The 115343-nt window shown below is 43.8% G+C and carries 104 protein-coding genes, 1 pseudogene and 1 other annotated feature (1 of these 106 cut by a window edge); of the genes and pseudogenes, 27 read left to right on the forward strand and 78 right to left on the reverse strand.

Translation table 11 applies throughout. From position 1 onward, the window contains the following. Positions 1-10 precede the first annotated feature (10 nt). The 9 genes from AABM38_RS21345 to AABM38_RS21385 form a co-directional block, all read right to left on the reverse strand. Positions 11-1519, reverse strand: a complete 1509-nt coding sequence (locus tag AABM38_RS21345) for a tetratricopeptide repeat protein (protein ID WP_423408168.1) — start codon at positions 1517-1519, stop codon at positions 11-13. Positions 1520-1851: 332 nt separating this feature from the next. Continuing rightward, positions 1852-2499 carry a bifunctional phosphoribosyl-AMP cyclohydrolase/phosphoribosyl-ATP diphosphatase HisIE gene (hisIE, locus tag AABM38_RS21350; RefSeq protein ID WP_423408169.1) on the reverse strand — a complete coding sequence of 216 codons (648 nt, stop codon included), beginning with the start codon at positions 2497-2499 and terminating at the stop codon, positions 1852-1854. Next, positions 2496-3254, reverse strand: a complete 759-nt coding sequence (gene hisF, locus AABM38_RS21355; protein ID WP_423408170.1) for an imidazole glycerol phosphate synthase subunit HisF — start codon at positions 3252-3254, stop codon at positions 2496-2498. The genes hisIE and hisF overlap by 4 nt, the downstream gene beginning before the upstream one ends. Further along, the gene (gene hisA, locus AABM38_RS21360) at positions 3254-3985 is read right to left on the reverse strand and encodes a 1-(5-phosphoribosyl)-5-[(5-phosphoribosylamino)methylideneamino]imidazole-4-carboxamide isomerase (RefSeq protein WP_423408171.1); all 732 of its coding nucleotides are present in this window, start codon (positions 3983-3985) and stop codon (positions 3254-3256) included. The genes hisF and hisA overlap by 1 nt, the downstream gene beginning before the upstream one ends. Then, positions 3982-4623 carry an imidazole glycerol phosphate synthase subunit HisH gene (gene hisH / locus AABM38_RS21365; RefSeq protein WP_423408172.1) on the reverse strand — a complete coding sequence of 214 codons (642 nt, stop codon included), beginning with the start codon at positions 4621-4623 and terminating at the stop codon, positions 3982-3984. Before hisH ends, hisA begins: the two co-directional genes overlap by 4 nt. 98 nt (positions 4624-4721) lie before the next feature. Beyond that, positions 4722-5309, reverse strand: coding sequence for an imidazoleglycerol-phosphate dehydratase HisB (gene hisB, locus AABM38_RS21370; protein WP_423408173.1), 588 nt, complete (start codon positions 5307-5309; stop codon positions 4722-4724). Between the two features lie 750 nt (positions 5310-6059). Next, the gene (hisD, locus tag AABM38_RS21375) at positions 6060-7325 is read right to left on the reverse strand and encodes a histidinol dehydrogenase (protein ID WP_423408174.1); all 1266 of its coding nucleotides are present in this window, start codon (positions 7323-7325) and stop codon (positions 6060-6062) included. Between the two features lie 64 nt (positions 7326-7389). Next, the gene (gene hisG, locus AABM38_RS21380; protein ID WP_423408175.1) at positions 7390-8013 is read right to left on the reverse strand and encodes an ATP phosphoribosyltransferase; all 624 of its coding nucleotides are present in this window, start codon (positions 8011-8013) and stop codon (positions 7390-7392) included. Then, positions 8010-9194, reverse strand: coding sequence for an ATP phosphoribosyltransferase regulatory subunit (locus tag AABM38_RS21385; RefSeq protein ID WP_423408176.1), 1185 nt, complete (start codon positions 9192-9194; stop codon positions 8010-8012). Before AABM38_RS21385 ends, hisG begins: the two co-directional genes overlap by 4 nt. A 639-nt stretch (positions 9195-9833) precedes the next feature. Between AABM38_RS21385 and AABM38_RS21390 the strand changes: the two genes are divergently transcribed. Continuing rightward, positions 9834-10391, forward strand: coding sequence for an HAD hydrolase-like protein (locus AABM38_RS21390; protein ID WP_423408177.1), 558 nt, complete (start codon positions 9834-9836; stop codon positions 10389-10391). Positions 10392-10461: 70 nt separating this feature from the next. Here AABM38_RS21390 and AABM38_RS21395 read toward each other — a convergent pair whose 3' ends face one another. The 6 genes from AABM38_RS21395 to hprK all read right to left on the reverse strand — a co-directional run bounded on the left by AABM38_RS21395 (position 10462) and on the right by hprK (position 15102). Then, positions 10462-10791 (reverse strand): hypothetical protein, encoded by a 330-nt coding sequence (locus AABM38_RS21395; protein WP_423408178.1) that lies wholly within the window; start codon positions 10789-10791, stop codon positions 10462-10464. A gap of 153 nt (positions 10792-10944) precedes the next feature. Continuing rightward, positions 10945-11484 carry an acyltransferase gene (locus AABM38_RS21400; RefSeq protein WP_423408179.1) on the reverse strand — a complete coding sequence of 180 codons (540 nt, stop codon included), beginning with the start codon at positions 11482-11484 and terminating at the stop codon, positions 10945-10947. Between the two features lies 1 nt (position 11485). Continuing rightward, positions 11486-12130: a pyrophosphatase PpaX gene (ppaX, locus tag AABM38_RS21405; RefSeq protein ID WP_423408180.1), complete on the reverse strand. Its 645-nt coding sequence runs from the start codon at positions 12128-12130 to the stop codon at positions 11486-11488. Continuing rightward, the gene (locus AABM38_RS21410; RefSeq protein WP_423408181.1) at positions 12120-13064 is read right to left on the reverse strand and encodes a nucleoside recognition domain-containing protein; all 945 of its coding nucleotides are present in this window, start codon (positions 13062-13064) and stop codon (positions 12120-12122) included. Before AABM38_RS21410 ends, ppaX begins: the two co-directional genes overlap by 11 nt. A 150-nt stretch (positions 13065-13214) precedes the next feature. After that, a complete protein-coding gene (gene lgt, locus AABM38_RS21415) occupies positions 13215-14033 on the reverse strand; it encodes a prolipoprotein diacylglyceryl transferase (protein ID WP_423408182.1) in 819 nt (272 codons plus the stop codon). A gap of 133 nt (positions 14034-14166) precedes the next feature. Continuing rightward, positions 14167-15102 (reverse strand): HPr(Ser) kinase/phosphatase, encoded by a 936-nt coding sequence (gene hprK, locus AABM38_RS21420; RefSeq protein WP_423408183.1) that lies wholly within the window; start codon positions 15100-15102, stop codon positions 14167-14169. Positions 15103-15525: 423 nt separating this feature from the next. On the opposite strand from hprK, the gene AABM38_RS21425 reads away from it, so the two are divergent. The 8 genes from AABM38_RS21425 to AABM38_RS21460 all read left to right on the forward strand — a co-directional run bounded on the left by AABM38_RS21425 (position 15526) and on the right by AABM38_RS21460 (position 23605). Further along, positions 15526-16899 carry a PTS transporter subunit EIIC gene (locus AABM38_RS21425; RefSeq protein ID WP_423408184.1) on the forward strand — a complete coding sequence of 458 codons (1374 nt, stop codon included), beginning with the start codon at positions 15526-15528 and terminating at the stop codon, positions 16897-16899. Between the two features lie 328 nt (positions 16900-17227). Next, positions 17228-18295: a DUF871 domain-containing protein gene (locus AABM38_RS21430; protein WP_423408185.1), complete on the forward strand. Its 1068-nt coding sequence runs from the start codon at positions 17228-17230 to the stop codon at positions 18293-18295. Between the two features lies 1 nt (position 18296). Next, a complete protein-coding gene (gene murQ / locus AABM38_RS21435; RefSeq protein ID WP_423408186.1) occupies positions 18297-19211 on the forward strand; it encodes an N-acetylmuramic acid 6-phosphate etherase in 915 nt (304 codons plus the stop codon). 263 nt (positions 19212-19474) lie between these two features. After that, positions 19475-20656, forward strand: coding sequence for an N-acetylglucosamine-6-phosphate deacetylase (nagA, locus tag AABM38_RS21440; RefSeq protein ID WP_423408187.1), 1182 nt, complete (start codon positions 19475-19477; stop codon positions 20654-20656). A gap of 33 nt (positions 20657-20689) precedes the next feature. Further along, the gene (gene nagB / locus AABM38_RS21445) at positions 20690-21415 is read left to right on the forward strand and encodes a glucosamine-6-phosphate deaminase (RefSeq protein ID WP_423408188.1); all 726 of its coding nucleotides are present in this window, start codon (positions 20690-20692) and stop codon (positions 21413-21415) included. Between the two features lie 71 nt (positions 21416-21486). Further along, a complete protein-coding gene (locus AABM38_RS21450; protein ID WP_423408189.1) occupies positions 21487-22212 on the forward strand; it encodes a GntR family transcriptional regulator in 726 nt (241 codons plus the stop codon). A gap of 319 nt (positions 22213-22531) precedes the next feature. Beyond that, a complete protein-coding gene (locus AABM38_RS21455; RefSeq protein WP_423408190.1) occupies positions 22532-22759 on the forward strand; it encodes a DUF2164 family protein in 228 nt (75 codons plus the stop codon). A 102-nt stretch (positions 22760-22861) separates the two neighbouring features. After that, positions 22862-23605: an N-acetylmuramoyl-L-alanine amidase gene (locus tag AABM38_RS21460; RefSeq protein ID WP_423408191.1), complete on the forward strand. Its 744-nt coding sequence runs from the start codon at positions 22862-22864 to the stop codon at positions 23603-23605. Between the two features lie 82 nt (positions 23606-23687). Here the strand turns inward: AABM38_RS21460 and AABM38_RS21465 are convergent, their stop codons facing one another. From AABM38_RS21465 to AABM38_RS21480, 4 genes are read right to left on the reverse strand one after another with little or no spacing between them, the layout of a single operon-like run. Then, a complete protein-coding gene (locus AABM38_RS21465) occupies positions 23688-24044 on the reverse strand; it encodes a phage holin family protein (RefSeq protein WP_423408192.1) in 357 nt (118 codons plus the stop codon). A gap of 2 nt (positions 24045-24046) precedes the next feature. Next, entirely contained in the window at positions 24047-24238 is a 192-nt protein-coding gene (locus AABM38_RS21470) for a PspC domain-containing protein (protein ID WP_335374746.1), read from the reverse strand. A 13-nt stretch (positions 24239-24251) separates the two neighbouring features. Further along, positions 24252-25361 (reverse strand): DUF4097 family beta strand repeat-containing protein, encoded by a 1110-nt coding sequence (locus AABM38_RS21475; RefSeq protein WP_423408193.1) that lies wholly within the window; start codon positions 25359-25361, stop codon positions 24252-24254. 12 nt (positions 25362-25373) lie between these two features. Further along, positions 25374-25697 carry a DUF4870 domain-containing protein gene (locus AABM38_RS21480; protein WP_423408194.1) on the reverse strand — a complete coding sequence of 108 codons (324 nt, stop codon included), beginning with the start codon at positions 25695-25697 and terminating at the stop codon, positions 25374-25376. 280 nt (positions 25698-25977) lie between these two features. Between AABM38_RS21480 and AABM38_RS21485 the strand changes: the two genes are divergently transcribed. Next, a complete protein-coding gene (locus tag AABM38_RS21485; RefSeq protein ID WP_423408195.1) occupies positions 25978-26898 on the forward strand; it encodes a polysaccharide deacetylase family protein in 921 nt (306 codons plus the stop codon). Between the two features lie 429 nt (positions 26899-27327). Here the strand turns inward: AABM38_RS21485 and uvrA are convergent, their stop codons facing one another. The 18 genes from uvrA to AABM38_RS21575 all read right to left on the reverse strand — a co-directional run bounded on the left by uvrA (position 27328) and on the right by AABM38_RS21575 (position 50271). Then, positions 27328-30207, reverse strand: coding sequence for an excinuclease ABC subunit UvrA (gene uvrA, locus AABM38_RS21490; protein WP_423408196.1), 2880 nt, complete (start codon positions 30205-30207; stop codon positions 27328-27330). A gap of 7 nt (positions 30208-30214) precedes the next feature. Beyond that, entirely contained in the window at positions 30215-32194 is a 1980-nt protein-coding gene (uvrB, locus tag AABM38_RS21495) for an excinuclease ABC subunit UvrB (protein WP_423408197.1), read from the reverse strand. A 381-nt stretch (positions 32195-32575) separates the two neighbouring features. Next, positions 32576-32809 (reverse strand): CsbA family protein, encoded by a 234-nt coding sequence (locus AABM38_RS21500; protein ID WP_335374740.1) that lies wholly within the window; start codon positions 32807-32809, stop codon positions 32576-32578. Between the two features lie 330 nt (positions 32810-33139). Further along, on the reverse strand, positions 33140-34387 hold the full coding sequence (locus AABM38_RS21505; protein WP_423408198.1) for an EAL and HDOD domain-containing protein: 1248 nt from the start codon (positions 34385-34387) through the stop codon (positions 33140-33142). Positions 34388-34646: 259 nt separating this feature from the next. Continuing rightward, positions 34647-36365: a methyl-accepting chemotaxis protein gene (locus tag AABM38_RS21510; RefSeq protein WP_423408199.1), complete on the reverse strand. Its 1719-nt coding sequence runs from the start codon at positions 36363-36365 to the stop codon at positions 34647-34649. Between the two features lie 193 nt (positions 36366-36558). After that, complete coding sequence (locus AABM38_RS21515; RefSeq protein ID WP_423408200.1) at positions 36559-36966, reverse strand: GNAT family N-acetyltransferase; 408 nt, start codon at positions 36964-36966, stop codon at positions 36559-36561. Beyond that, positions 36953-37645: an HAD family hydrolase gene (locus tag AABM38_RS21520; protein ID WP_423408201.1), complete on the reverse strand. Its 693-nt coding sequence runs from the start codon at positions 37643-37645 to the stop codon at positions 36953-36955. The genes AABM38_RS21515 and AABM38_RS21520 overlap by 14 nt, the downstream gene beginning before the upstream one ends. A 59-nt stretch (positions 37646-37704) precedes the next feature. Then, entirely contained in the window at positions 37705-40173 is a 2469-nt protein-coding gene (locus tag AABM38_RS21525) for a S8 family serine peptidase (protein ID WP_423408202.1), read from the reverse strand. A 245-nt stretch (positions 40174-40418) separates the two neighbouring features. Continuing rightward, positions 40419-41846, reverse strand: a complete 1428-nt coding sequence (locus AABM38_RS21530) for a S8 family serine peptidase (RefSeq protein ID WP_423408203.1) — start codon at positions 41844-41846, stop codon at positions 40419-40421. A gap of 215 nt (positions 41847-42061) precedes the next feature. Beyond that, positions 42062-42709 carry a response regulator gene (locus tag AABM38_RS21535; protein ID WP_423408204.1) on the reverse strand — a complete coding sequence of 216 codons (648 nt, stop codon included), beginning with the start codon at positions 42707-42709 and terminating at the stop codon, positions 42062-42064. After that, positions 42684-44543 (reverse strand): histidine kinase, encoded by a 1860-nt coding sequence (locus AABM38_RS21540; protein WP_423408205.1) that lies wholly within the window; start codon positions 44541-44543, stop codon positions 42684-42686. Before AABM38_RS21540 ends, AABM38_RS21535 begins: the two co-directional genes overlap by 26 nt. Positions 44544-44767: 224 nt before the next feature. Continuing rightward, positions 44768-45712 (reverse strand): peptide ABC transporter permease, encoded by a 945-nt coding sequence (locus tag AABM38_RS21545; RefSeq protein WP_423408206.1) that lies wholly within the window; start codon positions 45710-45712, stop codon positions 44768-44770. A gap of 18 nt (positions 45713-45730) precedes the next feature. Then, positions 45731-46570, reverse strand: a complete 840-nt coding sequence (locus tag AABM38_RS21550; protein WP_423408207.1) for an ABC transporter permease subunit — start codon at positions 46568-46570, stop codon at positions 45731-45733. 68 nt (positions 46571-46638) lie between these two features. Next, entirely contained in the window at positions 46639-47136 is a 498-nt protein-coding gene (locus AABM38_RS21555) for a hypothetical protein (RefSeq protein ID WP_423408208.1), read from the reverse strand. Continuing rightward, on the reverse strand, positions 47123-47605 hold the full coding sequence (locus tag AABM38_RS21560) for a hypothetical protein (RefSeq protein ID WP_423408209.1): 483 nt from the start codon (positions 47603-47605) through the stop codon (positions 47123-47125). The genes AABM38_RS21555 and AABM38_RS21560 overlap by 14 nt, the downstream gene beginning before the upstream one ends. Before the next feature lie 126 nt (positions 47606-47731). Then, positions 47732-48253 (reverse strand): hypothetical protein, encoded by a 522-nt coding sequence (locus AABM38_RS21565; RefSeq protein WP_423408210.1) that lies wholly within the window; start codon positions 48251-48253, stop codon positions 47732-47734. 158 nt (positions 48254-48411) lie between these two features. Next, on the reverse strand, positions 48412-49041 hold the full coding sequence (locus AABM38_RS21570; protein ID WP_423408211.1) for a nitrite reductase: 630 nt from the start codon (positions 49039-49041) through the stop codon (positions 48412-48414). Positions 49042-49182: 141 nt separating this feature from the next. Continuing rightward, positions 49183-50271 carry a beta-propeller fold lactonase family protein gene (locus AABM38_RS21575; RefSeq protein WP_423408212.1) on the reverse strand — a complete coding sequence of 363 codons (1089 nt, stop codon included), beginning with the start codon at positions 50269-50271 and terminating at the stop codon, positions 49183-49185. A gap of 258 nt (positions 50272-50529) precedes the next feature. On the opposite strand from AABM38_RS21575, the gene AABM38_RS21580 reads away from it, so the two are divergent. From AABM38_RS21580 to AABM38_RS21590, 3 genes are all read left to right on the forward strand, one after another. Next, positions 50530-50838, forward strand: a complete 309-nt coding sequence (locus tag AABM38_RS21580) for a PadR family transcriptional regulator (protein ID WP_423408213.1) — start codon at positions 50530-50532, stop codon at positions 50836-50838. 61 nt (positions 50839-50899) lie between these two features. Continuing rightward, positions 50900-52102, forward strand: coding sequence for a chromate efflux transporter (chrA, locus tag AABM38_RS21585; RefSeq protein ID WP_423408214.1), 1203 nt, complete (start codon positions 50900-50902; stop codon positions 52100-52102). Positions 52103-52174: 72 nt separating this feature from the next. After that, positions 52175-52555 (forward strand): hypothetical protein, encoded by a 381-nt coding sequence (locus tag AABM38_RS21590; RefSeq protein ID WP_423408215.1) that lies wholly within the window; start codon positions 52175-52177, stop codon positions 52553-52555. Positions 52556-52595: 40 nt separating this feature from the next. On the opposite strand, the gene AABM38_RS21595 is transcribed toward AABM38_RS21590, so the two are convergent. Next, positions 52596-53831 carry an MFS transporter gene (locus AABM38_RS21595; protein WP_423408216.1) on the reverse strand — a complete coding sequence of 412 codons (1236 nt, stop codon included), beginning with the start codon at positions 53829-53831 and terminating at the stop codon, positions 52596-52598. Between the two features lie 139 nt (positions 53832-53970). Further along, positions 53971-54230, forward strand: a binding site (T-box leader). 91 nt (positions 54231-54321) lie between these two features. On the opposite strand from AABM38_RS21595, the gene AABM38_RS21600 reads away from it, so the two are divergent. The 4 genes from AABM38_RS21600 (at position 54322) to AABM38_RS21615 (ending at position 59575) form a co-directional block, all read left to right on the forward strand. Next, positions 54322-55659, forward strand: a complete 1338-nt coding sequence (locus AABM38_RS21600) for a sodium-dependent transporter (RefSeq protein ID WP_423408217.1) — start codon at positions 54322-54324, stop codon at positions 55657-55659. Between the two features lie 150 nt (positions 55660-55809). Further along, entirely contained in the window at positions 55810-57327 is a 1518-nt protein-coding gene (locus AABM38_RS21605) for a spore germination protein (protein WP_335378514.1), read from the forward strand. Positions 57328-57342: 15 nt separating this feature from the next. After that, positions 57343-58467 (forward strand): GerAB/ArcD/ProY family transporter, encoded by a 1125-nt coding sequence (locus AABM38_RS21610; protein ID WP_335378513.1) that lies wholly within the window; start codon positions 57343-57345, stop codon positions 58465-58467. Beyond that, positions 58454-59575, forward strand: coding sequence for a Ger(x)C family spore germination protein (locus AABM38_RS21615; protein WP_423408218.1), 1122 nt, complete (start codon positions 58454-58456; stop codon positions 59573-59575). Before AABM38_RS21610 ends, AABM38_RS21615 begins: the two co-directional genes overlap by 14 nt. Positions 59576-59722: 147 nt before the next feature. Here AABM38_RS21615 and AABM38_RS21620 read toward each other — a convergent pair whose 3' ends face one another. From AABM38_RS21620 to AABM38_RS21650, 7 genes are all read right to left on the reverse strand, one after another. Then, a complete protein-coding gene (locus AABM38_RS21620) occupies positions 59723-60916 on the reverse strand; it encodes a PDZ domain-containing protein (RefSeq protein ID WP_423408219.1) in 1194 nt (397 codons plus the stop codon). Between the two features lie 194 nt (positions 60917-61110). Beyond that, on the reverse strand, positions 61111-62559 hold the full coding sequence (locus tag AABM38_RS21625) for a S41 family peptidase (protein WP_423408220.1): 1449 nt from the start codon (positions 62557-62559) through the stop codon (positions 61111-61113). A gap of 203 nt (positions 62560-62762) precedes the next feature. Further along, positions 62763-64079, reverse strand: a complete 1317-nt coding sequence (locus tag AABM38_RS21630) for a murein hydrolase activator EnvC family protein (protein WP_423408221.1) — start codon at positions 64077-64079, stop codon at positions 62763-62765. A 93-nt stretch (positions 64080-64172) separates the two neighbouring features. Then, positions 64173-65066: a permease-like cell division protein FtsX gene (gene ftsX, locus AABM38_RS21635; RefSeq protein WP_423408222.1), complete on the reverse strand. Its 894-nt coding sequence runs from the start codon at positions 65064-65066 to the stop codon at positions 64173-64175. After that, complete coding sequence (gene ftsE / locus AABM38_RS21640; protein WP_335378507.1) at positions 65056-65742, reverse strand: cell division ATP-binding protein FtsE; 687 nt, start codon at positions 65740-65742, stop codon at positions 65056-65058. The genes ftsX and ftsE overlap by 11 nt, the downstream gene beginning before the upstream one ends. A 476-nt stretch (positions 65743-66218) precedes the next feature. Next, positions 66219-66533, reverse strand: a complete 315-nt coding sequence (gene cccB / locus AABM38_RS21645) for a cytochrome c551 (protein ID WP_335378526.1) — start codon at positions 66531-66533, stop codon at positions 66219-66221. Positions 66534-66583: 50 nt separating this feature from the next. Further along, positions 66584-67447, reverse strand: coding sequence for a YitT family protein (locus tag AABM38_RS21650; RefSeq protein ID WP_423408223.1), 864 nt, complete (start codon positions 67445-67447; stop codon positions 66584-66586). A gap of 491 nt (positions 67448-67938) precedes the next feature. On the opposite strand from AABM38_RS21650, the gene AABM38_RS21655 reads away from it, so the two are divergent. The 4 genes from AABM38_RS21655 (at position 67939) to AABM38_RS21670 (ending at position 72070) form a co-directional block, all read left to right on the forward strand. Beyond that, the gene (locus AABM38_RS21655) at positions 67939-68061 is read left to right on the forward strand and encodes an ArsR family transcriptional regulator (RefSeq protein ID WP_423408224.1); all 123 of its coding nucleotides are present in this window, start codon (positions 67939-67941) and stop codon (positions 68059-68061) included. Between the two features lie 72 nt (positions 68062-68133). Then, entirely contained in the window at positions 68134-70698 is a 2565-nt protein-coding gene (locus AABM38_RS21660; protein WP_423408225.1) for a CoA-disulfide reductase, read from the forward strand. Positions 70699-70897: 199 nt separating this feature from the next. Beyond that, a complete protein-coding gene (locus tag AABM38_RS21665; RefSeq protein ID WP_423408226.1) occupies positions 70898-71077 on the forward strand; it encodes a hypothetical protein in 180 nt (59 codons plus the stop codon). A 36-nt stretch (positions 71078-71113) separates the two neighbouring features. Further along, a complete protein-coding gene (locus AABM38_RS21670) occupies positions 71114-72070 on the forward strand; it encodes an NERD domain-containing protein (protein ID WP_423408227.1) in 957 nt (318 codons plus the stop codon). 39 nt (positions 72071-72109) lie between these two features. On the opposite strand, the gene prfB is transcribed toward AABM38_RS21670, so the two are convergent. From prfB to AABM38_RS21740, 14 genes are all read right to left on the reverse strand, one after another. Then, a protein-coding gene (prfB, locus tag AABM38_RS21675; protein WP_423408228.1) for a peptide chain release factor 2 occupies positions 72110-73214 on the reverse strand; the annotation gives its coding sequence in 2 pieces (ribosomal slippage) (positions 72110-73141 and positions 73143-73214; 1104 coding nt in all). A gap of 240 nt (positions 73215-73454) precedes the next feature. Further along, positions 73455-75968 (reverse strand): preprotein translocase subunit SecA, encoded by a 2514-nt coding sequence (gene secA / locus AABM38_RS21680; RefSeq protein WP_423408229.1) that lies wholly within the window; start codon positions 75966-75968, stop codon positions 73455-73457. Between the two features lie 256 nt (positions 75969-76224). Then, positions 76225-77067, reverse strand: a complete 843-nt coding sequence (locus AABM38_RS21685; protein WP_423408230.1) for a DUF1028 domain-containing protein — start codon at positions 77065-77067, stop codon at positions 76225-76227. Positions 77068-77205: 138 nt separating this feature from the next. Further along, a complete protein-coding gene (gene hpf, locus AABM38_RS21690; RefSeq protein ID WP_335378500.1) occupies positions 77206-77751 on the reverse strand; it encodes a ribosome hibernation-promoting factor, HPF/YfiA family in 546 nt (181 codons plus the stop codon). A 174-nt stretch (positions 77752-77925) separates the two neighbouring features. Then, positions 77926-78309 (reverse strand): hypothetical protein, encoded by a 384-nt coding sequence (locus tag AABM38_RS21695; protein ID WP_423408231.1) that lies wholly within the window; start codon positions 78307-78309, stop codon positions 77926-77928. 8 nt (positions 78310-78317) lie between these two features. Next, on the reverse strand, positions 78318-78659 hold the full coding sequence (locus tag AABM38_RS21700; RefSeq protein ID WP_423408232.1) for a flagellar protein FliT: 342 nt from the start codon (positions 78657-78659) through the stop codon (positions 78318-78320). Beyond that, the gene (fliS, locus tag AABM38_RS21705; RefSeq protein ID WP_423408233.1) at positions 78659-79060 is read right to left on the reverse strand and encodes a flagellar export chaperone FliS; all 402 of its coding nucleotides are present in this window, start codon (positions 79058-79060) and stop codon (positions 78659-78661) included. Before fliS (AABM38_RS21705) ends, AABM38_RS21700 begins: the two co-directional genes overlap by 1 nt. 33 nt (positions 79061-79093) lie before the next feature. Beyond that, entirely contained in the window at positions 79094-79564 is a 471-nt protein-coding gene (gene fliD, locus AABM38_RS21710; RefSeq protein WP_423408234.1) for a flagellar filament capping protein FliD, read from the reverse strand. Next, positions 79554-81590, reverse strand: a complete 2037-nt coding sequence (gene flaG, locus AABM38_RS21715; RefSeq protein WP_423408235.1) for a flagellar protein FlaG — start codon at positions 81588-81590, stop codon at positions 79554-79556. The genes fliD and flaG overlap by 11 nt, the downstream gene beginning before the upstream one ends. Positions 81591-81697: 107 nt before the next feature. Further along, positions 81698-82135, reverse strand: a complete 438-nt coding sequence (locus AABM38_RS21720; RefSeq protein WP_423408236.1) for a YaaR family protein — start codon at positions 82133-82135, stop codon at positions 81698-81700. Positions 82136-82231: 96 nt separating this feature from the next. Beyond that, positions 82232-84700 (reverse strand): flagellin, encoded by a 2469-nt coding sequence (locus tag AABM38_RS21725; RefSeq protein WP_423408237.1) that lies wholly within the window; start codon positions 84698-84700, stop codon positions 82232-82234. 21 nt (positions 84701-84721) lie between these two features. Further along, on the reverse strand, positions 84722-85150 hold the full coding sequence (fliS, locus tag AABM38_RS21730; protein WP_423408238.1) for a flagellar export chaperone FliS: 429 nt from the start codon (positions 85148-85150) through the stop codon (positions 84722-84724). 50 nt (positions 85151-85200) lie between these two features. Continuing rightward, complete coding sequence (locus AABM38_RS21735) at positions 85201-85497, reverse strand: EscU/YscU/HrcU family type III secretion system export apparatus switch protein (RefSeq protein ID WP_335378491.1); 297 nt, start codon at positions 85495-85497, stop codon at positions 85201-85203. Beyond that, positions 85494-87851 (reverse strand): hypothetical protein, encoded by a 2358-nt coding sequence (locus tag AABM38_RS21740; protein WP_423408239.1) that lies wholly within the window; start codon positions 87849-87851, stop codon positions 85494-85496. The genes AABM38_RS21735 and AABM38_RS21740 overlap by 4 nt, the downstream gene beginning before the upstream one ends. Before the next feature lie 177 nt (positions 87852-88028). Here AABM38_RS21740 and AABM38_RS21745 point away from each other — a divergent pair, with 177 nt between their 5' ends. Beyond that, a complete protein-coding gene (locus AABM38_RS21745) occupies positions 88029-88406 on the forward strand; it encodes a hypothetical protein (protein ID WP_423408240.1) in 378 nt (125 codons plus the stop codon). A 515-nt stretch (positions 88407-88921) separates the two neighbouring features. Here AABM38_RS21745 and AABM38_RS21750 read toward each other — a convergent pair. Further along, entirely contained in the window at positions 88922-90727 is a 1806-nt protein-coding gene (locus tag AABM38_RS21750; protein ID WP_423408241.1) for a flagellin, read from the reverse strand. Between the two features lie 162 nt (positions 90728-90889). On the opposite strand from AABM38_RS21750, the gene AABM38_RS21755 reads away from it, so the two are divergent. Beyond that, a complete protein-coding gene (locus tag AABM38_RS21755; protein WP_423408242.1) occupies positions 90890-91822 on the forward strand; it encodes an endonuclease in 933 nt (310 codons plus the stop codon). 23 nt (positions 91823-91845) lie between these two features. Here the strand turns inward: AABM38_RS21755 and AABM38_RS21760 are convergent, their stop codons facing one another. The 16 genes and pseudogenes from AABM38_RS21760 to AABM38_RS21835 all read right to left on the reverse strand — a co-directional run bounded on the left by AABM38_RS21760 (position 91846) and on the right by AABM38_RS21835 (position 105106). After that, positions 91846-92085, reverse strand: coding sequence for a flagellin (locus tag AABM38_RS21760; protein ID WP_423408243.1), 240 nt, complete (start codon positions 92083-92085; stop codon positions 91846-91848). 221 nt (positions 92086-92306) lie between these two features. Next, complete coding sequence (locus AABM38_RS21765; protein WP_423408244.1) at positions 92307-93425, reverse strand: flagellin; 1119 nt, start codon at positions 93423-93425, stop codon at positions 92307-92309. Positions 93426-93573: 148 nt separating this feature from the next. Continuing rightward, entirely contained in the window at positions 93574-93795 is a 222-nt protein-coding gene (gene csrA / locus AABM38_RS21770; protein ID WP_423408245.1) for a carbon storage regulator CsrA, read from the reverse strand. Positions 93796-93800: 5 nt separating this feature from the next. Continuing rightward, on the reverse strand, positions 93801-94250 hold the full coding sequence (fliW, locus tag AABM38_RS21775; RefSeq protein ID WP_423408246.1) for a flagellar assembly protein FliW: 450 nt from the start codon (positions 94248-94250) through the stop codon (positions 93801-93803). 13 nt (positions 94251-94263) lie between these two features. Further along, positions 94264-94818, reverse strand: coding sequence for a DUF6470 family protein (locus AABM38_RS21780; protein WP_423408247.1), 555 nt, complete (start codon positions 94816-94818; stop codon positions 94264-94266). A gap of 394 nt (positions 94819-95212) precedes the next feature. After that, positions 95213-96103, reverse strand: a complete 891-nt coding sequence (gene flgL / locus AABM38_RS21785) for a flagellar hook-associated protein FlgL (RefSeq protein WP_423408248.1) — start codon at positions 96101-96103, stop codon at positions 95213-95215. 11 nt (positions 96104-96114) lie between these two features. Beyond that, entirely contained in the window at positions 96115-97668 is a 1554-nt protein-coding gene (gene flgK, locus AABM38_RS21790; RefSeq protein WP_423408249.1) for a flagellar hook-associated protein FlgK, read from the reverse strand. 24 nt (positions 97669-97692) lie between these two features. Continuing rightward, on the reverse strand, positions 97693-98142 hold the full coding sequence (locus AABM38_RS21795) for a flagellar protein FlgN (protein ID WP_423408250.1): 450 nt from the start codon (positions 98140-98142) through the stop codon (positions 97693-97695). A gap of 15 nt (positions 98143-98157) precedes the next feature. Then, complete coding sequence (gene flgM, locus AABM38_RS21800; RefSeq protein WP_423408251.1) at positions 98158-98421, reverse strand: flagellar biosynthesis anti-sigma factor FlgM; 264 nt, start codon at positions 98419-98421, stop codon at positions 98158-98160. A 98-nt stretch (positions 98422-98519) separates the two neighbouring features. Next, the gene (locus AABM38_RS21805) at positions 98520-98924 is read right to left on the reverse strand and encodes a TIGR03826 family flagellar region protein (RefSeq protein ID WP_423408252.1); all 405 of its coding nucleotides are present in this window, start codon (positions 98922-98924) and stop codon (positions 98520-98522) included. Between the two features lie 33 nt (positions 98925-98957). After that, positions 98958-99674 (reverse strand): ComF family protein, encoded by a 717-nt coding sequence (locus AABM38_RS21810; RefSeq protein ID WP_423408253.1) that lies wholly within the window; start codon positions 99672-99674, stop codon positions 98958-98960. Beyond that, positions 99671-101171 (reverse strand): annotated as a pseudogene (locus AABM38_RS21815) (DEAD/DEAH box helicase). Before AABM38_RS21815 ends, AABM38_RS21810 begins: the two are co-directional and overlap by 4 nt. A gap of 315 nt (positions 101172-101486) precedes the next feature. Beyond that, entirely contained in the window at positions 101487-102326 is an 840-nt protein-coding gene (locus tag AABM38_RS21820; protein WP_423408254.1) for a DegV family protein, read from the reverse strand. A gap of 530 nt (positions 102327-102856) precedes the next feature. Continuing rightward, positions 102857-103018, reverse strand: a complete 162-nt coding sequence (gene sda, locus AABM38_RS21825; RefSeq protein ID WP_423408255.1) for a sporulation histidine kinase inhibitor Sda — start codon at positions 103016-103018, stop codon at positions 102857-102859. 193 nt (positions 103019-103211) lie between these two features. Then, positions 103212-103895 carry a response regulator gene (locus tag AABM38_RS21830; RefSeq protein ID WP_423408256.1) on the reverse strand — a complete coding sequence of 228 codons (684 nt, stop codon included), beginning with the start codon at positions 103893-103895 and terminating at the stop codon, positions 103212-103214. Positions 103896-103963: 68 nt separating this feature from the next. Beyond that, entirely contained in the window at positions 103964-105106 is a 1143-nt protein-coding gene (locus AABM38_RS21835) for a sensor histidine kinase (protein ID WP_423408257.1), read from the reverse strand. Between the two features lie 421 nt (positions 105107-105527). Between AABM38_RS21835 and AABM38_RS21840 the strand changes: the two genes are divergently transcribed. Beyond that, positions 105528-106166: a YigZ family protein gene (locus tag AABM38_RS21840; RefSeq protein ID WP_423408258.1), complete on the forward strand. Its 639-nt coding sequence runs from the start codon at positions 105528-105530 to the stop codon at positions 106164-106166. A 120-nt stretch (positions 106167-106286) separates the two neighbouring features. Next, the gene (locus AABM38_RS21845; RefSeq protein WP_423408259.1) at positions 106287-107357 is read left to right on the forward strand and encodes an LCP family protein; all 1071 of its coding nucleotides are present in this window, start codon (positions 106287-106289) and stop codon (positions 107355-107357) included. 417 nt (positions 107358-107774) lie between these two features. Here AABM38_RS21845 and AABM38_RS21850 read toward each other — a convergent pair whose 3' ends face one another. Then, complete coding sequence (locus AABM38_RS21850) at positions 107775-108830, reverse strand: glycosyltransferase family 4 protein (protein ID WP_423408260.1); 1056 nt, start codon at positions 108828-108830, stop codon at positions 107775-107777. 467 nt (positions 108831-109297) lie between these two features. On the opposite strand from AABM38_RS21850, the gene secA2 reads away from it, so the two are divergent. Together secA2 and AABM38_RS21860 are read left to right on the forward strand one after the other, a co-directional pair. Then, positions 109298-111655 (forward strand): accessory Sec system translocase SecA2, encoded by a 2358-nt coding sequence (gene secA2 / locus AABM38_RS21855; protein ID WP_423408261.1) that lies wholly within the window; start codon positions 109298-109300, stop codon positions 111653-111655. A 13-nt stretch (positions 111656-111668) separates the two neighbouring features. Next, positions 111669-112571, forward strand: coding sequence for an accessory Sec system S-layer assembly protein (locus AABM38_RS21860; RefSeq protein WP_423408262.1), 903 nt, complete (start codon positions 111669-111671; stop codon positions 112569-112571). Between the two features lie 899 nt (positions 112572-113470). Here AABM38_RS21860 and AABM38_RS21865 read toward each other — a convergent pair. Further along, a protein-coding gene (locus AABM38_RS21865) for a S8 family peptidase (protein ID WP_423408263.1) crosses the window boundary here: on the reverse strand, positions 113471-115343 show its 3' portion. 1682 nt of this gene lie beyond the right edge of the window; the window shows 1873 of its 3555 coding nt (coding positions 1683-3555); the start codon falls outside the window, past its right edge; the stop codon is at positions 113471-113473.

The raw sequence follows: 115343 nt of genomic DNA on the forward strand, positions 1-115343 counted from the left end.
ACCTCTTAAGTTATATGCTGTCTTCTTCATGAAGAAATTCGTTCGCCAAACTAATATATTTTGAAAGTGTTGAAACGGACAGTCCGTATTTATTTGCAACTGCTTGTTTCGAAGTCTTGATATTTCTTAGCTTATCCCAGAGATAATCTACAGCGGCTGCCCATGCTTTCTTATTTTTAAAATCATAGCCAGCTTCTACTGCCTGCTCAAATACAGAAAACCACATAATATAAACACCGGCTTCGTTTTTCCCGATCGGCTGATGGTGATCATACAATAGCTTAGCTGTTTCATGCGCGCCGGCCACTTCTTCCTTCTGATCGTTCAACTTGCCTGAAGCGACGTATGCGAGGTACGATTTCTCGACTTCCGTCATTTTATCCGTCGACTTTTCCGCAGCAAGGATCTCTTTCTTTTTTGAAGAAACAGATGTCAGGAAGAGGGCGAATAATCGTTCTTCAGGATAATCACTGTTCAGCTGATGAAGAATCGCCGCCACCTGCGACTCGAATTTACCGCCTGGGTTTTCTGCCCAAGGTTCCATTCCCTCTTTTTCAGGAGTGTATTCGAGGACCTTTTTCCAAATCACTCTTGCATAATGCTCCCTGCCGGTAAAATAGGATGCATGCGCCAGCCAGTAATAGAAGGCACCATCGCCTTCAAATCCTGTTTTCTGCAGCTTCTTCAGCCATCTGTAAGCGAGTTCGTATTCTCCAACAAGTGCAAATGTGGCACCAAGCTTGAACTGATGTTCAACGTGGATTGGATGGATTTTACCCAAAGAATTCTTCAGATCCTCGACTTCCGCAGTCTGATTCTGATAGTGAGCAAACACTAATGCATTGCACAAAGCGTGAAGGTTGCCTGGGTTTTGCTCCAGCACATCATTAAGGATTTCCCTTGCCTTGATCGTTTCACCAAGGTAAAAATACGCCAGCGCCAGATTATTGTACGCAGACCAGTATTCCGGATACTCTTCGATGACTTCATGGAAAATCTCGATCGCCTTCGGAAATTCGCCAGATTCAAGGTGGTTCCTGGCCTCTTCCTGCTTGATGATCAAATCATCTTCTTCATAATAGTCTTCATCCATTTCCTCTGCTTCGAGCGTGAGCAGTTCAAGGAGATCATTTGCATCCTCCGCAAACTCCCCATCTTCATTCAATTCTAAGTAAAGGTTCGCATGCCTGAACGCATCTCTAAATAAGCCCATATGAGCGTAGTTATTTGCTAAGAAATAATGGCACTCTGCCATGTTTTCATCAAGTTCTTCGAGGATCAAGTGCAAAAGACGGTTAGACTGCTGGTATTCCCCCAACTCCGATTGCACAATGGCCAGCTGGCACATGATCATCGGTTCGCCGGGCTCAAGCTGCATCGCGCGCTGGAAATACTTCTCAGCCTTCTTAAGATCCCGTCTATGGAAAGCCTTGACCCCTTTGGTGAAGTAATATTCACCGGTAGGAACGAACGACAGCAATTGTCCCTTTTGCTTCATTGCTTTAGAGTCTTTTCCCATGTGATCCTCCGTAAAACGTTTTTAACTAAGGCTCTTTTCGTATGCCAAGTTGCATTTATGACTTGGTGCATGGATCCATCCTTTTGATGAACCATTATCGAAAAGTCATCCCGTATCGCATTCCTTTCGGGAAACAGCCATTAACTAATGTAGTATAACATACGGACAGAGCTTAAGAGAAGATGATGATTGGAAATTGTAGTGGTGGGACTGGGGAAATATGGATCGCTGGGGGATGTATTGGAGGACTCCTCACTTCACCCGACTTATCAATTCTGAAACCTGCATTCCAGCGCATGACTTCTTCACCTAAAAGAAAAACCCCGCGCAATTTACTCTTCTGCGCTGGGTTTCTTCCTCTTATTCAAAACTTCAAGAACGTTTTTAAGCGGCAGTTTTTGCTCCTGCAGGAGGACCAATAGGTGGTAAAGCAAATCGGCTGCTTCCCACTTGAGTTCTTCTGGGTCGCGGTTCTTTGCGGCGATGATGACTTCTGCGGCTTCTTCGCCTACTTTTTTCAGGATTTTATCGACGCCTTTGTCAAACAAGTATGTTGTATAAGCGCCCTCTGGCATATCGCGCTCACGTTCACGGATTGTTTTTTCAAGCTCGAGCATGACTGCGAAATCGCTCAATATGGCAGTTTTTGTCGAACCCTCATCTTTTAGCAAGCTTTCTGAAAAACAGCCCACCGCTCCTGTATGGCAAGCAGGGCCTGCTGGCTCTACGAGTACAACTAGTGCATCGCCATCACAGTCATATTTGATCTCAAGGATCTTCTGAGTGTTTCCGCTTGTGCCGCCTTTGTGCCAGAGCTCTTGGCGGGAACGGCTGTAAAACCAGGTTTCACGGGTTTCCAAAGATTTTTCGAGCGATTCTTTGCTCATATAGGCCACTGTCAGCACTTCACGTGTTAACGCATCCTGGACAACAGCAGGAATCAAGCCGCTGGCGTCAAATTTTAATTCTTCTATATTCATCTTACAGTCACTCCTTCTTCGCGAAGATGAGATTTCACTTCTTTTACAGATGTTTCGCGATAGTGGAAAATCGATGCGGCCAAGGCTGCGTCTGCTTTTCCTTCTTTAAAAGCGTCCACAAAATGCTCCGCGTTCCCTGCCCCGCCGGAAGCGATAACTGGAACCGTTACTGCTTCACTGACAGCACGTGTTAGTGAAAGGTCAAAGCCCTGCTTCTCTCCATCACTGTCCATGCTCGTCAACAGGATTTCACCTGCTCCAAGCCTGACTGCTTCGCGCGCCCACTCAATGACTTCCAGTTCAGTTGGAGTGCGGCCGCCGTGCGTGTACACTCGCCATGAACCAAGCTCCGGATCGTATTTTGCATCAATGGCAACGACAATGCATTGGGACCCGAAGAAAGCTGAACCCTCTGCGATTAATCCAGGATTGTTTACAGCGGCAGTGTTCAACGATACCTTGTCTGCTCCTGAACGAAGCATTCTTTTCATATCCTCGAGCGTGTTGATGCCCCCGCCGACTGTAAAAGGAATGGCCAGCTCCGACGCTACTTCTTTTACGACCTCAACCATCGTTTTGCGGCCTTCAACGGAAGCAGATATATCAAGGAAAACAAGTTCATCGGCACCCTGCTCATCATAAAATCGGGCCAGCTCCACCGGGTCGCCGGCGTCGCGAAGCTGGACAAACTGGACACCCTTTACGACACGGCCATTTTTCACATCAAGGCATGGAATGATTCTTTTGCTAAGCATTATTCATTCCCCACTTCCAGGGCAGATTTTACTGAGAAGCGTCCTTCGTAAAATGCTTTGCCGACGATTGCCCCGCTGACTCCATCTGACCGCAATTCTTTCAAGGCTTTCAAATCGTCCAGCGAGCTGACACCGCCTGAAGCGATGACACTTTTTCCTGTTTCTATCGCAAGCTGGCGAGTCGCTTCTACATTAGGTCCTGCAAGAGTTCCATCTGTTGCGATATCGGTAAAAATAAACGTCTCCGCCCCAGCCTCTGCGAATCTTTTTCCGAGTTCAACAGCGGTTACTTCAGATGTAGTAAGCCAGCCGTGGGTAGCAACGAGGCCATTTTTCGCATCAAGGCCGATGGCTATTCGGGATCCATATTTCTTTACCATTTCTTCAGCAAACTCAGGATTCGAAACAGCGATGCTGCCAATAATGACTCTGGCAACGCCATTTTCCAGGTAATGATTGATATCGTATTCGGTGCGGATGCCGCCGCCGATCTGCACTTTGACTCCAAGTTCCTGCGCAGCCTTGATGACAAATTCATCGTTGACCCTTTTGCCATCCTTCGCGCCGTCCAGGTCAACCATATGGATCCACTCTGCGCCTTCACCGGCAAATTTCTTGGCCATTTTGAAAGGAGAGTCCCCATATACGGTTTCCTTCTCATAGTCGCCCTGCAAAAGACGGACACATTTCCCGCCGCGCATGTCTATCGCTGGATAGATGGTGAATTTCATAGCTTAGCCTTCCTTTCTGCCGCAAGCTCGGTAAAATTCCTGAGCAGCCCCATTCCCATTTCACTGCTTTTTTCAGGATGGAATTGCATGCCGAATATATTCCCTCTGCCTACGATGGCAGGTACTTCTACATCATAGTAGTCACCGACCGCAACAAGCACGTCAGGATCGGCGGCTTTTACATAATAGGAATGCACAAAGTAAACGTAGTCTTCTGCAATCCCATTAAATAACGGTGACTCTCCGGTAAAACGAAGCTTGTTCCAGCCCATATGCGGAACTTTATAGGACTCACCCTTGGATGTCTTTCCGCTGAATCGCTCCACTTTTCCTGGCAGCAAGCTGAGGCCCTTTGTCAGTCCGTTCTCCGTGCTTTCTTCAAACAACAGCTGCATGCCGAGGCATATTCCGAGCACAGGCTTTCCGGTAGCAGCGAAGTCACGGATCGTTCGTGTCAAACCGGTACGATTCAAGGCTTCCATCGCATCACGGAATGAGCCTACCCCTGGAACCAGCAAGGCATCTGCCTCCATCAGTCCGTCCTTAAATTGTGAAATAAAATAAGGCGTATCCAGCCGTTCTAGCGCTTTGCTGACACTGAATAAATTGCCCATGCCGTAATCAACGATGCCAATCATGGTTTAACTTCCTTTCCTGTGCAGGTACTCGCATTTGATCAAGTTTTCGAACTGAAACGTCAGACTTTAGACGCCATGCCTATGCTTGCTAATGCTTTTCACAGCATTCCTTTTGTGGAAGGAACACCTTTTACTCTCGGGTCGATTGTCGTCGCTTCATCCAGCGCGCGGCCCAATGCTTTAAAGACTGCTTCAATCATATGGTGCGTATTTTTACCGTAGTGGACGACAACATGCAGGTTCATTCTTGCTTCAAGTGCGAGTTTCCATAGGAATTCATGGACAAGCTCAACATCAAAGGTTCCAACCTGCTGTGCCGGGAATTCCGCACGCATCTCGAGGTGAGGACGGTTGCTTAAGTCAATGACAACCTGTGCCAGCGCTTCATCCATCGGAACAAATGCATTCCCGTAGCGTTTGATTCCCTTTTTATCACCAAGCGCCTCACGCAACGCCTGTCCGATGCAAATCCCGATATCTTCTGTTGTGTGGTGTCCATCGACCTCTACATCGCCTTTTGCATCAACGGAAAGGTCAAACTGTCCATGCTTCGCAAATAGATCAAGCATATGGGACAGGAATGGCACTCCTGTTTCGAGCGAGGTTTTCCCTTCGCCATCGACGCCAAAACTCAGGTCGATTTTCGTTTCGTTCGTATAGCGGTTTACCGTTGAGGTTCTTTCCATTGTTGTTACCTCCGTTTATTCTTGTAAAATTGTCGTTCTCATATAAAGAGGCATCCTGAGTATATTCATACGGACAGCTTTGACCTCACGCATGCTGGACCTGTCCGAATACCACTCTCATTCGGACAGCTTTCGCCCAACGCCTGCTGGACCTGTTCGAATACCTCTCTCTTTCGGACAGCTTTCGCCCAACGCACACGGGACCTGTCCGAATACCTCTCTCTTTCGGACAGCTTTCACCCCACGTCTGCCGGACCTGTCCAAATACCTCTCTCTTTCGGACAGCTTTCGCCCAACGCACACTGAACCTGTCCGAATACCTCACTCTTTCGGACAGCTTTCACCCCACGTCTGCTGAACCTGGCCGAATACCTCACTCTTTCGGACAGCTTTCACCTCACGCATGCTGGACCTGGCCGAATACCACTCTCTTTCGGACAGCTTTCGCCCAACACACACTGGACCTGTCCGAATACCTCTCTCTTTCGGACAGCTTTCACCCCACGTCTGCCGGACCTGTCCAAATACCTCTCTCTTTCGGACAGCTTTCGCCCAACGCACACTGGACCTGTCCGAATACCTCACTCTTTCGGACAGCTTTCACCCCACGTCTGCTGGACCTGTCCGAATACCACTCTCATTCGGACAGCTTTCTCGCAATTCAAATTTGAACTGTTCAAACAATAAGAGCACTTTCATGTAAAACTTCTACCTAAATCCAAAGATGCTATATATTTTGTTCCCTTAAAATTATTTCACCCTTGTTTCGACTGCTCTCGCATGGGCTTCCAGTCCTTCAAGCCTTGCAAACTCGGCTATTTTTGCACCGTTTTCTTTCATTGCTTTTTCACTGTAGAGGATGATGCTTGATTTCTTTTGGAAATCCTCGACGCTTAACGGGCTTGAGAAACGGGCTGTCCCGTTTGTTGGCAGGACGTGATTGGGGCCCGCGAAGTAGTCGCCGACAGGTTCGGAGCTGTATCTGCCAAGGAAAATCGCGCCCGCGTGCTTTATTTTACCGAGCAATTCAATCGCGTTTTCTGTTACGATTTCAAGATGCTCTGGTGCAAGCTGGTTGATCGCGCCGATAGCTTCATCCATATCTGAAGCTACATAGATGGCTCCGTAGTCTTTAATTGCTGCCTCTGCTATTTCTTTTCTTGGCAATTGGGCCAGCTGTCTTTCGACTTCCGTTTGTACATCTTCCGCAAGTGAGGGTGATGTCGTTACTAAAATTGCGCATGCTCTAGGATCGTGCTCTGCCTGAGAAAGCAAATCGGCTGCAACTTCTTCTGCAGAAGCTGTGTCATCAGCTAAAATACCAATTTCACTTGGTCCGGCGATCATATCAATCGCCACATCACCGAAAACCTCCCGCTTAGCAAGAGCAACAAAGATGTTGCCTGGACCAGTGATCTTATCGACCGGCTTAATCGTTTCGGTTCCATATGCAAGAGCTGCGATTGCCTGTGCACCGCCGATTTTATAGATTTCTTTTACCCCGGCAATATCAGCAGCAACCAATACACCGGCTGGGAGTTTGCCGTCACGGTCTGGGGGAGATACCATGACAATCCGTTCCACTCCGGCTGTTTTCGCGGGAATGACATTCATCAATACAGATGACGGATATGCCGCTGTTCCACCAGGGACATAGACGCCTACAGAATCAAGCGGTGTTACCTTCTGGCCAAGCATTGTCCCGTTTTCTTCCGTCGTCATCCATGACGGACGCAATTGTTTTTCATGGTATGTCCGGATATTCGCAGCTGCTTCAGTTATGATATCAACAAGCTTCTGGCTCACCGATTTGTAGGCTTCTGCAATTTCGTCCTGAGTCACTAGAAAGTCATCAAGTGAAACCGAATCGAATTTTTCAGTAAACGCTTTGACGGCCTGATCGCCTGTTTTACGTACTGCAGCGATAATCTCCTGGACAGCCATGCGCTGCTCTTCTGTCCCGCCATCGACCGTTCTTTTCAGCGAGATGCCCTCATCTATTTGTAAAATTTTCATTAAAAATCAATCCTTTCACAATCCAGGGAGATTGCAACTTCAACTATCCAGTATTATTCAGCAATTAAATCACTTCGTTAAGCCGTCTGATCAAGTCGCTGATGCGTTCATCCTTGATTCGGTAGCTGACTGGATTCACGATCAGCCTTGAGGTTACTGTTGTGATGGTTTCATATTCAACAAGGCCATTTTCCTTCAATGTTCTTCCCGTTGAAACGATATCGACAATCCTGTCTGCAAGGCCAATCAATGGCGCAAGCTCGATTGAGCCATTCAATTTGATGATTTCGACCTGCTCGCCCTGTTCCCGGAAATAGGCAGCCGCGATGTTTGGATATTTTGTTGCGATTTTCGGTGCGACGTCATTCATTTTTGTATCCGGAAGTCCTGCAACTGCAAGATAGCAGCCGCTGATTTTCAAATCCAGCAGCTCGTATACATCCCGTTCTTCTTCAAGCAGTACATCCTTTCCTGCAATGCCGAGGTCGGCGACTCCGTGTTCCACATATGTAGCGACATCCATCGGCTTGGCTAAAATGAACCTGAAATTTTCATTTTCAACATCGATGATCAGTTTTCTTGAATCATCAAATTCAGGAGGCAGTTCAAAGCCTGCGCGTCTTAGCAGTTCGGCTGCTTCTTCAAAAATCCGGCCTTTTGGCATGGCGATTGTCAATTGATCGCTCATTCCATCGCCCCCTTTTCCGCTTTCCCAATGAGGAAGACTACATCTGAGAATGTGTCGGAGCATGTATCCAGATTGCGGACCGTGCTAATGTCCTGCAAAACGATTCTTTCGCCATCTTCACGACGTTTTGAAGCGAGCTGGTAGGCTTCCCTTCGACGCTCCGGACTGAAAAGAATGCACGTAACCGGTTCCGGCTTCCCTAAATCACTAAGGCTTTCAAGCAGGCGGTCAAGTCGTATCGCAAAACCAGTTGCCCCTGTGGATTTGCCGAATTTCTCGAGAAGCCTGTCATAACGGCCCCCATTGCCGATCGGGAATCCGACCATTCCGGCGTATACTTCAAATAAAATGCCTGTATAGTAGCTCATATGGCTGACAATCGTTAAATCGAATTTGATGCGGTCACTTTCGCCGAAATCTGCAATGACATCCCAAAGCAAGGATAGTTCATCAATCGCAGCCTTCCCTTTTCCATTCTCAATCAGCTCGGAAGCTTTTCCGATTACTTCTGGACCGCCTCGAAGTTCGAGGAATGCCAGCAGACGCTGAGTATCAATCGATGACAGCGGCAATGATTTTACATGTTCACGGTAGCCAACATAATTTTTTTCATATAAAAATTTCGTCAATTCCCTGGCGCGGCCTTCAGTTCCAAGAATCTGGACAAACAGCTCATTTACGAAGCCGACATGTCCGACAGACAGCTGGAACTGTTCGAGGCCCGCTTTTTTCAAAGAAGAAATGGCAAGAGCGATCATCTCGCCATCTGCACTGACTGAGTCATCACCGATGCACTCTACTCCGATTTGTTCGAATTCCGCTGGCCTGCCTCCTTCACGCTGCTGGGCGCGGAAAACATTTGCCGAGTAGGCTAGTCTTAAAGGTACATGGTCATTAAACAGCTTGGATGCCGCAACCCTCGCAATCGGCGCCGTCATATCTGGACGAAGCACTAATGTGTGGCCCTGCTGATCCAATAATTTGAACAGCTGCTGATCAAGGATGGCCGAAGCGTTCCCGACTGTTTCGTAATATTCAAGCGTCGGAGTTTCAATGAATTGAAATCCCCAGTGCTTCATTTCTTTTTCAATCGATCCGCGGACCTTATCCTTCGCTTCGTGCAGTTCAGGAAGTGTATCCCTCATGCCAAGCGGCTTTTCAAACATGAACAATCTGCTCATCGCATTCACCCTCTTCGTTGCTGGTGTTTTTTTATCTATACCCAAAAGGAAAGTAGTTTAATTAAATTATCAAAATCCTTTAGTTCGCTAATATGGTAACAAGATGAAGTTATATGTAGTTTACAATTCATTTTAGTATCCGTCAACCATAAGCTCTTCATTAAAAAAGAATTGGTTCTTGTTGATCGGTTTGGATTTTGGTACATCTATTCGTCTTTGTTTTCATTTGAAATAGGAATGCCTTATAGTAAGGGAAGGACAACATTAAATGAGGACTTTGTGAGGCTGGCGAACACTCCTAGTAAGCAAGTGCCAGTAGTGGAAATCAACGGTTACGGTCAACTGAGCCTTATAAAAAGAACTCTGTTAAAGCTGAAGGTGAATTTTTAAACATGTTGATTGTAGTGGAAGGCGCGTAGACTCCTCCGAAAATGCTAACGCCTTTTCATCGTGCGTGGGCACATTCAAGGAAGCTATTCAGTGTCCTGCGGGCGTAGCTGGACAGGTGAGACCCCGCAGGAGCGAAGCGACGAGGAGGCTCAGCGCCAGCCCCGCGGAAAGCGAAGCGCCTGGAACGAAAATCAACAGACTCGATTAACAGAACCTTAAAAAGGGGCAAACGTAAAGGAGGCTGTCAGCATGAAAATTCTCTGGGATTTGGATGGAACGATTCTTGATACGTGGCCTACACTAGTAGAAGCATTCACGATTATCGCAGATCAAGAATTGCTGTATGAAGAGGTTCTTCCCCACTTAAAATATGGGAGTGCGTATGAGTATTATGGGGTAGATAAAAATATGGTTAAGGAATTTAGGGAAGTCGAGCGAACCTTGCACCATGACCGAAAGCCGCTTTTTCCATATGTGAAAGATGTTCTGTCGGGAGCGGATTTCAATGTGCTTGTCACGCACCGGAACCGGCGTTCTACAGAAGAACTGCTGGACCACTGGGATCTCAGCAAATATTTCGCGGAAGTCATTTGTCCTGCAGATGACGGTTACTCGTTAAAGCCCGACATTCACGCGTATCAATATCTTCATGAGCGATATCAACTGGATCTTGCGGTAGGCGACCAAAAGACAGACTTGATTCCAGCGAAAAAAATCGGCTTGAGGACATGCTCTTTCCGGGAACGGAATGAGTATGCGGATTACCTTATTAACTGCTATTCGGAATTTCCGTATGAGTTAAAATAGGCATAAAAATAGCGAAGCGGTCGTAAAAACCGTTTCGCTATTTTTATAGTGGTATTTGCCAGTAAAATGATTAATCCCCACGAAAAATACTCATATAATATTCAAAGTTTCCAGCTTCGGACCAGGAAGCAGGGTCTAATTTTATTAACATGTACGCGTATAAGATATAAGAGAAAACTAAGATAATATACTTTCCTAGTTTATTTGTAACAGGCTTCAAAACTGCGGACCACAGAAAATAGATTCCAATAGGAAAACCAATGACAATAATCGGCAGTGATACGATGCCAATCAGAAAATAAAACATCGCAACCGAGAGTAGATAAGCCATGACGAAACCAACACAAGCCGCTAAAAATAATAAAACATAATTCAAATAGCTTTTTGCAGTAATGCTCATAAGGCCAGGCTCCTTTCATTAAAATCTATGTAGGGAAGGTTCAGATGCAGACTGCTTATGTATAACTGGCTTCCTTGCATTATTACAAAACATCCTATTGTTGCGGGCAAGCACTTTTCCTCAAAAATAGCGAAACGGAATTTCCCGTTTCGCTCATTTTTTTACAGCCTGTCCATAAATTTCGTCATCCGCCCAGCGTTTTTCGAGTTCTTCCTTTGTGTAGATGACGCGCATTGGATTTCCGCCGACAAAAGTGCCAGGAGGGACATCCTTATGGACGAGAGTACCGGCTGATACAATCGCCCCATCACCTATTGTGATGCCAGGCATGATGGTCGAATTGGCGCCGATCATGACCTCGCTGCCGATGTTCACATCACCGAGGCGGTATTCCTTGATTAAGTACTCGTGCGCGAGGATGGTCGTGTTATATCCAATCACTGTATTGCGGCCGACGCTGATTTTTTCCGGAAACATGACGTCCAGCATGACCATCAGCGCGAACGATGTCTGGTCACCGACCTTCATTCTTAATAAATGGCGGTACAGCCAGTTTTTCATTCCGAGGAACGGAGTATAACGCGCAACTTGGATGACGATGAAATTTTTCACTACCTTCCAAAATGGAACGGTTTTATAAACATGCCAGAGAGAATTGGCGCCTTCAACACGATATCGCGTCGTCTTCCTCATCTTACACCCCGAGAATCGGCAGGATATCAGCCATTTTATCTAAAATGTAATCTGGCTTGTATTGTTCTAGATGTTCTCTTCCTTTTATCGACCATGAAACACCAATCGTTTTCGTACCGGCATTTTTTCCGCCCAGGATATCGTGGTGGTTATCACCGACCATGACGGCCCTTTCAGGAGATGAGCCTAATAATTCCAATGCTTTTAACAGAGGTTCAGGATCAGGCTTTGGATTTTTAACATGATCAAGAGCAACAATCACTTCGAAAAATTCATCCAGCCCTGTCAGCTTCAATCCCATCGCAACTACGTCAGACCGTTTAGTTGTTACGATCCCTAAATGGAAGCCGTTCTCTTTTAAAGTCCTGACGGTTTCGTACACACCCTCAAACTCTTTTACCAAAAGGTCGTGGTTTGCAAGATTATACGTACGGTAAGTTGTAATCATTTCTTCGTAACCCTCAGGATTCATCGGCTCGAAGGTTTCCTGCAGCGACGGCCCTAAAAACGGCAGGACATCCGCACGCTGATATTGGCCTGGATAATAATGTTCCATCGTATGAAGGAAGGATGAAACAATCAATTCGTTTGTATCAATCAATGTCCCATCTAAATCGAACAGGACGGTGTCTATTTTATTGCTCATATACTGCTTCCTTTCTTTTTGCAAGATCTGCGCGGTTCCAGATAAAAGCTACTGTAACGGTCAATAATACGGCCACTCCGAGACGAATGAATAATAGAGGCAGCACTGGAATTCCGAGCGGGACAAAAATCAATGTATCTTCAACGACAGCGTGGCAGGCAACGAGGAAGATGAAGGCAATCGTAACATCCTTTTTGCTTACCCCATCCTCCTGAACTGCCTGGATCATCACGCCTGCTCCATATGCCAGACCAATCAGCAGGCCGGCAGCAAGGGTGGTCGAAGTGTTTTCCTTCATGCCAAGTGCTCTTGTCACAGGTGCCATCCACCTGGAGAACACTGCGAGCCATTGCCTGTCTTTCATGATTTGGACAACAACCATGAGCGGTATGACGATAATCGCCAGCTGGAAGATGCCGATTCCTGCTTTTGTCACACTTTCGAGTAAAATTGGACCCACACCTGTTACGGTCTCTGTTTTTGAAGGAATCATTCCGTATTTGGCGATTTCGGATCCACCGTTCCAGATCAGATTAATCACGGCTGCTGAAGTAATCGCTAGCCCGAACCGGACAAGGAGGATGACCCAGAGCTTGACGCCAACTTTGAGACCCACTCCTGATTCAACAAGCATGTTATGGGAGAAGCTCAGCATCACGGCAATGATGAAGACTTCTTTTACCGATAAATCAAGTGTCAATATGGCTCCGATGGCAGCGTACAGATTAAGAAAATTTCCAATGACAAGTGGAATCGCCGCATCCCCTGACAAACCGATAAGAGACATCATCGGTGTGATCAGATCAATCACCCACGGCAGCACAGGGGTGTATTGAAGGATTGAAACGATCAAAGTGACAGGGAAAATGACTTTCCCCAGTGCCCAGGTCGTCTTCAAGCCCACCATTAATCCATTTTTCAATGATGAAACCATCGAAGCATCTCTCCCGTTTATTCAGCCTTTTTTTATAAGGTCTCTATACATTTTATTTTATTAATGCGGCATGACTTTTATCAGCTGATAATCCTTGTTACGGATTAAGGACAATTAGTATGACTTAGCTAGGATGCTATTGTTTGAATGTTAATTTTGACTTTCTAAATACCGGACCTTTGAATATCCCTTTACTCTCCTGAAAATCCATAAGCCGATCGCCAGCAGGACGAGGGCGATTGAGATCATCTGTGCCATCCTTAGTGTATCTGTCAGCATCAGGCTGTCGGTACGCATTCCTTCGACAAAGAAGCGGCCGATCGAATACCAGATAATATAGCTGAGGAAAATTTCCCCGCGCCCAAGATTGACTCTGCGCAAAGACATCAGCAGAACAAAGCCTAAGATGTTCCAGATGGATTCGTATAAAAATGTCGGATGATAATAGGTTCCGTTAATGTACATTTGGTTGATGATGAACTCTGGGAGGTGCAGGTTTTCCAAGAATGCTCTGCTCACTTCCCCGCCGTGGGCTTCCTGGTTCATGAAATTTCCCCAGCGCCCGATTGCCTGGCCAAGAATCAAGCTTGGTGCTGCAATATCGGCAAGCTTCCAGAAGGATACGCCTCTGGCTCTTGTGAAAAAGTAGGTGGTTGCAACCGCACCGATTAAGGCTCCATGGATGGCGATTCCGCCATTCCAGATCTTCGGAATCTCTGCCGGGTACTGACTGTAGTACTCCCATTCAAAAATTACATAATAAAGTCTGGCTGAAATAATCGCGATTGGAATCGCCCATAGCATCAAATCAGCAAAAATATCCTTCGGCAAGCCGCGCTTTTCCCCTTCACGCATCGCAAGCCATAACGCAATCGCAATTCCCGTCCCAATGATCACGCCATACCAGTGCACCTGGATCGGACCAAGCGAAAAAGCAATCGGATCAATCGGCTGAATATTCTTCTCCATATCATTTCCCCTTTTTCTCTATTAAAGTATTCGCACTTTAGCTCTTTAAAGCATTGGGGGTCAGACCCCCACCGCTTTAACGCTTTGCTGTACCGGGGGTCTGACCCCCAGCGCGTTAATGCGCTAAATTGGATTAGTTTTCGTCGTGGTCTCCGTCTTCGATGACGTCCGATAGTCTGTTTGTGAATTGTTCGGCTGCGTTGACGCCCATCCTCTTCAGCCTGAAGTTCATTGCTGCGACTTCAATGATGACGGCAAGGTTTCGGCCTGGCCGGACTGGGATGGTCAGCTTGGTTACGTCTGTGTCGATGATTTTCATGGTTTCTTCATCCAGTCCAAGTCTGTCGTAAGACTTCTTTTGGTCCCAGATTTCCAGGTTGATAATGAGGGTAATCCGTTTGTGGCTTCGCACAGCTCCTGCCCCAAACAGAGTCATCACATTGAGAATACCCAGACCGCGAATCTCAAGGAGATGCTCAATCAATTCCGGTGAGTTCCCGACAAGGGTTCCGATGTCCTCCTGGCGGATCTCGACGCAATCATCCGCAACAAGGCGATGGCCTCTTTTAACCAACTCCAGTGCCGTTTCACTTTTTCCGACGCCGCTCTTGCCCGTGATCAGCACACCAATCCCATAAATATCGACAAGTACGCCATGTACGGCAGTTGTCGGTGCTAGTTTACTCTCAAGATAGTTGGTCAGATGGCTGGAAAACCTAGTTGTTTTTTGCTTCGTTCTCATAACAGGCACCGATTCGCGCTCGGCCGCTTCAATCAATTCTGGCGGCACTTCCATGTCACGTGTAACAATGATACCCGGTGTGATATCCGTACACAGCTTTTCCATCCGGAAAGCTTTGTCCCGAGGGTCCAATTTTTCAAAGAACGACAACTCTGTTTTTCCGAGAAGCTGCAGCCGTTCGGCAGGGTAATATTCGAAATATCCAGCGATCTCTAGTCCTGGTCTTGATATATCAGTGGTCGTAATCGGTCGGTTGATGCCTTCTTCTCCACTAACCAGTTCCATATCAAACTTTTTTATAATGTCTTTAGTACGGACTTTTGACAAAGAAGTTCCTCCTTTATAGAACAATTAATTGCTAGTAAAATTCTCATATGATAACAATACTTTTTATTTTAGCACTTTTTCATTAATAACCAAATATAAGGTCGCAAAAATCAGAATGTGGTGTTTTCTTATTTTTCATTTTGGCTGTGTTAAACTTGTCAGTTGATTTCCGCTCCAGGCGCTTCGCTTTCCGCTCCAATCAACAGGTGCTAAAAAATCAACATTGTACTTGAACACAGCCTTCATTTTTAAATTAGATTTCTCACTGGTATGAACCTTTTAACTTAATCCTAATACCAACTGATAAATATTATTAAAAAAGGTATAGACAACTATACGTGTCCTTGTTATCATCAAGTTGTAAGCGAATTCATTTTTGAACTTATACTTTCCATTACATTTATTTATTAAGGGGGAAACACCATGCGTAATGAAGAACGCCTGGCAAGAGAGATACTTGAGCAGCTTGGCGGCTCAGACAATGTTGCAGATGTCGCTTCATGTATGACCCGCCTGCGCGTCAAGCCGGCAGATTACAGCAAAGTAAATGTGGCTGGCATCAAGAAAATTGATGGCGTGCTCGGTGTCGTTGAAGAAGAAACATTGCAGATTATCCTTGGGCCTGGAATTGTCACTAAAGTCGCGAACGAAGTTTCTGAGATTACTGGAAAGTCTGCTAGTCTTGTAGACGAAGACGATCCGAATCCTTTCGAAGGGCTTGCTGGCCGCACGAAGGATGATCTTAACAAAAAGAACGCCACTCCGTTCAAATTATTCTTAAGAAGAATCGCAAGTATCTTTATTCCACTGATTCCTGCGATTGTCGCTTCAGGTTTGATTGCCGGTATCACGAACGTGATCGTCCGTGCAGGTGCTGACCCTGAATCTGCGATTGTTCAAGTTCTTAACCTGATTGGCTGGGGAATCTTCGGCTACCTTGGTGTATTCGTCGGTATCAATACGGCCCGTGAATTTGGAGGCTCGCCTGCATTAGGTGGTGCAGCCGGTATCCTGATCATCAACCCGGGACTTGCGAACATTACATTATTTGGTGAAGCACTCGTTCCTGGACGAGGCGGTTTAATTGGCGTTATGCTTGCAGCTGTGTTTATTGCATTCCTTGAAAAACGAATCCGTAAATTCGTTCCGTCATCACTGGATATTATCATTACTCCTACACTGTCATTATTGATTACAGGTGTTGCCACATTATTTGTACTTCAGCCTGTCGGCGGTTTCATTTCTGACCTGATCACAAAAGGCTTGCTTGGTTTGATTGATATGGGTGGAATCTTCGCAGGATTAATTCTTGCCGGTACATTCCTGCCGCTTGTTGTTACTGGTTTGCACCAGGGCTTAACTCCGGTGCACATGGAATTGATCAATTCAATCGGCGATGACCCGCTTCTGCCAATCCTTGCAATGGGTGGCGCTGGCCAGGTAGGTGCGGCGTTCGCGATCTACTTCAAAACAAAGAACGAACGCTTGAAAAAGGTCATCAAAGGCGGACTTCCAGTTGGGATGCTTGGAATCGGCGAACCGCTGATTTTCGGGGTTACCCTTCCGCTTGGCCGTCCATTCATCACAGCATGTCTTGGCGCAGCCGTCGGCGGTGCTTTCCAGGCATTCTTTAAAATCGCAACGATCGCAATCGGAGTTTCCGGAATCCCTCTTGCTTTCCTTGTCCATACGCACCAAATCCTGCTTTATCTTCTTGGCCTTTTAGTAGCCTATGTGTTCGGATTCATCTTCACATGGACGTTTGGCTTCAAGGATGAAATGGCAAAGGATATTTAATAGGAAGTGAAAAGCTCTGGTACTTTGTTAAGCAACTACAAGTGCCAAAGCTCGACAAATAAGAAAAGCGTAAGCGCCTTGGTCAGCCCCGACAAGCGCTGGAGGTCCGACCGGTGAAGTCGCTTTTTGACTTCATTGGGCGGACCGAAGCGACTCGAGGGGCTAGGCGCTGAAGCTGGACATTTCTCGAAGTGAATTTTATACATTCTTATTTTAAAAGAAAAAAGGAGGAGAGTTGCTTTCCTCCTTTCTTCTATTCTATCAGGGTATTTTCCTGAATTTTTTTAAAACTAAATTGTGAATACTGTAACTTATTGGAGGGTTTTCATTGCTGGGAATATCCGTTTATTTAAATAAAGATCGCATGGAACAAAATGCAGCCTGGATTGAAAAAGCTGCTGGGTATGGGTTGAAGTCCATTTTCACCTCCCTCCATATCCCTGAAGATAACCCTGCTGATTATAAGGAACTTTTACAGGAACTCGGAACCCTGGCTAAGCAGCATCACATGGAGCTGATGGCCGATGTCTCCCCTCGGTCACTTAGCTTTCTAGGGCTTGACTGGGACACGTACGAAAAATTGGTCGAATGGGGTCTTGCCGGCATTAGGGCCGATTATGGTTTTACGACAGAACAAATCGTAGAACTGTCGCAAAAAATGAAAATTGGCATCAATGCGAGTACGGTAACAAAAGAGGAGCTTTTATCATGGATTGAAGCTGGGTTAAAGGCTGAAAACGTGGAAGCATGGCATAATTTTTACCCGAGGCCTGAAACCGGATTGAACAAGTCCTTCCTGATTGAAAGAAATTTGATGTTCCTTGAGATGGGCATCACAACGATGGCATTCGTTCCCGGGGACAAGGATTTGCGCGGACCTATTTTTGCTGGCCTTCCTACACTTGAGGAGCATCGCGGTCAATTGCCTCATGTTGCCGCTGCAGAGCTGAAGTATTCATGTTTTACCGATAAAATCCTGATTGGCGACCACTCAGTATCTGATGAACAGTTGGAATTGCTCACATTCCTCACAGAGGAGACCATCCCGCTTCGAGTTGAAGGCGGGAGCTTGCCGCAGCTAAAAGAATTCCTGGGCAAGCCGCTGACGAATAGAATGGACCCTGCACGAGATGTAGTCCGCGCGGTTGAATCACGCTCCTATGCGTTAAAAGGGGACAAGCAGCTCACACCTGAAAATCAGCTTGAAAGAATACGCGGTACTGTCACGATGGATAATCAGCTTTATGGACGGTACGCAGGCGAGTTACAGATCGCCGTGAATAACCTGCCTCGCGATGAGAAAGTTAATTGCATTGGAAAAGTCATTCAATCAGATCTTCCCCTGCTTGCAAACATCAAAGCGGGCCAAAAATTTCAATTTATTGTGAGGGATTAACATGAATATCACGAAACTGAATACAGAACAGCAAAATCCAAAAACAATGAATATCGACCTCATGTCTACAGAGGAAATTATCACGGTCATTAACCAGGAAGATACACTCGTTCCGAATGTGCTCGCAAGGCAGGTTCCGAACATTTCAGAGGTTGTCGATAAGATTGTCGCTGCTTTCAAACAGGGCGGCAGGCTGATATATGTCGGCGCTGGTACTTCCGGACGTCTCGGAATCATCGATGCTTCAGAATGCCCTCCTACCTACGGCACTGATCCGGGGATGGTCGTCGGAATCATCGCTGGCGGAAAAGAAGCCATGACGGAAGCGATTGAAGGCGTTGAGGATGACAAGCAGCAAGGCCAGACAGATATGGAAGAGATCTCACTTTCAGCGAAAGACGTCGTTGTCGGCATCGCCGCCAGCGGACGGACACCGTACACGATTGGCGCACTCGAATACGCCAAGCAGCTAGGTGCGGTAACGGTTTCGGTCGTTTGCAGCAAGGACTCCGAGATGGAACAAGTCTCTGACTATACGATTGCAGCAGTCGTTGGACCGGAAGTCATCACAGGTTCGACTCGAATGAAGGCTGGAACTGCACAGAAGCTCATTTTAAATATGCTATCTACTGCCTCCATGATTAAAATGGGCAAGGTTTACGGCAATCTGATGGTTGATGTCCAGATGACGAATGAAAAACTCCATAATCGTGCAGTGAATATCGTCAAAATGGCTACAGGAGCATCTGACGAGGAAGCAAGAGCGGCAATCAAGGAACAAAACTACCATACAAAAGCAGCAATCCTGCAAATCATAACTGGCTTGAAGGGCATCGAAGCGAAAAACCTTCTAGACAAACACGATGGATACCTGCGTGAAGCGATCAGCGAGCATTATAAAGGCAGCGCACAATAAAGCATTTAAAAATAGATGAAAAATTAAGAGGAATAGATACAAGAGTACAAATTTAAATCGTTTTAAATATTAAAAGTGAATCGACAAAAACCTTAAACAAACAGCGGAGAAATCCTCCGCTTTTTACCTGTATATACCATTATCAAGGTTATTATTTCTAGGTTAAACTGGTATAGACAACCAACGTGTTGTATTAGTATAATGATAGCATAGAGGGTATAAAGGAAAGCCGTAAAGTCAGCTCTCTACAGGAGTGATGAAGAATGAAGGATTTATTGCTTTTAAATGCAAGGGTTTTAACAGAAGAAGGATTGATTGATAAGGGATTTATATATATTAAGGATGGCAAAATCGCTGAAACAGGACAGGCTTCTGCCCTGCCGGCTGAATATCGCCATGTTGAGGTGTTAAAGTTACCTGAGAACAGCACGGTTGTACCGGGTTTTATTGACGTGCATATCCACGGAGCCGGCGGTGCAGATACAATGGATGCTACGACTGAAGCTTTGGATACAATGTCTTCGATCCTGCCTCAGGAAGGGACAACCAGCTTCCTGGCTACGACCATCACTCAGGATCAAGATGAAATTCTCAAAGCCTTAAGAAATGCTGCTGATTATATCAGCAATCATAATCATACCGGGAAAGCAGAAGTAATTGGCGTCCATCTGGAAGGTCCATTTATTAATGAAACTCGCAAAGGTGCACAGCCTGCTGATCATATCATCGCTCCAGATGTCGAGCTTTTCGCTAAAATGCAGGAAGCAGCTGATAATCATATACGTCTTGTGACACTTGCTCCGGAAAAAGAAAATGGCTATGAGTTTATCACGTATTTAGCTGAAAACGGTGTTATTGCTTCTATTGGCCATTCAGATGCCACGTACGAACAGATGGCTGAGGCGGTCAAAGCTGGTGCTACTCATGTTACCCACCTTTTCAACGGAATGCGAGGCATGCATCATCGCGATCCAGGAGTAGCAGGTGCGGCCTTACTTTTTAATGAGCTAAAAATTGAGATGATTGCCGATGGAATTCATGTTGTTCCAGAGATGATCGATTTATCGTTGCGGGCAAAGGGCACTGACGGTGTCATCCTGATCACCGACTCCATGCGGGCAAAATGCCTCAAGAACGGAACGTATGACCTTGGCGGGCAGGAAGTCAGTGTGGCCAACGGAAAGGCTCTTTTAGCTGATGGCACGCTTGCTGGAAGTATTTTAAAAATGAAAGATTCGCTGAAGAACATGATGAAATTCTCACATATCAGCCTTGAAGAAGCAGTAAAGCTTGCGAGTGAAAATCCCGCAAAGCAGCTCAAGATATTTGACAGAAAAGGAAGCATCGCTGAAGGCAAGGATGCTGACCTAGTCGTCCTCGATGAGAATCTTGATGTTTCGATCGCTTTTTGCCGCGGTGTGAATAGCTTTAAGCGTGATGCCTAAGTTAAAAAATTCATTTCAAATGAGGTGATGTCGTTGAAATTGATTAAAACAAGCACCTACGAAGCGCTCAGCCAAATGGCTGCGGCACAAATCATCTCCAAAATCCACGCAAACCCAAGGCTGAATCTTGGACTTGCGACAGGCAGTACTCCGACGGGTGTCTATAAAAGACTGATTCAAGATCATGAAGTAAATAAGACTTCTTATAAGCAAGTCAATTCATTCAACCTCGATGAATATATCGGCATTTCTAAAAAAGACCATAACAGTTATCACTATTTCATGTGTGAGAATTTGTTCGATCACATCGACATCCCGATTGATCAAACGCATATCCCGGATGGCACTGCAGAGAATCTTGACGAGGAATGCAGACGGTACGAACAGTTCATCCAGGAGCATGGCGGCATTGATTTACAGATTCTTGGCATCGGTCAGAACGGGCATATTGGCTTTAACGAGCCTGGCACCTCCTTCACCAGCAGGACCCATATTATCAACCTCGCGGAAAGCACGCGCAAGGCAAACTCGAGGTTTTTTGAATCACTTGAAGATGTCCCAACACAAGCAATCACAATGGGAATCGCATCCATTATGGAAAGCAAGGAAATCTTCCTGCTTGTATCCGGAGACTCCAAAGCAGAAGCACTGGCACGGTTAGTGAATGGTGAAGTCAGTGAACAATTCCCTGCCTCTGTTTTAAAAAATCACAAAAACGTAACTATTTTTGCCGATAAAGAAGCGTCAGCATTACTTTAACACACTCCCATAGCTGACAACGGGAGTTCTCTCCCTTCAGGAAATTCTGTATGTAGTCAGGAGAATAGCCAATGATCGATAAGAATTCACCTATACCAATTTACCATCAGCTCGAAGAGTATATAAAAGCGCAAATAGACAGCGGTGAGCTGCAGCCTGATGAAACCATTCCGTCTGAACGCGTCTATGCTGATATGTTCCAAATCAGCAGGATGACAATCAGGCAGGCACTGACCAATCTGGTAAACGACGGATACTTGTACCGCCAAAAAGGCAGAGGAACCTTTGTTAACAAAAAGAAGGTCGAACAGCGTCTGCAAGGGCTGACGAGCTTTACCGAAGATATGCGTGAACGGGGATTCAATCCAGGCAGCAAGCTGATTTCATTTGAGATCATTCCGGCAGGCCGGGAAATTGCCGACCGCCTGAAGCTGAACGAAAACACCCCTGTATATGAAATCAAACGTGTGCGTCTTGCGGACAATGTCCCGATGGCTCTTGAAACGACATATCTTCCGGCAAACCTGGTTAAAGGATTGACGGAGGACATCATCAATCAATCACTCTATCAGTATATCGAGGAAAAATTGAACCTTGTTATTCATGAAGCCACCCAGCAAATCGAAGCTTCCAATGCCAAGGACCAGGAGCTCCGCCTTCTGGAAATCGAAAAGGGCTCCCCCATCTTGTTGATCCTAAGAACTTCAACTTTAAAGGATGGAACCCCTTTCGAATTCGTAAAATCTGCCTATCGCGCAGATCGTTACAAATTCGTTCATACCATGCAGCGGTCATAATCGTCATGGAGCTGGGACTGAAATGGCTAGTAACCTATCAGTTCCAGCTCCTTTTCTGTCGTTACAAACGATGAATAGAGTCGAAACATTATTTAAACCATCTTATTTCCACGGAAATAATCGAACCATCCCCCAGAACAATGTCGAATGCCAAGTTCACTTCACCCCATCACCGCATTACTCCCCTGGGGGTCTGACCCCCGGCGCTTTAACGCGGTACATTACTGGGGGTCTGACCCCCAGTGCGGTGATGCGGTGAATTCTTTTTGTGATTAGGCTACAATGTGGGTATGTACTTATTTGAGGGGGTTGTTTTTGTATGCTTAAGAATTTTCGGATGGATGATGATGCTAAGCGTGTGATGATAGAGGAGATTAAGGGTTATTTCCTTGATGAACGGGGTGAGGAGCTTGGTGATCTGGCTGCACTCTTGATGCTTGAGTTTTTTGCTGATAAGCTGGCACCTCAGTTTTATAATTTGGGGATCCAGGATGCACATGAGTTTATGGCCCAGCGGCTTGAGGATATTTTTGAACTGAATAAATAGGCTTGTACATTATTATTCGTTCTTTCAGGGGATCTCACTATGTCCTTTTCCCAGCTTTTTTCATATATATACTGTTGAGGAAATCTTTTATCGGAAGGTGTGATGATTGTTATGAAGATCATGCTTGATGCTGGGCATGGCTACAACACCCCGGGTAAGCGAAGTCCTGATGGAATGAGGGAATATGAATTTAGCAGAGCAGTGGCCAACTATGCCAGGCAATTGCTGGTGAATTATAAAAATGTCACCGTTTATTTTTCTCATTCTGACCAGGAAGATGTGTCATTGCGTGAGAGGACGGATAAGGCGAATCGTCTGGACGTGGATATATTTGTTTCCATACATGCCAATGCATATGGCAGCGGCGGATGGAACAATACTGGCGGTATCGAAACCTATGTATATCCCACAAGACCTCCTTTGGCCTATGAGCTTGCTCAAAAAATCCAGCGAAATCTAGTACTCTCTACAGGATTGGAAAACCGAGGTGTAAAAACGGCTGATTTTCATGTTCTCCGGGAAACTAAAATGGATGCAGTACTTGCTGAATGCGGTTTTATGACAAATCAGGAAGAAGTCAAATTGCTTCGTTCAGAAACGTACCGAAAAACGGTTGCGGAAGCAATTGTGAAAGCTTTAGCCGATCAATTCAAACTGCAGCCAATATCAAAAGCTGCTCCATCCCTCGCTCCCGCTCCCACGAAGTCTCCTGCTCCAGCAACGAATAAAAGTGCTGGTGGACGCTATAAGGTTCAGGCTGGAGCATTTGACGACGAGCAGAATGCAAAAGAGCTGGCGGAAAGATTAAAGAAGGCTGGATTCGACGCCTATATTGATTCTGACTAAGCCTCCAAAATATCTCCGCATGTCAGGTGGAGATATACAAAAAGGCCGGCATATCAAAATGTGTGCCGGCCTTCCCTTTTTGTTATTTCTTTGAATCTTTAAGAACGGTATTCTGAATGATCAAGTTGGCCACTGACATGATGATCGCTGTCAATAGCGCCATTCCAAAACCTGCTATCTCGAATGAGGTCCCCATCAGGCTGTCGGTCAGCATTAACGTAATCGCATTAATGACAAACAGGAATAAACCAAGGCTAAGCACCGTTACCGGCAGCGTCAATATAATCAGAATAGGCTTAACTAATACATTCAGGATGGACAAGATAAAGCTGGCTCCGAGAGCTGCACCGAATCCTGATAAGTAAATCTCATTCTCAAAATAACCGGCAAGAGCCATGAATAGAATGGCATTTATGACAATACCGAGCAGCCATCTCATCTTTAATAGCCTTCCTTATTTGAAAGAACGAATACAAGCACTGAGTATAAAATAACCATCGGCATTATGCCTGTGCTGAATAAAAGAATGGCAAACAGGATTCTAAGGAGAGTTGCATTCATTCCAAAGGATTCGCTCAATCCGCCGATTACTCCTGCCAGCATTCTATTCGTCCGGGAACGATATAATTTCATTTCTAACACCTTCCTATTTTTCTAGATGGACTCCAGTCGTTTTTTTCACAGAAATGGAGCCCGTTTTTGTATCAGCATACAGCCTCACTGCATGCAGGCTGCCATCGGCAGGCTTGAAACGCAGCGTCTTTTGGACCATATCGCTTTTCTCTTCAACCACTTGAATTCCATCAAGCTCGATGCTGAAGCCTCCAAGGTTTGACTTCAGTTCACCAGTTGCCGGTGTTTTCTCCGGAAGGAACACATCGATGCTGCCTGTAGTCGCCTTAAGTTCGACACTCTCGCATTCCTGATTGAGTACGGTGCAAGTCAGGTTGCCATTGAATGACTGTAAATCCACCTGATTAAAGTATCCATCTGCTTTGATTGCCCCATTAATTGTTTCTGCTTCCAAATCCCTGATGGCACTTCTGTGAATCCCAATATGTCCATTCGCAGTTTCTGCTTCCAGCTTACCGCACTCCAAACCTTCAAGAAGCACTTTTCCATTCGCAGTCTTTGCGCGGCAATCCTTCACATTTAAGTTTTCACTCTGGATGGAACCGTTAAACAAGCGAATCCGGATATTTTCATATTCCTCTGCGGGAACATGGACTACAGCATCTACTTTCATCCATTTTTGCTGAATGGCAAAGCGAAGCTTCTGTCCCTCAATCGCAAAAACGGCATCCTCCAAGAATTTTCGGCGCGCCTCATCCTGGTTCTCAACCCGGTAAACCTTTGCGCTGCACTCGATACGGACATCCTTTTGCACCCATGGAACAATTTGGACCGAACCATTTGCCATGTCAATATCCACCTGGTTCAAATAAGCATCACCCTGCTGGAAGATATGGGTGATATCTACTGATGGCCCAAAGTTCAAATCAAGGTCAAGGTCCTTGATTTTTTTAAAAGCTGTATCGACAAAATCAAGAACCTTATCTTTGACCGAGTTAAATTTATAAGAACCAGGCTCTTCCTTCTTTGCTTCTTCAAATTTCACTGCTGTTGATAGGGCAGTTGTATTCCCCTCTGCTTTTGCATTGCCCTTTTCCAGTTCCTCGATTAAAAATAATGCTTCATCGACTGATATTTTCCCATCTTCAACAAGCTTTAAAATCCTTTTACGTTCTTCTTTCATTTTGCTTCCTCCTCAAAAATCACTCTTTGTATTGAGAACTTTTATTCCTTTAACTAAATTCCAGATCAGCACAATCAAACTCAAAACCACCATTAACATGGCACTCGAAAACATCATGACTGGAAACTCTCCCGCTCCTCTGGTGATTTCAAAATAAATCGATAACAGGATTAGTGGCAGTGGAATCAGGGGGATTAGATGAGATAATAAAGCTTTCTTCGCATGATGCTTAACCTCAAGGTCCTCAGACGCAAAGTATGCAACCAAGGGAAATAATATGCCAGCGAACATAATGCTAAAATAACACAAGGCAGACACGATACGTTTTGTATCCATCCTTTTCAACTCCTTAGCAATAAATACGCTAAAGAGCCCAAGAAGTTTCATTCCTTTGAGAAATAATTTCGACACATACTATTTAAAACCTTCAGACCATAAGAGATATTGATCATAATTTTGTGAAATCAGCACAAAAAATCCCACTATTTTCTTATATAAAATCATCTCCTAACATATTATTCTGTAATCATAGAGAAATATTACTGTAACATTTGTTAAAGTACATACGTCTGTTTATATGAAAATCATCTAAGAACAATCAGTGAGGGATGACAAAGTGGCAAGCTTGAAAAAGAAGACAGCAAAGTGGTGTGCATTAATTTGTTTATTCGGCGGTATAGTGACATCTTCCACCGTGGTGGCAAGCCAGGAAAAAAGGCCAATGACTGGTGAAACTATAAAGTTGAAGATTCAGATTCCAAACCCTCCCAGCGAGATTAAACTATCTAACCGTACCAATGAGATCTTAAAAAAAGTAGAAAAAAAGTCACCAAGATTTGCAGAGGTAAATGAAATTAAGCTAGAAAACGCAGATACGGCAGTAAACAATCCTCCACTCGTTCCCGCTGATCATAAAGCACCTGCAGAACAAACAACGGATCAAAAAACTGTTTATTTAACATTTGATGACGGGCCTCATAAGGTTTCAGACCAAATTTTAAACATGCTTGATGAGTATGACGCTAAAGCTACCTTCTTTATGCTTGATGGGAATATGAGAAACTTTCCCGATGCTGTAAAAAGAATGGCTCAGGACGGGCACAGCCTTGGGGCACATGGAGTAACACATGATAAAACGAAAATCTATCAATCTCCGCAAACAGTCGTCGCAGAAATGAACCAGACACTAAACACCATTAAGGAAATCACAGGTATCGACACATCTTTCATTCGCACCCCATACGGTAGTGCTCCATACATGACAGACCCTTATAAAAAAGCCGTCACCGACAAAGGATACCAAATGTGGGATTGGAACATCGACAGCAAGGATTGGTATTATCGGGATCATAGGCTGGTCGATAACACGATCTCCCAAATTAACAGCCAAGCTAAAAAACAAGAACCCATTGTCATCCTTCTCCATGAAAGACAAGAAACATTAGCTCAGCTTCCGGAGTTATTGAAGTATCTTAAGGAGCACAACTACAGTTTCAAGGCTTTAGAACCGACAATGGAGCCGATTCAATTGAAGTGAGGCGCGTTCGTATTCGATAAGGCGATTCTTCAAATAAGTGCTGTAAAGAATATATCAACGAAAAAAGAGGGTGTACCCAAAAGTATCTTGGGACACCCTTTTTGTGCTGTTCCTCGGACTCTTCCTCATCACAACTCGACGGGCTTTTTCCGCTTCGAGTTGTTCTCGGGACCCTTCTCATGACTACTCGACGCTCTTTTTCCGCTTCGAGTTGTTCTTGGAACCCTTCTCATGACTACTCGACGCTCTTTTTCTGCTTCGAGTTGTTCTCGGAACCCTTCTCATGACTACTCGAGAGTCTTTTTCCGCTTTGAGTTGTTCTCGGACTCTTACTCATAACAACTCGACGGGCTTTTTCACTCGGACGTTGAACCACTAATCTGATCAAACTCGTATGCAACAACCTATTGAGTCAGCGTCTTACCCGTATTACGCATTGCTTGTGCTTTTTTCTTTCTCAACAATCTCCTGCTTCATCCGCAGGCGGTCGCGATCGAGTACGGGCTTGAGGTACTTGCCTGTATACGATTCTGGAACTTCTGCGACCTGTTCTGGTGTTCCGGTTGCGATGATGGTGCCGCCGCGGTCTCCGCCTTCTGGACCGAGATCGATGATAAAGTCGGCAGCTTTGATGACATCCAGGTTGTGTTCGATCACCAGCACAGTGTCCCCATTTTCGACGAGACGCTGAAGGACGACTAACAAACGTGAGATATCATCAACATGCAAGCCGGTTGTAGGCTCATCAAGGATATAGAGCGAACGGCCGGTTGAACGGCGGTGCAATTCTGATGCCAGTTTGACGCGCTGCGCTTCCCCGCCGGAAAGCGTCGTCGCGGGCTGGCCAAGCTTGATATAGCCCAGGCCAACATCATAAATCGTCTGCAGCTTGCGGGCGATTTTCGGAATGTTGGCGAAGAACTCCACCGCATCCTCAACCGTCATATCAAGGATTTCGGAAATATTTTTCCCTTTATATTTCACTTCCAGTGTTTCACGGTTGTAACGCTTTCCATGACAGATTTCGCATGGTACATAAACATCCGGCAGGAAGTGCATTTCTATTTTGATGATCCCGTCGCCGCGGCAGGCTTCACAACGTCCGCCTTTTACATTGAAGCTGAAGCGTCCTTTTTTATAGCCGCGTACCTTCGCTTCATTTGTTGTAGCAAATACATCGCGGATATCATCAAATACACCTGTATAGGTGGCCGGGTTCGATCTTGGTGTGCGGCCGATTGGTGACTGGTCAATATCGATGACCTTGTCGAGATGCTCGACACCTTTGATTTCCTTGAACTCGCCAGGCTTGCTTTTTGCCCGGTGAAGCTTCATCGCAAGTGATTTATGAAGGATTTCATTAATCAATGTACTTTTACCTGAGCCCGACACCCCTGTGACAGCCATAAACGTTCCAAGCGGAAATTTCACATTCACATTTCGGAGGTTATTTTCCTTCGCGCTCTTAATTTCGATGTAACGCCCATCCGGTTTGCGGCGCTCGACTGGCAGCGGAATGAATTTTTTTCCTGATAGGTACTGGCCAGTCAATGAGTTCGGATCGGCCATAACTTCTTCTGGTGTACCCTGTGAAATGATTTCCCCGCCATGGACACCGGCGCCAGGGCCAATATCAATCAGATAATCAGCAGCAAGCATCGTATCCTCATCATGCTCAACGACAATCAGCGTGTTTCCGATGTCCCGCATGTTTTTCAGCGTATCAATCAGCCTGTCATTGTCACGCTGATGGAGACCAATAGAAGGCTCGTCAAGGATATAGAGGACGCCAGTCAGGCGTGAACCGATCTGGGTCGCAAGCCTGATCCGCTGAGCTTCCCCGCCTGAAAGCGTGCCAGCTGAGCGACTCATCGTCAGATAGTCCAGCCCGACATTGATCAGAAAGCCGAGACGTTCCGTGATTTCGCGGAAAATCATATTGGCGATCTTCATTTCTTTTTCCGAAAGCTCTAGGCTCTGGAAAAAATGATGCGCCTCTTCGACTGACAATGCTGTTACTTCACCAATATGACGGCCGTCGACAAGGACTGCCAGTGTTTCCCGCTTCAGCCTGTAGCCTTTGCATGTTGGGCAGGCGTGCTCACCCATATATTTTTCCATTTGTTCACGGATATAGTCCGAGCCTGTTTCCTTATAACGGCGCTCGATATTTTTAAGAACACCTTCAAAAACAATATAATTTTCACGGATCTGGCCAAAATCATTTTCATAACGGAAATAAATCCGGTCTTTCCCGGAACCGTGAAGAATTTTATCCATCTGGTGGTCAGGCAGTTCTTTTACTGGAACATCCATATCGATGCCATAATGATTGCAGACTGCCTCAAGCAGTGATGGGTAATATTGCGAGCTAGTAGGTTCCCAAGGAGCGATTGCATGCTGGCGCAATGTCAGGTCCTTATTAGGAACGACGAGTTCAACATCCACTTCAAGTTTAGCACCTAGTCCATCACATTCTGGACAAGCCCCAAAAGGACTATTGAAGGAGAACATCCTTGGCTCGAGCTCACCGATTGAAAAACCACAAATCGGACAGGCATGATTCTCGCTGAACATCAATTCTTCTTCACCGATGACATCGATCAGGACATTGCCTTCACCAAGCTTAAGAGCAGCTTCCATGGAGTCGGCAAGACGTGCAGCGATGCCTTCCTTGACAACAATACGGTCGATGACGACTTCAATGGAGTGTTTTTTGTTCTTCTCCAGTTCAATATCTTCTCCAAGGTCAAACATTTCCCCGTCGACACGGACACGGACATAGCCTTGTTTTTTCACATCTTCAAGAACCTTGGCATGCGTACCCTTTCGGCCAGAAACAAGCGGTGCTAGGATTTGCAGCTTTGTTCTTTCCGGATATTCGAGTACACGGTCCACCATCTGCTCGATCGTCTGGGACGAAATTTCAATATTATGCACCGGGCAGACTGGACGTCCAACCCTTGCAAATAATAATCGTAAATAATCGTAGATTTCCGTCACTGTTCCAACTGTGGAACGCGGATTCCGGCTTGTCGTTTTCTGGTCGATGGAGATCGCAGGTGACAATCCCTCGATCGAATCGACATCAGGCTTGTCCATCTGGCCAAGGAATTGGCGCGCGTATGCCGATAATGACTCAACATATCGGCGCTGTCCTTCGGCATAGATGGTATCGAAAGCCAGAGAGGACTTCCCTGAACCGGAAAGTCCTGTCAGCACCACAAGCTTATCTCTCGGAATGGTGACATCTATATTTTTCAAGTTATGGGCTCTGGCGCCTTTAACAATCAATTTATCCATAGCCATGCTATCGTCATCCTTCCGCTTTTAACTCAAGAATGAGGTCACGCAGCTCGGCCGCCCGTTCGAAGTTGAGAGACTTTGCCGCTTCCTTCATTTCCTTTTCCATATTTAAAATCACTTGTTCGCGATCTTTCTTTGACAGCTTCTTCAAACCCTCTGCCGGGTTGTAATCTTCCTGGTCCTCGGCTGCAATCGTCGCACGGATGACATCGCGGATTTCCTTCTGGATCGTTTGCGGTGTGATGCCATGCTTCGTATTATACTCTTCCTGGATTGCACGGCGTCGCTTCGTTTCGCCGATAGCCAATTCCATTGAGTTCGTCATCTTATCTGCATACATGATGACATGTCCGTGCTCGTTCCTCGCTGCACGGCCAATCGTCTGAATGAGTGACCTTTCGGAACGAAGGAAGCCTTCCTTATCAGCATCAAGGATTGCTACAAGCGATACTTCAGGAATATCAATCCCTTCCCTTAATAGGTTGATCCCGATCAGAACATCATACTTGCCAAGCCGCAGCTCGCGGATAATCTCAATTCTTTCAAGTGTCTTAACCTCTGAATGCAGGTATTGCACTTTTATGCCGATTTCCTTCAGATAATCCGTCAGGTCCTCAGACATTTTTTTCGTTAAAGTAGTGATCAATACCCGTTCATTCCGTTTTGATCTTTCATGGATTTCTCCAATCAAGTCATCAATCTGCCCCTCGATCGGCCTTACATCAATCGTCGGGTCAAGCAAGCCAGTCGGACGGATGATCTGCTGGACCATCTCTGGTGTATGCTCCAATTCATATGGGCCAGGTGTAGCTGAGACGAAAACAGCATTATGAACATGCTTTTCAAACTCTGGGAACGTCAGCGGACGGTTATCCATTGCCGATGGCAGACGGAAACCGTGATCCACAAGAACCTGCTTACGAGCCTGGTCACCATTAAACATTCCCCTTATTTGCGGCAATGTAACATGCGACTCATCTATCACAATTAAAAAATCTTCCGGGAAGTAGTCGAGCAAAGTATATGGTGTTGCACCTGCAGGCCTTAAAGTCAGGTGGCGCGAGTAGTTTTCGATCCCTGAGCAAAAGCCCATTTCACGCATCATTTCAAGGTCATACCTCGTCCGCTGCTCAAGCCTCTGGGCTTCAAGCAATTTTTCCTCGGCACGAAGTACTTCGAGACGCTCTTCTAGTTCTTTTTCAATATTTTCAATGGCGATTCTCAACTTTTCCTCACGAGTGACGAAGTGGGATGCCGGGAAGATCGCGACATGATCGCGTTCACCGATGATTTCACCAGTCAGTGCATCCACCTCACGGATTCGATCAATTTCGTCACCGAAAAACTCAACCCTCATGCAATGCTCATCACGTGATACCGGGAAAATTTCCACAACATCACCGCGGACGCGAAAAGTACCACGCTTGAAGTCGATATCATTCCGTTCGTACTGGATATCAACAAGGCGGTGCAATAGCTTGTTTCGCTCAATTTCCATGCCTGTTCTCAACGAAACGACCATGTCACGGTATTCTTCCGGATTACCGAGACCATAGATGCAGGATACACTGGCAATGATGATGACATCTTTTCTTTCAAACAAGGAAGATGTCGCAGAGTGGCGCAGCTTATCAATTTCATCGTTGATGCTGGCATCTTTTTCAATGAATGTATCGGTCTGAGGCACGTACGCCTCTGGCTGGTAATAATCATAGTAGCTGACAAAGTACTCAACAGCATTGTTCGGGAAAAACTCCTTGAACTCACTGTAAAGCTGTCCTGCCAGCGTTTTGTTATGGGCGATCACAAGCGTCGGCTTGTTGATCTCCTTGATCACATTTGAAATCGTGAACGTCTTACCTGTACCTGTAGCCCCCAGAAGCGTCTGGTGCTTCTTATTATCGCGAATGCCTTGTACCAGCTCTACAATCGCCGCAGGCTGATCTCCCTGCGGGGAATACTTCGAGACTAATTCAAATTGGTCCTTCACAGAAAAGCCTCCTGTAATTTTTATTTCATTTTAGGCTTATTTCGTAAATTTCATTGCTTTCACTAGTAAAAATCGGCTTTTTGTTTTTTACTTGCAGGGTTCACAAACCATTTCGAAAAGAGCCTTCATCTATAATCAGTTTTCCTAAGCTGTCAAAAAGTCATATCCTCATTCTACCACAAAGCAGGTAAAACAAACCAACAAAAAGCGAACAAACATTCGAAAAATTATTTTCAGTTTTGCGGAAATATGGAGAAGCGGCTCGGATTATCGTTAATCAAATGTTTGATTGAATATCCATCAAACCTTTTCCCATAAGAAAAAGCCTGCCGAACAAGATTCGACAGGCTCACTAGATGCTTTTAAAAATTTCATGGCAAATCATTGCCTTTTTTTGTTCTGTTTCATCATCAGGTTTGCCAAAAAAAAGCCTAACGTAAGCGAAAAAGCATCAACGACAATCAACAGAAAAGAATCTGTATATCCTTTATAAACAGAAGCAGCGATCAAGGCAACGGTTAACACCAGCGCAAGGAAATGATTATAGGCAACCCTGGTAAAAAAAACGACCATTAATCCAGGAAGGATAAGTGCGGATAAATATTTCAGCACCACAATGAACACCTCATTTAAACAATTTAACGAACAAAAAATTCTTCTATTTATGAATATATCTGTTTTGACTGCAGGTTACAAGAAACATCTGCAAGAACAAAAAGCGCAAGCGCCTTGGTCAGCCCCGACAAGCGCTGGAGGGCCGACCAGTGAAGTCGTTCTTTGACTTCATTGGGCGGACCGAAGCGACTCGAGGGGCTAGGCGCTGGAGCTGGATTAAGCAAATCTGGCTTGAGTTATCCACACTTGAAAAATTTTATAATTTCCTAATCAAACAAAAAGAGCATGCCAAGATTAGGGACTCTCTGCATACTCTCTATCCTAATCCATTTAGACGCTAACTTCACTCAAGACTTTGGTTGCCCAGTCACTGGCCTCGGCATACAGGCGGAAAAGTTCTTCCAGATGCATAGAGGTCGGATTAAACTTTAGCTCCGCCCCTTCGTGGAAGGCAAGTTCGATCTCCTTTAAGAATTGAAGCATCATATATTCATCGTTCTTTTCACCTGAGAGGGCATCCTTCAGTTCATTGCTCAAAGGCAAGTCCTCAAGAAGTTCTTCCATCGGGTGATGCAGCAATGAATCCATGAGCGAGAACATCCCGAGCAAGAAATACTTTGATGAGAGGACTTCTCTGCCAACCTTTCTGCCGATCAATTCACCAAGCTTCCCGCGTTTCAGCGAAAGCTCGATGATTTCTCGTTCCTTTGAACCACCGTCAGCACCGCCCTTGTCTGCCCCTCTTATTGCCAAAACATAAATCCATTTCTTGATTTCATTGAGCCCCAGCAGAATGATGGCCTGCTTAATCGAAGAAACTTCATTTCTCGGACGGAATACAGGATTATTAATCAGCTTGAGCAATTTATAGGATAATGATATGTCTTTTTCGATGACATCCTTGATTTTTTCAAGATCAGGTTCGGGACATTCTATTTCTTTTAATATTTGAAAATAGGAATGATAGTAAGATGGTATATCGTAGCTATTCAAAATCACTGGCTTGCTGAAATAGAATCCCTGGAAATATTCAAACCCATCTTCTTTGGCCTCATGATATTCTGAAATCGTTTCCACTTTTTCAGCCAGGAATTTGATGTCCCTTCCTTTTATAAACCTGATCATTTCCTGTCTGTCAGAGCGATTTGTAGTCCTGAAGTCAATCTTGATGATGTCCACATAACTTAGTAATTCAATGGTAGCATCGTTCCATTGTGAAACGAAAAAATCATCGAGAGCAATTGTATACCCATGCGCCTTTAATTCCTTACAGATCGCAAGAATTTCTTCATTTATTTCAACTGTCTCAAGAATTTCGACCACGATTGATAGTGGGTTAAAATATGAAGGTACACCGAGCTTCAATAATTTCTCTGTAAAATTAATAAAACAAGGCTTGCCATTAGACAATTCCTTGATTCCAATATTCAAGAAACTGTTGACTATGACATCAGTGGTAGCCTGATCTCCGTTCGTGTGCTGATAATTATTGACTGTGCTGCTTCTGTAAAGCAATTCATAAGCAACAGTATTTTCGTTTATATCAAAAATAGGCTGCCTTGCAACGTATATATCCACAATGTATTCCTCCTGGGACACTTAAGAAAAACCATATATGTAAATATTAAACAATAACTTTGTAGGAAAAATATACTATTAATTTACAAGTATTACAAGAGGATATTATAATTTACCATATTTTATAATACTATCAGTTGAATAATATATTCAGATGAAAATCTCTTCGCTAATTATGTGAAATTTCCTTTATTTAGAGCTGAATCTAATAGAATTCAAAAAAGGCAACTAACCATAAGATTAGCTGCCTGCTTCATTGCTACAATTTAAATTTGCCGGTAAGTTCTTTTAGCCTGGCCGACATTTCAGAAAGACTTTCAACGGATTGAGCCATGTCTGTAATGAGGTGATCTTGTCTATTGGTAATCGAGACGGTCTGTTGAGTACTAATGGCTGCTTGTTCAGCAATCTTAGCTGTCTCAAGAGCAGAAGCAGTAATTTCTTCAGCCGAAGCTGACATCTCTTCAGACGTGGAAGTGACTTCCTGGATTTGTTTTGCCACTTCCTCGATGGATGCCAGAATGGAACTGAACACTTTTCCCGCTTCCGATACAACGTTCATCCCTTTTTTTACATCATCGAGGACCACGTCCATAGCCGTTGCAGTATTTTCGGTATCACCATTTATCCGCTCGATTATTGCCTGTATGTTTTCTGTCGACTTTGCGGATAGTTCAGCAAGCTTCCTGACTTCTTCAGCAACTACTGCAAAACCTTTTCCTGATTCACCTGCACGCGCAGCTTCAATTGCAGCGTTTAATGCCAGCAAATTGGTTTGAGATGAAATCCCGCTGATTATTCCAACGATAGTCGAAATTTCATCTGAGTGTCCTTTTAATGTCATGATCAGTGAGGAAGAACGATTGACAGACTCACTGATCGTTCCCATCTGATCAATAACCTCTTCCAGCTTTTGATTTCCCTTCGTCACTTCTTGTAATGTATGAACAGATAATTCAGATGCGGTTGATGATGATTCCGCAATATGATTGACACCCATGGACATTTCTTCGATCACTCTAACGCTTTCGTTCAGGCTTTGATGCTGCGACTCCGAATTCCCGGAGATTTCCTCCATGGTACTGGCAATTTCCCTGCTCGCTGATTTTGTTTCATTTGCCTTTGATAAAAGTAAAGAGGAAGTTTCATTCAATTCCAGACTATACATATTGATAGTTTGAATAATCCCCCTTAAATCCTGGAGCATTTCATTGAATGATAGAGTTAATTTTCCAATTTCATCACGGCGTTTTGATTCGACTATGATAGACAAATCACCATCGCCAATGGCCTCTGTATTTTTTGATAAAAGCTTGATCGGCTTCGTAATTGATTGGGTAATTGCCCAGGTAACGATCACGCTAATGACTAAAATACCTGCTATGATCAAAAGCATTTTTAACTTGTTTGCTTCCATTCCTTTATAGACGTCTGTTACATCATAATCCGATCCGACGATACCAATTAATTCACCTGTATCAGATTTTATTGGAACATAGGCAGAAACCAGCCCGCCATATTCCTCAGTATTCGTCATTTCCATCTCAGGTTTCCCAGTTTCAAAAGCTCGTACGATTGCAGGGTACTCTTCAATCCCCTTCTCTTCGTCCCCGATTTGGGAAGCATCCTTGGAATTTAACGGCATACCATCCACTATGTAATAATATCTGTAGCCATCTCCTGATTTTTCTCTTTTCATCGTATATATATAAGTAAGCCCATTGGCTTCTCTTATTTCATTCATCTGGCTTCGCAGCTCTTTATAATAGGCTGTTTCTCCAGATTCTACTATCTTCTTATAATCTTTTATATTAATAAGATTTGCAGCACGCTGAGAAATCCCTGATACTTGTTGGCTCACTGCTTCTTCCACAAGCGTTTCTGAAGCATTCATAGATACATAGCCAATGACTAAGCCCGAAATCAGGATCAATCCTGAAAAAATAAGCAACATTCTAGTTTTGATGCTTTTTACCATGCAGTATACTCTCCTTATGAAAGACACATTTAATAGGAATAAAGTCCTGTATAATATTTTACTTTATTTGGACATGATGTTAAATACTGCTAGTGGTAAAATTTTGTCTAATTTTAGATTATTTTGGAGAATAAATGTTTTTACAAAATACACTCCGATGTACGAACTATTGTTAAATTTGCGTTAAACCGCTTCAATATTTCCGATACATCCCATGAGAGTCAGGGTATGTATAAGCAAACCCAAATTGTTCATAAAGTTTATTAGCCGGGTCATCGGCTATTAAGCTGACATACGATCCCGGATACGTATTTTGCTCAAGATAACCCATCAATTCTTTCATGATCAGCTTTCCAAGTCCCTTTCCTTGCTGATCAGGTTTTACCGCGATATCGACAATTTGAAAAAAAGCTCCTCCGTCACCGATGAGCCTTCCCATTGCCACTAATGTGGAGTCATAGTAAACGGCGACGGCAAAGAGGGAATTTTTCAGACCAATGCTTGCAGCCTCCACGGATTTACTGCTTAAGCCGGCTTCGACGCGCAGATTCAGATAGTCTTCAGGACTTGGCGCAATATGCATCACGTTAAAATCTTTCATTTATCTCTGCTCCTTTCAAGCTTTGAACGATGACTGCTATTTCATATAAATCATTAATCGTAAAATCGGCCTCAGCCTCCATCCAATAGTCATCATGCTTCCAGATTCCAAGCATTCCTGCTTCCCTGGCGGCCTGGATATCATTCTCCGGATGGTCTCCTACAAATATACTTTCCTCTGCTGATACGGAAAGATTGTCCAGCCCCATTTGAAAAAGCAGGGGGTCAGGTTTTCTTAGTCCCACCTCTTCGGAAATCAGGATGGTATCAAAGTAACTCGAAATCCCTAGCGCATTCAGGTTATCTCTCTGGAATTTTCTCTTCCCATTTGAAATCAAGCCGAGTTTTATGCCCTTCTGACTCAGGGTTTCTAAAACCTTCTGAACGTTTCGGAAGGGCATGCATGCATTTTTAAAGTTAATAAGGTAGTCCTCAAGGAGTTGTTCCCAGGTCAATTCCGTTATGTTCATTTCCTGTAAAAGCTGACTGTATACCCGGTCCTTCCAAACATAACCGCGGCAATCCAGTTCTATGAATCTATTCATGAAATGCTGTTTGTCTATTAACCATAATTCTTTTATATAACGCTCGTACTGGTCGCTGATGAATTTTACCAGCGAGGCGTTCCGGTCGAGCAAGGTTCCGTCGAGATCGAAGAATACTGCTTTGATTTCAAGCATATATTTCACCCCTTATATATGTAAAAAGAACAGACCCTGGGGCCTGTTCTGATTTTACCTTATTTTAGAAATGCATTATAGTATCGAGTCATCGCCACTGCAAAGTCTCCGCGTGTATTTTTTACAGATGGGCTGAAGGTTGCTGTCACCTTCGGCTTTAGATCATAAGGTCCTTGAGTTACGGCAAATTTAGCATTAAGAATATTCAGGTCTAACGCGAGCTGGACATATCCTTTGAGCTGAGCCGGAACTTCAGCTGCATCGGCAATCGCAATTCTTTCATCGTTATACTGGACGGTTAGCTGCCCATCAAATTCCTGGGCTTCTTTTTGCATGCCTAGAGCCTGAACCAAGGAATAAGCTAACTCTGCTCGTGTAACGCCATCTTTAGGGGCAAACTTACCGGCTGCTTTTGGTAACATGACCCCCTGCAGGATATGTTCCGTGTCCCGGAATGATGCTCCTTTTGCCGTTGCAGCTTCAATAAATGGTATGTCTTCGCTCAGGATGTCTGTGAAGCTCGGGGCCTTCGGAAGGGATTGCTTTATTTCAGCTCCCATGACTAAATATTTTGCCAGTTCCGCTCTTGTTAAAAGTGCATCCGGCTTGAATGCGCCATTTGAATAACCGTCGAATAATCGTTCACTTACGCCGATTTTAATCGCTTCAGCTGCTGCGTGATTGGTGATATCATTCAGGCCTGTAAAACCACTGACCTTCGTGAAGGCAAGATCTCCCTGAACTGTTTCCGGGAGGCCTACTCCGATTGGGTTGGCGTCTGCTCCGCGAAGCCCTCTGATTTCTGCTTTCCAGGCTCCCGGTGCCGGCGAAGTAACTGACACAGTGCGATCATAGTAGAGCGGGAATAGCAGGCTGACTCCCGAGCTGTACTCCGTGCCATCTGGTGCGATCAGGACCAGGTTAATTGGATTTCCTGTTTGTTCCATTACACCTGCACCATCTACTTTTGCCACTAGGCTGGACATGCCGTCTTCTACTGTGAATTTATACTGATTGTCAGAAACAAATGTTAATGGGTTATAGTCGACTGAAAATTCCCTGCGCTCGGTTGTCGATTTTACATTGCTATAAAAGGTTTGTGTTGCGTTTACTGTTTTACCATAAGCAGTGTCGTTAAAGACTTTGTCAATCGCAGCATATGCATTGACGTAGCCTGAACCCACTTCCCAAGTTTCATATCCTGGCATATTTGTAGCTGTCTGTTCGAGAATCTGCTTCACTTCTGCAGGTGAAAGCAGTGGATTCGCTTCAAGCATCAGTGCGACGATTCCCGCAACATGCGGAGTAGCCATCGATGTTCCGCTCATTGTTGTGTAGTAAGGCAGATAAGCCGGCTCGATGGTCTCGATATCCTGCTGGGCTCCAAGGCTCGATACCGGCCCAATGACGCGAGATGATACGATATCGACACCTGGGGCAGTTACCGTAGGCTCATCCTTCCATGTCCATTCCTGGCCATCCAAGGTAAAAGTACCGCCTACCCCCTTTGTTCCTCTTGATGAGAAATCAGCCAGCTTGCCGTCCTTGACACCGGCAGCTACTGAGATGACCCATGGTGCTTTTGCATATGGATTGTGCGTGTTTTCGCCAGGACCTTCATTGCCAGCTGCAAAAAGAACAGTGATTCCTCGGTCGTATGCTTTCTTGCTGGCGATGTTGATTGGGTCATTCGGATCAAAATCTCCTGATGATCCCCAAGAATTGGTGATAACGCGAATATTGTACTGCTGCTGGTGAGTGATGGCATAATCGAATCCGCCAATACCATCAAGGACGAACAGCGCTGCTCCTGAACCGTAGCCGATCAGGTTCGCACCCGGTGCAGCACCTTCATATTTTCCGCCTGACATCGCTCCTGTTCCGCCAACTGTCCCCGCAACATGCGTGCCATGACCAGAATTCGTATCCGTATTTGGAACGTTTTCCTGATAAGTGATTGGCAGCAAACCTGGCGCAAGGGCATTCAGGTTGGTGGATCCTAAAACGTTCTGGACAAGATTTTTTCCAAACTCATGGTCCTTATGTGTACCATCGACACCGCTGTCATTCACAACTACGCCGATTCCTTTCCCCGTAACAGGAAGGCCGCCATTTGCCTGGCGGAAGCTGTCGTCCGTCCTTGCTTTATCAACTCCAGTAATGGCAGTTGCGTCGGCATTGAAGTAGGAAAGCTTCTTGTTAAGGTAAATCGATTGAACCTCTGGATTGTCTGCAAGCTTTTCAATCTGGTCCTTTGTTGCGACCACTCCGGCAATCGGCAACGATTTCATGCTTAACCCTGTCTCGATGCCAAGCGTCTTTAACAGCGACAATTGTGTACTGCTTGGCGCACCATCACCTTTAAAAGTAACAATTACCTCAAGGGAGCTAGCTGTGCTGAGAGCTTTTTCAATCAGCGGGTCAACTGCCGCTGTACCGCTGGCAGTGGCTTCAGCCTTTCCCTGCTGGACTAGAAACGAAGGAAAAATAAGCAACAGGGCAAAAAACAAATAGAAGAAACGTTTCATATAAATCTCCTCTCATCTTATAAAAATTTTAAATATTCTTAACTTTATTTTCATGAAAATCCTTTGTGAAATCTATTCTTCAAAGGTTGTAAACTTTGATTCCGGAATGTCTATTCTTGTGTCGTGCTAAAGTTGTAGATGGGTAGTGCTAAGAGCGTTTGATTTTCATTTCCTAGTTTTCTAGTTAATTTCGACTTTTCCCCAAAAAAAGTCTCCCTTCCCTCTGTCAAAAGAGACGAATTCAATCAATCCTTCAAATTAAAAGCAGCATCAACCGCCTTATAAGCATTCACATATCCTGCGCCTACTTCCCAGGCTGCATAATCTGGCATGGCAGTCGCTGTCTGTTCGAGGATTAATTTTACCTCGGAAGGAGACAGCAATGGATTGGCCTCAAGCATGAGGGCAATGATGCCAGCCACATGAGGCGCCGCCATGGATGTTCCGCTCATTGTCGTGTAGTACGGGATGTATGCAGGTTCGATATACTGGGCGTCATCCGTTGCTCCAAGCAGAGGAATCGGGCTGATGACCCTCGTAGAAATGATATCCACACCGGGGGATGTGACGGTCGGCTGATCGTCCCATTTCCATGTCTGGCCATCAACTGTTACGGTTCCTCCTCTTCCTTCTTCACCGCGTGATGAAAAATCAGCTAGCTTACCAGACTTATCACCTGCTGCAACGGTGACGACCCAGGGAGCTTTTTTATAGTTGCCGGAAATCGTCTTTGCGTCTGGCCCGGAGTTACCTGCTGAAAAAACGGTGACGATCCCGCGATCATACAATTTCTTTGTCGCGATGTTAATAGGGTTATAAGGGTCGAAGTCTGTTCCAGCATCACTTGTGTCGCCCCATGAATTCGTAATCACGCGGATATTGTATTGCTGCTGGTGAGTCAATGCATATTCAAATCCGCCAATTGTATCAAGCATAGCAATGGCTGCACCTGAACCATAGCCAATCAGGTTGGCACCTGGAGCGACACCTTCATATTTACCGCCCGACATCGCACCAGTTCCGCCAACGATTCCAGCTACGTGAGTACCGTGACCAGAACTCGTATCAGTGTTAGGGACGTTTTCGATGTATGTGATGGGCAGAAGCGAGTCAACTGCATGGAGATTCGTAGCGCCCAATACATTCTGGACGAGGTGGCTGCCATACTCCAAGTCTTTATGCGTACCATCCACCCCGCTGTCATTGATGACAACGCCAATCCCTTTGCCCGTAACCGGCAAGCCCCCATTCAGCTTTCGCATTGCATCGTCTGTTCGGACTTGATCCACTCCAGTAATGTCTGTTGCTTCAGCATTTTCATATTGGAGCTTTTTGTTCAGATAGATGGAAACGACTTGATCGCTTTGAGCAAGTTGATCAATTTGAGACTTTGTCGCTAAAACCCCTGCTATTGGGAGCTCATTCAATGTCAGACCTTTTGTTATACCGAGATTCTCCAGGAGTTTCAGCTGTTCAGGCTGGACTCCTTCTTTGCTTTTGAAGGTTACGATTGCTTCTACAGGACCAATTGCCGTTAAGAGGTTGTGTGTTAAAGCAGAATCCACAACTGCTTTAGCAGGCTCATTTGCCTTGGTATTTGTGGCGGGAACAATTGTGGTATAAATCATAGAGGCCATAAGAATAAAAGAAAAAAAAGCGGTTTTCAACTTCATCTATTGTTCAGCTCCTCAGCTATTTTTCTTAATATTCCCACAATATTTACATTAAAACCATTCTGCAGAAGGGTTAAAAAATAATAACCTCCGTACTAACTTCCACTACTACTAAAGTAGTAACACAAGTACCAAAAGCATAAAAAAAGAGCCCCGGCGAAGGACTCTTTAACACTTTAAACCGCTGGGGGTCAGACCCCCAGTGCGTTAATGCGTTAGTGGGTGGGTGGGATTGGGACGAGCTGGTGCTGGACGGCGTGAATGATGACTTGGGACCGGCTTTTGACGTTTAGTTTTTTGAAGATTTTGCTGACGTGTATTTTGACGGTTTTGTCGCTGATGAACAGGCGGTCGGCGATTTCTTTGTTGCTGAGACCTTCTACCAGGCAGAGAAGGACTTCCTTTTCGCGCTCGGTCAGGGTGGTGTCCTCTTGCTCGGTTTGTTTTTGCTGGTGGAAGGCGAGGAGTTTCTTTGTCATCGATGGATGGATGACGGATTCACCGCGGGCTACTGTCCGGATGGCCTCGATGACCTGGTCAGAGGGGGCATCCTTCAATAAATAGCCATCTGCTCCCTCCCGGATGGCAGACATGAAATATTCCTCGTGGCTATGCATAGTTAGGATCAGAATCTTGATATGGGGATACTTCCTTTTCAATATCCCCGTTACTTCTACACCGTTTTTCACAGGCATGTTGATATCCATTAAAATCATATCAGGCTGGCACTTTTCCACCTGGTCTAGGGCATCATCACCGGAAACTGCCTCTCCGACAACCTCAATATCTTCCACGACTGATATTATATTGCGCAAGCCGTCGCGAAGGACGGCATGGTCATCCACTAGCATGAGCCTGATCATTGATGCTTCCTCCCTCAATTCCCATTCTTGGGACCGTAATCGATACTTCCGTTCCTGTGCCTTCCTTGCTGTCGATCTGCAAGGTAGCGTTGATTTTCTCAGCAGCGTCATTCATTTGCAGAATCCCAAAATGCGGCTCATTCCTGGCTTTAATCATTGCATGGAACAGCGAAAACCCACGGCCGTCATCCTTGATCTTCAATAGTATATGTTCAGATTGGTAGCTTAGGAGAAGTTCAATTTTGGATGCCTGTGAGTGTTTGATCGCATTTTGCATGCTTTCCTGGAAGGTATCAAACAGGACTTTTTCCACCATTGTACTGAGTTCATGCTCCTGGCCTCTAATCTCAAATTCGATTACTTGCTGATACTCCTTTTGGACTGCTTCTATTTTTCTTAATATCGCTTCTGTCAGGCTGGCTCTCTCGGTTGGATAAGGTCTGAGGGCATAAATCGATTCGCGGACTTCCCTCAAGCTGTCCCTGAGACCAAGGACACTTTCCTCGACTAGCTTCCTCGTCTCTTCTGGATTCCTATTGAATTTCTTGCCAGCCGTCTCCAGCTTCATTACCGCTCCAGCGAGTGTCTGGGCTACTCCATCATGGATGTCCCGGGCAATTCGATTCCGTTCCTCAAGCACAATTCGCTTTTCTTTTTCTGTAAAAAGCATCCGCGTCTTGATAATGACCGCCAGCTGGTTCGCCAATGTCGCAATGGATTGGACATCGTCATCCTCAAAGCTCTTCGTCCTGCTTCTGGCAATAATGAACATCCCGATCGTTTCATTCTCGATGACAAGCGGTGTATAAACGAAGGCTTTTACATCCTCTTCAAAACAATCAGCCGCCGCCCCTCCATTTGTTTTTCGGTCATTATAAATGATCGGGTGTTTCATATGTTCAAATTCCTCCAAAGCAACACGCTGCATAACACAGCCAGGAACAACCCTTCCATCTGTAAAACAAAGCTCCCATTCGCCTTCTTTTTTTATCCACAAAAGACTGGCCTCTGCCCCGATGAGTTCATTGAAGCTTCCACTCAAAGCGGAAAGCCAGTCCTGGGCCGGCAGCATTTGGTTCAATTCTGTCGTGATGGAAAAAAGCATTTTGAGGCGATTCTTTTCTTTTTTCAACCTGGCGATCGTTGCACTTAAAAGGGAAATTCCCACAAGTGGTGAAAAGAAGAAAAAGTAGGCAAAGACATCGATTTCGCCGCGGTTTTGGCTGCCTACCACATAAAGGGTGATGCCGTATACAAAAGAAATAGCGGCGCTGTTCAACTCCGTCAGGGTTTTAAGCTTCCACATTTTAAATGAATAGTGCTGAGGCCGGATTACGAGAACAAGGTCAACAATCACGTTATTGACCACTAGATAGACTGCTAACAGAATGGAGTATTCGAAGATTCCTTCAATGATGGGTGGAAGAGGCATCTTTTCAAGGAATGGCTTAATAAGCGGAAGCAGCAAAACTGCTCCGTAAAAACTAAGCGCAAGCTGGGCTGGATTAAAGAATACGGTTCTGAGCGGCCTGCGATGGACGATGTTTACTACCAGCACCGCACATGCGTAAATCAACGCGGTATAAGAAAAGCCATAAAGTAAAAAGAGTACATAGATGATTGGAAAGGTTATGGCTGTATGCCCCCTCCATACTGGCATCGGATAGTACTCGCTAATCAGCAGAAAAATAAATAAAAGTGCTAACACTATCGGGTCGCTCACTGAATCCAATTTTACAAAGGAATAAAGAATCAGAGTCCAGCCAATCAGGGAAATCGTTGTCATAAAAAGCTTGGAGTAATTTTCCCTTTGTTGCGGTAGTACCTGCTTCAAACTTTGACCCTCCTAGAGTTTAGAATTTTCAATTAATTAATTTTAGCGTGAGATTTCCTAAAACACAAATAAAACCCACACACTGGCCGAATGGGGGTGCCACTAGCCAATGGTGGGCCAAACTCTATAAGAGAGTTTTGTTAAAGCTTATTATGCCAGTTGCCTATCCACAATACTATTCATCAAACGGGTTATTTTAATAGTACTAAAGTGTTATATAAACTTTATATCCCTCTGTTCTTCCTCACCATTTCCTTTTGGCTGAACCAATCACTCAAGGCTTTATTGATCATCGCGACACTAAGCGCTGTAAGTGTGAAAAATAGGATTGGGACGTAGATGATCCATTCATTGGTCATCAGGAATCGAGTGTTTAACCCGATCAGGCCGGACCATTCATGTGTGACGGATGAAGGAGGATCGCCTCCGCCAAAACCGAATCCGAGAACGGTTCCGCCAAACAGCACCTTCAATACCCCAAGATGGACGAGCAGGGTCAGCACCTGCAGGAACTGCTGCCCGAAAATTAAAATCCACTCCTCATAGAGATGAGGCAGGATATGTTTTAAATAAATATGCAGCTTGCTGCCGCCAAGAGTGACGGCCGCTTCGACGAACTCTTCGTTCCATACTCTGCGCTTTTGATCGGCCAGTTGGACCGTAAGCGCAGGCAAGGCGACCATGATTAAAATAATGAATTCATACACTGCCCTTACCCAAAACGGATGATGGAATCCTTCCGCCGTATAAAGGACAACCGTTCTCAGCAAAAAATAAGCAATCAGCGTCTGCGGAAAAAACGATAACGGCTCTGACAGGCTTTTTAACCATTTGAACCCTCGGTCAGGTATCCGAAACAGCATATAACTGAAGAAAACTGAAAACAGCAGCCGGAAAAGCGCGACGATCAAGGTAATGCCAATCGAAAACTTCGCTCCTTCAATAACAGTATGGAGGATATCATACCCATACATATCCGAGCCAAGCGGAAAGACATCGAACGGCTCAAAGGGAGGAGCTTTTTCCAGGTTGCCGTTTTCATCATAAAAAAACTGCTTTTGCCTGATTTTCCCGTCATTTAAAACGGTATTCAAAATGCTTAGCGTCATCAAGATCACCAGGAATGACGCCCCAAAAATAAACTTCTTTGTTTTTAATAGTGTGGCCATCGTATGTCCCTTCCCAATCTACCGGCGTAAATCTATGAATCTATAAAGGATGAAAAATGGTGTAAAAAGTAAGATGCAACTGAACACAAATAACTCAATCGAAACATGTTTGATATTGAACATCATCAAGCCGTCCATATTGAAAATATACTCCACAATGACAAGCGTGGAGAGCATCATCCAGATAATAGTTTTAAGATGGCCGAGCAAATCATGCCGAATGTTACGGATGACATGAATGTTGAGCAAGTAAAGAAACGATAGTCCCTTTGCTTTTGCAAAGGCTATATACTGCTTGTCCAATTCCTCAAAAATCTTCAGCACAATGACCTGTGTGAGAAACAAGAAAATCGGCATACTCAAGGATAAGAGCGGCAGCAGGAATGCCTGGTTTTCGGACCCGAGCGAAACGGTTTGTACGAGTTTCACTCCATAGGCCTTATTAATCCAGATGAATAACGACTGCAGCAGGAAAATCCCTACAATATCCGGTACTGTTCGGACAATTTCTATAAAACTTAAAACATAGTCTTTTTTATTTTTCAGGAAGAGAACGATGATGTAGGAAAGGATGAATGCAAGGATTACAGCAAAAATGAAGGAAAGGCTTAATGTTTTTAAAGAGTAGAAATACCGGTCCATAATCGCGGGCAGCATCTCATGCTCTCCATCATAAGTCAGGCTGCTTAATGTGAAGATTTTAACCGCGAGCTCCTTGATGCTGGTTATATAACCATTCACATCAAATTCCAGGTCTCTTAATAAAACGGGCAAACTGCCAATGAGGATAAAAATAAAAACCCCAATTATGTATTTTCCAACCACCTGCGCTAAACGCAACGTACCCTGTTTAACCATATTCCGTACCTCTCAGCATGTACTTAGTCATTAAATTATATTTTAACTTTCATATATTTTCCATAAATTTAAGCCTCAGTGCTTTTATTTCTGACAATGAGATGGTAAAAAATGACCATCAAGGTCTGGGAGAACAGATAAATTGGAAATGACCAGTACATTCTGTAGCCCTTATCATAGTGGAAAAGGCCAACTTTGACTCCAATCCATTCCATAAGTACGGAAAATGAAGACCAAACGAGAATATAAGGAATCGTTCGGAGGCCTCTAACATTCCATTTTTTATAAAAATAAAGAAAGAAATAGCCATACGGGCCATACATGATATAGCTCAGAAAATCGATGAACTGATAGGATGAAGAATCATTTACATCATAAAAGTCCCATGGCTTAATACTGATTGTATGGTCGTAAAATAAACCGATGTATATGCCAAAGATATAATAACCGATTGCTTCTAATTTTGAAAACATCCTGGGAGCAAGCCAAATGGCCAGATTCATCACAAGAATGCTGGCAATCACAAACCACTCGTTTTCATTAAATCCATGGTCATAAACTTTCATTTTGGCGTTTCTCCCATATTTGAATGTATGAAATCAATTTTACGATACCAAGAGCCACCAGCATAAAAAGAATATTAAGCAATGCCGTAAATCCAAAATTCCAGCGTGTGTAGGTGATGATTCCAAAACGGACTGCCATGTAGTTTAATCCCAGCAAGGCGGCCAGACAGATAACAAATGTGGCCAATTTAGCGAACCAGAAATTACGGCGAAAATAAAAATTGCAAAAGATAACGGTAACCATCGGGGTCAAAATATCGCGGCACAATAATAAACAAACGAACAACCAATCATCTTCCGTCAGTTTATATAACTTCCATTCCATCCCCATGACCGTGAGGCATTGGCGTGTGATAATCGCAATCACCATGAAGATAAGGGAATTCTGCAAAAAATTCAGCGGTTTCCTGATGTAATATGCGAAATGCAACAGCACAATCGTTAATGAAATATAAATGGAGAGAGCCATAATGACATCCTTTTAAGTTGGATTTAATGCCTTACCACTTATATGTGTCCAACTTGGCGGCAAACTATGCTCTGTCATGAATAGAAAAGAGCATACAGATCGTTACTGTATGCTCTACATAACTACTTATCCGAAAAGAAGATGAATCCCAAGTGCAATCCCGAATACAATTGCAAAAGCCTGGTGAATTTTTTTAAACTTCACATATTTTTTCCCCTTGCCCCTTTTATTTAAAATAAATCCAAAAGTGACAAGTATGGCAAATCCAATTAGCGTGGCAAGTCCGCTGTAAATACTCTCCGCTTCTTCAGAGGTCTGCAGGAAAAAGTAGGACCCATGGGCTAATGCGGCAGAAAACGCAACCCAGCCGATGATCATGTGATGCTCTTTCAACATTTTGAATCCAAGCTGAACCCATTTTATATACGTGAATTTCCGTTTCTTTAGCTCGATAAACGCAAGCCTGATCACCCATAGAGCAAAAGCCGCAATCGCTGCGATTTCTGCCATTGTGCCCATTGTCTTGTAAAGCTCACTCATAAAGTCGGTTTCTCCAGTTATGAACCCGAGAATAAACATGATGGCAAAGATTGTGATCAAGGCTGTTCCGCCGATTTTTATCATTCTTGAAAAAAGTTCCTGAGTCATTGTTACACCATCCTGATTTTATGTATGCACTTATAATTCCCACTAAACAAAAAAGCATAAGGCTCAAACCTAAGAAAGGTTGTCCTATGCTTATTATACTCCCTTGTGTATTAAAGTCTATTTGTGGGGCTTAACTCTGCTTCCCTTGATTATTCCTTTTACTCAAGAAGTTCTTTCAGCTCCTCCATCCCAAACCGGCTGATAAATTTACGCATCTGCTCGCGTTTTCTGCCGTGTTCGCTGTAAATCATAATCAGCTTCTCCACCTTATCATACAGTTCTTCAGGGGTGAGTTGTTCAAACAACAGACTTCCTGGCGCAGCATCCTGCCCCTTAGATTTTCCTCCTGCATACAGATTGTAGCCATCCTGGATTTTCATGATGCCAATATCATTGACTAGCGGTTCGCCGCAGCCAACCGGGCATCCTGTGTAGGCGGGCTTTAATGTAAAAGGGACCGGAGTGCCAGCAATCCTTTTATTGAGTTCAATGGCAACCGGCATCCCTTCCTCCTCTGCCCCTTTGCAAAAATTGCACGTCCTCAGGCTTTTCACAAAATTCCCGACCGGATAGCAGCTCAGGCCTGTCTGTTCAAACTCAGCAATCGCCTCTTCCTTCCTGCTTTCAGGTACTTCTATATACAGCTGCTGGAATGTCGTCAGCTCTAGCTCTTGGTCATCCCCTAAATACTTAGCTAAAGTCACAAGCTGTTTGGCATTCAGTTTCGAGCCAAAATCAATTCCGCCATTTACAGCCAGCTTGATTTTAGTTTCAGTTGTTGCTGACATGCTTGCTCCCTCCCCTATTAGAATTTGTTTGATTTTTACAAATTATAATCTAATCATAACGTGAAAAAATCGAGAAAGTGTGCATTTTTTCTCATATCGACAGAAAAACCGCACTCGATTTAAGCGCGGCTGGTTTTCTATTTATTCCATAATCGTAATCCCGTTCGGAATCTCCCCAACCTCTATCGTAGTAACTTCTTTGCTCGTAAGGTCGATGATGCTAACTGTGTTTTCAAACATATTGGTCACATAGGCAAATTTGCTGTCTTGGCTAATAACCACTCCGTGCGAGCCATTGCCTGTTTCAATCTCATCTACCACCCTTTTAGATTTCAGGTCCACAATGGACATTGAGTTAGAGGGCACATCCTCTGTTCCTTGATTGGCTACAAAGGCAAATTGATCGTTCGGGTCAATATAAACCTGCGCTGGTCCAAGGCCTACTTTTACCTTCACCCTCTCATCAGTCTCAATATCTATGATTGCCAGTGCATTTTCAGTAAAAAGCGTAACCGCCAGTGTGTTTCCATCCTTTGTGATGCCCGTTGTGACAGGCGTTTCTCCTACCTTAAGCTTTTTCTCTTCTTTCATCGTATCCAGATTGATGACACTGACTGTATCTTCTGCCATATTGGCAATATAGGCCAGCCTGCTATCTGCCGAAATCCTGAAGCCATGCGGACCCTTTCCAGTGGCAATCGTTGTTACAACCTTGTAGCTGTTTGCCTCAATAACCGTTGCAGTATGATCCTCATTATTTGTCACAAGTACATACTTGCCATCGTTTGTGAATACAACATGCGCTGGGTGTTTCCCTACTTCAACCTTCTTTAAAAGTTTATTTGTATGAACATCGTAAAATAGTACGCTTCCTGGAATTCCTATTTCATGCCCACCATGATCTCCATGGCCTCCCTCTGGTTTTGGAACAAGTGTAGCAGCTACAATCTTTCCATCAGGGGAGATTTGGACATTGTGGACAATTCCCTCTGCCTTGAGAGTGGCTGCCACCTTATTGTCTTTAACGTTAATTTTGCTGATCGTCCCGCCTTCATTTGCTGTATAAAAATATTTCTCGTCCGAAATATGGCCTACTTTTACAGTATTTCCCTGATCCGCTGCATCGTCCGTTTCTTCACTCACACCTTTAGAGTCATTGGCTCCACAGCCCATAAGCAAAATTACAATAGCAGTCATTAATCCAATCAAAATAAACCTCGCTTTGTTCATGATTTATCCTCCCTTTCAGTATCTACCATCATGATAAGCCGGTTCCCTAAATCAAAATGTGAGCTGAGTCACAACCAAAAATTTTCTCTTCTAGAAGATGATATTTTTTTGAAATTGATAAAATCTGCAAATATGATCTGTACAATTTTCATTTCATTTTTCTGGCTAAACCATACATAATTGATTTTAATTTCAGTTTCGGTATAATGATATCGAGTTTCGTTATTGGATTTCGATAACAAGGAAAGAAGGATTTTAATGGAGGATAAAGTTCTAAGAAAGCTTTTTCTAGGGTTCATCCAAATTCACATTTTGCACCATGCCAAGGAACACCCGATTTTTGGTTTATGGATGTTAGAAGAGCTTAAGGAACATGGCTACAGCATTAGCGCTGGTACACTATACCCGATTCTGCACACGATGGAGTCAGACGGTCTTCTTGTTAAAGAAGAAATAAATGTTGAGGGTAAAATACGAAAATATTATCACACCACGGAAAAAGGAAATAGTGTGCTTGAGGAAGCGCGCAACAAGGCTTACGAGCTTTTTAAAGAAATAAAAGAATGACAGAAGCAGTCGCTCCAATGTGAAACCGACTAGCTAATTTTACAATGAGGAGATGAAAAAAATGAAAACTTCTGAAACTGGAGAAAAACGGAGTGGAACATCGCTGCTGGAAATATTGATGGTTTCGACCAGATTGGGCCTGACTTCGTTTGGCGGACCAGTTGCCCATTTAGGATATTTCCATGAAGAATATGTTCGCCGCAGGAAATGGATGGACGAAAAAAGCTATGCGGATTTGGTTGCATTATGCCAGTTCCTGCCCGGTCCTGCGAGCAGCCAGGTAGGCATCGGTGTAGGGCTGATGCGCGGTGGGCTTTTAGGCGGTCTGCTGGCATTCATCGGCTTTACCCTTCCTTCAGTATTGGCTCTAATTGTATTTGCGCTTATCCTCCAGGGGTTTGATATTGCTGATGCGGGCTGGATTCATGGCCTGAAAATCGTAGCAGTCGCTGTTGTCGCGCATGCCATATTAGGGATGGCACAAAAACTGACCCCTGATCTGCCGAGAAAAACCATTGCATTATTTGCTTTAGCAGCAACTTTGTTATGGCAAACGGCGTTCACACAAGTTGGCGTAATTATCATATCTGGTATTCTAGGATATTTTATTTTGAAATCCCCCACTGCCAAGGATGATTCTAGAATGATTTTCCCGATTTCCAAGGGTGTTGGATTTTTATCACTAGGGCTGTTTTTCGCAATGCTCATCCTCCTACCAGTCCTTAGGGAATCTACATCACTGAACTGGATTGCGATGTTCGATAGCTTTTACCGATCCGGTTCGCTTGTTTTTGGCGGAGGGCATGTCGTTCTTCCACTGCTTGAACGTGAATTTGTTCCAACAGGCTGGCTAAGCGAGGAAGCGTTTTTAGCAGGATATGGAGCTGCACAGGCTATTCCGGGACCATTGTTCACATTTGCAGCATATATCGGGGCTGTGATCAACGGCTGGAAAGGCGGGCTGCTGGCGACAGCTGCTATCTTCCTCCCTGCTTTCCTGCTGATCCTTGGTACATTGCCATTCTGGGACGCGTTACGCCGTAACAGCAAAATCAGCACCGCGCTGATGGGTGTGAACGCTGCTGTGGTTGGCATTTTGATCGCTGCGTTCTATCAGCCAATCTGGACAAGTTCCATTCTTGCACCGATTGACTTTGTATTCACAGCCATCCTGTTCAGCATGCTGGTTTATTGGAAATTGCCGCCTTGGATCATTGTCGTGACCGGGGCTGTTGGCGGACTGTTGTTGTCCGTTATTTTTTAGAATGGCTTAGATAGGTTTTTCTGTTGTGCAAACCCTCTAATCTTGCATAGTTATATAAAGAGGTGAAAAAACATGTGCTTCCCGAGCAATGCCATCGAGCAGCAGGCATATCGATTTACTGAAAAGATTCATAACAGCTCTTTATATAAAATAGTGCGCCTTGAGTTGATCGGAATATATGTGGACTTTGATTCGGAGATACCTCTTAATGCCCAGCTGAATTCCGGAGAGCATCTGCCATTAATTAAGAATGTAATTTTAGAAGATCTGTTCGGCAAGCAGTATAAAATTCAGCCTAATGTGTTAGGAGTTAAATTTGCTTGGGGGGAAATTACTTATAGGCAATATGTTTACTCGGAAAAAACTGAAGCCAGGAAGCTTATTATCTACACCCTTGGCTCTGCTGGAATTTTTTCTTTAACCGCCAGCTCTTTCATTCAATATTTTCTATGAAAACAAACCTTGGCTATTATAAGTCAGCCAAGGTTTTATTTTATTCATTCGCTTTTTTTACAAGAGTCTCTTTCAACCGGAAGAATGAATTGACTCCAGCCAGGAATGGCAGCAATGCCACTAATCCAATTGCCCAGCTTACACCGAGCAAATCCGCTATGATCCCGGCAAACAAAGCGCCAAAAGCATAGCCGCTGTCACGCCAGAAGCGGTAAACGCCCATAGCTGAGGCGCGCCATTCCGGCGGAGCAACGTCGCTAATGGCTGCCTGCAGGGTCGGATAAACCATGGCTGTGCCAAGGCCGAGCAGGATGGCTCCCATCATCCATAGGCCAAACTGGTTAACGGCTAAGATAATCCAGATTGCGGCCGCTTGTGTCCACATTCCATAAGTGATGAGCAGTTTTCGGCCAACCCTGTCACTTAGAACTCCGGTAAATAATTGAAATAGTCCCCAGGCTGCAGGATATATGGCAACGATTGTTCCGATTTGCCCAACGCTTAGGCCTTGAACGGTAAAAAACAGCGGGAAGAGCCCCCAGGCCATTCCATCCTTTAAATTGGTTGCAAGTCCAGCAAAGCTGATGCTTGAAAGACTCCTGTTCTTCCATGTTGTCAGCGCAAAAACTTCTTTTGCCGATTGCTGGGCTCCGTTATGATGCGCAGCTGATTTTTTAATCTGGAGTCTTAAGTGTTCACTCGTGTCTTTAACGGCAAGCGATAATACTATTCCGATGATCACAATACCTATCCCTATATAAAACGGTTCTGGTCTAAGTGAATAAGATGAGGCAATGAAACCTGATATTGCCGCCATAAGGGCAACCCCAGAATAGCCTGCAAATTCATTCAGCCCGACTGCAGTTCCCCTTTGATCTGCTTTTGAAAGATCGATTTTCATATTGACGGTCATTGACCAGGCAAGTCCCTGGTTTATACCAAGTAATATATTCGCAGCAATGATGACCCACCAGGCATGAGCATAAATAATTAAAATCGGCACGAATAGCCCGAATGTCCATCCAAGCAATAGTACCTTTTTCCTTCCAAGGCGGTCAGCAATTTTCCCAGCAAAATAGTTTACAATCGCCTTTGAAAAACCAAAGCTTATGATAAAAGAAAGTGCAGCACTTGCTGAAGCCAATCCAAACTGCTCTTCTCCAAGCAAAGGCAATACAGTCCGCTCAATCCCTACCATTGACCCGACAAACAGGTTCGTCACAACCAATAATATAAATTGCAGGATATTCTCCTTTATGCCAATTTTAATGTTCACCGTTTTTTCCACCTTATATTCATTATACCCATATGAGTATAACACCATTTCTAAAACAAACATATTTTTTTATCTCTCTCAAAGCAACTTGACACAAACTCATTATCATACTATAATTTCGAGAAATATATTTTAATAAGTTGAAGCGTTGAAGAGAGTATAGTAAGCCGGTCTCCCTGTTATAAAGAGAATCAGTGGTTGGTGGAAACTGATACAAAGGCCAGGTGAATTTCGTTCTTGGAGCTTTTCCTTTTGATTCGCAATCTAATCTCGGAATGCATTTTCCTGAGATTAGATTGCGAATCAAAAAGGACGGTTCAGGCCGTTATCTTAAACTTGAGCGGGAAGCAGGCTTGCTTCCAAATAGGGTGGTACCGCGTGTTCAGCCACGTCCCTATCCAGATTGATGGATAGGGATGTGGCTTTTTATTTTGCCCTCTTCCATCTCCATCATTCTGGCTGAAAATACAGAGAGAAAAGGGAGATTCAAATGGAGAAGGAACAATGGTCATCGAAGATTGGTTTCATTTTGGCAGCGGCCGGTTCAGCAATCGGAATCGGGGCAATCTGGAAGCTGCCGTACGTAACAGGCGTGAGTGGCGGCGGAGCGTTTTTCCTGATGTTTATTTTATTTTCACTTTTCATCGGTCTGCCCCTGCTGCTTGCTGAGTTCGTCATCGGGCGCAGCACTGGCAAGGAAGCCATCCGCGCTTATTTAGCCATTGCTCCTAAAGGCAATTGGCACTGGATTGGGATACTCGGTGTTGTTACCTGCTTCGTTTTACTCAGTTTTTACAGTGTTGTCGGCGGGTGGATTACCCTTTACTTCGTTAAGGGTCTAGCGGGCGGAGTTGTCCATCAGGGTGCTGACTATGGTGAACTTTTCGGCAAGACGATCAGCAGTTCATGGACTGTGCTTACGGCCCAGGCTGCGTTTTTACTCATCACGATCGTTGTCGTTGCCAAGGGTGTGCAATCAGGAATTGAAAAAGCGAGCAAAGTCCTGATGCCCGCATTGTTTGTCTTGTTTTTAATATTAATTGTCCGTGCACTGACTCTGGAGAATGCAATGGAAGGCGTAACATTCTTCCTGGCACCTGATTTTTCGAACATCACTTCAGAAAGTGTCCTGTTTGCGATGGGTCAGGCGTTCTTCTCGTTAAGCGTCGGTGTTTCGGTCATGGTCACATATAGTTCTTATCTGCCAAAAAATGAAGGCATCGTCCAGCCAGCCCTTTCCGTTGTAGGGATGAATTTGTTCATCGCACTTCTTGCCGGTCTTGCTATCTTCCCTGCCGTGTTCTCGTTAGGATTTGAACCGGCTGAGGGTCCAGGTTTATTGTTCATCGTCCTGCCAGCTGTTTTTGAAAAACTGGTTTTCGGCGAGCTATTCCTGCTGCTCTTCCTGGCCCTGTTTTTATTCGCGACATTGACTTCGGCATTTTCAATGCTCGAAATCGTTGTTGCGACCCTTTCAAAAGGAGACCCTAAGAAACGGACTGTCTTTTCATGGATCGCTGGAGGATTGATTTTCCTGTTAGGGATTCCCTCTGCTCTATCATTCGGGACATTGGCTGAGATGACGATTTTCGGAAAAAACATTTTCGATTCCGCGGACTTCCTTGTCAGCAATATACTCATGCCGCTCGGAGTTCTGTTGATTTCAATCTTCGTACCTCTGAAAATCAAGAAAGAAGTTTTGCGCCAGGAGCTGCTGCATAATTCCAAGTCTGGAAGCTGGCTATTTACCCTCTGGTACAATGTCATGAGGTTTGTTGTGCCAGTAGTGATTGTGATTGTTTTTCTGGATTCATTGGGGATTATATAAAGGCGGAGCACAGGGACGTACCCTGTGCTCCTTTTTTTGCTTCCACGCTAACTCCAGCCATTCTCCTCCTGGACCTTTATTCCATTAAAATTTGCATAATTCCGCTGGCAAAAGCTAACGCTTATATCAGAAAGAATGCGAGGGGATATTATGTTTTTCAAGAAAAAACATGCAGAAAAATCTTCTTCTATTAAGTCAAAGGGAGCAAAAAAAGAAGCAGAACTAGTTCCTTCATCGAAAGAACTGTTTGCAGATGAATTTAAAAGAAGGTTTCACTATAGTGCGGATTTTAAGCTGATTGAAATTTCTCCATCAGTCACAATCGTTTATTTTGATACCATGATCGACGCTTCTATTCTTAATGAGGAAATTGTACCTTTGCTCAAGCAAGAAACTGCAGCTACGCCAGCTGAAATCTTTAAAAAAATCAATATAGCCAACAAACAAACAACCGATTTCCTTTATGAGGCAATTGATAACTTGTTGAAGGGCTCCATACTCATGCATGTGCATGGTCATCCGTGTACCATTTCAGCGAACATCAAATCAGATGTCAGCCGGTCTTTGGCAAAGCCTGAGAATGAATCACAGGTTTTGGGTGCACAGCTCGGGTTCAATGAAAACCTTGATACCAATATTTCACTTGTGAGAAGGTACTTGACCAATCCGAACTTGTGCAATGAATCATTTGATGTCGGACTGCAAACAAAAACTAGTATATCCCTGCTCTATATCAAGAGTATTGCTGACGATGATATGGTAGAAACAATGCGGCAGCGGATTATCGACCTTAAAATCGACAGTCTCCTTGACAGCTCGGTATTGACTCAGCTGCTGGATGACAATTCTCTTTCCATCTTTCCGCAGATGATCCTGACCGAACGGCCCGACAGATCCTGCTCATGGCTTCTTGATGGCAAGCTCGTAGTCATGGTTGATGGAAGTACTCAGGCAATTGGCTGCCCTCTAAGTTTTATTGAGTTCTTCCAGAGTATGGAGGACCAGAATGTCCGCTGGCATATTTCAACCTTTTTAAGGATATTGAGGATCATCGCCATGTTTCTGTCCATTTTTTTTACAGCTATATATGTGGCTGCCCTTACGTTTCACTACGAAATCATCCCTCAGACACTTCTTATACCGCTGAGTGAATCAAGGTCAAGGGTCCCGTTCCCGCCAATCATCGAGGCCCTGGTTTTGGAATTCACGATTGAACTGTTAAGAGAAGCTGGCGCACGGCTGCCAACCAAGGTAGGCCAAACGATGGGTATCGTAGGAGGTATCGTTGTCGGGACTGCCGCAGTTGATGCAGGGTTTACAAGCAATATCCTTATTATCATCATTGCCCTTAGCGCTCTTGCTTCATTTACGACACCAAGCTATATGATGGGGAATGTCATCAGGGTGCTGAGATTCCCATTGATCCTCCTCGCTGGATTTTGGGGATTCTATGGTCTCTCGCTGGGAATGGCTTTCTTGCTCATCCATCTTTTAAAACAATCGAGCCTTGGAACCCCGTTCCTGTCGCCATTCTATCCTCCCCGGTTTGGAGACTGGTGGGATAGCATATTTCGCTTTCCGTTTCCTTTTACCTTCAGAAGGCCGACCCAAGCCCGGCCTAAAGACAGGATAAAATACAATCCACAAAACAATGGAGGAAATGACTAATGGTGGTGTGTTGATATGAAAGTGTCGTTCCAGCCGAAACCCCAGTCCCTTGTAAATGCATTCCTGATTTTTTTCATCGTTCATTCCATGCAGGTCGGCGTAGGGGTCCAAGGGTTCCAAAGAATTATCTACATGGAAGCAAAACACGATGCCTGGATATCCGTCATCATCGGAGGAATCGCCACCCAGATTGTCGCCTGGGTGATGGTGAAAACTCTGAGGATTTACGATTCTTCTGATTTATACGGCATACAGTACGATATTTTTGGCAAATGGCTTGGTAATTTGCTGAACTTATTTTTTGTCCTTTACTGCCTGAGCGCCTTTTATGTGATCATCCGCAATTATATTGAAGTCATCCAGGCCTGGGTGTTTCCCGATCTCCCCACCTGGTTTCTCTCCCTTACCTTGATTCTGCTCGTGGGCTATGGATTATCAGGAGGATTCCGGACTATCGTAGGGGTCAGCTTTTTTAGTGTGGTTGGCTCCCTTTGGGTGATCCTATTGCTTGGCTTTCCGATTCAATTTTCTCATGTGGAATACTTATTTCCACTATTCGAGGCAAGCATCCCAGACTTGCTTCGAGGAGCAAAGCAAATGACTTTTACTGTACTTGGATTTGAGATCATCTACTTTGCCTATCCCTTTTTAAAAGAAAAGGACAAAGTCAATAAATATATGCAGCTTGGCATGCTTTTTACAAACATCCTGTTCCTTGTCCTGATGGTCGTTTCCCTTACATTCTTTAGCGGCGGCCAGCTGGAAAGGACCGTATGGGGGACACTGTCGATGTTTAAAATCGTTCGCCTTCCTTTCATCGAACGCTTTGAATATGTAGCAATTACCTATTGGATCATCCTGATTATCCCGAATCTGCTGCTGTATATGTGGGCAGCCTGCAGGGGGTTCAAGAGGATGTTTAATTTGAATGAGAGGAAAGTGGCCCGTTATTTCCTTGTTTTGCTCTTTGCCACTATTCAATTTCCTTTAACGAGAATCGGAATCAATATGGCAAATGATTATTTTGCCAAAGCAGCCTTTTATCTCATTCTATGCTATCCGCCGCTCTTGTTTTTTATTGCGTGGATTAAAATGAAACTTTCTAAAAGCAAGGAGGAGTCGGTTAATGAGAAAAGCTAGGATCATCACTAGTTTTCTTATCATACTGCTGTTGACTGCTTGCACAGAAATGAAAACACTGGAAAAAATGGGAATGATTACGACACTAGGCTATGATTTGACAGAGGATAAAAAAATTCTTACCACGATGGTATTGCTGCAGATCGATCCCGAAGCTCCAAGAAACACTGGTGTCCTATCAGCAAGAGCGGTAACCAGCAAAGGCGCCAGAATCGCAGCAGACCTGAAAAGCCCCAAAAAAATGCAATCTGGTCAGCTACGGGTCGCACTCTATAGTGAGGATATCGCCAAACAAGGAATCATTAATCTCGCGGACACACTTGCCCGGGATCCTTCAATCAGTGATTTAACCTATCTGGCTATTGTGGAAGGAAATGTCGAGAATTTTTTAAAGCGTCAAAATGACCAATTCACCGATATCGGCCAATATGTATACAAAGAGCTCGATCAAAATATCAAGGGTGAGCTGATTCCTTCGTCCACCCTTCAGGAAGTCATGCATGATTATTATGCAGTGGGTGTGGACCCTCTGCTCCCAACCATGAAAGCGGAAGACGGACAGGTGAAAATTACCGGAATGGCCCTGATGGAAATGGATAAGATGGTGGGGAAAATCTCGGCTACCCAGGCTTTTTATATCAAACTGATCAATGACCGTTTCGAAGCCGGCTCAGTCGAACTGACATTGAACAAAGATGATATAAAGTTCACCGAGCAAGATGGACAGACCTCTGAGCTGGCCGTTGTGCTGGATACGATCACAAGCCGGAGTGACATCAAGCTCATCAATAAAGATATACCTGAATTCAACATGACGATCAAACTTGATTCAAGGCTATTAGAAGTCAACCAGTCCTTGGATCTTAAGAATCCTGCTAATGTAAAAAATTTAGAAAAAATCATTTCTAAAAAAATGAAATCCGAAGTAGAAAATCTGCTGGAGTACACGAAATCAAAGAAATCCGATCCATTCGGCTTTGGAGAGGTTTACCGAAGCTCGGTAAAACACACAAATCTTACCCATTCCAAATGGCATGATTTATATGATAAAAGCAAAATAAACGTCATCATTGACTTTACAATCATTCGGACAGGTGTCGTTGAATAAATCCAAGCCATGTTGCGGTAATGCGGTGAAGCACAGGGGGTCAGACCCCCAGCGCTTTAACGTGTGAATGCGAAAAACAGCGGGTGGCCCTTAGGGTCACCCGCTGTGCTTGTTATTAAACTTATTTTAGTATGGTGCTGATTTGATCTACACCACCGCGCTGTCCCACTTCTTCTCATCCTGTACGAAAAGGATTCCAAGCTCGTGGTGATCGCCTTCGTACAATGCCCTCTGTACGAAACGGATCTGGCCGTTTGTATCGAGAACTTCGAGTTTACAATGTGCTCCGTTGCGCGAAAGTGCTTCATAAAAGGTCTTTTCATCATGGACTGTACTGCCATTGACCTTTGTGACTAATTCACCTACTCCTAGGGCCATTTTATCTGCAGGGGATTGTGGAATGATGCCGAGGATCATGACACCATGATTCTTTTTTGAAAAATAGGACGGCCTGTTGTCTTCTTGTATCCTCTGGCTTAACGTTAAGGTTTCCCGTCCAATGATCGCTAGCGCGACAGCAGCGATGGATGCTATCGGGTACCAGTAGCCTGCTGCAGCAACGAGAGCAATTAAGATTCCAAGACCCATCACCCGGCTGCCCAATTGATGAACGGCCTCTGTCGGCAGCATTCCCTGGATTTGTTGTTGCATCCCAATCGCAAATGGCACAAGCAGCAATGAATATGTATGATCACCTATCGTAAACACCGGCCACCACTCGAACGGCATGGACAGCACATCGCCCGGAATTAAGAGAAATACCGGGACCATCCAAAGACGTTTTACTTCATGAACACCAACTGTTTGGCCTCGTTTACTCTTTACTAACTTAGGTGACGTTCCCTTTTTACCGTTTCGTAAAATCAGCACACCTTCACCGATGGTCAATAACGCTAAAACAATAGCGATGGATGGATAGATTTTCTCATCCAGACTCGCAAATGAATCACCTATAAATGGAATGTAAATCTTTTTACCTGATAAAAAGATCAGGGTAAAAAAAGCTGCGCCAATCGTATAAGCAGGCGCCAGCAGCCTGATTTCCGTTGTCAGGCTAAGCAGCAGCGTGAAAGCAGCTACTAAAAGAATGGCGGCAAACGGAATCGGTATGCCAGCCGCTATAGTAACGACAGAAATGATAAGCCCAATCAGCAGTCCTACCGGAAATAGCTGTCTAAGTTCAAAATAAGCATCCATCGCCCTTACAGTGAAATTTTTCCGCTCCCGCTTCACTCTTGATATTCCAAGATACAAAGCTAAACATATAGATAAATAAAACACAGGGTGAAGCATAAGCTTACCCGTCCCTTTTAGAAGTTCAATGAACCAATCCTGTGCCACCCCTATGTCACCAGCCTTTAAACTTTAGTATGATATTAAGCTAATTCTATCAAATCTGGAACCTAAAACCTATTAATAGTTTTGAATTCTTGATGGGATTTTTTTCTTTTCTTTTACGACCAGCGGCAAAAAAATCCTCTACCAAAGACAAAAAGCGCTGTCCCCCGAATAATCTGAGGGACAACGCTTATCTTTTATCTCGCCAACAGCCGCAATGCGGTCTGCAGCTGGACGTCATTTTCTTCCTTCTTCATCTCTTCTCTTGCTGCATCTTCAAGTGCTGTTGCCGTCTTAGCATCAATCACACCGGTTACCTTCATGCCGCTTTTTCGCTGGAAGGCCTTAACGGCCGTTTCAGTTTCCTCACTGAAATATCCATCTTGGCGGCCAGGCGCAAAGCCTATGCCGGAGAGGATTTCCTGGGCATTTTTCACCTGTTCATTGTTCGAATCGAGCTTCAGTGGCTTTTCGACCTGGATAGGGTGGGTGTTAAAAATAGCGGGCTGGCTGACTTTCACCGTTGGCTCTACTCCTTTTTTATGGATCCAGTTCCCGTCCGGTGTCAGCCATTTAAACAGCGTCAGCTTGATGTTGCTGCCATCGCCCATTGGTACAGCCTGCTGGACCGTCCCCTTGCCAAACGTTTTCTCGCCAATGGTTGGGTAGCCTCCTGCTTCCTTAAGTGCACCTGCTAAAATTTCAGATGCTGAAGCACTGCCTTTATCCGTGAGCACACCAATCGGGTAGTCTTTCTCTTTTTCCAAAGTAGAGAAATAGCGCGTCTTTTCCCCGCTTCGCTCCTCGATTTGATAGAGTGGTTTATCCTTTGGAATCAATTCTCTTAATATCTCTTCCACACTCGATAACAGACCTCCTGGATTGCCGCGGACATCGATCAGCAAAGAATCCATTCCTTCTTTTTCAAGCGCTTTTAACTCCTTCGAAAATTCTTTAGATGTATCCTCGGAAAAAGAGGTGATCTCCAGATAACCTACCTTTTCGCCGTTCACCTTTTTCAAACCTGAATGGACTGTGATTTGCGGAATTTCATCTCTCACTACTTTTACCTTTAAAGGCTCTCGCAAGCCCTTACGTTCGATTTCCAGCTCTACTGCTGTTCCCTTTTTGCCGCGGATTTTCAAGGTTGCCTCATAAAGATCCAATCCTTCAATGCTTTCCCCATCTACCTTCAGAATTTGATCATTCGGTTTTAGTCCTGCTTTTTCCGCTGGAGAATTCTTGAATGGTGAGACGATCATGATTTTCCCATCCACCGTACTGACCTCGGCTCCAATCCCTTCAAATGAGGACTGCAGGGTGTCATTGAATTGCTTGGCGGTTTCCTTGTCCATATAGACAGAATAAGGGTCCTCCAATGTAGACAGCATCCCTTTAATCGCGCCTTCAACTAGCTTCTTTTCTTCGACCTTTTCTACATAGCTGTTAAAAATCAAGCTGTATGCCTGTTCGACTTTTTCAAGACTTTCCGGACTGTTGGACTGAATATCAGCATTTGGCGGCGGTACAATTTGACGTTCTAAGATACCCGTATTGCTTTCATACCATTGCATTCCGGCATATGTACCACCTGCTCCGGTGAGCAGTGAACCCGCCATTAAAAAGGCAATCCACTTTCGTTCCATTGCCATGCTCCTCCCTGTTTACCGCAAAACATTCTACTCTGCCGTAAAATTTTCTATTAATCTGCTTTCCATTATATGACGAAGGTGGACAGGGTATGAAGGATTAATTTTTGCGCTCAGGTGCGAAATGGTATAATTTCCAAGTTTGTTTCGCTGGAATCCGGGAAAACAAAAAAGGAAGAGACAAAGTCTCTTCCTAAGTTTTAATTCAAGTATGGGATAGGGTCAATCGCATTCGATTTAGCTGCATTCCATTCGCCTTTGTGTAATTCGAAGTGCAAATGCTGTCCAAATGATTGTCCAGTGTTGCCCATTACACCAATTTGCTGGCCTTTATTCACTACTTGACCGCTGCTGGCAATACGGCTGCTCATATGTGCGTAAACAGTCGTATAAACTTGTCCGTTGATTGAGTGAGCAACAAAGATACAGTTACCATAGCTCGAAGAATAATAAGAACGGATTACTACGCCATCCGCAGCAGCTACAACTGGTACGCCGCTTGCTTTATTGGCAATATCAATACCCGCATGGAAGTCTCCCCAACGTGAACCCAATCCAGAAGTAAGTCTTCCATTTGCAGGCCACATGAACATTCCATTTGATACAGGTGGTGCTGACTGTTGTACTGCCGCAGGTGCTGAGCTTCCGCCACCGCCGCTGTTTTTGCTTTGCTGTGCAGCCCTTTGACGTGCAAGTTCAGCTTGTCTCGCACGTTCAGCCGCTGCTGCAGCCTGACGCTGCTGTTCCAGCTGAATCGCTTTCTGAATTGCTGATGATTGCGCAGCTAAAATTTCATTTTGTTCTTGTAAATTAAGATTTTCTGTGTGCAATTGTTTTTCTTCACGCTTAAGCTTTGCCATTAATTTATTCTTTTCGCGGATCTTGGCATTAAGACCATCTTTTAAACCGACTAGATCCTGCTTCATTCGCTGAAGCAATGCGAGCTTTGATTCTACTTGCTGCTGCTTCGTTTCAAGCTCTTTCTTGTCTTTTTCATGCTGTTCAAGGATATCCTTGTCAGCTTGGACAATTGTTGTCACCGCGCTGACACGGTCAATGAAATCACTGAAGCTTTGAGCTCCCAGCAGGACGTCCATATAGCTTACTGTTCCCCCGCTAAGCTGCAGGGAACGAGCTCGGTCCTTAAGCAATTCATTCCGCTTTGCGATTCGCTCTTCTAAAACAACGATCTCGCCTTTTAAAACTTCGATTTCTTTATTTGTAGTCTCAATTTCAGCATTCTTGGCTGTGATTTTGTTGGTCGCATCTTCAACAGCTAAATCTAATCTTTCCACTTGTGCTTCAATAGAGTTTTGCTCAGATTGAAGCTCACCAATCTTATTTGTCTTTTGCTTGATTTGTTGGTTCACACCAGAGCGCTGGTTTTCAAGCTTATCTTTTTGTGCTTTTAAATCTGAAATATTAGCAGCCGATGCATGATCGAATGTTATTGGGCTTACTAGGGAACCCAGGCTTAAAGTACTGACTACTGCTAGTGAGAGTATCTGTTTTTTCACTAGAACTATACCCCTCTCATACTTTTGATAGTTTCGTAACTTTGTCTTTCTATCTATCGTCTATTGGTTATTAAGTGTTTACTAGTTATCTAATTACACTTTCAAAAACTTGCGGACGGACATGAGACTTCCCCAGATTCCAATCGCTGCGCCCATTATGATCAGGATCGCTGATAATTGGTAAACAAACGGGTTGAATTCAAGCAATTTAATGAAATGGTCTTTCAGTTTTTCATTGAGGAAATCGTATGCATAATAGTACGCACTTGAAACGACTCCAATCGGGATGATTGCCCCGAGTATCCCCAGCCACAATCCCTCAAGAAAGAATGGCCATCTGATAAAGTTGTTCGTTGCCCCTACAAGCCTCATAATTTCAATTTCACGCCTGCGGGCCATAATCGTAATTTTAATCGTGTTGGAAATCAGGAACATCGCTGTAAAAAGAAGTCCTACGATCAATACAAGGCCGACATTCCGGCTTATTTTTATAAAACTGAAAAGCTGCTCTACCTTGCCCTGCCCATATTTGACAGAGGCGACGTATTCAAATTTTTCAATCTGCTTGGCAACTTTCATTGTATCGGTTGGATTTTTCGTCTTTATGACGAACACATCATTTAAAGGGTTATCTTGTTCAAAAAGTTTATAAGCTTCTCCTTCGTCACCCATGCTCTCAATTAAATTATCAAGCTCTTTTTCCTTAGGAGAAAACTTAATATCTTTGATCCCTGGAACTTGTTTGATTCTCTGTTCCAGCACCGCTTTATCTTTGTCGTTCGCTGCCACATCCAAGTGGACGCGTATTTCTACATCCTCTTCTATGGTGGATGCTACTTTATTGAGATTCATCATAATGACGAAAAAGACACCGACCAAAAGCAAGGTAACCGTTACGGCACTGACCGACGCAAACGTCATCCAACCATTTCTGCCGAGGCTCTTAAAGCTCTCACGGACATGGCGGCGGAAGGTTCTAGCTTTCATATCCGTATTCACCTTTCATTTCGTCACGGGCAATCCTGCCGTTTTCAATCGCAATGACGCGATGCTTGATTGTGTTGACGATTTCTTTGTTGTGGGTAGCCATGACTATGGTGGTTCCCCTTAAATTAATTTCTTCAAAAATGTTCATGATTTCCCAAGAAGTTTCTGGATCAAGGTTTCCTGTTGGCTCATCCGCAATGACTACTTTCGGTGCGTTCACTATTGAACGTGCGATGGCAACACGCTGCTGCTCCCCGCCCGACAGTTCCGTAGGAAGCGCTCTCGCTTTGTGTTTCAGCCCAACAAGCTCCAATGTCTCCATGACACGCTTCTTGATATATTGAGGCTGCTCTTCTATTACTTCCATTGCAAATGCGACATTTTCATAGACTGAAAGAGTCTGCAGCAATTTAAAGTCCTGGAAGACAACACCGATATTGCGCCGGAGCAAAGGAACCTTGCTTGCCTTAAGCTTGGAAAGGTTCACACCATTGATTGTGATTGTGCCCTGGGTTGGCTTAATTTCTCGGTACATCATCTTTATAAAAGTAGATTTCCCAGCTCCGCTCGGTCCTACCACGTATAAAAATTCACCAGGATCTATATGAACATTTATCCCATTAGCGGCAGTTACGCCGTTTGAGTATGTTTTGTATACATCTTGCATATCAATCATTTCTGTATCACCTTAGATAGTTAGTCTTATCAATCGGCTAATCTCGACAATTTGTAACAAACCTATTATAGCATCTATTTATAGCAAAAAAACCCTTTTATTTATTACAGTTTCTTTTCAAAACAGGATTTTATAACCATTTACTTCCTTAAATGCTAGATTAATCTAGCATTTTTACAACCATTTTATAGAGCTATATAGCTAGTTAGCGCGGTTCTTAGCGACTTAACGGGAATTTCTAAAAAGTTAAATCTTCAGTTTTATTACAATCCCGTGACCACAGTTTGACAAATTATGTATAGCTAAAAAGTTTGAAGAGGAAGAGCTTTAGCACATTAACGCATTGGGGGTCTGCCCCCCCGGACTTTAAAGCATTAACGCGATGGGGGTCTGACCCCCGACACTTTAAAGTGGTAAAGTTTTGCATGCAAAAATAAAAACGTCCTGGGTTTCAGGACGTTTCATTGGAGCGGTTATTACTTTTTGCTTGCTAGCCATTCTGCTACTGCTTTTGCATCGTCGCCTTCTAATAGCTTCGGAGGCATTGCGCCTTTTCCGTTTGCGATTGTGCTTTCAATTTCATCTTGAGATAAGCGTGATCCAACGTCGCTAAGCTTTGGTCCTACTCCGCCTTCAAGATTGCCGCCATGGCAGCTTGAGCATTTCTGGTTAAACAGCTTTTCTGGATCGGCACCTGCTTTATCTCCGCCAGCTTCGTCGTTACCGCCGCCACCGCAAGCTGCAAGTGCTAAGGAGGTTCCCATTAATAGAGCTAATAATTTCTTCTTCACCATAACTCCCCCTAAGAAAATTTTACATACACAGCTATTTTATACCAATACTAAGCCCTTTTAAAACCCTCGCCCAATACCTCTGAAGCATCCATAACGATGACAAATGCAGCAGGGTCAATGGATTGGACCAATTGTTTCAATTTCGTGAACTCTGTTTGGTCAACGACACACATGATAATTGGCCGTTCCTGATCGGTATAGCCGCCGTATGCTGATAGTTTTGTCACACCACGGTCAATTTTATGCAAGATGGCTTCACGAACTTCTTCCTGACGGTTTGTAATGACCATCGCCATCTTGGATCGCCCAATTCCAACCTGTACAAGGTCGATCGTTTTACTCGTCACATAAAGCCCTATTAGCGCATAAAGCCCTCGTTCAATATCAAATACGATAGCTGCTGATATGACGATCAAACCATCAATCAGCGCAACGCAGGTCCCAAGTGAGAGACCCGTGAACTTGTGAATGATCTGTGCCGCTAAGTCTGTACCCCCCGTTGACGCATTGCCGCGAAAGACAATTCCAAGTCCTAAGCCAACACCAATTCCGCCGAACAACGCACCAAGCAAGGGATCCAATGTCCACGGGTCCCACTCTTTTGTTAAAAATACAACCAATGGAAGAAAAATGGTCCCTGCAAGAGTTTTATACCCATATTGACGCCCAAGTAAAACAACCCCTGCGATAAACAAAGGGATATTAAAAGCCCACTGCACATAAGCAGGCTCCCAGCCAATGGTTGCATCCAAAATGGTACTGATCCCGCTCACCCCGCCGGAAGCTACCCGGTTTGGAAGCAGGAAAACATTGAAGGCAATTGCGACAATACCTGATCCAATTAACACATATACATACTCGATCAGCTTTTCTAAAGTTGGATTTGATGTATGATTCCGCCTCTTTTTCAACTTTCTATCCCCTTTTTTAATTAATCGCCGCTTTACTATAGTTAAATCTATCAAGTATTTTGGATTAACTCCAGTAAAGCTCCGATTCCTTCATCAGTAAGAGTGAAAATAATTCCTCCTGATGGAAAATTCACCTTTTGCCGTGAGTGAGTATAGCATGTGCCGGATATGCTGTAAACGCTAGTAGTGCACCGTGTTAAAGGAGTAAAAGAAGTTCTTGATATTAGTGAGTCACCTTGTTGCGGAGGCTAAACAATTTATATAGAAACAACCCGGTTTCTTAAAAATTGCAACTTAAAATGTGTTTTTCCTTCTTTAAGTTTGTGAAATTATGAACAATTTTTGACGTTTCATCAAATACCCTTACCCGTAATAAAAATTTGTGATATATTTCACGTATAAGGAGGCGATTACATGATTAGTCTTACCAGCAAAGTGGATTTTTACGAGAATTCATTCGATTTGCTAAAATCAATCGCCAATCCAATCGCATGCTTTATAATGCCAACTTCCTTTATAGGGAAATTGAAGCTTCCGAATCAACCGCTTCTCAGCATCTGGCCAGACTGAAAAAGGCGGGAATGATTACAGGAAGCTCAGCGGCACAATATTGATTTACTAATCGGTGTACAAAAATTAAATCACGAAATTCGAATATATAAATTCTCCGAAAGAGGGTAATCAGAATGGCTAAAAAAGTTGTAATCGTTGGTGGAGTTGCTGGTGGAGCTACAACAGCAGCACGTTTAAGAAGATTAGATGAGAAAACAGAAATCGTGATGATCGAACGCGGTGAATATATTTCTTTCGCAAACTGCGGTCTTCCATATTATATCGGTGGTGCGATCCAGGAACGTGACGCTTTGCTTGTGCAAACGGTCGAAGGCATGTCTAAAAAGTTCAACATGGATATCCGTAACTTAAGTGAAGTTACTCGCATCGACCGTGAACGCAAGATGGTTGAAATTAAGAATCTGAAAACAGGCGAAACTTATGAAGAAAACTATGATGTCTTAGTTTTATCACCGGGAGCAAGCCCAATCAAGCCTCCTATTCCAGGTATCGCTGAAGCCGAAGCACTATTCACATTGCGAAACATCCCCGACACAGACAAAATTAAAGCGTATGTTGATGAGCAAAAGCCTCGTAAAGCAACTGTCATCGGCGGCGGTTTTATCGGAGTTGAGATGGCTGAAAACCTTTGGGAGCGCGGTGTAGAAGTTACTCTAGTTGAAATGGCTGACCAGATCATGGCGCCAATCGACTTCGAAATGGCTTCTATTTTACATCAGCACCTTCGTGAAAAAGGCGTTAACCTTGTTCTTGAAGACGGTGTTAACTCTTTTGAACAAAACGGCAAGCTGATTAACTTGAACAGCGGAAAACAGATTGAGACGGACTTGGTGATTCTTGCAATCGGTGTGGCACCTGAAAGCAAGCTGGCTAAGGAAGCTGGTCTTGAGCTTGGCCTGCGCGGGGCGATCCGTGTCAACGAACGCCTTCAGACTGCTGACGAAAGCATCTACGCAATCGGCGATGCTATTGAAGTGAAGGACTATATCAACGGCCAGGCGACTCACATTCCGCTTGCATGGCCTGCCAACCGCCAGGGACGCATCGTCGCTGACCATATCAACGGGATCGATTCAAAATACCAGGGTACTCTTGGTACTTCAATTGCTAAGGTTTTTGACATGACCGTGGCGGCTACAGGCAACAACGAAAAGACTTTGAAGCGACTTGGCATCTCTTATGATGTCGTGCATGTACACCCAAGTTCTCACGCCGGCTACTACCCTGGTGCTTTCCCGATCGCGTTAAAATTAATTTTTGACCGCGAGACAGGTAAAATCTTCGGTGCGCAGGCTGTATCTTACGATGGCGCAGATAAGCGTATCGACGTGCTGGCGACTGCCATCAAAGGCGGAATGAAAATTTTTGACCTGCCAGACCTTGAACTGGCATACGCACCGCCATACTCATCTGCAAAAGACCCAGTCAATATGGCTGGCTATGCAGCTAAAAATATTGCTGAAGGACTTGTGGAAACAGTACAATGGCATGAAATCAATGACATCCTTGCAAACGGAGGATACCTGATCGACGTCCGCGAACCAATCGAGCGTGACATGGGCATGATCGAAGGCTCTGTGAACATTCAGCTTGGTGAACTGCGTGAACGTCTGGATGAAATTCCTCGTGGCCAGGACATCTATGTATACTGCCAGGTCGGCCTCCGCGGTTACCTTGCTACGCGTATTCTGATGCAGGCTGGTTTCAAGGTGCGCAATCTGGATGGAGGGTATAAAACTTACTCTTGTGTATATGAGCCAGATGCTAGCGAAAACTGCGGTACACCGATTAGTGATAATGGTGTTGCGCAGCGTAAAGCGTTGGAGGAAATTGGTGCTGGTGGTGCAGAAGTTGGTGTGGGGCTGTCAACGGCAACTCCTATTGTTGATGTTGTCGGAGAACCTGCTACACCACCGACTGTAAAAACGACTCTCGATGCTTGCGGCCTATCCTGTCCAGGTCCGATTATGAAGGTGTATAAGACAATTGGCGATATGAAAGACGGCGAGGTGCTTGAGATCCACGCGACAGACCCTGGCTTTGCAAAAGACATTAAAGCATGGTGCGACAAGACTGGCAACAGACTTGTCAGCAATAAGTTTGAAGACAAGAAGTTTAAGGCGCAGATCATGAAGGGCAGTGTCGTGGTACCTGTGAATGCTGTTTCTGCTCCTGCAGAGGTTCCGACTGGAATTCCAACTCCTGCTAAAAATGGTGCAACGATGGTCGTGTTCAGCGGAGACCTTGATAAAGCAATCGCAACCTTCATCATTGCATCCGGTGCTGCGGCAATGGGCAAAGAAGTAACATTGTTCTTCACCTTCTGGGGACTGAACATCCTGAAGCGCAACGACGCACCTTCAGCTGAAAAAGACATGATGGCCAAAATGTTCAGCATGATGATGCCAAAAGGCCCGAGCGACCTGCCGCTATCTAAAATGAACATGGGCGGCATGGGAGCCAAGATGATCAAAACGGTCATGGCAAACAAAAACGTCGACAGCCTGGAGACTTTGATGAAAAACGCCATGGATGCCGGTGTCAAATTAGTAGCCTGCGGCATGAGCATGGACATCATGGGAATTAAAAAAGAAGAGCTCATTAACGGAGTTGAAATTGGCGGTGTCGCTGCTTACCTTGGTGATGCTGAGGATTCTGGATTGAATTTGTTTATCTAATACGAATGATGATTGCAGGCGGCCCCTTTTGTGGGTCGTCTTTTTTTGAGTCTATACTCCGATCTCGATAATAGTTAGTTATCATTCTAGATTGGCCGTTGTAGTCATTTTTTTTTTCGCTGATGATATGATGGTAAAGTAATTAATCTTTTTGGGGAATGATTACGGATCTTTCCATCAGATGGTAAAAGTAGCGATTATGGTTAAAATCGTAGCGATTATTGCCTTTTCCGTAGTGATTCCTGTGATTTTCGTAGCGATTAACTCTTTTTTCGTAGCGAATAAGCTTCAAACTGTAGCGATTCTTTTCCCGGCCCAAAATAAGTTATCAAAGACTCTCCACAAGCAGGATTTTAACAAGCTTAATCCGAATTTTTAGGGTGTAACTTATTTTACGGAAAAGAGATGACCTGCATTGATAGTTAAAAAAAGAATATTTCCACTAAGAATACTGATTAACGACGCTGTTTTAAGGAGATTGCCCCCGATTCATTCAAAACGTAATGAAGTTCTTCAAGATCAAATGAAAGCATGGGCCGGCCATAAAGGCGAAGAGGCTCTCGATTACTACACTAGCTTGATTCACGAAGAACAATTTCACATTTTCCAAGGTATTCGCTTAAGCTCAGGAAGCAACCACTTTCAAATCGACTCTCTGCTGCTTTCCCCAGCATTCGCCCTCATTATCGAAGCCAAAAACATGGCGGGTACTCTAACTTTTAATGCTCCCTTCAATCAAATGGACCGAAGCCTTAATGATAAAACGGATACATTTGAGGACCCCCTCCTACAGGCAAAGAGACATAGACTGCTTCTTCAAAAATGGCTGCAAACTAATCACTTTCCGCACATTCCGATCGAATATCTTGTTTTTAGCAGCAATCCTTCAACTGCGTTACGAAATCCTCACAATGATCCTGAAGTATACAACCGCGTTTGTCCCCCGGGTAAAATCATCTTTAAAATTGAAGATTTCCTTTCCAAATATAAAAGAGAAGTCCTATCTGTAAAAGAACATAAAAAAATCAGCAATGTTTTGCTCCGGAGTGATGAGCCTTCACCTTCACACCTTCATCAATTTAAAATCCCATCTGAAGATTTCCTTACAGGTGTCCAATGTCCTTCCTGTTCAATGTATGCAATGGAACGATATGCTGGTACTTGGAACTGCACTCATTGCGGCGCTACAGCTAAGGATGCACACAAACAGGCAATCGAAGACTATTTTCTGATAATCAGCCCCACCCTAACAAACAAGCAATTTCGTCATTTCATCCATCTTAATTCTCCTAAACTATCGACAAAGCTATTATCAAAGATGGACCTAAAACCCCATGGTACAACAAAAGGAATTTACTACACTACAATTTAAAAAATCCCCCGCCCAACTCAGGCGGAGGATCCCATAAAATTATAAAGTTAACTTCGAACGCAAATAAGCATCAATAAACTGATCAATATCCCCGTCCATTACGGCCTGAACATTACCAGATTCAGCACCAGTACGGTGGTCTTTGACCATTGAATAAGGATGAAACACGTAGGAACGGATTTGGCTGCCCCAGCCGATTTCCTTTTGCTCACCGCGGATTTCATCAAGTTCTGCCTGCTGCTGCTCGATTTCACGCTGATAGAGTTTTGCCTTAAGCATTTTCATAGATGTTTCACGGTTCTTGATCTGTGAGCGTTCTGCCTGAGAAGAAACAACGACACCCGTCGGTAAGTGGGTGATACGAACAGCTGAGTCAGTCGTATTGATGTGCTGACCGCCGGCGCCGCTTGCACGGTAAGTATCAATTTTCAGATCCTCTGTGCGGATCTCAATTTCAATCTCGTTGTTGAACTCCGGCATTACCTCGCATGATACGAATGAAGTATGGCGTCGGCCTGAAGAGTCAAATGGTGAGATACGCACTAAACGATGCACACCTTTTTCCGCTTTTAAATAACCGTAAGCATTGTGACCCTTAATTGCCAGCGTTACACTCTTGATTCCAGCTTCGTCCCCAGGAAGGTAATCCAGAGTCTCAACCTTGAACCCGCGCTTTTCCGCCCAGCGCGTGTACATCCTTAGGAGCATAGAACCCCAGTCCTGTGACTCGGTTCCGCCAGCGCCAGGATGCAGTTCAAGAATCGCATTATTCTTATCGTGTTCTTCACTTAAAAGAAGCTGAAGCTCAAACTCACTCATGCGCTCGGTGAATTCTTTCAGTTCCTTCTCAAGCTCTTCCTGAAGCTCCGCATCGCTTTCTTCTCGCACAAGCTCATATGTCAGATCAAGGTTCTCATACGTCTCATAAAGCTCATGAAACACATTGACCTGTTCCTTCAGCCCGTTTGCCTCATTGATGACTACCTGTGCCTTCTGCTGGTCATCCCAGAAATCCGGAGCCAGCATGCTGTCATCCAGCTCCGCTATACGCGCTTCCTTGTTTTCGAGGTCAAAGAGACCCCCTAAAGTCCGCTAATTTCTTAGCTGATTTCTCAAGCTCATTCCTGATATCTGCTAATTCCATATCGTTCACCTCATAAAAAAGTTATTTACTATTATAGCTTCTTTGAAGAATTATTCCACACATCCCAAGACCTACATCATCCACATTCAAAAAAGAAAACCAGCGGTCCCCCGCCGGCTTTACCCCTTTAAAGCACTGGGGTTCTGACCCCCACCGCTTTAACGCTTTAAACTGCCGGGGGTCTGACCCCCGGTGCGTTAATTTGCTAAAGCGCGTGTGCTTTGCTTTTCTCTTCAATCTTTATTCTGCTTTGCCGCAGCAGTTTTTGTATTTTTTGCCGCTGCCGCAGATGCATGCGTCGTTGCGGCCTACGTCCATTGCTTTGACGACTGGCTTTTTCTTGACTTTGCCGCCTTCGTCTTCTTTTGGATTTACGGCGTGGCCTTTGGCAACTTCCTGGCGCTCTAGGTTGCTGCGGATTTCGGCCTTCATGATATATTTAGCAACGTCTTCTTCGATGGAAAGAATCATGTTTTCGAACATCGCGAAGCCTTCATGCTGGTATTCGCGGAGTGGATCGATCTGTCCGTATGCACGGAGATGGATACCCTGACGCAGCTGGTCCATCTGGTCGATGTGGTCCATCCACTTCGAGTCAACGGAACGAAGCACGATTACTTTTTCAAACTCGCGCATTTGCTCGTCCGTCAGCATTTCTTCTTTTTCATCGTAACGTTCTTTTACTTTTGCAAGGATTGTTTCAACAACCTCATCCTGCTCTTTGCCGCGAAGGTCTTCAACAGTGATATCACCTTCGTGAAGCAGGTTGCCGTTTACGTAATCGATAATGCTGTCAAGCTCCCACTTCTCCATATCCTCGCCTGCTGGCGTATGGGCAGCGACGTTCCGCTCCAATGAAGACTTAATCATCGTTTCTACGATACTGCGAAGGTTTTCAGATTCAAGAACCTCATCACGCTGCTTGTAAATGATCTCACGCTGCTGGCGTAAAACATCATCGTACTGTAGCAATTGTTTACGAGCATCAAAGTTGTTGCCTTCAACACGCTTCTGAGCAGATTCAACGGCCTTCGAAACCATTTTACTCTGGATTGGCTGGGTGTCATCCATGCCAAGTCGCTCCATCATCGCTTTCATATTGTCAGAACCAAAGCGGCGCATCAGTTCATCTTCCATTGAAAGGTAGAACTGAGTGACACCCGGGTCTCCCTGACGGCCGGAACGTCCGCGGAGCTGGTTATCAATACGTCTGCTTTCGTGACGCTCTGTACCGACAACAGCAAGTCCCCCAACTTCTTTAACACCTTCGCCAAGCTTGATGTCCGTACCACGGCCCGCCATGTTTGTCGCAATCGTTACAGCGCCTTTTTGGCCCGCTTCTGCAATGATCTCAGCTTCACGCTCATGGTTTTTCGCGTTCAGAACATTGTGCTTGATTCCCTTTTTCGTTAAATAGCCGGAGATCAATTCAGATGTTTCAATCGCAACAGTACCGACAAGGACGGGCTGCCCTTTTTGGTGGCGTTCAGCGATATCCTCAGCTACTGCGCGGAACTTCCCTTGCATAGACGCATAAATCAAATCCGGACGGTCGTCACGGGCAATCGGACGGTTCGTCGGAATGACCACAACGTTCATGTTGTAAATGTTGCGGAATTCTTCTTCCTCAGTCTTCGCTGTACCCGTCATACCGGAAAGCTTTTCGTACATACGGAAGTAGTTCTGGAATGTGATTGTCGCAAGTGTCATACTTTCGTTCTGGATATCCAGGCCTTCTTTCGCCTCGATCGCCTGGTGAAGACCTTCACTGTAACGACGGCCTTTCATCAAACGTCCTGTGAATTGGTCAACGATGACAATTTCGCCGTCCTGGACAACATAGTCCACATCCAGGTGCATGCTCGCATTGGCTTTTAACGCCTGGTTGATATGGTGAAGCAATGTTACATGCTTAATGTCAAAAAGGTTCTCGATCCCGAAGGCGCGTTCGGACTTCGTGATTCCTTCTTCAGTCAGCTGGACACCCTTTGTTTTTTCATCGTATGTGTAATCTTCTTCACGCTTCAATGTGCGGACGAAGGCATTTGCCTGGATATAAAGTGCCGCCGATTTCTGAGCGGAACCGGAAATGATCAATGGCGTACGCGCTTCATCGATCAAGATGGAGTCAACTTCATCGATTACGCAGAAGTGCAGCGGACGCTGAACTTTTTGATGCGAATAAAGCACCATGTTGTCGCGCAGATAGTCGAAACCGAATTCATTGTTCGTACCGTAAGTAATATCCGCACGGTATGCTTCCTGCTTCTCTTCCTTTGTCATGCTGTTCAGGTTCAACCCAACAGTCAAGCCAAGGAATTCATACAATTTGCCCATCTCAGTGGCGTCTCGGCTTGCCAGGTATTCGTTGACAGTAATAACGTGAACACCCTTGCCTGTAATCGCGTTCAGGTAAACCGGCATTGTCGCCGTCAACGTTTTACCTTCACCAGTCTTCATCTCGGAGATATTGCCTTCGTGAAGGGCAACGCCACCCATAAGCTGTACTTTATATGGATAAAGGCCAAGGACACGCTTCGCTGCTTCGCGGACTACCGCAAATGCTTCAACAAGCAGTTCATCTGCTGACTCGCCTTTTTGGTAACGGTTCTTGAATTCCTCCGTCTTTTCCTTTAACTGCTCGTCCGAAAGTTTTTCCATATCGGCCGCCAGCGCATCAATTTGATCCGCCAGTTTCGTCAGCTTTTTGATATCGCGTTTATTCTGGTCGAAAATTTTCGTTAAAATCCCCATACAGACGCTCCTTTTATCTATTGAATCTGGTTGTATTTTTATCAAAAAATCGTTTTTATTTTTACTTTAAAATGAATCCCAAAGAAAAAAGATTCGCTGTGAATGCACCGAATCCCTTTTAGAAAAATTCGATATATTTCTCCTCCTATCTTACCACTTACACAATGGGGTGACAACTTATGCAGAAAGGCGGCTCGTAATGGTGGAATTCTAAGCGGATACAAAAAAATCCCCCTGATGTCAGAGGGACCAAAATTTATTGATTTTTCATGAAACTTAATACTTCCAGATCAATCTTGCCTTTCTCTTGCTCTCTTTCCTCGAAGTTTTCTGTGTGGATGTATGCTGTCAGGGCTTTGTGCAGCTCCTCGTCATCAGCGGGATTGGCTTTCAAATATTCCAGTCGTTTGAGATGGCTAACTACTTCGGCCTTCACATCACCTTCAATGGCAACGACATTCTCCGGCTTCGCTTTTGCAAAATATAGCTGCTGCAGCCCATAAATCCTGATCAGTTCTTTGATAGGTTCCGGGTGGTCATCGACACGCAAGTCAATATAGCGATCGTTGTAGCCGCCATAGCCACCATTTTCTTTTACAACAAGCAGTGCGGCTGACTGCTGGCCCCTGCTGTCTCCTCCTGCCTGCTGCCCGGCCTCCAAAGCCATCAGCAATCTGTGTGCCAAAGAACTTTTCGTTGTTTCAAAGGTTTTGGCCATTGCCTGAACCGTCTTCTCATCTACTAAAATATTTCCCTGAGCAGCAAAATGCTTTCCGGTCATCCCGCCTGCCCAGTCATAGCAATATGTACCTGTAAAAGTTGCAGCATTTCCCTCTGCATCAATTAAGCCCACCTGGCGCATTTCTTTATCCTTATCATCCTTCGTGATGAGCTCGATTACTTCCTCTGCCGATTTGCCTTGAGCCATCATTTCTAGCGCCTGAGGGCCATAAGCAGTGTTTGCGTAAGACTGAGTAGCAACAGCCCCAACTCCAGCCTTCGCGAACGGCACAACGGCACCGACACCGAGGAATTTGGACTGTACAGCAATACCCCATTCTTTTTCCTGGGGATCATAGCCTGCGATTGAAAATGTCATTTGTATCGCCTCCTGTAAAATTATTTCTGCACCCGGTATATAAATTCCTTTTGAAGGCAAAATTAAACCCACAGCCAAAATCTGACTGTGGGTCGATGTTATGATGGATAGCTAGTTTCCTTGTTTTAAGAAAATAGCTTATTGAGCTTCAATCAGACCATAACGGCCGTCATTACGCTTGTAAACGACGTTTGTCTGGTTTGTTTCAGCATTTGTGAACACGTAGAAGCTGTGGCCCAGCATGTTCATTTGCAAGATTGCTTCTTCACTGTCCATTGGCTTCAGGTCGAAGCTCTTTGTACGGACAACTTCTAGATCGTCTTCATCTTCAAATTGCTCAGTTTCTGAGAAAATTGGAACGAAGTCTTTCAGGCTGTCCTTATCACGAAACTTGCGGTTTACCTTTGTTTTGTGCTTGCGGATTTGGCGCTCCAATTTGTCAGTGATCAAATCGATCGCTGCATACATATCTTCATGAAGTTCCTCTGCGCGAAGCACTAGGTCCTTCATCGGAATTGTAATTTCAACTTTTGATTTTTTATCTTGGAAAACTTTCAGGTTCACACTTACGTTGGCATTGGGTGACTCCGTAAAATAACGCTCAAGCTTAGCAACCTTTTTCTCAATATACTCTCTGATTGCTGGAGTTACCTCAATGTTTTCTCCACGAATGTTGTAGTTCATAGTGGACTCCTCCTTTGGGATATGACTATGTATTACTAATTCTATTTTACCCCAAAGAACTCCTGCAAAAACAGTCAGAAGATTTGACGAATTTATGTCTATTTTTAATGTCGACATAGTAGTTATTTTGTAAAAACCTGTCCAGACGTGGAAAAACCGCCCGAAATGAGGCGGTCAGACGATATAATAGGGTTTTAATTCTTGATCGATTTGCTTTTTCCAAGCCAAAAAAATCGAAAAAATTTTATCCTGAATAATTTGTCCAATATGGAGGGGGTCGTCCTCGAATGCAAGCACTTCCGTGGCATCAAGGACATCTTCAAATTGGTCAAATCGCTCCAGAAGGGAAGGCTGATCCGCAAATTGTTCAGGAATAATGGAATTCGAGCTATCAATCTGCGAAAAAGCAAGGAGGATATCATCCCATAACTCCTTCGCTTCTTCAAATCGTAATTCCTCGAAACACAAAAACATATGAACAAACGCTGCCTCGATCGTCTCAAGCAGCCCAGCGTATTTGACGACCAGGTGGAAATTCTCTTCATTTAAGGTTGTCATCCATCCACCTAATTTCTTTTGTCGTAGAACATGCCGTCTGTAGAAAGGTTTTGATATGGATTGACATACTTCGTATTCGACTCTTTTTTAGTCTGCAAGTCCTTAATATCTTTTTGAATTAGAGTTTTTTCCGTTTGTAAAAGCTGCATTAACCTAGCGTTCAGCTGGATGAGTTTCTGACCGATCTCCACTTCATCCGAAGTATAGGGAGGAGCTATTTCCTTGATCAAGCTCTCCCGTTGATCCAAAAGCGACTGCACCTTTGAGATTTTTCCGTCACGTTCTTCGGCAGATGATAAAATTCGGATCAATTCCACGGTCAACTCGTAAAATTGGCTGACAGCACCCACTACGCCTTGCCACCCTCAGCAAACTGCTTCTGACGGTTCAACTGGATAACCTGCTTCCACGTATCACGGAATTCTGTAACCAGGCCTTCCACTTCCTCTAAAATCGCCTGGTCATTCTTGATATTCGCCTCAATTAATCGGCGGTTCATATAATCGTATAACGACATCATATTCTGTGAAACTTCCAAATCCATATTCAAAGTGACCATCAGTTCCTGAACAATCTTTTGCGATTTAAGGATATTAGTATTTCTAGCCGGAATATCTTTTTGCTCCATCGCATGCTTTGCTAGATTAATAAACTTCAAGCATCCGTTATATAACATCAGCGTCAGCTCCCCCGGGGAAGCCGTGTTAACTGAAGATTGCTGGTATGACTGATATGGGTTATTTAGTGCCATGATTTACTCTCCTTTTTGTGAAAGGGCATTTTATTAAGCGCCGCTGAATTGCTGCATCAAATAGGCAGACTGGCTGTTCGCTTTCTGGATCGCTTTTTCCATTGCTGTGAACTGGCGCCAGTAGCGGTCTTCTACTTGGGTAAGACGGGATTCAAACCTTTTTATTTGGCTATCTACACTTAACAAATCTTTTCCCAAACTGAATTGCTGGTTCGTTGAAAAAGCATTTCCAGCTTTTGCTTTAAGTTTGTCCATGATCTCATTTGATGTATCATAGAGCCTTTGCGCTATACCTTTTTGACCATCAGTGGTACCTGAAGCATTGAAGAGTCTTTCGACTGACAACGGATCTTCTTCGATTGCTTTCTTTAAATCAGCTTCGTTTATTGTTAATTTTCCACCCTCTAGATAATTCGAAGTGGTTGTAATTCCAATGCTAGCAAGCTGCTTAAACAACGGACTGACTTCGGCATTATCAACAGGTGTATAGAAGTTAGAGCGCATTTGGGAAAGAGCTCCTGTCAAAATGGAATCCCTTCGCAATAACCCCATCTTGGATTTTTTCTTCCCATTGCTCCTGTTGCTTATCACTTAACGTTTCACGTTGTTCGTCTGTTAACGGCTGGTAGTCCTTATAGTAGGTTTCGGATGTTTTCTTCTGGACTTTATCAATTAATTCGTTATATTTGTTAACAAACTTCACAATATTCTCGAACACCTTAGTAGAGTCATTGTTAATGTTAACGGTAATAGCAGGATCCGTGTTATTGGTGGCAATAGGATCATTATTGAACGTTTGCTTTAAGGTGAAAGTCACACCATTCATTTCGAATGTGTTTGAGGGTCGCTCAGTATCTAAGCCGTTAATGGTGAACTTTGTATTAGCACCTACAGTCGTGACATTGCTAGATGTGCTTGCACCAAACTTTAACGTGTTTTCAATAAAAGCACCTTTATAATCGATCTCATTGCCAGCAGTATTGAAATCACCAGTTTCTTTTCTCGTCATCGTCATGCTTTTTGTAAAATCATCATAAAACATGGTTACACCGGCAGTCGATGAGTTGACCTCATTGATCACCTGATTCAATGATTCTGATCCTTTTACAAGGAAGTTTTCCGTTACCTTAACTCCTCCTGTTTTAAAGGAGGAAACGGAAAAGTCGGTATATTTTTGGTCATAATTGATTTCAAACGATACAGAATCCGTTGTGGAGCCAGCAATCGAACGCATGTCATCAGTAAGATCGATTTTACCAGTTTGAGTATTTAGTGTACCCACTACAACTGACCCTCTCAGTATCTGCCTTGATAAGTCCCCTGCATTCCCACCAACCGTTAACGGTTCTGATGGTGCTGTACCGATTTTCAAATTAATTGAGGTAATATTATTTATAGCACCATTCGTAAGCTGCAACGATTGAGTGTCTTTCGTTATCGCCGATGTAGTTTCGGTTTTGTTTTTAGATACATACTCAACAGCAACCGCGCTATCTTTAGCGATCGTATTTCCGAAGATCAGCTCTCCAGTGCCTATATTAAATTGTACCTGGTCTTTTCCCGCAACTGGAGTTCCGGTGACCACTTCAAAGCTCTTGCCATTTACTTTAACGCTCCACGATGCCAGCTTAGTAGCATCAAGGTTGGTTATTTCACTCGCACTTAACCCCAGATTAACAGTAGTACCATCTGCAGTAGTTTTAACTGTTTTACTCTCTACAACACCAGTGCTCCAAGTTACACCGGCAGAGAAGGTTTGAGATACCAAAGATTTATTGCTATCAAAAGTCGATCCGGCGATGGATCCTGTATTTTTAATCGTTTCCGCACTGGCTAATTGCTTTACACTAGAAATAGAAAATGAAGATTCACTGGCAGAACTGTTAGCTGTTGCTGAAACACGTGCATCGTTTGTTGAAGAGGTGGTGCGGGCACGAAAGGTCGATGACAGTTTCATCGTTGTCAATTCTTTACGAAAATCCAAAAAGAGATTGTTAATCGCGCGATAATCATCCCTGCGCCACTCAATGACTTGCTTCTTTTGCTTTAGCTTATTTACAGGCATCCGCTCTGCCTTCATCAAGTCGCCGACAATTTGGTCAATGTCCATGCCGCTTGCAAGGCCGCCGATTCTTACCATAGTTTTGCACCTGCCTTCTAAATCTTTTTTATCCACGATCAATCCAAGGAATTCATTCATTGCAGCATAGAAATCCAGCATCTTTTTCGGTGGGATTTCTCTGACAACTTCATTCGTTTTTTCATCAACAAGAGTGACGTAGTATTCCTTCAACTTTTCATGATATTGGAATTTCAAAGCGGTATTGCTATGTTCGAGGAACTTATTAAGGCCCTCTACAACCCCTTCCATTTTTTCTTTCGGAAAGGTCTGGGATTCTTCTTTTACAGGTACTTGTCCTGTCTTCTGTTCTGGTGCGGTCTGTGCACCGCTGTCAATACTATCTATTTTCGTCTTAATCGTTTCGTAGATGTAGGAACTTGCTGTATTCGAAGAGAGACTGTTAAGCATGAAATTGCCCCCTCAAAAGCGCATATGATATTGTTTATATCGGCCTGTCAGCCACAACTCTTTAACATTTTGTGAAAAATAAAAAGCTTCCTCAAATGAGAAAGCTTTTACGTATAGATATTGATCAGCATACCCTGGATTTCTCCAACTAGGCCTAAAAGATCAATTCCCGTCTTTTCTTTGTCCAAAACAGTGTTTGTGAGATCGATCAGCTTGCTGTCGACTTCTTTTACAAGCTTGTAAATCTTGGAGGAACCACGTTGATTGAAGCCCCGGTGTTCCGTTAGCTCGAGCCCATTCTTCACGGCATCTTCCATGAAATCCTTTACGAGTTTCTTATATTTTTTTAGATTCTCGACCGACCTGGTGTCGACCAGTTTCTTCCCTTGATCCTCAATCTCTTTCATTTTCCTGCTTAAACGCTCTAACGTAACATCCGTACGGCGCTGGCTGACGACTTCGCTGAATGAAATTGAATCCTTTGCAACAGCTTCCTTCATTCCGGTCTTCGTTAAAGAAGCTTTGGAAACGCGCTGAATATCCATCGGTTCACACCTTTTCTTAAAAAGTAGCTATCCACTATTATAGCGGACAAACTTCATAAAAAGGGAGAGGCAATTGCTGCCTCCCGCCTATAAAAATTATTTCAATAACTGAAGAACTCCCTGAGGCATCTGGTTTGCCTGTGAAAGCATCGCCTGAGCTGCCTGGTTAAGGATATTGTTCTTGGTAAAATTGGACATTTCCTTCGCCATATCAAGATCGCGGATACGAGATTCAGAGGATGTCACGTTTTCAGTCATGATTTTCAAGTTGTCCACTGTATGTTCGAGACGGTTTTGGATCGCCCCGAGACGTGCACGTTCAGAAGAGACCTTCTGGATTGCTTCAGAAAACACCGAAATGGCTGCCTGTGCTTTTTCATGAGTTGAAACATCAACCGCAAATTCCGTGTTCTCGCCAGAAACACCATTGCTTATATTTGGATCAGATGTATACCAAACCTTTAGTTCTTTGCCGTTCGCCAAAGTGATGACATTTTCTCCCGCTTTAGCCGCACTGACTTCCAATGCCGCAGCACGCATGTCATTCACTTCTAAAGTAACAGCCTGGCCTGAGTTTGCCCCAATCTGGAAGTTGAGTGAACCATCTGCCCCAGTCCCAGTTTCCACAATTTCAAAACTGAATGATCCTTCTTTTAAATCGAAAGCGTTAAGCTGCAGTCCAGGAATTTCGCCAAACGCAAGCACCTGTGCTGGCTGATTTTCCGGCTGGTTCACAGCCACCTCCACAGGATCATTGCCATCCAAGCTGACGCTATAGGAATAGCCGTCTACCGGATCAACCGTACTGAAGGAAATCACCTGGCCATTGCTCAAACCGGTCGTGTTTTCTACAACAAACTGCAAACCATATTGGTCAAAAAGCTTACCTACTTCAACGTCTGCTGATTTCCCTGAGCTGCTGGCAAGGCTGAATTGATCTGCTACAGCTGGATCGATTGTGAAGTTGAAAGTGCCCTCCGTCAAATTCGCAATATCAAGGGATAAGCCTTCGAATTGTGCAAGACCTGCAGCTACATATGAACTGCTGATCGATCCCGCTGTTCCCGCTCCCATTACATCTTTAACAATATGTTTGTTTCCATCCACATCAATCGTGAAGTCATACATTTTATTAGCTATTGTAGTATCGAAAGTAATTTTATCGCCGTCGTTCATGTCGGATGATGCGAGTTGGAATTTCAAACCATGCTCGTTATAAATCGCATTTTCAGCAACGATTTCGGTAAACCTTGCCGGGTTACCGCCTTTATCTGTTCCGTCAAAAGAAACCTGGTAGCCTGAAGCCACCTTTTCTATTGTCCAGCTGCCTGATCCCACTTCCGTATTCACCGTGAACGGCTCGGCTGGATCTAATGTGAAGCTGCCGCTGAAGCCTGGCTTCGGTTCAGTAGCGATTGTTCCCTTGTCGGCAGGTATAACGAAACTGATTTCTTCGTCAACCGCAAAGTCTTTTGCATCCATTGTAAACTTCAGGCCATGGTGATTGAACTCAGTGCCTGGCGTATAGAGTTCACTGGTAATCGGTCCGCCTGATACAACAAAAGCTGTTCCATCATATTTCAGGGTAATTGTGTCGCCTAAGTTCACTGCAGGCAATCCGATTAGGTTGGATGTCGTATCATAATTAATAACGTCACCGCTAAAAGTGAAGCTGCCATTCGCGGTATTAGTAGAAACCTGCGCATTTTCCGCTTTCGGAACTGTATAGCTAGTAGCTCCTCCTTGGAAGGCTGCTCCAACTTCCACTGCACTCACTTCCACCTTATGAGTTCCGGCAGTCAAATTCGTCCCGCCATTTGCGACACTAAGCGCTACACCTGTTGAGTTTGTTTCCACAGACGTGATGTCAGCATCCTTTCCATCCTGGAAGGTTAACGTCCAATCGTCTGCCTCAACTGCTGTTGTCGGTTCGATTCTTCCACCAGCAAAAATGGAACTATTCTCAGCAGGCACGATTGGGTCAGGTACTGCTGTTCCTGCATATGCGCGGGTGACCGTCACATTGTGTTTCCCGACTGTTAGCTCATCACCATCAGCAATCGCAAGCATCATTCCGGTCGCTGAGTCACTGTATGGTGACTCACCCTTCGCAAACCCTTTTCCATTTGCCACAAAAGTATTTTTCCTGCTTCCATCCAACAACGAAGCACTGTTGAATTCCGTTGAATTCCCGATTCGATTCAATTCAGAAGTAAGCTGGTTAATCTCCTTCTGGATCTCAGCGCGGTCAGTGTCCGTATACGAATCATTCGCTGCCTGTACAGCTAGCTCGCGCATACGCTGTAAAATTTCATGTGAAGAAGAAAGTGCTCCTTCAGCTGTCTGGATCAGTGAAATTCCGTCAAGTGCGTTTCTCTCCGCCATTTCCAATCCGCGGATCTGGGAGCGCATTTTTTCTGATATCGCAAGTCCGGCGGCATCATCAGAAGCTTTATTTATTCTTAAGCCGGAGGATAGTTTCTCAAGGCTTTTTGCTGTATTGGTATTATTGATCGCAAGGTTGCGATAAGCGTTCAAAGCGGAAATATTATGATTGATTCTCATGCTATTCTCCCTCTATTTCTCTTAGTTTTGGACTCTCATGATGCTATTTTCATAGGCTGACACCTTACGGACTGTACTGGATTGAGAGACATTCACTTTTTTCTTAAGTACATCGTTCCATGCCTGTGCGATTGGCTCAATCAGTACAATCATTTCTCTTAGTATGGAAGCATCTTTCTTGATGTTTGCCATGATGATCTGATCAGCCATGTAATTATAAAGAAGATCCAGCTGCTGGCCAATCGGTCCCGCTTCATATTTCAGACCTACACCAAGTCTATGTAAAATATCATTCGTACGCTGCAGTTTCACGTTTGCATTCATGTAGTCCAGATCCTGGATGAGCTCAATCGCCTGCTCCAGGTTATCAATGATCCCTTCGTATAGGAGAGCCGTCAGTTCCTGTGGACTTTTCTTGAAGATGACGTCCTTCGTTAACGCTTCCATCATATACCTCCATCTCGGTAACTATAGATTCTATCGGTAAAACGGCTTGATATTTAATAGTTTTTTTCCAATTCCTCGAGCAGGATGAAAATCTCGGCAATGACTCCATACAGCTGTGGCGGCACTGAATCACCTAAATCGATGTCCAGCAAGTTTTGCAGCAGGGATGAGTCTTCTTGAAGATGGACATTATTTTTCTTCGCTAGGTCAATGATCTTTTGGGCAACCGCACCTGAGCCCTGCGCAACGATTGTCGGTGACTTGCTTAGGTCGTCATCGTACTTTATCACGGCAGCAGAGGGACCATTTAGTTGCCTTCTGCTTTTCTGGTTAAAATATAGATTATTCATATCGTAAAATTGTACCCTTTCTCTGTGAAAGCAGGGGTTAATTTTGCAGTTTGATGATCAGTTGCTACTTTTTCTGCTTCTTGCGAGGGCTTCTTAGCCTTAAGTGCTTCCAGCTTGTACCCGATTTCCTGAAGGCGCTCTTTGGAAATCTCGGTCATTGGCTCAAGCATCTGATCCAGCCCGTCTTTTTTGCTATTAAACGTAATCGAGATGTTCCGGTTCTGCGCAGTGACATGTATGCCCACCTCGCCCAGCTTCTTCGAGTCTAAAACGAAATACATGCTGCAGTTCTCCCAGTCGATTTTGTCTCCGGATTTCTGCGAATTAATGAAAACCTTGATATTTTCCATATTCTGATTCAGAAGGAAAGGCATTTGCATAAACAAATTCTGCATACCGGATGCATCCTGTTTATTTAACAGTTGCTGGCCAGTGATGTTCGCCAGTGCCTGCTCCACTTTTGGATGGCCTTCTGAATCCCTAGCCATCTGGATCAGCTTTGCTTTCAGGTTCTGATTCAAATCATCTTGTTCACCCTTCGTTCCGAAAACAAGGCTGTTCGCTGCGTCATTTTCATGCGTCAGACCGAGTCGCTTCAATGATTCGAACACTTGGCGCGCAGAATAATCTTGATCGGGCATTGGCCTTACTGCTTGTCTAACACCATAAGCCAGCTGTTCCTCCAATGTTTTAGGGGAATTCAGCATGCTCTGTTCAGAAACGAAGTGCTGCACTCTTGTATTGGATGGTTTATAGATGATTTGATCAAGGGTTGTTTTTACCTCTTTAACAATCAGGCTCGCCTGGCTAAAATCACCCTTTGCAAGCAGATTGCGCGCTTCAGTCAGACGCGAGCTGGCATTCAGCATTTTCTTCTCGGTCAGCATGTCGGTATACAGCATGAAATTGCCTTTCAGGATAGCGTTATCCAGCTTATTAATGGCTGCATCAAGCGTCTGATTAGCATTGACCTTGCTGCCGCCTTTATCGAGCATCAAGGAAACATGATCAAGACTTTTCGTGATTTCCTGCTTCACCTTTTTAAAATCAATCGCCAGCTGTGACAGCTTTTTGGTAATTTCCGTTACCAATATCGACTTCGATTGCAAAGACAAAGATTGCAACGATTCATTGATCGCGTATTGTTCAGCCTCCGTTAAGCTCAGCTGCTCCCCGCTTTTTTGCAGCGAAGGATGCTCTTTTTCCAACTGGTTCACCGCTTCTGCCAGCACCTTACGAGCAGCAAGTTCACGGCCCTGGTCGGCCAGCTGGGACGCCTTCTCGAAAGAAGCTTTTAATTGTGTCAAATCTATATTCTTATTAGCGGTAAAATCATTCATTGCCTTCCCAATTGAATCAATGATTTGGGTTAAAGAAGCCTCTTTTTGAACGTCCTTTAAAAGGGAATGAAGTTTTAAGAGATTGTCATCAGGTGCATGGTTTTCCAGTCTATTTTTCAACTGTGCTGATAAGCGTTCAAGAGACTCTCTTAATTTGGCAGCCGCTATTTTCTGAAGTTTTTGCCCGTCAGCGATTGCCTGAGCATTAGTTCCTTGTTTGATTCGTTCCGTTCCTGCGGCATGAATCTGCAGAGCTTTGGCAATTTCATGCTTTAATTGCTCCATTTCCGGAATGTTGCTTGAATCGAGACGGCGTAGTATGGCTTCAATGTCCTTAGGAGAATAATCTCCATTTTTTACTTGCTGTAAAATTTGCTCGATATTTTTTGGTGCTGAATTTGCAGGAATGTCAGTGCTGGATAAATTGGGTTGTGAACCCCGAGCATCGAACTTAATCTCTCCAGCCAATTCACCCAAAGTATCCTTCAAATCTGATCCATGTAACGCGGTATGAATCGCATTCAAGTGGTTCGACGTAACTGGCAAGTTCTTTTGCGCTAAAACATTAACCGCTTCTAATTTTTCCGAGATCGTACCCGGTGTTTCCGTCATGAACTTTTGCAAAGTGACCAGTTCTTCGTTTTTTAATGAAATCCCTTTCGCATCGAAGATTTTTAAAGCACTCTTTAAATCTGGATTGTACGGGTCGATCCCTGCTTTTGCAAGACGGGCATCGTAAGACTGAGTATCTGTAGACTTAGCGGCCGCAACAGAAGACGCCTCCTTTAAAAGAAGCTTCCCTTTTTCAGGCATTCCAACTACCTCTGCAAGCATCCGGTCCGCAGATGGAACGGTCCCTTCAAACTCCGCGCTAAATTCCTGTCCCTTAAAGAGCACATTCGCCGCATTCCCACTTTTCCGATCCTTAATTAAAACCGGACCAACATCCCCCGTTGAAATACGGTTCTGGCTATCATTCATCTGTTTTGATACCATCTGGTTCGTAATTTGCATATTTACACACTCCGTACATTTCATGTCTAATTTTTTTATCGGCTTCTGTTTAAGTTTTTGAATGAGAATATTTACCTACTGCATCTTTGAGGGGCTTAAATAATTAACAAAAACTAGCAGGAGTTTTACTTTGCATTTAGAAAAGTACTAACATCAACCTTTTTTGGAGTGTGGAGCATGAACGGTATTAATTACGGAAAATATTCTGTATCCGAGGACCTGCAGCAATTGTTCGATTTACAGGCTGATCTTGCCAAGAAAGACTTGCTGCCATACGGGGATCTATTAGGCTATTACTTTTCTCTGGATGATATTCGCTATCTAAATACACCTCTTGACTTACTATCTTTTGCCCGACCTGGAGGGGACGGTATCCATTATGGCTTTCTGACAGACTTTGGACTGGTGAAGGCCTTAGAGGAAGCCTATATTGTACGTGTTTCCCCCATGGATATTGATGATTCGGTAAATAGTCGCTCGCAACCTGAGGAATTTTTTAAGGATGATGTACTACGCGCCAGTCTCCTTGGATTTGCTGGACATAAACTCAACTGAGGAATACTGCAAAGAAATAGGGAGTTAGGATACCTTTCTTAAAGAGGAAGTTCAGTCTCCACAAGTGGGGAGGATATTCACGGAAACCTTTCAGCTAGAGCCGATTCGAGATATTTATAGTTATTTAACCGGCATTAAAAATGAGCGCTTTAAACAAACTGTGCTAAAAACGAATGATGGATTAGGAGTTGTCAATAAGTTTATCGGCTGCCCTCACTCATATGACATTGGAGTTGAATAGAAATCAAACCTTGTATCATTATGAGGTTAAAGTGTTTTTCGAAAAAGCTTCACCAGAAGCGAAATTGGGATTTTTGCGGGATGCTCAGTCTTATGGATTAATTTATGATAATTAGGATGTAAAGGAATATTTGAGGGGTCAGTTGCTACTCTTAAGTTTAGTTGATGAGGCTGAGAGGTTTATGTTTTCTGATTGATGTGAAAGCTAAGCTTTAAATTCTAAAATACCTCACAAGAAAAAGATGGCCATTCATAGAGCAAATGGACCATCTTTTTTAACGAAGAAGCTGCAAGACTCCTTCAGGCAGTTTATTGGATTGCGCCAGCATTGCTTGTGCCGCCTGGGAAATTATACTTTCTTTTGTTTGATCCATGGCTTCTTTGGCAATATCCGCATCCCGAATCCTGGATTCTGAAGTCGTTAAATTTTCCGCATAATTCGCTGCATTGTTCGAAATTTGATTAAGAGCGTTCTCATATGCACCAAGTTTACCGCGTTCAGTTGAGGTATTTTGGATTAAATCATCTATGACTTCAATGGCTATCGTTGAATCATACCTTGAGTGAACCATAACCTTTGGTAAATCAGTTTTAAAAGATGAAAGATCAGGCTTTTCTAATCGGAAAAGTTGATTTTCATTTGCACCCACCTGCAATGTTAAAGCCTCAATCTCTACCTTTTTTGTTCGGCTCAATGTTCTAATTTCTTTTTCACCAAAAGCGATAAACTGATCCCTATCCTCGTTGTATAAAAAAGATGTATACCGCTCATTACTCGTTTTATCGATTTCATTCCAATTAAGTCCATCTGTAGAAGTAATGATTACACCTTGATCACCAATTGCTATAAATTGATTTCCATCCCAGTTGATTTTGTTAAGTACGTGACTAGTAGGTTGAACATCCCATGTAGCTCCGTCAGCAGATGAAATAATACTCCTTGCTCCTACCGCAACGAATTGATTTCCTGTCCAGATAATATCATTGAAATGCTCACTTCCTATTTGGCTTTGCGACCAGTTCTCACCATCCGTTGAAGTTAACACCCAGCCATTTGAACCTGCAGCAGCATAAGTATCACCATTCCAAGCAACTTTAGGGAACTCATCTACATTTGCTGTAATATGCTCGTCCCAATCGATACCGTTATCAGATGTCAACATTACCCCATCATAAGCGCTAATGACATATTGGCTGCCATTCCAATTTAAATCAAGTAACCGTTTTGATGTATTTGAATTTTGGGCGGTCCAGTCTACACCATTTGATGAAGTTAAAATGTTAGCACCCTCATAAGTAATTGCAACATACTGAGATCCATTCCAATTAACCTCTGTAAAAGGCTCTGAAACACTAGTCGTTTGCTCAGTCCAGTTTATACCATCAGCTGAGGTAGCAATATAACCGTTAGGATCACCATCTCCTTTTCCACCAACCAAGATATACTCATTTCTATCCGAATTCCAGAACATATCTTGGACAACTACTTCACTAAGAGTATTGGTATATTCCCAATTAATTCCGTCACTGGATTTTTGAAGTTTTGCTCCCCCAGGACCACCTGCATTTATGTAACCTATGTATTGATTTCCATCCCATATTGCAGAAGGATTCAGCCCTGTTAACGTTTGGCTGGACCAAGTTTCCTCCACCGTCACTTTTACGATGGGTTCAAAAATATCAATCTCGTTAAACTGAGTATTTTCCTTTATATGAGAAATACTCTTTTTTATCTGGTCCACTTCATCCTGGATCGCTAACCGGTCGGTATCGTTTAACGTATCATTGACACTTTGAACAGCCAACTCTCTCATTCTTTGCAATTGATCCTGAATCTCGGCCATTGCACCATCCGCTGTTTGAATAAAAGAGATCCCATCTTGTATATTTCTTTGCGCCTGAGAAAGCCCGCGAATTTGCCCGCGAATTTTTTCTGAAATCGCAAGCCCTGCCGCATCATCCTTCGCACTCATTATTCTTAATCCAGACGAAATTTTAGATGCACTTAAAGAAAATCGAGCTGTACTTTTTTCTAATTTATTTAAGATCCTTAATGATAGGGGGTTTTGATTAATTATCATTGTGTAAACACTCTTTCAGTTTTTAGTACTATTGGTAGTATCGGATTGCTACCGGAATAATTTAGGAAAATAACAGTAATAAGGTTAGTATCCTATCAATTATTGAGTACGTATGGTAAAATTAATATACAGAACAAACGTTCTTGTTAGGAGCGATTTCTAATGGATGAAAAGGAAAATACTTTAGAATCATTGCCTCTTAGAGGATTAGGACTCATCAATGGAAAATTGCTTGGGGATGGTAATCTTACAATAACAGAGAACAGAAAACCGCGATTTAGGTTTCAGCATAGATATGCAGATAAAGATTGGAGTATTTACTGTTACGAAGAACTCAATATTTTTATCCCTCTATCACCTCCCAAATATAAATTGGATCGAGACACAAGAGTGAAATCTGGTTATTCCGAATCAATTTATGTACAGTCAATAACTTCACCTGTTTTCGACTATCTTAAATCTCAATGGTATTCCGGAAGAACCAAAGTCGTGCCTTTTGATTTGCTAAAAAGAACATTAACTGTAGAATCATTGGCCTGGTGGTATCAGGATGATGGGCATCTTACGATTAAAAATAATGTTCTAAAAAAGTTGATTCTTTCAACTGATAATTTTACTACAGAAGAAAACCTTGGCCTAATCAAATTGATAAAAGAGAAATTTTATCTTTCTTTTTCACTAGACGGCCAAAATAGATTATGTTTATATGATAAGCCACAAATTATGTATTTCCTGCACTTAGTCGAGGACTACATCCAACCCTCAATGATAAGAAAACTCTTTAAATTCAAACCAGAGACCTCATCAATTGTACCTTTAACAAAACGTACCACCATCTATCTTCCTTTCATTCTACAGAAACCAACTGCAGAAATAAGAGAACTTTTAACAGAGCTAGAATGGAATAAGTTTATTGAAGACTGGTTTCATTATTTCAAATCACTTGATAAGCAAACTTTCCCATTTAATTTCAGCTATCAAGTTACATTAAACGAAAGTGAGCTATTAAAAATCAACCAAATACAAATTCGTACAGGTTTAGGGATGAGTGACATTCTTTATTATCTTTACAAAAGAAAAGATGGCCTCCCATAGGGTGACCATCTTTATTTTACCTATTAACGAAGAAGTTGAAGAACTCCTTGTGGTTGTTGGTTCGCTTGCGCTAACATTGCTTGTGCAGCTTGACCAAGAATAGAATTCTTAGTTTGGGTCATCATTTCTTTCGCCATCGTGCGAACATTTACTTTCATAAATGACCAGACTATATCTTCACCCTCTAGCAAACTAGTAGGGGTCGGGCACTTCGGATTCACAATGCTGATGTACATTGTTTCACCTACGGATTTCATCATCATAGCTTCCGCCTTAGATGGTCTATCCTAGTCGTTGAACCTTCTCCACTCTTTCGAGACAGGAGCTTGGCTGCTGATTGCCCAATCTTTTCTTTTATCGAACCATCACGCTTGTCGTTTCCAACTACGTTGTGGCAAGAAAAGCTCTAAGGGGTTTCCAGCAATTCACCCGATAATGATCTCTGGCCGTTACCAGCCAGGACGACTGTGCTTGTTACTACTTTTTAAGCAGCTAAAGCATAATCTACGTCACGGATACGAGATTCCGCAGCAGTTAGGTTTTCAGAAGATGTGTTTAGGTTGTTGATTGTATGTTCTAGGCGGTTTTGGTTTGCACCTAATTTAGAACGTTCTGCAGAAACCTTTTCAATTGCACTTTGAATTGCAGTAACAGCATTACCAGCATTAGCAGATGTACTTACGTCCAATGCATTTTCATTGGCAGTATTATTTGTACCATCCGTAACTGTTGCTGCACCAGTAAAGTTTGCCCCTGTTCCAGTAATTCCAAGAGCTGCTGCACGCATATCTGTGAAGTCAAGAGTCATTGTTTGGTTTTGGTTTGCACCAATTTGTGTTGAGAATGAAGATTTAGCTGCTTGAGCTGCAACAGCTGCTACACCAGCTGTTGTCGTACCAACAGTTGCAGTAGTTGCACCAGTTGCACCGGAAGCATCAGCAGTTAAAGCTGTAGCACTACCAGTTTTTTGTGTGAATGTTAAACCTGCGCCAGTTCCAGTAATATCATACTTAGCAGATAAAGTCGCGTCAGCTTTAATATCTCCCTCAGTAGTAGCCAAATCAGTATTAAAGCTGATTGTTTGACCATCAATTACAACGCTACCGCCTGACATACCAGTTAGGTCAAGAGTGTACGCACCCTTTACTTCTGCTACTGCAGGTACACCAACAGAGACAGTACCAGCGCTAGCGTTTAAAAGTTTCTGACTATTAAATTCTGTAGTATTACCAATACGGTTAATTTCGGAAGTTAATTGATTAATTTCTTTTTGGATTTCTCCACGGTCAGTACCTGTGTTTGTATCGTTTCCTGCTTGAACTGCAAGTTCACGCATACGTTGAAGAATATCATGAGTTTCGTTTAATGCTCCTTCAGCAGTTTGGATCATAGAAATAGAGTCTTGAGCATTTCGACCCGCTTGGTCCAAACCACGAATTTGCCCACGCATTTTTTCAGATATCGCAAGCCCAGCCGCATCATCCCCAGCTTTGTTAATACGAAGACCAGAAGCTAATTTCTCCATTGATTTAGCTTGTGCATTTGTTGCACTGTTCAACTGACGGTGCGTGTTCAAAGCAGCAATATTGTGATTGATTCTCATTATAATTTTCCTCCTTGAATGTATGGTTCACATCCTTGTGAACCGTTAAATTGGTTCGAGTAGATAAGGTCGGCCGCCCTTATTTTCTCTTACAATTAATTTATCGTCTGGAGGCTTTGTTTGTTTAATAGTTTTTAATAAAAAATTTTTATTTTAGAGCCTTTAAACTTCCAAGCATACTTGAGATGTCTTTTGACGCCTCCTGATTTTCTTCCTGTATTTGTTCGTATAATTCTTTTCGTAATATTTCAATGTTCTTCGGTGCTTTAATACCGATTTTAACCTGATCATTTTTAGATGAAACGATGGTAATCTCGATGTCATCTCCGATTTTAATGGTTTCTCCATTTTTCCGTGTCAAAACTAGCATTCATCTCACCCCTTTACCTTTTGCAGGTGAGTTTTTCCAAACAGGTTGTGTTTTGTCTTGTATTTCTCATCTACTAGGATGACTTGTTTGGCTTTATTATTCGACTTGTTAATAATCACGGGTGCCTGCAAATTCGCAGTTGTTTTTTCAAATGGATCTTCTACCGTAAGGATTGAGTAAACCAAAACATCTTTGTCTGATCTAAGCACAAGTTCCTCGACAACTGAATCTTCTAACTGGAAATCATAGTCTTTGAAAAAATCGAACGGGTTAACTATGACTAATGCCAGTCCTTCCGTTCCAACTGATTGCATAACAGAAAAAGATCCATCCTCATTCAGAGGAAGTATCACAAATCTCTTTTCATCCGGAAAGCCCGGAATCCCTTTTTCAAAATGCAAAACTTCCGACTCTTGTATTTCTACTTCATTATGATATTTCGTATTAAGCTTCATCTAAAAGTCTCCTTTATATTTCAAAATCGATATTCAGTGAGTTTTTCTGCTGCAGATAGATATTGGTTTTGCCTGGAGTGTAATTGATCATCGGCTTATTTGGCCTTACGTCTATATTTACCGGGCGTGTGTTCCAGCGAATATTTGTTTCGCCGGGGTCATAATTAATTCTGACACTGTTATGTGAAGGAATCCAGCCGATGTTGATATCAGCCTGTAGGGTTTCGCTATTCCTCTGGGCTTGTGCTGAGAGTGCTGAAAAGCCATATTCAATCATCATCAGCTCATCGCCTTCTTGCGATATGTTCGATATCGTTTCCATTGCTTGCTGATAACCTTCTTGAGCCGCGTCTTCCGTCATTCTGAATACACTTTTCAACAGGACATCTTCAAATGCCTTTGTCTGATCGATCGTTAGCCTTGGCGGTCTCCGGTCGATAATCATTTCCGCCTTTGGCTGCTCGATACTCATCTCAGCAGGCGGCTGCTCGATTTCCATATTTCCCGAACTTGTTTCAATTCCTATTTTAGCAAAAGTTGATTCCATACGTATTTGCGGTATATTCATAGGTATCCTCCCTACTACTAGAAAAGCGGAAGCGCCTTCGTCAGCCCCGACAAGCACTGGCCGACTAAAACCGCCACGTCCTGTGGCAACGTCGGCACTAGAACATCGTGTCCGTCGAAGGTCCGACCGGTGAAGTCGTTCTTTGACTTCATTGGGCGGACCGAAACCGAAATGTGTAGCCGACTGCCCAGAAACGCAGAAACTGGAGACTCCGCCAAAGAAGCGCTTTTTGCTTCTGCCGGCGGAGTTGAAGTTTCGGAGTTTCTAGGAGGCGAAACTAGACAAGCGACTCGAGGGGCTAAGCGCTGGAGCTGGACAATTCTCGAAGTTTATTTTATACATTTTGCTTTATAAGAAAAGCCTTATCAAATAGCTTGATAAGGCTTTAGTTAAATTATCTTAAGAAATCCATCAATGTCGGCTGGATGATTCGCGCACCGACACTCAACGCTGCACGATGAACGCTTTCCTGCGATTTGAGATCCATAATGACACGTTCGATGTCGGCATCTTCATTATCGGAGAGCACACGAGACGCCAAAACTTCCTGTTGGCCAAGGCGATTTTCGACGGTTTCTAGCCGATTGTAGCGTGCACCGAGATCAGAGCGTTCACCTGATAATGTTTTCATGACACTATCAAGATCATCCAGCAAATTGTCCAGCTGTTTAGGGTCTGCACTTTCAAGCTGATCCTGGATATTCTGGACAGTATCAAACATCTCCTGATTGAATACATTAGCGGGATTAGCATTCGCCTTCATAAAAACGCCCCGCGATACTTCAACCTGGTAGGTATTAATTTCAGCATCATACAGATTTGCTGCTACCTTAATTGGATCCTCCTGAGGAACAGTCGGCTTCATGACGTCTGTACCATGGAAAATATATCTGCCGCTGACCTGCGTATTTGCTGTGGCGACAAGACTTTGCTTGAGCTGGTCAATCTCACGGGCAATCGCCTTACGGTCATCCGGGCTATTCGTATCATTCTGTCCTTGGATTGTCAGCTCACGAATCCGCTGCAAGGCGCTGTTAGCCTGATCAATTCCAGCCTCGGAATTATCCATCCACAGGTACAGCTCCGACAAATTGCGCTTATATTGTTCTACTTCAGTTAAATTGGAACGATAATACATTCCCTTCATCGCTACAACCGGGTCATCTGAAGGCTTGTTGATTTTTTTACCAGTTGCGAGCTGGTCCTCATATTTTCCCATTCTCCGGTAGCTTTCGCTCAGGTTCCTAAGCGAGTCGGAGGAAAGCATCGATTGTGTAATTCGCATTTATTTCACCCCTATCTTCCGCCTGTTCCCATGCCATTGATAATTTTATCAAGGAGTTCATCCTGGAGCGAAATCATCCTTGCTGACGCATTGTAAGCATGCTGGAACTGGATCATATTCGTCATTTCTTCATCCAGTGAAACCGAACTTACAGACTGGCGCTTGTTATCGACAGCTTGCTGCAGCGTCTGGCTATTGGTTGTCATTCGGGTTGCTTCCTGTGACTGGACAGCCATTCGGCCGATCACACCTTCATAGTAATTACGAAAATCTGAAGCTTCTGAGCTATTGTTATAATCCATTTTTTTCGTAAAAACATTTGCCATGTTATTCACATTGGTACTGTCGCCCAGGGTAGCTGATGCAGGATCTCCGCCTGCAGCAGTAGCAATATTATCAAGACTTTCAAGGATCTTTCCATCAACAGCGATTCTGCCGGCAAATCCTGTTCGATTTGTGATATCCCCTGATTCAGAATCTGTAAAAAAGGAAATCTCTTCGGTCTTTTGATTACTAATCTCATTCGGGCTCAAGCCTGATTGGTGGACAGCATTGAATTCCTTTGCAAAAGTGTATGCAAGGTTATCCAGCTCTTTTAGCATATCAGCATAAACTCCGGTTGCGTTGCCTTCCCCATTTTCATAAGTAAAGGATTCAATCAGACCTTTTAGCTTTCCGCTTGATTGCAGGTCATTAAAGTTTATATCTGTATCGCCTGCGGAAATGGTTTTCACTGAACCATCGACGCCATCCTTATGGACTTCTACTACATTGTAGCCGGCATTCCCCACTAGCAGCGCATGCTGTTTTCCACTGTCGCTGACTAGCTTGATCACCGCTTTTCCTTCGGCTGCTGAATGGGCATCTCCACCCGAACCAACATAATCCACCTTGATATTCACGATTGAAGATAACTCATCAATCAAACGATCACGCTCATCATACAGGTCATTCGGCAAATAGCCATGCGGCTCCACATCTCCGATTTGGCCGTTTATTGCGTGAATTTGCTTCACTAAAGAGTTCACTTTATCAACTGTTATATTAATTTCGTTGCCAATATCTTTCTGCACGGCGATCAATGAATTATGAAGAAAATTGAATGTATCTGACATCGCGATCCCACGCTGACGTACTACTGACCTTGCTCCTGGATTATTCGGATTGACTGCCAAATCCTGAAGCGACTGCCAGAACTGGTCCATCGTATTGGCAAGACCAGAATCAGATGGCTCATTCATGATTTGCTCAAGCTGGTCAAAAGCGGCTGCCCTGGATGAAGAATAACCCAATTTATTGGTTTCACCGCGATATTGAATATCAAGAAAGCTTTCGCGAATCCGCTGAACCGATTCAGCTTTCACCCCTGTACCAACCTGGCCAGGAATATTAGGCCGGTTGATGGATGCGGATGGATATGGCTCAGTTTGTGCAAAGTTAATTCTTTGCCTTGTGTAGCCAGGCGTATTCGCATTTGAAATATTGTGGCCTGTCGTATGTAGCGCGGTTTGTTGCGTGAACATCCCGCGGCGTGCTGTTTCTAATCCCATAAAGGTCGAACGCATGTAAGACTTCCTCCAGTGTGAAATTTACGCTTTTGAATTAAACAGACCTTTTTCCGTCCTGCCTGTCTCATTTGGACCGTAATTGTAGTCGTCCTGTGGCGGTGTTACAAGGCTCATGGAAAAAGAAATGAATTTCAGCGACTGCGTGATCAGGTGCTGATTCAATGCATTCTGCTCCTTGATCTTTGCCATTACATCCTTCAGTTCGGAACCGATTCCTGCTAAAGTCTCCCGTTCCTCATCAGGAAAAATTGCCAAAAAATCACTTAATGCCGTATTCCCTGCAATCCTGCTCCGCTCCGCTTCCACTTTTTCAATCGCAAGGATGTGCGCCTGCTCTTCCTTTAAAAGCTCAGTAAGTGCAGGCACATCCTCCAATTCCAGAATCCCTGTCTTCCTAATCGCCAGTTCAAACAGGCTTTTGTGCAGCTTCAAAAGCTTGGCCAGGCTTTCAATCAGTTGATGAATGTTCATTTGCTTTTCCCAGCCTTATTTTTTGGAGTAGAAATTAGCAATGCTTTTTGCTATTTCCTGAGGATTTGGTTTGTAAGTGCCATTCTCAACCTGGATCTTCAGCTCTTCAACCTTCTTAGCACGCTGCTGTTCCACATCGGAAAGCTGCTGCATCGCTTTTGCTGTTGAAGAAATCTCCACCTTATCCACTGGTTTTTCTGCTTTTTTCAGTTCATCCAATTTATTCATTTGACGCTTATACGGATTGATCCTATGTGTTCCAAAATTATTGATTTTCATGAATACCCCTCGCTTTCAAACAGTTCAGGATTGTATATCTTTACTATCGGATATATCCTCTTTACCTTTAGCCTAAATGTAAAATATAGACTTTCGGCTTATTTATTCCTTGTAAAATAAGTGGCTTTATGACTATTCATCTTTTGCTTAAATTCTTCTTCGCGTTCATGATTCTTTAAGTCTTCGAGGATTTCACTGGCACAGCCTTCACAAAGCTTTCCAGTACGGATAATCTTCCCGCATTTATCGCATGGATAACCGAGATTAGGGAATTGGGTGATTTGCAGTTTCCCGTTTTTAATGAATTTGAGGATCAAAACCTCACTTACTCCTGTAGATTCTACCACCTGAAGCATGGTTGCAGCGCGGTTTTCACGCTTCCTCATAAACTTATAGACGGTGTCATATGCTGCCTCTTCCTCACGCCAGCATTTTTCACATACTTCTCGGAATTTACTTTTTATATAAATTTCGCCGCATTCAGGGCAATTTGAAAGGTCCACAGTCCTTCCTCCTTCAATTTTATCTTAAATGGATCAGCGCGCCAAAGTTAAAGAATAGACTTTAGCTGCACCATGATCTTTTAAAAGCTTGGCTGCATGCCTTAGTGTCGAGCCTGTAGTATATATATCGTCAACAAGCAGAATTGTTTTACCTCTTAAATCAAGGTCGGTTTCAACCTTGAAAACCTGCTCGAGATGGATCCGTTCGTGTCGGGATTTCTTTGATTGCTTTTCAGTGTGGATCCTTGATAATAAATGTTTTGGTTCAAAACCTGAGGTCACGATAATTGCCTCCGCCTGGTTGAATCCACGTTCGTACAACCGTTCCTCACTTAACGGAATCGGAACGATATAATCATATTGGAAAGCTAGTAATGCATTTCGAAATGCTGCTGCGAAAATCTCCGCCAGTATGTAGTCACCTCTAAATTTAAATCTGGCAATCACTTCTTTTGTAAAATTGTCGTATCTGAACAGGGACTTATTTTGGTCAAGGGTATCGCACCACTTGTCGTCAGCCTCCCACCGCTTACAATCAAGGCAAATACTGCCGAGACGGTACTCAAGTTCCAACACAGCAAATGGCCGCCCGCAAATCGAACACGTCTCACCAGTGATCGGCACTAGTTTTGGAGAGCAACCTCCACAGATCTTAGCCGTTTCCTCTTTCCCAAAAATACTTCCCCATGAAACTTCCGGCTGTATTTCCTCATGGCATAGCAGACAGTGATCACCTTCCCAGAAATTCATTGGTCAATCAGTCCTTTCCTGATTCCTTCTTTGTTCATCATGATGATCTGCTTCCTGGCACTGACCATCGCTTCTGTTTTACCATAATGAAAAAACGTCACATCTCCGGTCGGGTAATTAGAACTCCTGCCGGCACGCCCGGCAATTTGCACAAGTGCGCTTTCGGTGAAAATCCTATCCTCGGAACCTATTACGGCGACATCGATATTCGGAAAAGTAACGCCTCGCTCGAGAATCGTCGTAGTTAATAACAGCGGCATTTCATTGTTGCGCATTTTCATGACCTTTTCTTTTCGGTCGGGATCCTCTGCATGAACGGATTCTATTAAGGGATTGAGTTTTTGGAGGATTGGAAGGATTTTTTCCATCGAGGCGATTTTCGGGGCATAAATGAGAGCTTGTTTCCCGCTGGCTAGCCGAATTTGAATCCATTTCATTATGTTGGATGGCAGTTTACCCTTTGATAGGTTCTTCTCCCAGTTTCCTGACCATTCAAATCCCGGTACCGGCAGAGGATGTCGGTGAAAGCGGGCAGGGATCGTGAGTGACAAATTCTCTTTTTCCATACCGGCATTCTCGCTGCCATTTCTGGCTTGGCGTCGCTGTAAGATAGATGAGGGACGATTGGGGTTTTCTTGATTGCTGGACCGCATATTGTAGGGTTTCGTCCATTGAGTATGGGAAGGCGTCGACTTCATCGACAATGATGACATCGAAGGCTTGATAGAAGCGCAACAGCTGGTGGGTTGTCGCTATCGTTAGGTGAGCATATTCATGCCGGTCTTCACTCCCACCATACAAAGAAGCTATATGGGTTCTAGGAAATACCTTTTTAAATCGTGGAGTCAATTCCAGAACTACATCAGTCCGCGGCGTAGCAAGACAAACCCGCTTCCCTGTGGATAAGGCTTGAGCAATTCCCGCAAATAACACTTCTGTTTTCCCGGCTCCGCATACTGCCCACACTAAAAGCTCCGTAGATAAATGGACAGCTTCCACGACACGATGTGAAGCAGCCGCTTGTCCATCTGATAACTGACGGTCCCAGTGAAGCGGATTGTGATCCACAGGAAATTCAGGATGATCTCCTGCCCAGCTGATCAGCGGGGTGCATCCGCTAACCCTTCCCATCATCAAACATTTGCGGCAATAAACATCCTGTTCATCGCAGCGTGCACAAGGAAACTCCGCAAACCAGCCTGGATCCGTCGACCCGCACCTGGTGCATTTCACTCTTTTATTTTGCATTTCAATTCCCTTGCGATAAGTTAAGTGGCCTTTTTCGTAGTGCATCTGAATTTCCTCTGTTAAAAATGGAAGGTCATCTACCAACAGCTGTTTTCCAGCAAGCATAGTTTGTAATTGGGGATTAAACGTGAATGAAGGGTCCTTCGGTACAAGAGGAATTTCAGGAAGTTTGATGATTGGGCAGGATTCTTCTTTTTCAGTATGGTTTGTGCTTGGGATTAACTTGCCGTTTTTCAGTGAAAATCTCAACTTAATCACATCTCCTGTGGATTTTAATGTGGATAACACTGTTTTTCTGTGGATTATGTGGGTTATTTTGTTTATAACTCAATTAATTTTGGCGAAAACGAAGATGTCAGCGGTTACTTCTGGGGATAAGTTTGTTTCAGGCACGAAACATCTGTTAGTAAGTGGGTGATATTGTTGATAACCGGGATAATTCTGTGGATTAGTAAAATATGAAGGTTAAATTTCGGATGAAGAGGATTAAGACTGAAAAACGCCATTCCAAATAAACATTCTGGAAATGGCGCTAAATCTAATGGTGTAAACTCTGTTCCTGCATTACTTCTTATACCAGCCCATACCCATCGAGCCCTCGCCCAAATGGGTGCCTATGACAGGACCAAAGTAGCTCAACATGAATTCGACGTTGGGAAATTGTGTTTCAAGTTCTTTTTTCCACTCAAGAGCTTCTGCTTCCCTGTTTGCGTGGATAATGGCCGCACGATACTGTTCCCCGCTTCCAGCATCCTCAGCAAGCAGTTCAACGACCCTGTTTAATGCCTTCTTGCGGGTACGAACCTTTTCAAAAGGAACGATTCTTTTGTCTTCAAAGTGCAGCAACGGTTTTACTTGCAGCAAACTCCCGATAAATGCCTGCGCACTCGACAAACGGCCGCCGCGCTGAAGGTGACTCAGGTCATCGACCATAAAGTAGGCCCGAATGGAGTGCTTCATTTCGCCAAGCCTCGCGATGATTTCTTCGCCGCTCTTGCCCTGTTCAGCCATCTCTGCCGCTTCCAAAGCATAGAAGCCCTGGACCATGCAGCTAATTTCTGAATCAAAGGCATACACTTTTATTCCATCGACCATCGTTCCAGCGGTGATCGCTCCCTGATACGTGCCGCTGATCCCGCTTGACAGATGGATGCTGACAACTTCATCATAATCATTTGACAATTTTTCAAAAAGCTCGACGAATTCGCCGATCGGCGGCTGGGACGTTGTCGGCAAATCTCGGTTCTTAACTTCTTCATAAAACGCTTCTGCGCTGATATCTACTTCTTCACGATAGGTTTCATTACTAAAAATCACGCTTAACGGAATCATGTGGATATTCCATTTCTCTCGCAATTCCTTCGGGATGTACGCCGTACTATCCGTGACAACTGCTGTCTTCATAAAAAAATACCATCCTTAAGTTTTTCTCTACGTATGTACAATCCCCATTTTATATGAACATCAGATAAAATGCATTCTTTCGGATGGTTCTTTTCGTAAGTTCATTGAAATTTAATATAACCGTCACTTCTCAAAACTCAAATCATTATGCATTTCGGTGTAACTAATAATGGAAGACCTTATTCGTTCTTCCATTGTTCGGAAGATTTTCTTAAAATGTTTCTTCTCTTATCTTTTTCGAATGTTTTTAACTACTTTCATATGACCATTTGCCCGTCTTTTTCTCTTCTAAATGGTCGTTATAGCCTTTATTAGAGCCATTCGCCGGAAATTCCCCTCCCTGAATGGTCGTTACAGCCTCTCTTAGAACCATTCGCCTGAAGTTTTGCATCCCGAATGGTCGTTATAGCCTTTATTAGAAACATTCGCCGGAAGTTTTCCACCCTGAATGGTCGTTATAGCAATTCTTAGCCCTGGCAGGCCTTCCATAATTAAAAAACGCTGGCAATCGGTTGCGCAGCGTTGCAGTATTAAGATACGTATGAGCTAATTGTATCTTCCAGTCCTCTACTTCCTATTTCTTCAATAAGCATTTCAATAAAGGTATCATCTAACTTCAATAGAGTAGCCTTTTGATAAGCTTCTATTAATTTTTCATCCGTCAGTTCCCATAGAGAAGATATAATGATCACCCCTTCGTTCGTAATGTTTCCCTAATTATAGCGGATTATGTTAGATGTCTGACAAGTTTTCTGTCGTTTTTTTCCAACAATAATATCGTAAATTCGACAAAAAACCACAATAGTCATTACGACAATTGTGGTTTTTTGGGTTGGTATTCTTTTACAACAACGTTAATTCCTAATTTCTATGAGAAACTTTCTTTTATCGTACTTCAACCCAGCCATTTTTAATCGCAACGACAACAGCCTGAGTACGGTCGTTTACATTCATTTTTTGTAAAATGTTACTTACGTGGTTTTTAACAGTCTTTTCACTGATAAACAATGCTTCGCCGATGCCGCGGTTGCTTTTTCCATCAGCAAGGAGCTGAAGGACTTCGCATTCACGGCGTGTCAGCAAGTGTAACGGACGGCGGATTTCCACCTTCGATATGTACTTGTCCGATCCGTTCTCATCGGCTGAGAGACGGCGATATTCTTTTACAAGATTATGTGTGACGCGCGGGTGAAGGTACGATCCGCCATCTGCCACTACCTTGACTGCTTCGATTAGTGCATCGGCATCCATTTCTTTTAACAGATAGCCTGTTGCTCCTGTTCTTAGAGCATGTGTGACATAGTTTTCATCATCGTGTATTGATAGAATGATGACTCTCGCTTCTGGATATTTCTGAATCAACTGTCCAGTTGCCTCTACACCATTCGTAGTAGGCATATTGATATCCATGATGATTACATCTGGCTGGTACTGTTCAACAAGCTCGATTGCTTCGTTGCCATCGTCACCTTCTGCAACTACTTCAAATGATGGTTCGAAATCAAGGATCCTTTTTACCCCTTCTCTGAAAAGTTGATGGTCGTCAATAATAACAATCTTTGTTGTCATACTTTCGCCTCCCCATTGGCTTCTTTCTCTATTTTTCATTTTAGCTGGCAGCAATGCTGCTTTCGATGTTATAGATTCAGCGGAACCTGGATAATCACTAATGTTCCGGCTCCTATTTTCGAGTGAATATCAAGCTCACCTTCAAGGAGCTCAACTCGTTCCCTGATCCCAAGGAGTCCAAATGACTCGGGTTTCTTATCATTGAGATCGAATCCTTGGCCGTCATCCTTTATGACTGCCATCACATTATCCCTCTTGATTTCCAGCTTCACCTGTATTGTGGCTGCGTTCGCATGCTTGAGCGCATTTTGTACTGACTCTTGAATCATGCGGAATAATGCGACTTCATACTTGGTTGACAGCCTTTTATCATCACCCAAATTGATAAACTGGATTCTAGTTGTCTTATGATACTCTTCGATTGTCTGTAAATATTTTTTGAGGGTAGGAACAAGACCTAAATCGTCAAGAGCCATTGGCCTCAAATCATAAATGATTCTTCGGACCTCATATAGCGCGGATCGAACCATTTTTTTCATATTGCGAATTTCACTGATTGCCTCGCTCGCGCTTCGCTCTTTATAGATTTTTTCAATCAAATCGGAACGCATCATGACATTCGCCATCATTTGCGCCGGACCATCATGTATTTCTCGAGACAGTCTTTTTCGTTCATCTTCCTGGGCTTCAATGATTTTCAGGCCGAAATCCTGTTTTTGCTTTGCCGTTTCAAGTGCTTCACCCATTTGCCTGATATCGCTCATTAAGTAATTCATGACGACACTTATTTGGGAAACAAGATGGTCGGCCCGCTCAATCGTTTCATTTAAGCCAAGGAGCCTCCGTTCGAGGTCATCTCGTTTTTCTCGGAGCTGTTTCTCAGTCTGCCTGTTTAAGGTCAATTCCATTTGCAGCTTATGGGCGATTTCATATGATTCGCGCACCTGAAGTTCCGTATAATCTTTAAAATGCTTACTAACTTCGGAAAGCCGCTTTCTAGCCGTCCTCACCTGTGAATCCAAATGGTCGCCCTCATTGATGATTTGGGCAACCTTCCTTTTGATTTCTCTTAATTCATTTGTAATCGATTCATAATCCGATCGGCATTCTTCCGCGATTCGGAAGATTTCGTCTTTGCTATTGCCAACGGTTTCAATCATTTTTTCAAGGATGTGATCGAGTGCTTTTGTATCAAACATTTTAATCGCCATTTAAAAAACTCCCCCAAGGGTGGCACTAAAGATATTTTAGCTTGAAACACGATTCGTTACTATTTTCAACAAGAAAATCATGCCAATTTCGTTAAAAATCATCTAAAAGGCATAGGATTGATTTTTCATTCTAAGTCTTATATCCTATTATTTTAGGAGCTAAACTCCATTTTTAAAATAAAAACATTTTTCCAAAAACGTTTCATGTACTCTGTATACCCTGGTATGACCACTCACTATTATAACATTCAAACACTTTTACAGTATTAAAGTTATATTACAATCATAAGACATCGATTGTCCCATGATTCTGGTAAACTTATAATGATTGTAGCACTTATTGCCATTAACGAATACAAGCACTGCGCCTAAAAGCTCATAGAGTCTATTGGGAAATTTTTAATAGAGAGAGGCGAGCCGATTGCTGCAAAACTATTTTACTGTAAAAGGATATGGAGAAAATGAAATCGAGATTCAGAAGTCCCGGTTCATTGCATATATAGATAGGGTGGAAACTGAGGAGGAAGCCCAGGAATTCATCCAGTCAATCAAGAAAAAGAACTGGAATGCGACGCACAATTGCTCCGCATACCTGATTGGCGAGAATGACCAGATCCAGAAGGCGAATGATGATGGTGAGCCAAGCGGCACGGCTGGCGTTCCAATACTTGAGGTATTAAAGAAGAAGCACTTAAAGGATACCGTTGTGGTCATCACCCGCTACTTCGGCGGAATCAAATTGGGTGCGGGCGGACTGATTCGTGCATACGGAAAGGCAACGTCAGAAGGCCTGGCCGCCACTGGAATCGTGGAGCGCAAGCTGATGCGCATCATGCACACCACTATCGACTACACGTGGCTAGGAAAAATCGAGAATGAACTAAGGTCATCTGTGTATCAGTTAAAAGAAATTCATTACCTTGATAAAGTTGAAATCGAAACATTTGTCGAAGAAACACAAACTGAGGCATTTAAGGAATGGATGGTCGAAATGACAAACGGCCAATGTGATCTGCGCGAAGGCGAAATGCGGTACTTAGAAGATCAGGTTGCCAGATAAATTTAATGATTGAAATACTCAGTAATAAAAAATTCATTTTACGAAACACCGTAAAAATTGTAGAATTAAGTTTGGCTTAATAAAAAATCCGTCTTATTTTTACAAAAAAGGAGCTCATTTATGTCTGTTGAAAGACGTTCACTTCAGAAAAAGCGAAAAAAGCGAAGAAGAATCGCTTCTGTACTTATGTTCGTTGTATTCTTTACTGTCCTTACTGCTGGTGGCTATGGAGCATTTTTATATAATAAAGCACAATCCGTCATTGACGATTCTTATAAACCGCTTGACCGTCAGTCCGGTAAGCGTGACAAACAAGTAAATCCTGATATTGATAATATTTCAATCCTGTTTGTCGGCATTGATGACAGTGAGGCACGTGATTTTAAATCAGCATCAAGAACAGATGCCCTGATGCTCGCAACATTAAATGAAAAAGACAAATCAATTAAACTGCTCAGCATCCCACGTGATTCCCTTGTGTATATTCCAAGCAAAGGCTATGAAGATAAAATCAACCATGCTTACGGCAAGGGCGGGATTACTTCTACGATTGAAACAGTGGAAAACTTCCTGGATGTCCCTGTTGATTATTATGTTCAAATGAATTTCGAAGCATTCATTGATGTCGTTGATGCATTGGATGGGATAAAAGTTGAAGTTCCTTATGAACTGCATGAAAAAGATTCTAGGGATAAAAGCGGGGCGATTTACTTAAAGCCAGGCGTTCAAACACTTGATGGTGAACAAGCGCTCGCATTGGCAAGAACGCGTAAACAAGACAGCGATATCTACCGAGGCAAAAGACAGCAGGAAATTCTAAAAGCAATCATGACAAAGGCCGCTTCTGCCAAATCGATCACAAAATACTCTGATGTAATGGAAGCAGTTGGCGACAATATGCAAACAGACTTATCATTCAGTGAAATGAAAGCATTGGTTGACTACGCAACGGCAGGTTCTAAGCTGAATGTCGAAACCATGTCACTTGAAGGCTCAGATGCCATGATCGACGGTGTGTACTATTACCAGCTTGATGAAGAAGCGCTTCAACAAACGATCCTGAATCTTAAGACTCACTTAAAGGTTTCCAGTGCAAGCGATGTGAACAAAATCGCTGAGAAAGATGCAGATCAGGACCTTTCGGATACTGAGGAAGAAGATTCTGAGTATATTTATACGGATGAAGAATAATTACTTATGAAACGGGACAGCTTAATGGCTGTCCTTTTTTTATGGTTCTATTATTGAAGCTGAATGTTGAGGATTAAACCCTGTTGATTGTAGTGGAAGGCGCGTAGACTCCTGTGGGCTCACCTGACGCCCCACGGAAAGCGAAGCGCCTGGAACGGAAATCAACAGTCTTGGTTAATAGAGCTTTAATTTTAAAAAATTCGTTTGTTCCATGGTCAAATAGATATCTTCCCCGTCACCTTTTGTAATCCTTCTACAGCAAATGGGGCACGTAGACTTTCGTTAATCTAAAGTCCTTCATGGTCATTTCATTACCGAACCGAGTGTTGCACCTTTTACCTATTAACAAGAAGTGTTGAAGCTGTGTCACAGACAAAAAAGCTGCACCTGATTCATCAGGAGCAGCTTTGAAATATTTTATCGATTTTTAACTGTAGAGTAACGTCTGACGAATTTCAATAATGGACGGTGGTCCTTGCCCATTAATCCTACGCTTTCTGCGAACAATTCGATCAGGATCAGCAGGATGCCGACTACGACGAATGATCCCCATACTTTTGCCTGAGAGAAGATGATCGCTGTCAGGCCGAACATTGCCGCCATTGCATAAATCATCAGGACGGTCTGGCGGTGTGAGTAGCCAAGTCTCAGCAAGCAGTGGTGCAAGTGTGATTTATCTGGTGCAGATAGCGGTTTTTTATTAACGAATCTGCGAATGATCGCAAAAAATGTATCAGAAATCGGTACACCGAGGATAATAACAGGAACGATTAAGGAAATGACCGTTACGTTTTTGAATCCTAACAGTGAGAGTACTGCGATGATGAAGCCAAGGAATAAGGCTCCAGTGTCACCCATAAAGATTTTTGCCGGATGAAAGTTGTAGAACAGGAAGCCCAGTGTGCTTGCAAGCAGAACAGATGCGATTGCAACGACGTAGAAGTTCCCCATAATCAATGCCATGAAGGCAATTGTGATTAGTGCGATGGATGATACTCCAGCTGCCAGTCCATCTAATCCGTCAATCAAGTTTATGGCATTTGTGATTCCGACAATCCACAGGATCGTTAATGGAATGCTGAAATAACCAAATTCGATCATTCCTCCAAATGGGAGGTTAATGAAGGAAACGAGTACGTCTCCCCAAACAACGACGACGGTTGCAGCTGCTAATTGGCCGCCAAGTTTTATTTTAGCGGAAAGCTCGAATAGATCATCGAAGATTCCGGTTAAAATAATGATGAAACTTCCAAGTACGATCGGCCAGTGATTTTCACTGCTTGGCTGGAGCACCAGCAAGCCGACGATGAAGCTAATATAAATTGCTAAACCTCCGAGACGAGGCATAATCTTTTGATGGACTTTTCGTTGATTCGGTTTATCCGTTGCACCAATTTTAATGGCGAATTTTTTCACAAGCGGTGTGATCAATATGGAGGTAATAAAACAAATGAACATTGTCACATAAATCATGTTGGTCCTCCTTAATAAATAGCATAACCAATGCGGCTCTATTTTGAACATCTAATTGATGACTTTTTCGTTATTAATTAACAGTCGGCTAAAGTTGCCGGCCTATTTAAACAGCTTGGTTTCCTGAGCAGCTGCTCAGATTACCACAAAATGCATTATAGCATAAGTAATGAAACTCTGAAACACCTAATATATGATTATATCGACAAATATCTCCAATGTCCTAGTTTCATTTCCCGTTTTAGCCATAAAAGAAACGCAGATCCAGAACTATTTCTGCCTCCTATACTTTTCGGATATAACTGCATGATTCAGTGGGTATGTAGCTCAATCTTTTAATTAGACGATTGAGTTCCCAGAAAGGTTACCAAGATTAATAGAAAATTTTGACACACTGGCAAAACCTACTATTATAAGGAAATAAATGATATACTAGTAAACGAATTTGGATAAGGGAGCGTTAATGGATGCTGTCGATTTTAAAGAAGAAATTTGGCGATTCGAACGAGAAACGCCTAAAAAAATATAGGGATTTAGTCGAGCAGATCAATCAATTGGAATCAACGATTGAAAAGCTCAGTGATGATGAGCTGAAAAATAAAACGCTTTTCTTTAAGGAACAGCTTGCAAATGGGAAAACGGTTGATGATATCAAAGTCGAAGCATTTGCTGTTGTCCGTGAAGCTTCGAAACGCGTTCTTGGCATGCGCCATTATGACGTGCAGCTGATTGGCGGGCTAGTTTTAAATGATGGAAGTATCGCGGAAATGCCTACTGGTGAGGGAAAAACGTTAGTCGCCTCCCTGCCGAGTTACTTGAGGGCGCTGGAAGGCAAAGGCGTTCATGTCATTACGGTCAATGATTATCTGGCAGCACGTGACCGCAATCAGATTGGCAGAATCCATGAATTTCTTGGACTGACTGTCGGATTGAATATCCCGATGATGGAAGCGGATGAAAAACAGGCAGCTTACCAGGCGGATATTACATATGGAATCGGAACTGAATTCGGCTTTGATTATTTGCGTGACAATATGGTCGCGAGCGTCGCACAGCGTGTTCAGCGTCCGTACCATTTTGCGATTATTGATGAAATTGACAGTGTGCTGATCGATGAAGCGAAAACTCCATTGATCATCGCCGGTAAAATGGAATCAAGCGCAGACCTGCACTTTATTGCAGCAAGGCTGGCAAAGCGTTTTATAAAAGACGTTGATTATTCATTTGACGAAGAAACAAAAGCAACGAGTCTGACCGATACGGGCATCAATAAAGTCGAGAAGGCTTTTGGCGTTGATAATCTGTATGACCTTGAACACCAGACGCTCTATCACTATGTGATCCAGGCGGTCCGGGCCCATGTCATGTTCGAACTTGATGTTGACTATATCGTCAAGGAAGGCAAAATCATGCTTGTCGATATGTTCACTGGCAGGATCATGGAGGGCCGCACAATGTCTGACGGCTTGCACCAGGCTCTGGAGGCAAAAGAAGGCGTTGAGGTGACCGACGAAAATAAAACCCAGGCATCGATCACGGTTCAAAACTATTTCCGTATGTATCCAATGATGTCCGGTATGACGGGTACTGCAAAAACGGAAGAAAGTGAATTCCGCCAGGTGTATGGGATGGATGTCATTCAAATCCCAACGAATAAGCCTGTTATCCGCGAAGATCTGGCTGATCTTGTTTTTGAAACGAAGGAACAAAAGTATACAGCTGTGACGAAAGAGGTCAAGGATCGCCATGCGAAAGGTCAGCCAGTCCTGATCGGGACCACTTCCATTCTGCAATCTGAAAAGGTTGCCGAGTACCTAGACATGGAAAACCTTTCGTATCAGCTATTGAATGCAAAGACGGTGGAGCAGGAAGTCCAGCTCATCTCCCAGGCTGGTCAGCACGGCAGAATCACCATTGCCACAAATATGGCTGGACGCGGTACAGACATCCTTCTCGGTGAAGGCGTTGCCGAATTAGGCGGCCTCCATGTCATCGGTACGGAAAGGCACGAAAGCAGACGCGTTGACAATCAGCTGAAAGGCCGTTCGGGACGCCAGGGCGATCGTGGGTCTTCCCAATTTCTCATTTCGATTGAGGATGACATGTTCAGGCGCTTTGCCCAGGAAGATCTGGAAAAGCTGAAGCCGACAATTGAAACGGATGCTGCCGGCATAATCCAAAACAAGAAGATTACTGAATTTGTTAACCGGACCCAGCGTATTGTGGAAGGCGCGAACTTCTCGATGCGCGAGTACAATCTAAAGCTCGATGACGTCATTAATGAGCAGCGGACTGTCATCTATACTCTTCGGAACCGTGTATTAGAAGAGGAAGATCAAATTTCGATTATTTTACCGCTTGTGGATAAAACTGTTGATAATTTAATAGATAAGTATTGTATTGAAGACGAAATTCCAGAGAATTGGCCTCTGAAGGAACTTAAGGAAGAATTGGATCAATTCCTGCCTGGTACGACAATGGAGTTCCCGGACGAGAATTTTGACCGCAGGGTTGTTGCAAAAATAGCTTCTGAACGCGTCGCAGAATTTAAAGAAAAAGTGGATGGTTTCCGCAGTCATGTTCAACTTCAGGACGCTCTAAAAGGAGCGAATACCTTTGTGATCGATCGCAACTGGATCAGGCACTTAGAAAACATGAGCAGATTGAAGGAAGGCATCGGCATGCGCCATTATCAGCAGGAAGATCCGATGCGTCTCTATCAAAAGGAAGGCCTTGAACTATTTGAAATGGCCTATTATAAGATCTCCAAAGAGATTTGCATCCAGACTGCGCAGCTCATGATTGTATCCGAATCTCAGGAATAGGAGGATAATGCATATGTTTTCTTTTTTCAAAAAAAATAAAAAAGACAATGTGAAGAAACAGGGCGAAGATACCGTCATTCCTTCAAAAGAACTAGTAGAAGATGAAGCCGTTGCGGATGAGCAGGAAGTCTACACAGAGCTATCTATCCACCCTTCGATGAATGTGCCTATGGAAACCCAGTATGTCCTGCGTTTCCTTAATAATGAGCTTCCTCCTTTAAAGCCAAACCAGGTTTCGCTTTCAGGCATTGAGCTGCGAGCTGAAGAGGATCAGTTAATTGTTTCGGCGTTTGTCCGGAATAGTGTTTCCAAGGGAATCCGTCTGGCTGAATCATCCATTTTGCTAATTGGACCAAACGGAGAACACCTCGCACGCAAGAGATTCGATTTAGCTGAGCTTGGAGAAATCCCTGCCAAAAGCAGCAGGCCATGGCATTTCAACTTCCGTCTGAGCGATGTGATTTCCGCCGAAATCCCTTCTGAGGGCTGGAAACTTGCTTTCGAAATTAAAGCACCACACCGTCTTGACCTCGATGCTTCATGGGAGAACGCGCTTCCTGTTGAGGAAAAAGAAAAGCTCATCCAGATGGTTGAATCCCTTGATGCTCCAAAAGAGGGCGAAGTGAATTTCCTGGGCTTGCAGGCCAGGAAAAATGAAGATAGCGGATTAAGTGTCACCATCCTGATTCGCAATGGAAACGATAAGAACATCCAGCTTCACCAGCTGCCGCTTCAGGTTGAAGATGCTTCTGGAGAAATAGTGGCAAAAGGCGGATTCGCTTTGGACCAGTTTGAAGTAAAAGCCAACACAAGCAAGCCTTGGACCTTTATTTTCCCTAAAGAACTAGTGCTTGTAAAAGATCCGGACCTTTCCAGATGGAAGGTACAAATTGTTGAGCAGAAGGAAACGGTGTAACTGTAAAATAAAACAAATCCGGGTTCTCGTTATTTGAGGCCCGGATTTTTATTAATTTTGCAAAGGTGAAAATTGTATTTTTAAAATAGCATAAACAAACTCCCTCTGAAACCATCTTGCATTTAGTCGTTTAATATTTTGCCGAGAATTTGATTTTATCTAAAAGATTAACCTGGTTATCTTCCAGGGAAATGGTAAACGTAGAAATTATGAGTGATTTCGTAGAGATTATCAATAAAAACGTAGAAGTTAATAGGAAAAGCGTAGAGATTAATCCCCTTTTCGTAGAAAATTATCAGATTTTCGTAGAGATGATTTTAATTTACAAGAGGATCCCATCTTATTTGCAAAAATAGCATTCTAATTTACGAAAATATCCATCTGATGTACTAAGAGAGCCAACATACATACGAAGAAGCAATCTGGTTTATGAAGAAACAATCCTAATTTTCGAGGGCCCCATCTAATGTACGAAGATCGCATTTTATTTTCGAAGAGCGCAATCTAACTGAGCTTTCTCTATCTGCCGTTTCCAAATGGGAAAACACACCAATCTAGTGGACCACGAACTCTAATCGGATAGTTTTAAAAAAAACGAAGAGTACCTGCTTTTGACAGGTACTCTCCATCGGCCATAACCAACCCTTGCACATTTGAAAATCACAAAACAGGAATTGTGCTACACTCCTATTTTACCACGTTGACATCTTTATACAAGGATAAAATAAGAAAAGTTGTCATATTTAAGCAGTTATTTTAAATCTTCCCTTTCAAGGATATTTTTTCAAAATCGGGAGAATATTTTGTATTTTTTGGATATTTATTGAGTCTTCAAGATTACGTTTTTTCCATTAAGCAAAAACAGGTGAGTACTAAAGACTCTCCTGTTTTACAGTATCTTACTTCATGTAAACTTTCAACTTGTAAGGCTTGATTGAAGAGCTTCCGTGGAAGTCTGTAATCTTGACCTGATAGGTTCCTTTTTTCAGGGAAGCGGATAGGACTTCAGCATCACCTTCTGGATAGAAATCAGCTGATGAAATCAGTTTTCCATTTTGATACAGCTCGATTGTGCCATCGGTTTCAATGGAGCCTTCCAGCTTGATGACACCGGATGCGTTGCGATCTAGTGTAAATGTGTACCAATCCTCATCGCCGAATGACAATCCTGAATTGAAATTGCCTGTCGACTCCCAGGTGTTTGCAGTCAGCTTCTTCATTTTTACAGGGCTGGAAGCTTTGTTGTTTGTAACTTTGTTGCCTGCATCCTCATCCTTCGTGTTGGCTGCAGCGATCGTCAATTTATAAGGCATCAAGGTAAGCGGCGTGCTGCTTTCCGGCCATCCTGCAGCTACGATAATGTAATTGCTGCCTTTCTTAGCCTTGAAGGAGCCAAATGTGTAGCCTCCATATACGCCCTTTTCAATATATTGAGCAAGATTGTATTCTGCTTCATCCAGCTTTCGGTTCTTGTTCTTATCCTCAATGATTTGGACAAAACCGTAGAATGGACTGACGATTTCCTTCGGAAGTCTGCTCAGTTCCTTCGTAAGGGCTCCGCGCTCCATTGTTACACCATACACCTGGCTTGCTTTAGCCTGGAAGTAGAATACGTCCTGATCATTCGGCATGCCAAAGTTTCCTTGAACGACTGAACCAGGAAGGTCTTTTACCTTCTCGAGCTTGTCATTGTCCTCGTATTTATCCATCACATTCTTCGTTACTAGCTTTGAATTGAATGAGTATGGATTGAAGCTGATCTGATTTTGCATATAATCGTTGTTAAGCTTGATGAAATACTTCTCGCCTTTTTTAAGGCCAGTGTATACTTTTGTTCCCAAACCGTTGCTGTACATATCCCAAGTAACATTCGTTCCGATATAGTTCAGCCATTGTAACTCTTCACCGTCATCATTCTTGTCAGTTTCGAGTTTATAAATTTCAAACCACGGGATATTGCCAGATTTGCTGATTGTGAATTCGTAAACCCCTGTTTCCTCCGGGCTGATTGCGAACCAGTCCTCATCCTCGAACGTAGCCAAGTAGCCGTCAGCACGCTTGCCAATGGAGTAAGGACGTGCGTTTTCCTGAACCATCATCAAGTATTCCAGCTCAGGGTTTTCTTCATGGGCTGCTTTATAGGAAGAAGCAATTTTAATCCTCTGCTGTTCAAGCTTCCCTTCCGCATAATCCTCCATGCCATCTTCAGGCATAGGCTGCTCTTCTTCCATATAAGGGAGATTATCTTCATCAGACGGCATCACTTTTCCAGTAATGCTGAACATGTATGGGACAAGTGAGCTTTCTGGCTTACTTGTATCCATGAACATATCAAAGCCATAGAAGAATTCATACATTCCATAGTAATTGCTCGGTTTATTCGTTACTTTCACAGCGTAATTCATTCCTGGCTCCGCTGTAAAGGTCAAGGCTTCCCCTTCACTTGTTCCGCCGTTATTGGAATAGTACATCGGCTCAATTTCTTCGCCATGGTCACCCTCATGGGCAGCTTGATATTCTCCTTTTGCCGGGTCTTCACCTTCTGGCATTCCTTCACCTTCTGGCATTTCCCCTCCAACCGGCATCAGCATTTCCGCAGGGTAAACGCTGATTGCCGAGTTCGCACCCGGAACCGCGCTCACTTCAAGTTTTACGAGCTGGCGTTCTTCCACCGAAAAGGTGAAGTAATCATCATCACTGCCGTCTCTGCCTGTAAAAGTCAGCGGGTGTTCGTCCGTGCTAAAAGGAAGTGCTTCGATTACGACCGGATTC

The organism is Heyndrickxia sp. MSNUG (assembly GCF_049532715.1).
Lineage (GTDB): Bacteria > Bacillota > Bacilli > Bacillales > Cytobacillaceae > Mesobacillus.

Excerpts from the sequence above, each read along its gene's own strand:
- AABM38_RS21555 (WP_423408208.1), bottom strand. The coding sequence starts at position 47,136 with ATGAAAGTTTATGACCATGGATTTAATGAAAACGAGTGGTTTGTGATT.
- csrA (WP_423408245.1), bottom strand. The coding sequence starts at position 93,795 with ATGCTAGTTTTGACACGGAAAAATGGAGAAACCATTAAAATCGGAGAT.
- fliD (WP_423408234.1), bottom strand. The coding sequence starts at position 79,564 with ATGCGCTCTAACTTCTATACACCTGTTGATAATGCCGAAGTCAGTCCG.
- ppaX (WP_423408180.1), bottom strand. The coding sequence starts at position 12,130 with ATGAGCAATAAAATAGACACCGTCCTGTTCGATTTAGATGGGACATTG.
- AABM38_RS21565 (WP_423408210.1), bottom strand. The coding sequence starts at position 48,253 with ATGACTCAGGAACTTTTTTCAAGAATGATAAAAATCGGCGGAACAGCC.
- secA (WP_423408229.1), bottom strand. The coding sequence starts at position 75,968 with ATGGGGATTTTAACGAAAATTTTCGACCAGAATAAACGCGATATCAAA.
- flgK (WP_423408249.1), bottom strand. The coding sequence starts at position 97,668 with ATGCGTTCGACCTTTATGGGATTAGAAACAGCACGCCGCGGGATGTTC.
- AABM38_RS21860 (WP_423408262.1), top strand. The coding sequence starts at position 111,669 with ATGTTTTCTTTTTTCAAAAAAAATAAAAAAGACAATGTGAAGAAACAG.
- AABM38_RS21580 (WP_423408213.1), top strand. The coding sequence starts at position 50,530 with ATGGAGGATAAAGTTCTAAGAAAGCTTTTTCTAGGGTTCATCCAAATT.
- AABM38_RS21780 (WP_423408247.1), bottom strand. The coding sequence starts at position 94,818 with ATGAATATACCGCAAATACGTATGGAATCAACTTTTGCTAAAATAGGA.
- ftsE (WP_335378507.1), bottom strand. The coding sequence starts at position 65,742 with ATGATTGATATGCAAGATGTATACAAAACATACTCAAACGGCGTAACT.
- chrA (WP_423408214.1), top strand. The coding sequence starts at position 50,900 with ATGAAAACTTCTGAAACTGGAGAAAAACGGAGTGGAACATCGCTGCTG.
- AABM38_RS21510 (WP_423408199.1), bottom strand. The coding sequence starts at position 36,365 with ATGGTAAAAAGCATCAAAACTAGAATGTTGCTTATTTTTTCAGGATTG.
- flgM (WP_423408251.1), bottom strand. The coding sequence starts at position 98,421 with ATGAAAATCAATAATTTTGGAACACATAGGATCAATCCGTATAAGCGT.
- AABM38_RS21455 (WP_423408190.1), top strand. The coding sequence starts at position 22,532 with ATGCTTAAGAATTTTCGGATGGATGATGATGCTAAGCGTGTGATGATA.
- AABM38_RS21720 (WP_423408236.1), bottom strand. The coding sequence starts at position 82,135 with ATGGATATTCAGCGCGTTTCCAAAGCTTCTTTAACGAAGACCGGAATG.
- nagA (WP_423408187.1), top strand. The coding sequence starts at position 19,475 with ATGAAGGATTTATTGCTTTTAAATGCAAGGGTTTTAACAGAAGAAGGA.
- AABM38_RS21725 (WP_423408237.1), bottom strand. The coding sequence starts at position 84,700 with ATGAGAATCAATCATAATATTTCCGCTTTGAACGCTTATCGCAACCTT.
- AABM38_RS21740 (WP_423408239.1), bottom strand. The coding sequence starts at position 87,851 with ATGCAAATTACGAACCAGATGGTATCAAAACAGATGAATGATAGCCAG.
- AABM38_RS21600 (WP_423408217.1), top strand. The coding sequence starts at position 54,322 with ATGGAGAAGGAACAATGGTCATCGAAGATTGGTTTCATTTTGGCAGCG.
- hisIE (WP_423408169.1), bottom strand. The coding sequence starts at position 2,499 with ATGAATATAGAAGAATTAAAATTTGACGCCAGCGGCTTGATTCCTGCT.
- AABM38_RS21845 (WP_423408259.1), top strand. The coding sequence starts at position 106,287 with ATGTCTGTTGAAAGACGTTCACTTCAGAAAAAGCGAAAAAAGCGAAGA.
- AABM38_RS21755 (WP_423408242.1), top strand. The coding sequence starts at position 90,890 with ATGGATGAAAAGGAAAATACTTTAGAATCATTGCCTCTTAGAGGATTA.
- AABM38_RS21810 (WP_423408253.1), bottom strand. The coding sequence starts at position 99,674 with ATGAATTTCTGGGAAGGTGATCACTGTCTGCTATGCCATGAGGAAATA.
- fliW (WP_423408246.1), bottom strand. The coding sequence starts at position 94,250 with ATGAAGCTTAATACGAAATATCATAATGAAGTAGAAATACAAGAGTCG.
- AABM38_RS21395 (WP_423408178.1), bottom strand. The coding sequence starts at position 10,791 with ATGAGCATTACTGCAAAAAGCTATTTGAATTATGTTTTATTATTTTTA.
- AABM38_RS21400 (WP_423408179.1), bottom strand. The coding sequence starts at position 11,484 with ATGAGGAAGACGACGCGATATCGTGTTGAAGGCGCCAATTCTCTCTGG.
- hisD (WP_423408174.1), bottom strand. The coding sequence starts at position 7,325 with ATGAAAATTTTACAAATAGATGAGGGCATCTCGCTGAAAAGAACGGTC.
- AABM38_RS21480 (WP_423408194.1), bottom strand. The coding sequence starts at position 25,697 with ATGGATACAAAACGTATCGTGTCTGCCTTGTGTTATTTTAGCATTATG.
- AABM38_RS21695 (WP_423408231.1), bottom strand. The coding sequence starts at position 78,309 with ATGACAACCTTAAATGAAGAGAATTTCCACCTGGTCGTCAAATACGCT.
- AABM38_RS21465 (WP_423408192.1), bottom strand. The coding sequence starts at position 24,044 with ATGAGATGGCTGCTCGGTATTGTCATAAATGCCATTCTATTCATGGCT.
- AABM38_RS21605 (WP_335378514.1), top strand. The coding sequence starts at position 55,810 with ATGTTTTTCAAGAAAAAACATGCAGAAAAATCTTCTTCTATTAAGTCA.
- AABM38_RS21765 (WP_423408244.1), bottom strand. The coding sequence starts at position 93,425 with ATGAGAATCAATCACAATATTGCTGCTTTGAACACGCACCGTCAGTTG.
- AABM38_RS21830 (WP_423408256.1), bottom strand. The coding sequence starts at position 103,895 with ATGACAACAAAGATTGTTATTATTGACGACCATCAACTTTTCAGAGAA.
- AABM38_RS21345 (WP_423408168.1), bottom strand. The coding sequence starts at position 1,519 with ATGGGAAAAGACTCTAAAGCAATGAAGCAAAAGGGACAATTGCTGTCG.
- AABM38_RS21665 (WP_423408226.1), top strand. The coding sequence starts at position 70,898 with ATGGTTAAAATCGTAGCGATTATTGCCTTTTCCGTAGTGATTCCTGTG.
- murQ (WP_423408186.1), top strand. The coding sequence starts at position 18,297 with ATGAATATCACGAAACTGAATACAGAACAGCAAAATCCAAAAACAATG.
- AABM38_RS21515 (WP_423408200.1), bottom strand. The coding sequence starts at position 36,966 with ATGAAAGATTTTAACGTGATGCATATTGCGCCAAGTCCTGAAGACTAT.
- AABM38_RS21545 (WP_423408206.1), bottom strand. The coding sequence starts at position 45,712 with ATGGCCACACTATTAAAAACAAAGAAGTTTATTTTTGGGGCGTCATTC.
- hisH (WP_423408172.1), bottom strand. The coding sequence starts at position 4,623 with ATGATTGGCATCGTTGATTACGGCATGGGCAATTTATTCAGTGTCAGC.
- AABM38_RS21590 (WP_423408215.1), top strand. The coding sequence starts at position 52,175 with ATGTGCTTCCCGAGCAATGCCATCGAGCAGCAGGCATATCGATTTACT.
- AABM38_RS21570 (WP_423408211.1), bottom strand. The coding sequence starts at position 49,041 with ATGTCAGCAACAACTGAAACTAAAATCAAGCTGGCTGTAAATGGCGGA.
- fliS (WP_423408238.1), bottom strand. The coding sequence starts at position 85,150 with ATGATGGAAGCGTTAACGAAGGACGTCATCTTCAAGAAAAGTCCACAG.
- AABM38_RS21685 (WP_423408230.1), bottom strand. The coding sequence starts at position 77,067 with ATGACATTTTCAATCGCAGGCTATGATCCCCAGGAAAAAGAATGGGGT.
- AABM38_RS21655 (WP_423408224.1), top strand. The coding sequence starts at position 67,939 with ATGCTTTATAATGCCAACTTCCTTTATAGGGAAATTGAAGCTTCCGAA.
- AABM38_RS21820 (WP_423408254.1), bottom strand. The coding sequence starts at position 102,326 with ATGAAGACAGCAGTTGTCACGGATAGTACGGCGTACATCCCGAAGGAA.
- flaG (WP_423408235.1), bottom strand. The coding sequence starts at position 81,590 with ATGCTTAACAGTCTCTCTTCGAATACAGCAAGTTCCTACATCTACGAA.
- AABM38_RS21575 (WP_423408212.1), bottom strand. The coding sequence starts at position 50,271 with ATGAACAAAGCGAGGTTTATTTTGATTGGATTAATGACTGCTATTGTA.
- AABM38_RS21475 (WP_423408193.1), bottom strand. The coding sequence starts at position 25,361 with ATGAAAGAAGAACGTAAAAGGATTTTAAAGCTTGTTGAAGATGGGAAA.
- AABM38_RS21750 (WP_423408241.1), bottom strand. The coding sequence starts at position 90,727 with ATGATAATTAATCAAAACCCCCTATCATTAAGGATCTTAAATAAATTA.
- hisG (WP_423408175.1), bottom strand. The coding sequence starts at position 8,013 with ATGAGCGATCAATTGACAATCGCCATGCCAAAAGGCCGGATTTTTGAA.
- AABM38_RS21460 (WP_423408191.1), top strand. The coding sequence starts at position 22,862 with ATGATTGTTATGAAGATCATGCTTGATGCTGGGCATGGCTACAACACC.
- AABM38_RS21835 (WP_423408257.1), bottom strand. The coding sequence starts at position 105,106 with ATGGCGATTAAAATGTTTGATACAAAAGCACTCGATCACATCCTTGAA.
- hisA (WP_423408171.1), bottom strand. The coding sequence starts at position 3,985 with ATGAAATTCACCATCTATCCAGCGATAGACATGCGCGGCGGGAAATGT.
- AABM38_RS21535 (WP_423408204.1), bottom strand. The coding sequence starts at position 42,709 with ATGATCAGGCTCATGCTAGTGGATGACCATGCCGTCCTTCGCGACGGC.
- AABM38_RS21560 (WP_423408209.1), bottom strand. The coding sequence starts at position 47,605 with ATGGCTCTCTCCATTTATATTTCATTAACGATTGTGCTGTTGCATTTC.
- fliS (WP_423408233.1), bottom strand. The coding sequence starts at position 79,060 with ATGGCACTAAATAACCCATATCAGTCATACCAGCAATCTTCAGTTAAC.
- AABM38_RS21425 (WP_423408184.1), top strand. The coding sequence starts at position 15,526 with ATGCGTAATGAAGAACGCCTGGCAAGAGAGATACTTGAGCAGCTTGGC.
- AABM38_RS21470 (WP_335374746.1), bottom strand. The coding sequence starts at position 24,238 with ATGAAATTATATCGTTCCCGGACGAATAGAATGCTGGCAGGAGTAATC.
- AABM38_RS21660 (WP_423408225.1), top strand. The coding sequence starts at position 68,134 with ATGGCTAAAAAAGTTGTAATCGTTGGTGGAGTTGCTGGTGGAGCTACA.
- AABM38_RS21525 (WP_423408202.1), bottom strand. The coding sequence starts at position 40,173 with ATGAAACGTTTCTTCTATTTGTTTTTTGCCCTGTTGCTTATTTTTCCT.
- secA2 (WP_423408261.1), top strand. The coding sequence starts at position 109,298 with ATGCTGTCGATTTTAAAGAAGAAATTTGGCGATTCGAACGAGAAACGC.
- lgt (WP_423408182.1), bottom strand. The coding sequence starts at position 14,033 with ATGGAGAAGAATATTCAGCCGATTGATCCGATTGCTTTTTCGCTTGGT.
- AABM38_RS21745 (WP_423408240.1), top strand. The coding sequence starts at position 88,029 with ATGAACGGTATTAATTACGGAAAATATTCTGTATCCGAGGACCTGCAG.
- AABM38_RS21795 (WP_423408250.1), bottom strand. The coding sequence starts at position 98,142 with ATGAACATTCATCAACTGATTGAAAGCCTGGCCAAGCTTTTGAAGCTG.
- AABM38_RS21450 (WP_423408189.1), top strand. The coding sequence starts at position 21,487 with ATGATCGATAAGAATTCACCTATACCAATTTACCATCAGCTCGAAGAG.
- hisF (WP_423408170.1), bottom strand. The coding sequence starts at position 3,254 with ATGCTTAGCAAAAGAATCATTCCATGCCTTGATGTGAAAAATGGCCGT.
- AABM38_RS21610 (WP_335378513.1), top strand. The coding sequence starts at position 57,343 with ATGAAAGTGTCGTTCCAGCCGAAACCCCAGTCCCTTGTAAATGCATTC.
- AABM38_RS21530 (WP_423408203.1), bottom strand. The coding sequence starts at position 41,846 with ATGAAGTTGAAAACCGCTTTTTTTTCTTTTATTCTTATGGCCTCTATG.
- AABM38_RS21615 (WP_423408218.1), top strand. The coding sequence starts at position 58,454 with ATGAGAAAAGCTAGGATCATCACTAGTTTTCTTATCATACTGCTGTTG.
- AABM38_RS21760 (WP_423408243.1), bottom strand. The coding sequence starts at position 92,085 with ATGATGATGAAATCCGTAGGTGAAACAATGTACATCAGCATTGTGAAT.
- AABM38_RS21410 (WP_423408181.1), bottom strand. The coding sequence starts at position 13,064 with ATGGTTTCATCATTGAAAAATGGATTAATGGTGGGCTTGAAGACGACC.
- AABM38_RS21385 (WP_423408176.1), bottom strand. The coding sequence starts at position 9,194 with ATGAGCAGATTGTTCATGTTTGAAAAGCCGCTTGGCATGAGGGATACA.
- hisB (WP_423408173.1), bottom strand. The coding sequence starts at position 5,309 with ATGGAAAGAACCTCAACGGTAAACCGCTATACGAACGAAACGAAAATC.
- AABM38_RS21735 (WP_335378491.1), bottom strand. The coding sequence starts at position 85,497 with ATGAATAATCTATATTTTAACCAGAAAAGCAGAAGGCAACTAAATGGT.
- AABM38_RS21390 (WP_423408177.1), top strand. The coding sequence starts at position 9,834 with ATGAAAATTCTCTGGGATTTGGATGGAACGATTCTTGATACGTGGCCT.
- ftsX (WP_423408222.1), bottom strand. The coding sequence starts at position 65,066 with ATGAAAGCTAGAACCTTCCGCCGCCATGTCCGTGAGAGCTTTAAGAGC.
- AABM38_RS21625 (WP_423408220.1), bottom strand. The coding sequence starts at position 62,559 with ATGGAACGAAAGTGGATTGCCTTTTTAATGGCGGGTTCACTGCTCACC.
- AABM38_RS21850 (WP_423408260.1), bottom strand. The coding sequence starts at position 108,830 with ATGATTTATGTGACAATGTTCATTTGTTTTATTACCTCCATATTGATC.
- AABM38_RS21550 (WP_423408207.1), bottom strand. The coding sequence starts at position 46,570 with ATGGTTAAACAGGGTACGTTGCGTTTAGCGCAGGTGGTTGGAAAATAC.
- uvrA (WP_423408196.1), bottom strand. The coding sequence starts at position 30,207 with ATGGCTATGGATAAATTGATTGTTAAAGGCGCCAGAGCCCATAACTTG.
- hpf (WP_335378500.1), bottom strand. The coding sequence starts at position 77,751 with ATGAACTACAACATTCGTGGAGAAAACATTGAGGTAACTCCAGCAATC.
- AABM38_RS21520 (WP_423408201.1), bottom strand. The coding sequence starts at position 37,645 with ATGCTTGAAATCAAAGCAGTATTCTTCGATCTCGACGGAACCTTGCTC.
- flgL (WP_423408248.1), bottom strand. The coding sequence starts at position 96,103 with ATGCGAATTACACAATCGATGCTTTCCTCCGACTCGCTTAGGAACCTG.